Raw genomic sequence first — 114384 nt, 5'->3', positions numbered from 1 at the left:
CACCTGCTTGCAGATGTCCTGCGCCTGATCCTGACGGTTGAGGAAAAAATCCGGCATGTCACGGGTGTTGATCGGTTCGATCAGGATCGTGACGCCGGCGGCCTTGGCCTGCTTCGCAGCGAACGCCAGGTTTTCCAGATACACCGCTTGATGGCGCTGGCGCAGGTCTTCATTGGGCAACAGACCGGCCATGACGTGCACCTTGTCGTTGCCCAGCACCTGAGCGTATTCCAGCGCACGTTCTACGCCGCTGCGAAATTCCGCTTCACGGCCAGGCAGCGACGCGATGCCGCGTTCGCATGCGTCCCAGTCGCCGGGCGGCGCATTGAACAGCGCCTGCACCAGGCCGTTATCGTCCAGGCGCTGCTTGAGTTCCTGGGGGTTGTAGGCGTAGGGGAACAGGTACTCGACCGCGGCGAAGCCGTCGGCAGCGGCCGCAGCAAAGCGATCGAGAAAGTCATGCTGTGGGTACAGCATGCTGAGGTTGGCAGCGAAACGAGGCATGTTGGCTCCAGTGCATTCAAGAGGTCAGACGAAAGGCCAAAGCAGCAGGGTGATCGCAAAAGCCAGCGTACCCAGCAGCGTGACCAGCACGGTCCAGGTGCGCAAGCCGTCGGCGACGTTCAGGCCGGCCAGCTTGGTGAACATCCAGTAACCGGCGTCATTGATGTGCGACATCGCCAGACCGCCGCCGCCCATGGCCAGACACAGCAAGGCCATATGATTGGCGCTCAGGTCCAGGGTCGCGATCAGCGGGCTCAGAATGCCGGCGGTGGTCACCAGCGCAACGGTAGTCGAACCCTGGACCGCGCGCAGCAGCAGAGTCAGCAGGAAGCCCAGCGCCAGAACGGGAAGACCGGTGGTGCGCAGGGCTTCGGAGACGACGGCACCGATGCCGGTATCCACCAGCACTTTGCCGAACACGCCGCCGGCACCGGCAATCAGGATCACCATGGCGACACCCGGCAGCGCCGAGCCGATCACGTCGGACACCTGGGTGCGGCTCCAGCCACGGCGCGAGCCCAGCAGCCAGGCGCACAGCAGGGTGTCGATCAACAGCGCCACCAGTGGCGCACCGAGCACGGTGAGGACTGCGCGCAGCATCGAATCGGCGGGCAGCAAGGTGGTCGCCAGCGTACCCAGCAGGATCAGGACGATCGGCAGCAGGATCAGCGCGATGATCAGGCCGAAACCCGGCGCCGGTGCAGGCGGCAGCTTGGCGGCCAGGCTACCGGCGGTTTCTTCGACAGTGCTGCTCTGGGCGTGGCTGGCTTCCGTGGTGGTGGAATAATCGTTACGCGCCCAGGCTTGCAGGTCTTCGTTGGTGACGTGCGGGCCATAGACTTCAGCGCGGATGTCATCGGTCATCGGGTAGGTCTTGCGAGTCATGCGACCGGCGACGAAATAACCGATCACGCACAGCGCTGCCACGATCGGGATGCCGAACATCAGCACCCGACCCAGGTCGGCGCCCAACTGGCTGGCTGCCGCGACTGCGCCGGGGTGCGGCGGCAGGATGGCGTGTACGGCCAGCAGCGCTGCACACATCGGCAGGGCAAAGATCAGCAGTGGCTTGCGTGCCGCACGGGCCACGCCGTAGGCCAATGGCATGAGAATGATCACGCCGACTTCGAAGAACACTGGAATGCCGACCATGAAGCCGGCCACGGTCAGGGCCAGCGGCGTGCGCTTGTTGCCGAAGCGGTCAATGAGCGTGCGGGCCAGCGCTTCTGCGCCGCCGGACAGCTCGATGATTCGCCCGATCATCGCGCCCAGGGCAATGATGATCGCGATATGGCCAAGGGTCTTGCCCATCCCGCCTTCGATGGTGGCGACCAGATCCGCAGGTTTAACCCCGGCGACCAGCGCCACGATGATGCTGACCAGCATCAGGGCCACGAAGGGCTGGAACTTGTACTTGAGGACCAGGAACAGCAGCAGTGCGATGCCCGCACCGGCAACGATCATCAACATCAATGGCGTCATGCCCAAGCGCTCCCGCAGTGAGTGAGCGAGACAAGCGACAGGCAAAATCCGACAGCGTGAGAACGGGGATAAGTCATGCGTTGCGTTCCTGTTGTTATTGTTTTCCGGCGGCGCCGGCATTGCTGAATCGGGAATGGCCGGGAGACGGCAAGACGTCTCCTGGCCGTGGGGCGTGGGTTACCACTTGGCGCCGAATACCTGGCGCAGCTCGTCCAGTGCAGCCGGCCCGAGCGGCGTCGGCCTGGGATCGGTCATCAGCCACAGGCGAGCGGTTTCCTCCAGCTCTTCCAGTGCGTAGCAGGCTTTGGCGACCGAGCTTTCCCAGACCACCGGGCCGAGGCGTTCGAGCATCACGCCGCGCACACTGTTGGCCAGTTGCGCGACACGCTCGGCCACCACCGGCGAGCCGGGGCGCTGGTAAGGAATCAGCGGGATATGCCCGACTTTCATCACCTGATAAGGCGTCAGCGGCGGCAGGATATCGTCGTCCTGCCAGACCCCGGCCAGGGTCAGCGCGACCAGATGCGTCGAATGGGTATGTACGACGCCGCCGACTTGCGGATTGCGGTCATACACCTGACGGTGCAGCGCCAGCGTCTTGGATGGCTTGCTGCCCGAAACCCATTCGCCGGCCAGATTGACCTTGGCGATGTCCTCGGGGTTGAGGCGACCCAGGCACGCATCGGTAGGCGTGATCAGCCAGCCATCATCGAGACGGGCGCTGATGTTGCCGGCGCTGCCGACCGTGTAGCCACGGCCATACAGCAAGCGGCCGACATCGCAGATTTCCTGGCGCAAGGCCTGTTCATCGATCATCGGGCTTCTCCCGCCAGTTGCTTGAGGGCCTTGTCGAAGAAGTCTCGCGCACCGAAGTTGCCGGATTTGAGAGCCAGGGCCAATGGTTGCGAACCGCTGCTGATCGTTGCCGGAACGCCCGGATCGATCTGCGCGCCGATCTGCAGCAAGTGCACGCCGAGCGCCTGCACCACGGCGCCGGACGTCTCGCCACCGGCTACCACGAAGCGCCGCACACCCGCGTCCAGCAGACCTTTGGCGATCTGGCCCAGCGCGTCTTCGACCATGGCGCCGGAACGCTCGACACCCAGCTCTTTCTGCACGGCTTTGACTTCATCCGGTGTGCTGGTGGCATAGATCAGCACGGTTTGCCCGGCATCTCGGGCAAACGCGATGGCCTGCTCGACCACCGGCTTGCCGGCGGCCAGCTCCAGCGGGTTGATGCGCAGCGCAGGGCGATTGCTTTCCAGCCAGGCGGCCACCTGGCCGTTGGTGGCGACCGACGCGCTGCCGGCGAGCACCACCTCACCACCGGCCACGGCGATGACTTGGGCTGCATCGATATCCCGCAGTTTGCCGGCTTTGCGGAAGTTGCCCGGCAGGCCCAGCGCCAGGCCCGAACCGCCGGTCAACAGCGGCAGGTCGGCACAGGCCTCGCCCAGGGTGTACAGGTCTGCATCGCTGAGGGCATCGGCAATCGCCATGCCCACACCATCAGCGCGCAGTTCGGCGATTTTTTCGCGGACTTTGGCAGCGCCTTGGGAAACGGTGTCGTAACGCAGCAGGCCGACTTTCCTGCCGGTTTGCGCTTGCAGCACGCGCACCAGATTGGCATCGGTCATGGGCGTGAGCGGGTGATTCTGCATGCCCGATTCGCTGAGCAACTGGTCGCCGACGAACAGATGACCACGGAAAATGGTGCGACCGTTTTCAGGGAACGCCGGGCAGGCGAGGGTGAAGTCACTGCCGAGCTTTTCCAGCAGGGCTTCGCTGACCTGGCCAATGTTGCCGGCCGCAGTCGAATCGAAGGTCGAACAGTATTTGAAAAAGATCTGCTCGCAGCCGCGCTCGCGCAGCCATTCCAGCGCCGCGAGGGATTCTTCCACGGCTTCGCTGGTGGGCGTGGTGCGCGACTTGAGCGCGATGACGATGGCGTCCGCATCCAGGCCGGCCGCCATTTCAGCGCTGGGGATGCCGATGCTCTGCACGGTACGCATGCCGCCACGGACCAGCATGTTGGCCAGATCGGTAGCGCCGGTGAAATCGTCGGCGATGCAGCCCAGCAACGGGCGAGAGGAAGTCGAAGTCATGGCGGTTCCTCAGGCTTTGGCTTTGGGCAGGTCGATGCCTGGGAAAATCTTGATCACGGCGGAGTCGTCTTCACGGCCGAAGCCTGCGCTGGACGCTTGCATGAACATCTGGTGCGCGGTAGCGGACAGCGGCAGCGGGAATTTGCTGGTACGTGCGGTATCCAGTACCAGGCCCAGGTCCTTGACGAAGATATCCACGGCCGACAGCGGCGTGTAATCGGCGTTGAGGATGTGCGGCACGCGGTTCTCGAACATCCAGGAGTTGCCGGCGCTGTTGGTAATGACTTCATACAGCGCGTCGGCGTCGACACCTTCGCGCAGGCCCAGCGCCATGGCTTCGGCACTGGCGGCGATGTGCACGCCGGCCAGCAGCTGGTTGATGATCTTGACCTTGGAACCCAGGCCGTGGACGTCGCCCAGGCGATAGACCTTGCCGGCCATGCCATTGAGGATGGCTTCGGCCTTGGCGTAGGACTCGGCCGGGCCGGAGGTCATCATGGTCATCTCGCCCGAAGCGGCCTTGGCGGCGCCACCGGAAATCGGCGCGTCGAGGTACAGCAGGTTCTGCGCGGCCAGGCGCTCGCCCAGTTCGATGGCGAAGGTCGGCGCGACGGTGGCGCAACCGATCACCAGGCTGCCGGGGCGCAGCGCGCCGATGGCGCCGTTGTCGCCGAACAATACGGTTTCAGTCTGCTCGGCGTTGACGACCACGGTGATGATCACATCGCACGCAGCGGCCATGGCAGCCGGGGATTCACACGCGACGCCGCCTTCCTGAGCGAAGGCTTCGGTAACGCTGGTGCGCACGTCGCAGGCATGTACCTTGAAGCCGCTACGCAACAGGGAGCGGGCAATGCCCAGGCCCATTGCACCCAAGCCGATAACGCCAACGTTCTGAGTGTTCATGCAGTAATCCTCGAGTCAGTGCCGATGCTCGTCGTGCCAGCATACGGACGATATTGTTCTGATCTGTGAATCCGATAGTGAACTCATGAGTGAATAATGTGAAGTCTTTTTTGTTTTTAACAAATATTCACATAGTGTGTTTTTTCGGCAGGCACAAAAAAGCCCCTGCGTGAGGGGCTTGATAGGGACTGTATTGGGGGAGTGAGCTTGCTCAATCTGCGTTAGCGTTTGCCACCCACTGGCGCGAGCAGCAATTCGATGCGTTGCTTGCGAATCCCGTCGGCCGCCGCTTCGGCCAGCGCCGCGTCGGTGATGATGGTGTCGAACTGGTCCAGCCCGGCGATCTTGTACATGCCGAAGGTGCCGTATTTGGAGCTGGTGGCGATCAGGACTGTCTGCGAAGCCGATTGCATGGCGGCCTGCTTGACCTCGACCTTCAATGCCGAGGGCGTGGTGGTGCCGCGCTGCAAATCCCATGAGCTGGTGGACATGAACGCCACATCCGTCGCCAGTTGGCGCAACGTGGCCGCAGCCAGCCCGCCGACGCTCGACTGGTTCGGGTGGTCCAGCAAGCCGCCGGTGTGGATCACGTCCACGTGCGTGGCGTCAGCCAACGCGTTGACGATGCCGAAATCGTTGGTCACCACCGTCATGCCGGACAGCGCGACGATGTAGGGCACGATTTCCAGCGTGCTGGTGCCTGCATCCAGGTAAATCGTCATGTCCGGATGCAGCAAGCCCGCCGCCAGCCGCGCCATGGCCTGCTTGTGCGGCAGTTCCACCACAGCCTTGGACTGATGGCTCGGCTCGCTGTGTACCTGGCTGACGATGCGCACCCCGCCGGTCACCGAATAGGCACGCCCTTCCTGCTCCAGCAGCGCGATATCGCGACGGATGGTCATGTGCGAGCAGTCGAACATCTCCATCAACTGATGCACGCTGAGCACCTGATGTTTGCGCAGTTCGCGCAGCATCAGTTCGCGGCGCTGATCGGGGATCATCGGTGCGCCGCCGGCAATGGCGACTTCCTCGTCGGTGGACATTCCAGCTCCTGGGCATCATGGGACCGCTGCGGCAGGCAGGCGGTCCCGGCATCTTAGCCAATCGCTCCGGCAATGGAAGCGCCTTGGGCATACACGGCTAGTGGGAAGCGTCCTGCGGCGCGGCTGCGCCAGTGACCGAGCGCACCAGTTTGCCGATGCTCAGGCCCTGAAGCAGGATCGACAAAAGCACCACGATGTAGGTGATGCTCAGCAGCAGGTCGCGCTCCGGTCCGGTGGGCAGCGCCAGGGCCAGGGCCACCGAAACGCCGCCACGCAGACCGCCCCAGGTCAGGATGCGGATGGTGCCCTGCGGCACCTTGCGCCAGCGGCGCAGCAACAGAATCGCCGGAGCCACGGTCACGAAGCGCGACAGCAGAATCGCCACCGCCAGCAGGCTCGCGGCACCCAGATGCAACCACGAGAATGGCAGCAGCAACAGCTCCATGCCGATCAGCGCGAACAGCAAGGCGTTGAGCATGTCATCGAGCAATTCCCAGAAGCCGTCCATGTAGCGACGGGTCATGTCGTTCATCGCCAGATTGCGCCCCAGGTTACCGATGATCAGGCCGGCCACGACCATCGCAATCGGGCCGGACACATGCAGCTCCGACGCCATGGCCGAGCCGCCGATCACCAGGGCCAAAGTCAGCATCACTTCGATCTGGTGCTGTTCGATGCTCTTGATCATCAGATAGACCGCGTAGCCGATCAGCGCGCCGAACGCGATGCCGCCGATGGCTTCATGCACGAACAGCCACGCGGTTTCGCCCACGGTCGGCGTTTCACCCAGTTGCGCAATGCCCAGCAGAACGGTGAACACCACCACTGCGGTGCCATCGTTGAACAGCGACTCGCCGACGATGGTGGTCTTGAGCGGCTTGGACGCATTGGCGGTGCGCAACACCCCGAGCACGGCAATCGGGTCGGTCGGCGAAATCAAGGCGCCGAACAGCAGGCAGTAGAGCGGGCTGACGTGCCAGCCGAACAGGGCGAAGATCCAGTACGCCAAAGCTCCGATCACCGTGGTGGCGATCAACACGCCGAAGGTCGCCAGCAGCCCGATGGGCCAACGGTAGCTGCGCAGGTCGGAAAGATTGACGTGCAGCGCGCCGGCGAACAGCAGGAACGACAGCATCCAGTTCATCAGCAGGTCGCCGAAATCGATCTGGCCGATCAATTGCTGGACGTGTTCTTCAAGCCCAGGGAAGCCCATGACGCTCAGGCCTTGCAGAATCAGCGAAAACACCAGCGCGGTGACCATCACCCCGATCGTGGGAGGCAGGCCGATGAAGCGGAAGTTCACATAGGTCAGTAGCGAGGTAAGGCAGATAAAAGCAGCAGCGAGTTCAAGCATCCGTATTCCCGTAGTTCCAATTCAAATCCTGCCCGGCAGTGGTGGTCTGTGTATTGCCGGGCGTTACTGGGATGTGCCGGCGCGCAGGTTGGGCACATCTCGTGATGCGTTGCAGGGTGAGCGTTGACCGCGTGATCGCGCTGATGTTGCAAAAAAGGTCGTGGGTCGGCACATGGATGAGCGGCGATTCACTCGCCTGCTCACTGTTGAGCGGCTATGCTCGGCACCCCGCCGGATGGGCGGTGCAGGTCCGAGAACCTTTCGCACAGCCCTGGGTTCTTAGCATGTGCCGGTTGTGTCCGGCATGCTTGCAATGAAGTGGAAAACCATAAGGATGAATGTATGACAGTTGCTTTCTGGTGCGTGCTGGTCGCCTTTCTGCTACCCCTGGTCTGTGCGGTAACCGCCAAGGTCGGCAGCGGTAAATTCAAGCCGGGCAACAATCACGATCCGCGCAGCTTCCTCGACAAGCTCGAAGGGTTCCCCAAACGCGCGCATTCCGCACAGTTGAACAGCTACGAGATCAACCCCGCGTTCGCTGCGGCGGTGATCATCGCGCACATCACAGACAATGCATCACTGGTGACCATCGATGTGCTGGCCGTGCTGTTCATCACCAGCCGCCTGCTGTACATCATTTTTTACCTGGCCGACTTGGCTGCGCTGCGCTCCATCGTCTGGATCATCGGGCTGGGGTTGATCATCGGTCTGTTCGGCGTTGCGGCGGTGCCGGCTGCTGCGTGATGCGGGTGTTGTTCGCCAGCAAGCCGGCTCCTGCGGATCAAAGATGCGCCGCGACCCTGCAGGAGCCAGCGTGCTGGCCAATTCCTCACCGCTTCATTCCGCCGGCTGGACCTTTTCCAGCTCGGACTGGGCGTCCTGCAATTCCTTGCGCGACTCCGCAAGCTTGTCCTTGCGCTTGTTGATCCGTTCGGGGTCGCCTTTGGTCATCGCTTTGTTCAGGTCGGTCTGACGGCGGCTGACTTCCCGTTTGGCATCCAGCACTTTCTGTTCACGTTGCTTGAGCAGAGAGGTTTCGGTGCAGTTGGCGTTGACCTCGCTCAGGGCCTTTTCCAGGCCGGCCTGCTGTTGTTTATTGCCCTCGGTCTTGGCTTCCTGGATCTTGCTGCTGATTTCCTGACTCTTGACCAGGCATTCGGAAGCCTGGGGAGCCTGTTCTGCCGCCAGTAGTGGCGTGGCCAGCAATGTGCAGCTGGTGAGCAGAATCAGGGGTGAGAAAAGCTTCATGTGAACTCCTTTGAAACAATGCGTCCGGGCGTATGGAAAACTGATACCCGGCACTGAAAAATACTCAAAATCCATTGATGCCTTGAATACGAAGTTGCGTGCTCAGGGCGTGCACTTGCGGATCGAGAAAAAATGCCCGCAGCGCTGCGGCTCGTCCCGGTCCGATCCCCGGTACGGCCTGCCATTGCTCGGTGGTGCGAGCTGCCAGTTCGCTCCAGTTGCCTGTCAGTGGTGCTCCACCGGTAGGCGGCAGGCCGATGGCAGTGAGCCACGTGTTGAACGGCTGTTGCCGCGCGGTTTGCAGGCTGTCGAGCAGTTTAGCGCTGCTTCGGCTGCCCAAGCCTGGAATGTTAGCAAGCTGAGTGCGATCCAGGGTCATCCAATCGAGCAAGCCGTTGATCTGTCCCGCCTGGATCAACTTGTCCCAGGTGCCGGGACCGACGCCCGACAACTTCAGACCTTGCCTGCCGCCCAGCCAGATGAGCCTGGCGCGAAACTGGCTTTCACAGCCCGGTGTCGGCTGCCAGCAACTGAGCGCATGATAATCGGCGGCTTGCGGAACGTTCAGATGGACCCGTTCGGTCGTGCGCGAAATGACCCCGTCCAGACGCGGTATGGTGAGGCCCGCCAGGCTGACGGCTACCTGGTCGCCCGGACGAATATCCAGAGCCTGCCAGCGTTGCAGCGAACCGACGCTGACCCGGCTGACTTTACGATCATCCAGCCGGATCGGCTTGAGCTCCAGCATGGGTGTGATCTTGCCGCTGCGTCCGATAGTGAAATGGACCTTGCGGACCTCGGCGAGCACCTGCGCGTAAGGGTATTTCCAGGCTGCGATCCAGTAAGGGGCTTTGGCCTGCCAGCGCTCGGCAGGAGGCCGTTCAGCCTGGCGCATGACCACGCCATCAGTGGCGAAGGGCAGCGGGCTGCGATACCAGTGTTCACGCCAGATGCCGGCCTGGGCAAAACCTTGCAGAGGTTCGGTGAAGCGGACGCTGTCCTCGAAACCCAGGGCCTGCAAGCCTGTCAACCGGTCCGCCATGTTCGAAGGCCCATCCGGCCAGTCCCAGACGAACAGGCCGATGTTGGTGCCCTCTTCGGTGGTTATGGTCTTGCGGTTCAATAACCCGGCCACCTTGCTGCGGGCATTGAGGCTGCCGTTGCGAGCCTGAACGTGGGCGTTGAGCTTCCAGTACAACTCACCCTGCAGGACCAGATTCTTCTGCCATGGCAAGCTCTCGGGTATGGCGGCGATCCGCAGCGCATGAGCCATCCAGTCCTGGCCGCGCATCCCGTTACCCCGGCTGATCACCTGCGCCAGCTTGCCGTCCTGGTAAACGAGAGTGACGGCCACGCCGTCGACCTTGGGCTGGATGTACACATCCGATTTGCCCCGTAACCAGGCCCGCACGGCAAGTTCGTCAGGGAGTTTGGTGAGCCCGGTGTGGGGAATCGGATGCACGACCGGCCCGGCCGAGCTGGCGAGCGGGTCATCGATCGGCTCGGGTTGAGAGGCCGGGAAGCAGTTCTTCAGACTGGCAAGGCGTTGCAAGGATTGGTCATAGATCTCGTCGGCGACTTGCCCGATGCCTTGACGGTGATAGCTGTCGTTCCATGCGGTGATCCTGGCTTGCAGCGCCGCGGTCTCGGCGCCGGCTTTTTCGGGCGGCCAGTCAGGGCATGGATTGGCATTGACGCTGATGCAGTACAGCGCGAAAGCCGTGCAGGCGAGCAGGCGGAGAGTGGGCAGCATCGAAGCGTCCTTGCTTGGAAGATGGCCAGGCAAGGCTAGCGGGAGTTGGCGAAGCAGGCAGCAACGAGGTTTTTGCGGGGTTTTTCAGAGTTCTCCAGCCCCTGCACAGCTGCGCAATAAAAAGCCCCCAAGGCTCATGCCGTCGGGGGCTTTTGCTGTAGCGCGAGCGTGTTACAGGCCGGCAGCGGCGCGCAGGGCGTCGGCGCGGTCGGTTTTTTCCCAGGTGAAGGCGGTGAAGGTGTCGTCACCCACGGTCATTTCCACCGGCGTACGACCGAAGTGGCCGTAGGCCGCGGTCGCCTGGTACATCGGGTGCAGCAGGTCGAGCATGGTGGTGATCGCGTATGGACGCAGGTCGAAGGTGTCGCGGACCAGTTTGATGATCTTGTCATCGCTGATCTTGCCGGTGCCGAAGGTGTTCAGCGAGATCGATGTCGGCTGGGCGACGCCGATGGCGTAGGAAACCTGAATTTCGCAACGCTCGGCCAGGCCGGCAGCGACGATGTTCTTGGCCACGTAACGACCGGCGTAAGCAGCGGAGCGGTCGACTTTCGATGGGTCCTTGCCGGAGAACGCGCCGCCACCGTGGCGAGCCATGCCGCCGTAGGTGTCAACGATGATCTTGCGACCGGTCAGGCCGCAGTCGCCTACCGGGCCACCGATGATGAAGTTGCCGGTGGGGTTGATGTGGAACTGGGTGTCCTTGTGCAGCAGCTCGGCCGGGATCACGTGCTTGACGATCAGCTCCATGACGCCTTCGCGCAGGTCCTTGTAGGACACGTCCGGGTTGTGCTGGGTCGACAGCACGATAGCGTCGACGCCGACCACCTTGCCGTTTTCGTAGCGGCAGGTGACCTGCGACTTGGCGTCCGGACGCAGCCACGGCAGCAGGCCGGACTTGCGGGCTTCGGCCTGGCGCTGCACCAGCTGGTGGGAAAAGGTGATCGGAGCCGGCATCAGTACGTCGGTTTCGTTGCTGGCGTAGCCGAACATCAGGCCCTGGTCGCCGGCGCCCTGATCTTCAGGCTTGGTGCGGTCAACGCCCTGGGCGATGTCCACCGACTGCTTGCCGATGATGTTCATCACGCCGCAGGTCGCGCCGTCGAAGCCGACGTCGGAGCTGTTGTAGCCGATATCGAGGATGACGTTACGCACGATGTCTTCCAGATCGACCCACGCCGAAGTGGTGACTTCGCCGGCGATGATCGCGACACCGGTCTTGACCAGGGTTTCGCACGCAACACGGGCGTATTTGTCTTCAGCGATGATGGCGTCCAGAACCGCATCGGAAATCTGGTCGGCGATCTTGTCCGGATGCCCTTCGGACACGGACTCGGAGGTGAAAAGTGAGTAGTCGCTCATCTACGGGTTTCCTGAATTTTACCGATGTGAGTGTCGCCAGCCGGTCGCTGAAAATGGCGGACCTGGATCTGGAAACCATTACGTAAGCCCACGTACAGGCTTTCCCCGGGGACTAGCCCCGCAGCGATGGCCCAACGGGCCAGATCTTCCTGTTCGAACCCCAACCAGAGATCGCCACAGGCCTCCCTGGCCCAGCTCTGATCGTGGCTGCACAATTCTGTTATCAGCAGACTGCCGCCCGGTCGCACATGCCCGGCCAGTTGTTTCAAGGCTTCGGCCGGTGCGGCGAGATGGTGAAGCACCATGTTCAAGACGACGCAGTCGACATGCACTTTAGCGTCTGCCAGTGCATCGGCCAGTCGCAGCTCTACATTAGCCAGCGCCAGACGCGTGCACACCTCCCGCGCCAGTTCGAGCATGGCCGGGCTGTTGTCCATGGCCGTGACGTGCTGAAAACGGCGGGCCAGCTCCGGCAGAAAACCACCGTCGCCCGGCCCGACTTCCAGCGCCGTGGCGGCCTGGCCGAAGCTCAGCTTGTCGAGCAGTGACAACAGGCTTTCGCGGTATTGAGCCAGTCCTGCGATCAGGTCCTGCTGGGCGCGAAATTTCTCTGCGGTGCGGGCGAAAAAATCCTGGCTGGCCAGTGCTCGTTGCCGATGCACCACGTCGATCCGCTCCAGCACGTCACCCGGCAAGGTCAGCGTGTCGATTTCTTCGAGCAGGGCGGCATGCAACCTGCCGCCCGGTCGTTGGGTGTGGGGCAGGGCGCGGCGATAGAAAATCGCATTGCCTTCACGCCGGGTCGCCACCAGTTCGGCCTGGGCCAGCACCTTGAGGTGGTGGCTCATGCCCGACTGACCAATGGCGAAGATCTGCGCCAGTTCCAGCACGCCGAACGAATCGTTGGCCAGTGCGCGCAGCACATTCAGCCGCAGAGGATCGCCGCCGGCCTTGCACAGGGCAGAGAGGTCGTCGCAGTCGTCATGGCGAAGGGCGGGTGCTGGCAGGTTCATAAGCAACGCAGTCTAGAGAGCCATCCGGCGGTCCGCAAGGCCAATATCAAAAAGTTTTGATATTGATGAGCGGCGGCTTTTGGGCCTGCGCTACGCTGCCGGTTTGAGGGCGATAGGGGCATATGCGGCCGAATAACTGCCTCATCGCCGGAAAAAACATTCTATGGTTACCAGTCTGTCATTGCCCCCGGAGAGTCCCTGAGGGAAAATGGCCGTCTTTTTCCGATCCCATTCTTTCATTCCCAGGAGATCAGCGATGCCAAGCCGTCGTGAGCGTGCCAACGCCATTCGTGCCCTCAGCATGGATGCCGTGCAAAAAGCCAACAGCGGCCATCCCGGTGCCCCCATGGGCATGGCGGATATCGCCGAAGTTCTTTGGCGCGACTATCTGAAGCACAACCCGGCCAACCCGGCGTTCGCAGACCGCGACCGTTTCATCATGTCCAACGGGCATGGTTCGATGCTGATCTACTCGCTGCTGCACCTGACCGGCTACGACCTGTCCATCGACGACCTGAAGAATTTCCGCCAGCTGCACAGCCGCACGCCGGGTCACCCGGAATTCGGCTACACGCCGGGTGTTGAAACCACCACCGGCCCGCTGGGCCAGGGTTTCGCCAACGCCGTCGGTTTTGCCGCCGCCGAGAAAACCCTCGCCGCCCAGTTCAACCGTCCGGGCCACGATATCGTTGACCACAACACTTACGTGTTCATGGGCGACGGCTGCATGATGGAAGGTATCTCCCACGAAGTGGCGTCGCTGGCCGGCACCCTGCGCCTGGGCAAGCTGATCGCCTTCTACGACGACAACGGCATCTCCATCGACGGCGAAGTCGAAGGCTGGTTCACCGATGACACGCCCAAGCGCTTCGAGTCCTACGGCTGGCAGGTGATCCGCAACGTCGACGGTCACGATGCCGATGAAATCAAGACCGCCATCGACACCGCTCGCAAGAGCGAGCAGCCGACGCTGATCTGCTGCAAGACCACCATCGGCTTCGGTTCGCCGAACAAGCAGGGCAAGGAAGAATCCCACGGCGCGCCGCTGGGTGCCGACGAAATCGCCCTGACCCGCGCCGCACTGAAATGGAACCACGGTCCTTTCGAAATCCCGGCGGATATCTACGCCCAGTGGGATGCGAAAGAAAAAGGCCTGGCCGCCGAAGCAGAATGGGATCAGCGTTTCGCGGCTTACTCCGCTGCGTTCCCTGAGCTGGCCAACGAGTTCATCCGGCGCATGAGCGGCGAGCTGCCGGTCGATTTCGCCGAGAAGTCGGCCGCCTACGTCGCCGAAGTCAACGCCAAGGGCGAGACCATCGCCAGCCGCAAGGCCAGCCAGAACGCCTTGAGTGCATTCGGTCCGTTGCTGCCTGAAATCCTGGGCGGCTCCGCTGACCTGGCCGGCTCCAACCTGACCATCTGGAAGGGCTGCAAGAGCATCACCGGCGAAGACGCCAACGGCAACTACCTGCATTACGGCGTGCGCGAATTCGGTCAGGCTGCCATGATGAACGGCATCGCCCTGCACGGCGGTTTCGTCCCATACGGCGCCACCTTCCTGATCTTCATGGAATACGCTCGCAACGCAGTGCGCATGGCCGCACTGATGAAGAAACGTGTGATCCATGTATTCACCCACGACTCCATCGGTCTGGGCGAAGACGGCCCGACGCACCAGCCGATCGAACAGCTGACCAGCCTGCGTACCACGCCGAACCTGGACACCTGGCGTCCGGCCGACGCCGTGGAATCGGCAGTCGCCTGGAAATACGCCATCGAGCGTAATGATGGCCCGTCGGCATTGATCTTCTCGCGTCAGAACCTGCCGCACCAGAAGCGTGACGATGCGCAGTTGGCCGACATCGCTCGCGGTGGTTACGTGCTGCGCGACTGTGTCGGCGAGCCTGAACTGATCCTGATCGCTACCGGTTCGGAAATCGGTCTGGCCGTCGAGGCATTCGATGCCCTGACCGCGCAAGGTCGCAAGGTTCGCGTGGTTTCCATGCCGTGCACCAGCGTGTTCGAAGCCCAGGACCCAGGCTACAAGCAGTCGGTCCTGCCGCTGCAGGTCAGCGCGCGTATCGCCATCGAAGCCGCACACGCCGACTACTGGTACAAGTACGTCGGTCTGGAAGGCCGCGTGATCGGCATGACCACCTTCGGCGAGTCGGCCCCTGCGCCTGCGCTGTTCGAAGAGTTCGGCTTCACGCTGGAAAACGTGTTGAGCACGGCAGAAGAGCTGCTGGAAGACTAAAAGCAACGACCTGTACTTGTGGGAGCGGACTTGTCCGCGAATGAAGCTACGCGGCGCCTCTGGCACAGCGCGTGGTTTACTTCGCGGCCAAGTCCGCTCCCACAATAGACTCCCGAGAACCCCATGCCCCAGCCCCGCCCCTACAAAGTTGCTCTGAACGGTTACGGCCGCATCGGTCGTTGCGTCGTGCGCGCGTTATGTGAGCGTGGGGCAAAGGCGGGTTTCGAAGTCGTTGCCATCAACGACCTGGCCGACATGGCCAGCCTTGAATACCTCACGCGCTTTGACTCCACCCACGGCCGGTTTCCCGGCGAAGTGCGGGTCGAAGGCGATTATCTGCACATCAACGACCACCGGATTCGCGTGCTGCGCAGCCCGGCGCCCGAAGGCATTGATTGGGCCGCCCTGGAAGTCGACCTGGTGCTGGAGTGCTCCGGCGTCTACAACACCCGGGAAGACGGCCAGCGCTTTCTCGATGCTGGCGCGCCGCGTGTGTTGTTCTCACAGCCGATGGCCAGTGAGCGTGATGTCGACGCCACCGTCGTGTTCGGCGTCAACCAGCAGAACCTGACCGGCAACGAGTTGCTGGTGTCCGCTGCGTCCTGCACCACCAATTGCAGCGTGCCGCTGTTGCGACTGCTGGATCAGACGCTGGGTCTGGATTACGTCACCATCACCACCATCCATTCGGCAATGAACGACCAGCCGGTGATCGACGCTTATCACCATGAGGATTTGCGTCGTACGCGCTCGGCTTTCCAGTCGATCATTCCGGTGTCCACCGGGCTTGCCCGCGGAATTGAGCGGCTGCTCCCGGAACTTGCGGGCCGAATTCAGGCCAAAGCAGTTCGCGTACCGACGGTCAACGTCTCGTGTCTGGATATCACGCTGCAAACCACGCGTAATACCGATGCTGTCGAGATCAACCGCATCTTGCGCGAAGCCGCCACCCGCGGCCCGCTCAAGGGCTTGCTGGCGTATACCGAATTGCCGCATGCCAGTTGTGATTTCAACCATGACCCGCATTCGGCCATCGTCGATGCCAGTCAGACTCGCGTTTCCGGCCCAAGGCTGGTCAACGTGCTGGCCTGGTTCGACAACGAATGGGGTTTTGCCAATCGAATGCTCGACGTCGCGGACCACTTCCTGCGCGTCGCGGACCAACAACAGTAAAAACAGGAACGCCTCATGACCGTGTTGAAGATGACCGACCTCGATCTGCAAGGTAAGCGTGTACTGATCCGCGAAGACCTCAACGTCCCGATCAAGGACGGCGCTGTCAGCAGCGACGCGCGCATCCTCGCTTCGCTGCCGACCATCAAGCTGGCGCTGGAGAAAGGCGCAGCCGTCATGGTCTGCTCGCACCTGGGGCGGCCGACCGAAGGCGAGTTTTCGGCCGAGAACAGCCTCAAGCCGGTTGCCGAATACCTGAGCAAGGCGTTGGGCCGTGACGTGCCGCTGGTCGCCGAATACCTGGACGGCGTAGACGTCAAGCCGGGCGACGTCGTGCTGTTCGAGAACGTGCGCTTCAACAAGGGCGAGAAAAAGAACGCCGACGAGCTGGCCCGGAAATACGCCGCGCTGTGCGACGTGTTCGTCATGGACGCGTTCGGCACCGCGCACCGCGCCGAAGGCTCCACCCACGGCGTGGCCAAGTTCGCCAAAGTCGCAGCGGCTGGTCCGTTGCTGGCGGCTGAACTGGATGCCTTGGGCAAGGCGCTGGGCGCTCCGGCCCAACCGATGGCCGCCATCGTTGCCGGTTCCAAGGTCTCGACCAAGCTCGATGTGCTCAACAGCCTGAGCGCCATCTGCAACCAGTTGATCGTCGGTGGCGGCATTGCCAATACGTTCCTGGCTGCGGCCGGTCACAAAGTCGGCAAGTCCCTCTATGAGCCGGACCTGCTGGACACCGCCCGCGCCATCGCCGCCAAGGTCAGCGTGCCGTTGCCGGTAGACGTGGTGGTTGCCAAGGCGTTTGCCGAGGACGCAGAAGCGACCGTCAAGCTGATCGCCGACGTCGCCGATGACGACATGATTCTCGACATTGGTCCGCAGACCGCTGCACAGTTCGCCGAACTGTTGAAATCTTCCAGGACTATCCTGTGGAACGGCCCGGTCGGCGTGTTCGAATTCGATCAGTTCGGCGAAGGTACCAAGACGCTGGCCAAGGCCATTGCCGAAAGCCCGGCGTTCTCCATCGCCGGTGGCGGTGACACGCTGGCGGCAATCGACAAGTATGATGTCGCGCAGCAGATTTCCTACATCTCCACCGGTGGCGGCGCGTTCCTCGAATTCGTGGAAGGCAAGGTCCTGCCGGCGGTGGAAATGCTTGAACAACGCGCCAAGGGCTGATTTGCGGCATTGGCAAGGGAGTGGCAGATGGTAAGGGCATTACCGTTGTTTTTCATGGCCGGCGCATTGGTCGGTTGTGCAAGCGGTCCTGTGGCCGACGAAGCTGAGTCTGCTCCAGAGGCCCGGTTGCTTCAGCTCAGCTGTTACCAGGCCGGATGGCAGGCCGAGACCGTGCCGGTCATCTACAAGCGCGGTGGACGCGAGGTGTGGGATCGTTACGAATTCATGCCTCAGGTCGGCAACGTCGCCTGTCGCTGACCGGTTCTGGAAGCGTTGTCGGCAACATCTGTGCAGTGTGGCGGTCTTTAAAGGGTGGATTACTTTCCGAGAAAGGAGTTTCGCCATGAAAATCGCCGCCCTGGCTCTTGTGAGTTGCTTTGTAGTAGCAGGCTGTACCGGTTCTGGCACTCACGCCAAGACCTGTGAAGTATTCAGCCCGGCCTCCGTGGATGTACCGACGACCGACAACGCCCAGCGTGTTGAGGCGCGGGTCACCGGCGAGCCGGCCGATGATCGTAATCAGGAACAGAACTGCCCCTGACAGACTGCGGCGCTCGCCGAGCGCCGGTTTCGCCGGGCAGGCCAGGAGATGTAATGAAAGGCTTGTTGGCTCTTGTGGGCTTGGCGATGCTGGGCGGTTGTGCGAGCAGCGGTGCTCCGCAGCAGGGCGACCCCTGGAACCATTGGCGTTGCGACAGCATGGCCGAGGTTCATTGGCGGTTCATCGATTCCAGCGAGAAGCAGGTCGATGTACGCCTGAACGAAAGCGACCAGGTGGTCAGGTTGCAGGCCGAACCGGGCGCCGCCAGTGGCATGCTCTACAGCAACAACGTGTTGGCGTTCGTCAACAAGGGTAACGAAGGCGTGATTTATTGGGACGCCACCAATGATTTGATCGGTCGCGGCTGCAAAGCCAGGTAATACGCAGCCGATGCATCACCCGCACGGCAGCGCTGCTGCGGCGTATAACTTGAACAGCAGCCGCCACTACGGCAGGCTTGCACGATTAACGACCCTACCGGGAGAGAACGAGACAATGGCACTTATCAGCATGCGCCAGATGTTGGACCACGCAGCCGAATTCGGTTACGGCGTTCCAGCCTTCAACGTAAACAACCTGGAACAGATGCGCGCCATTATGGAAGCGGCCGACAAGACCGACTCCCCGGTGATCGTTCAGGCTTCGGCCGGTGCCCGCAAATACGCCGGTGCCCCGTTCCTGCGTCACCTGATCCTGGCCGCTGTCGAAGAATTCCCGCATATCCCGGTCGTCATGCACCAGGATCACGGCACCAGCCCGGACATTTGCCAGCGCTCGATCCAGTTGGGCTTCAGCTCGGTCATGATGGACGGTTCCCTGGGTGTCGACGGCAAGACGCCGACCACCTACGAATACAACGTCGACGTGACCCGTCGCGTCGTCGCTTTCGCCCACGCCTGCGGCGTGTCGGTCGAAGGTGAGCTGGGTGTGCTGGGTTCGCTGGAAACCGGCATGGCCGGTGAAGAAGACGGCGTGGGTGCCGAAGGCATTCTGGATCACAGCCAGATGCTGACCGACCCAGAAGAAGCCGCTGACTTCGTGAAGAAGACTCAGGTCGATGCCCTGGCGATCGCCATCGGCACCAGCCACGGTGCGTACAAGTTCACCAAGCCGCCTACCGGCGACATCCTGGCGATCGAACGCATCAAGGAAATCCACAAGCGCATTCCGAACACTCACCTGGTGATGCACGGTTCCTCTTCCGTTCCTCAGGAATGGCTGAAGATCATCAACGAGTACGGCGGCGACATCAAGGAAACCTACGGCGTGCCGGTTGAAGAAATCGTCGAAGGCATCAAGTACGGCGTGCGCAAGGTCAACATCGACACCGACCTGCGTCTGGCGTCCACCGGTGCCATCCGCGAGTTCATGGCCAAGAACCGCAGCGAGTTCGACCCGCGCAAGTACCTGGCCAAGACCGTGACTGCCATGCGCGATGTCTGCATCGCACGTTACGAAGCGTTCGGCACTGCCGGCAATGCGTCCAAGATCAAGCCGATCTCCCTGGATGCCATGTTCGAGCGCTACGCGCGCGGTGAGCTGGATGCCAAGATCAACTAAGTTGATCAGGTATAAAAAACCCGCAGAGATGCGGGTTTTTTTATGGGACAGATCCCGTGAAGCTGGACTCGATCCGTGGGAGGGAGCCACCTGTCTTTAACTTCTCGCCCGACAGCGGTGCCTGACACACTGCTGTCGCCAGCAAGCTGCCTCGCACAATTATTGCGGTGCGCAACAGGTACCGCGGTCGCTGCGAATCTGTGGGAGGGAGCTTGCTCGCGACTGCGATATAACTGCGCGTGCAACAGTGCCTGACACACTGCTGTCGCCAGCAAGCTGCCTCGCACAGTATTTCGTCGTTCTTGAGAACATGACGCGTCAGATGCCCTTCATCAGCCCCGCGCACGCCGTCTTGAAGGCTTCGTGCTGATATTTGTTCAAGGTGTCGGGCAGGGCGAACTGGTGTTTCTTGTTCTGGGCATTGATGGTCTGGGGCGAGATCAGCACCACGTCGCAATCGGTGATCAACTGCAACACGGTCTCGATCTTGAACGTGGTCGGGCCGCCAGCGAATTCGCCCTTCTTGCTGCGTTTCTTGATGGCGATATGGCTGATGCCGTTCTCGCGCAGGAAACTGGCGATCTGTGCCGCGAACGCCTTGACGTTGGCGGCTTCGTCGTCGTCCGCGAGCGCCAGCTTCCGGGTTGCCAGAGGCAGATGCGACATGCCGCTGCCGGTACGGGTGGCCAGGGCAAAGATGGCCTCGCTGCCTTTGATTTCTACACCGCAAATAATCATGAGAACGCCTGATACTTCTGGTTCATGGATGAAACACAGGTTATCTCATTGCGACGCTCATTCCTGCGCTATCGACTCCAGATACTCCGAGCGTTCGTCGCTCATGCGCGCAATGCAGTCATTTTCACTGATGGTAAACGCCTTGCTGCCAGCCGCTGAAGGAAACACTTCCACCGCGCAGTCGGCGTCACGCAGCTTTTCCCAGGCCTGCTGGGCAGTCTTGAGTTTGCTGGTGAAATCGTTGAATTGCGTCTTGTTGGCGACGAACTGCGACTGGACGCGGGCGAGCAGGTTCTGGAAGTTTTCCTTGAGCAGCTCTTCGGCGGTATGCCGGCTGTAGACCGAGCATTCGAGGGTCTGGCTGTCGCTGTCTACGCCGTCACACGGAGTGGTTTCCGGGTCTTGGGCAGCGTGAGCGGTGGTTGCGGCTGTCGCCATCAGCGCCAGCGTCAGGAAAATCGCTTTCATCGAGTCGCTCCGATCCATTGATGCGCTGGATTCTGTCTCAAGCGCGCGGTAAAGAACAGGTATACGACACAGGTCGAGGTCGCGCTGTCGTTGATTGTCGCGACTTGACGCTTTCGGCAAACCCCCTGTCGTTTTTGCACCCGGCTCCCCGGACCCGGCGGCATATGCTGGCCCCAATAGCGCCGACAGCCGATTCGGTGCGCATAAACCTAAAGGGGACAGCCTGATGAGCCCAGCCGAATTGCACGCCGACAGCATCGTCATCGACGGGCTGATTATCGCCAAATGGAACCGTGAGCTGTTCGAAGACATGCGCAAGGGCGGTCTGACCATGGCCAACTGCACGGTGTCGGTCTGGGAAGGCTTTCAAGCCACGATCAACAGTATCTGCAGCAGCCAGAAGCTGATGCGCGAGAACAGCGACCTGGTCATGTCGGTGCATACCACCGCCGACATCCGCAAGGCCAAGGAGCTGGGCAAGACCGGCATCCTGTTCGGCTTCCAGAACGCCCACGCCTATGAAGACCAGATCGGCTATGTCGAGATCTTCAAAAAGCTCGGCGTTGGCATCGTGCAGATGTGCTACAACACCCAGAATCTGGTGGGCACCGGCTGCTACGAGCGCGATGGCGGGCTGTCGGGGTTTGGTCGGGAAATCGTCGCGGAAATGAACCGCGTCGGCGTCATGTGCGACCTGTCCCACGTCGGCTCCAAGACTTCCGAAGAAGTCATTCTCGAATCGAAGAAGCCGGTCTGCTATTCCCACTGTCTGCCGTCAGGTCTCAAGGAACACCCTCGCAACAAGTCCGATGCGGAGCTCAAGTTCATCGCCGACCACGGCGGCTTCGTTGGCGTGACCATGTTTGCGCCGTTCCTGGCCAAGGGCATTGATTCCACCATCGACGATTACGCCGAAGCCATCGAGTACACCATGAACCTGGTGGGCGAAGACGCCATCGGTATCGGCACCGATTTCACCCAGGGCCACGGCCAGGAATTCTTCGAATACCTGACCCACGACAAGGGCTACGCCCGTCGCCTGACCAACTTCGGCAAGATCATCAACCCGCTGGGCATCCGCACCGTGGGTGAATTCCCCAATCTGACCGAAACCCTGCTCAAGCGCGGTCATTCCGAGCGCGTTGTGCGCAAGATCATGGGCGAGAACTGGGTACGCGTCTTGAAAGACGTCTGGCTCGAATAATCCGCCGAGCTACCTCATTGAACTGATAACCCCACTGCTTTGCGGCGGTGGGCATGAACCCGAATGTCTGGAGTTTGACCCATGGCCAAGATCGCCCCGCAACTGCCCATCGAAGTCGACAGCGAAACCGGCGTATGGACGTCCGATGCATTGCCGATGCTGTACGTACCGCGCCATTTCTTCGTGAATAACCACATGGGCATCGAGGAAGTGCTGGGCGCCGACGCTTACGCCGAAATCCTCTACAAGGCCGGCTACAAGTCCGCCTGGCACTGGTGCGAGAAAGAAGCCGAATGCCACGGGCTGGAAGGCGTCGCGGTGTTCGAGCATTACATGAAGCGCCTGTCGCAACGCGGCTGGGGCCTGTTCAAGATCCAGGACATCGATCTGGATAAAGGCACCGCCAGCATCAAACTCGAGCACTCCTGCTTTGTGTACGTCTACGGCAAGGTGGGACGCAAGGTCGATTACATGTTCACCGGCTGGTTTGCCGGTGCCATGGACCAGATTCTGGCCGCCCGGGGCAGCTCGATTCGTACTGTGGCCGAGCAGGTCTACAGCGGTTCGGAAGAAGGGCATGACGACGGGCTGTTTGTCGTTAAACCGGTGTAAGGCGAGGTTCGTGCTATGGCATTCGAAGCGATGTTTCAGCCTATCCAGATTGGAAAGCTGACAATTCGTAACCGCGTACTCAGTACCGCGCACGCCGAGGTGTACGCCACCGACGGCGGCATGACCACCGAGCGCTACGTCAAATACTACGAAGAGAAGGCCAAGGGCGGCATCGGTCTGGCGATCTGCGGCGGTTCGTCCAGCGTGGCCATCGACAGCCCGCAAGGCTGGTGGAAGTCCGTCAACCTGGCGACCGACCGCATCATCCCGCACTTCCAGAACCTGGCGGACGCCATGCACAAGCACGGCGCCAAGATCATGATCCAGATTACCCACATGGGTCGTCGCTCCCGCTGGGACGGTGATCACTGGCCGACGCTGATGTCACCGTCCGGCATTCGCGAGCCTGTGCACCGCGCGACCTGCAAGACCATAGAGCCGGAGGAAATCTGGCGGGTGATCGGCAACTACGCCAGCGCTGCTGCAAGGGCCAAGGCCGGTGGGCTGGATGGTGTGGAGCTGTCGGCCGTTCACCAGCACATGATCGACCAGTTCTGGAGCCCGCGCGTCAACAAACGCACCGACGAGTGGGGCGGCAGCTTCGAGAACCGGATGCGTTTCGGCCTTGAGGTTCTCAAGGCGGTGCGCAAGGAAGTCGGCCCGGATTTCTGTGTCGGCCTGCGGATCTGCGGCGATGAATTCCATCCTGACGGCCTGAGCCACGAGGACATGAAGCAGATCGCCAAGTATTACGACGATACCGGCATGATCGACTTCCTGGGCGTCGTCGGCTCCGGCTGCGATACCCACAACACCCTGGCCAACGTTATCCCCAACATGAGTTATCCACCGGAGCCGTTCCTGCATCTGGCCGCCGGTATCAAGGAAGTAGTCAAGGCGCCAGTGCTGCACGCGCAGAACATCAAGGACCCGAACCAGGCCACGCGGATTCTGGAGGGCGGCTACGTCGATATGGTCGGCATGACCCGCGCCCACATCGCCGACCCGCACCTGATCGCCAAGATCAAGATGGGCCAGATCGACCAGATCAAACAATGCGTGGGCGCCAACTATTGCATCGACCGCCAGTATCAAGGCCTGGATGTGCTGTGCATCCAGAACGCTGCGACGTCCCGTGAATACATGGGCGTGCCGCACATCATCGAGAAATCCACCGGGCCGAAACGCAAGGTGGTGATCGTGGGGGCCGGGCCGGCCGGGATGGAAGCAGCGCGGGTATCTGCCGAGCGCGGGCACGACGTCACGCTGTTCGAAAAGAAAGAGTCCATCGGCGGGCAGATCACCACGGCGTCGAAAGCGCCGCAGCGTGACCAGATTGCCGGAATCACCCGCTGGTTCCAGCTCGAACTGGCGCGCCTGAAAGTCGACCTGCGCCTGGGCACCGCCGCCGATGCGGCAACCATTCTCGACCTGCGCCCGGATATCGTGGTGCTGGCCGTGGGTGGGCACCCATTCCTGGAGCAGAACGAACACTGGGGCGCGGCGGAAGGTCTGGTGGTCAGCAGCTGGGACGTGCTGGATGGCAAGGTCGCGCCGGGCAAGAACGTGCTGGTCTACGACACCATTTGCGAGTTCACCGGCATGTCCGTCGCCGACTACCTGGCCGACAAGGGCAGCCTGGTGGAGATCGTCACCGACGACATCAAGCCCGGCGTGGCAATTGGCGGTACGTCGTTTCCCACCTATTACCGCAGCATGTACCCCAAGGAAGTGATCATGACCGGGGACATGATGCTGGAAAAGGTCTACCGCGAAGGCGAGAAGCTGATTGCGGTGCTGGAGAACGAATACACCGGCGCCAAGGAAGAACGGGTGGTCGATCAGGTGGTGGTGGAAAACGGTGTGCGGCCGGACGAGGCGATCTATTACGCGCTCAAGGACGGTTCGCGCAACAAAGGCCAGATCGATATCGACGCACTGTTCGCGATCCAGCCGCAGCCTTGTCTGAGCGAGCCGGGCGACGGTTATCTCCTGTTTCGGATCGGCGACTGCGTGGCCCAGCGCAATACCCATGCGGCGATCTATGACGGGCTGCGCCTGTGCAAGGATTTCTAACGGCTTGTGGGTAAACCTGTGGGAGCGAGCTTGCTCGCGAATGCAATCTGTCAGCCGCCATTGATGTGCCTGACCCGCCGCTTTCGCGAGCAAGCTCGCTCCTACAGAACCTCGACAACATCGTGCCCCCGTGGGAGCCATCATGCTGAACACCCTTCTTCCCATCCTGTTGTTCGCAGCCTTGGCCCTTGCGGTGCTCGGTGTGTGGCGGCGGGTCAACCTGTGGCGCAACGGCCGGGCGTCGAAGGTCGATCTGCTGGGCGGCCTGCTGGCCATGCCCAAGCGCTATCTGGTCGACCTGCACCACGTGGTGGGCCGCGACAAGTACATCGCCAACACCCACGTCGCCACGGCAGGCGGCGCAGCGGCGTCGATCCTGCTGGCGATTCTGGTCCACGGCTTCGGGCTGCATAACCGCGTGCTTGGCTATGCATTGCTGCTGACCACGCTGGTGATGTTCATAGGGGCGATATTTATCTATCGCCGACGTATCAACCCTCCAGCACGGTTGTCGAAAGGCCCGTGGATGCGTTTGCCGAAAAGTCTGCTGGCGTTCTCAGTCAGCTTCTTTCTGGTGACGCTGCCGGTTGCTGGCATTCTGCCGCAGGACTTCGGTGGCTGGCTGTTGGCGGGCATTCTGGCGCTGGGTGTGGCGTGGGGCGTCAGCGAGTTGTTCCTCGGCATGACCTGGGGCGGGCCGATGAAGCATGCCTTTGCCGGAGCCTTGCACCTGGCTTGGCACCGTCGCGCCGAACGCTTCGGCGGCGGCCGGTCTACCGGCCTCAAGCCGCTGGACCTGGCCGACAGCACCGCGCCACTGGGAGTGGAAAAACCAGAAGACTTCACCTGGAACCAGCTGCTGGGTTTCGATGCCTGCGTGCAATGCGGCAAATGCGAAGCGGCCTGCCCGGCATTCGCCGCCGGCCAGCCCCTGAACCCCAAGAAGCTGATTCAGGACATGGTGGTTGGCCTGGCCGGTGGCACCGACGCGACATATGCCGGTAGTCCATATCCGTCGCTGGACGGCAAGGGCAGGCCCATCGGCGTGCATGGCGGCCATCCGCATCAACCGATCGTCAACGGCCTGGTCGAGGCTGAAACCCTCTGGTCCTGCACCACCTGCCGCGCCTGCGTGGAAGAGTGTCCGATGATGATCGAGCACGTGGATGCCATCGTCGACATGCGCCGTCATCTGACCCTGGAAAAAGGTGCCACACCAAACAAGGGCGCGGAGGTGCTGGATAACCTGATCGCCACCGACAACCCCGGCGGGTTTGCGCCGGGCGGGCGCATGAACTGGGCGGCGGACCTGAACCTGTCGCTCATGAGCGACAAGAAAACCGCCGACGTGCTGTTCTGGGTCGGCGACGGTGCCTTCGACATGCGCAACCAGCGCACTCTGCGCGCCTTTGTCAAAGTGCTCAAGGCCGCCAAGGTGGACTTCGCGGTGCTGGGCCTTGAAGAGCGCGACAGCGGCGACGTGGCCCGCCGCCTTGGTGACGAAGCGACTTTCCAGATGCTTGCCCGGCGCAATATCCAGACCCTGTCACGCTACAGCTTCAAGCGCATCGTGACCTGCGACCCGCACAGCTTCCACGTTCTGAAAAACGAATACGGCGCGTTCGACGGCAATTATCTGGTTCAACACCACAGCACCTTCATGGCCGAACTGGTCGAAGGCGGCGCATTGAAGGTGGGCCAGCACAAAGGCACCAGCGTCACCTATCACGACCCCTGTTACCTGGGCCGCTATAACGGCGAGTACGAAGCGCCGCGCCAGGTGCTGCGTGCGCTGGGCATCGATATCAAGGAAATGCAGCGCTCGGGCTTCCGCTCCCGTTGCTGCGGCGGTGGTGGCGGTGCGCCGATCACCGACATTCCCGGCAAACAGCGGATTCCCGACATGCGCATGGAAGACATTCGCGAGACCGGCGCCGAGCTGGTGGCGGTTGGTTGTCCACAATGCACGGCGATGCTTGAAGGCGTCGTCGAACCCCGGCCACTGATCAAGGACATCGCCGAATTGGTGGCCGATGCGTTGATCGAGGAACAGCCGGCCCCAACCGTGACGGCCCAGGCCCAGCGCGAACCGGCGGAGGTTCTATGAGCGAGATCATTCGGCGCGACCCACGAGCGGAATGGATCGCCCGCAACCGCCTGCACCCACTGCACGCCGCCATGCAACCCCCGGAAACACGCTGGATGGGGCCTAACGGGGTGCTGCGCCGCAACGTTCATGGCATCGGTTACACCGGCCCCAACGGTATCAAGCGTATAGACCGCAGCGGCGCGCAGCAGGCCAGCGGCAGCAAGCGTTCGACGGCGGTTGCGGTGCAGTTGCCGCTTCACGTCGTTGCCGAACCTGCTTTCCATATTTGCGTAGTGCCAGACATGGTCGGCGGGCGTTTGAGCAGTCATGACCGTGACTTGCTCGGTCTGGCTCGTCAGATGGCCGGCGACCACGGCGCAGTGCTGGCGGTAGTGTTCGGTGAGCACAAGGAGACCGCGTTCGACACCGCAGGTGTGGATCGCCTGCTGATGCTTGAAGGCGATCAGTTCACCGGCTATTCGCCGGAGCAGCGCATTCAGGGGCTGCGGGCTGTGGATAACCAGTTCGGTCCTCGTCACTGGTTGTTGCCTGACAGCAGAACCGGCGGTGGCGAACTTGGCCGGCGGTTTGCAGCCAGCCTGGGCGAACGACCTGCGACGCGGGTCTGGCAGGTGAAGGACAAGACCTGCAGTGGGCGCGCAGGCGCAGGTCAGCAGGATGTCATCCGCCCGCTTTCCAGACTGATCCTGGCGGCCGTCGAATGCGCCGAGCCGGTCAGCGAAACTCGGCACGAAGCACGGCCGGTAGAGTTATCCACACCCGTGGCGCGCAGCCTGTCGCGTATCGAAGACCTGGGCGCCGTGGCCGTAGACCCTGCGGTTATCCCCATGGCCGAGGCCGAGTTCGTGTTTTCCGGCGGCAACGGTGTTAAGGACTGGACGCTGTTCCATCACACCGCGGCTGCCTTGGGCGCAACCGAAGGCGCTTCGCGGGTCGCTGTGGATGACGGCTTCATGAGTCGGGATCGTCAGGTGGGCGCCAGCGGCACCTGGGTAACGGCCAGGGTGTATGTGGCAGTGGGTATCTCGGGCGCTATTCAGCATTTGCAGGGCATCGGCGCCTGCGACAAGGTCGTGGCCATCAACCTGGATGCCGGTTGTGACATGGTCAAACGTGCCGACTTGTCGGTCATTGGCGAGAGTGCCGACATTCTGCGCGCATTGATCGCAGCGGTGGAAGCGTGGCGAAACGGGGAGAAGCGTGATGCGGCCTGAGCAATCGAACCTGGCTGAGGATAAATCGCCTGTGCAGATCATCAGTCTGGTTTCCGTGGGCGCTCACCCGACTTCCGGTCGCCCGCGTCGTGCCGAGCAGGACGCGCGTGCGGTCGAACTGGGCTTGCGACTGGTTGGGGATAAGTTGCAGATACTGCATGCCGGCGACGCCCACGAGCCTGCACTGCGAGCGTATCTGGGGATGGGGCTGGATCAGCTGCACGTTCTTGAACAACCCAATGGTGCGGACGCAGTACCCGCGTTGGTGGATTACATCCGTCAGCACCCGGCACAAGTGGTCCTCACCGGCAGCCAGGCGGAAACCGGTGAAGGGTCGGGCATGTTGCCGTTTCTGCTGGCGGAAAGCCTCGGCTGGCCGGTTGTAACCGGCCTGGCTGAAGTCGAGTCGCTGGATAACGGCGTCGCCTTGGTGCTGCAAGCCTTGCCGCGCGGCCAACGTCGGCGTCTCAAAGTCAGGTTGCCCTTTCTCGCGACTGTGGATAACGCCGCCCCCAAGGCCCGCCAAAGCGCCTATGGCCCAGCCCAGCGTGGGGTACTGCACGCCAGTGAGGTCGAGGTGGTCGCCGACGAGTTACTCACAGGCGACGCGTTGCATCCAGCCAAGCCGCGACCCAAGCGCTTGAAGGTGATCAAGGCCAAGAGCGGCGCCGACCGCATGAAAGCCGCGACGGCCAAAGCCAGCGGCGGCGGAGGGCAGGTGCTGAAAGGGTTGAGCCCGGAAGATGGCGCTGCGGTAATTCTGAAGCTGTTGATTGAAGAGGGCGTCGTCCGCTAGAGCATGCGCGGTTACACACAATCCCTGTGCGCCTGCCTGTGGATAAGGTGTTCGCGGGTTGCTGTGTCCCTTGTGATACGCGGCCTGTAGCGCACCGTTCATTTATTGATCAACCTAAGTGGCGGATTTTTCAGGCTTTTAGGTGTGGATATCCACGTTGTTGCCCCCCGGTTTCTCCACAACTGCCCACAATCTCTGTTGGCGTCTCTGTGGACAAGTTGTTCGTGATCCCCTACAGCCCAGTAAATTCGCGGGCTGTACAACTTTGTTCAATAAGTGATCAATTAGCTCGTTTCGCCCTTATCAAGACCAAAAAACAACGACGCATAAACTTTTCCACAGCGCGCCAAGGCCGTCATTAGAGTTGTACCCAAAGTCTGTTGGCGGTTCTGTGGATAAGGTGTTCGCCACCGCCTGAGAGCCTTGCCCAGCGTGGCTTTGAGAGGACTGATCAATAAATGTACACCTCAGGCTCAACCTGAACGTTTCGAATAAGTCACGGTTTTTTCGGTCTTTTTCAACCAGTGAGCGTCGACTTTCCCACAATTGCTGTGGGTTCCTCTGTGGATAAGTTGTTTGTGGACAGCGCACAGCGCGATGGGCAGGGCTTGCGACGATGCTGGTTGTTTTTTGAGCAGTGTGACGCTGGCTTTGTAGGATCGGACCGGACGAGGCGGAGGCATGCAATCCTGAGTCTTTCTTCATCCAGGCGAAGCCAACGTGATTTCCTGCAGCGCTCTCACGACACCAGGCTCGCTCGAAAGCTTGCTCCAATGCCCGTCAGCAATAACGGCGCCGTGTTTGATGACTATGACGCGGTCGAAACGAGGCAGGACAGCCACATCGTGCGTGGCGCAGATGAGCCCCCTTCGATTGAAAGAAGAGAAAATAACCTCCCACACTCTGGAGCCCATTTCTTTGTCCAGCGAGGCGGTAGGTTCGTCGAACAAGTTGAAGTCGCCCGGTTTGTTGATCAGCCTCAGTAAAGACAGCCTTTTTGCCTCCCCGCCGGATATATTCCTGGCGCCTTCGGCGATGGTTCGGTTCTTCACGATGTCTCCAAGCATGAGCGCATCGGTTGCGGGTTTTATCGAGGGCGAGATGTCCTGTCCGAAAAGCACAGAGCACTGGAAGCTTCCTGCTAGAAACGCAGGATGCTGAGGGCAATAGCGGACGCTGCGTAGATAGTTTTCCAGTTCGGATGAGCCTACTTTCGAGCCGTCTGCGCTGAGGTGGTAACGTCCGGAGGTCGCTGTTCCCGCCAATACCTCAAGCAGAGTCGTTTTTCCTCCACCGCTCGGTCCGATGATCGCGACGGACTGCTCGATGTAGAAAGAAAGGGGCCTGTCGGTTACTGAGGGAAGAATCGAAAGATCGACACGCGACAGAGAATCCCACGAAGACTTTCCGTCGCTCACAGTCAGCGCATCCAATGAAAGCGCTTTCTCAAGCGTCTTTTTGTCCACAAGAAACTGGTCCAGAGTCCGATAGGCTTCGGCCAGCGCACCGATGTTGTTTACAAGCATTCCCGCAATCGAAAAGACAGCTATCAATTCACCAGTGGTCAGCCGCGGAGCAGGCGATAGCTGGTCGTGGACTCCCCAGGCCAATAGCGTCGCAACGGTAAGCCCCAGGTATAGGATTTTTACTGACCCCAGAATAGCGCCAGTCCCCGCTACCTGGGTTGCAGCCCGCGCGTAACCTTTGTAGTGGGCGTAGAGCGGTTGTGGGGCACTGTCACAGGCTCGCTCCAGCTTGATGCATTTGGCTGCATGAAAGGTTTCGAAAAGCTTCGATGAAACCAGATCTTCCTGCTCATTTACAGCAAGCAAGAAAGGCCGCCGCCAGTTGACCAAATAGTGATAAAGACACAAGTACCCGGCCGAGAATAATGTCGTGATCAGAAGCGGCACGGTGCCTCCGATGTAGCTAAAAATACCTGCGATCAGAAAGACCTCTATCATCAAGGGGAAACCAGATGTGATAACGAAGGTCAGAAATTTTTCATGAGCATTGATGCCGCGCTCCAACGACTTGATCAAGCCACCCAATCGAAGTTCTGAAAACTGCTCGAAGTCTTTCCGCAGGATAGTGTCCGTCCAGTAAATGGATTTATCCTTAAGAGTGGTTTGGACCAATCTGACCAGTTGATATGTTTGCAGAGGATTAACAACTGATTGAAGTACCGTGACGGCGCAGAGCATAGACACCAGCAAGTAAACATATGAGGTGTCGACCCCTTCACGGGCGGTCATGCTATCGATTATTTTTCCAAGTAACACCGACGGCAAAATAGAAGCTATTTTTAGCAGCACTGTCATGCTCGTCGCGGAGATAAACAGAGCCCGCTTGGCGCGGAGCGTCTCAGTCAGAAATTCAATCATGGCGCATGATCTCTACACGAACGACTTATTAGCATGAAGCAAATGCTGGGGCACGACCGGCATGCCTGCTCTGATCAAGTTGAATCGTTCCATGCCGGGTACATAGGTGTGGGCAACGGCGCAACCGTTGTCGAAGTTCAGCAGTGTGCGCTCCAGGATGCTTAATCCAGTAGCTGATGCCCTGTCGGTAATAGAGTCAATCTGGTCTCCGACCGAGAGCTTGACCGGCGGTTCAAGTCGTCTGAAAACCTCTTCGATATTTCTCAGTATCTCCAAATCAATTAAGGGGCGGAGCCTCTCTGTTTTTCTTAGCAAGGCGTAAGTTTTGAGGTCGGCTGCCTTTTCCGAATCGTCAAACAATAGCGTGCATTGAAGCAGTTCGGTAGTGGCGCGTTGTATAGCGACTCGGGCGTCAATCGAGCAGCCTGAGCCAATTTGACAGATGGGATGTCTTCCATCCGGTCTCTTCGGAATAGCTATGCTGAAATAAACCCCATAAATAGTTTTGATAATCAGTATTTTCATATTGTCAGCTACGCATCGGAGCTCTGGATGCTCGGAGAACACCTCGTCTAACACGTGCGCGGCGGGCGAAGACAGCAGTAATCTTTCGTGTTGGCCACACAAAAACATTAAAATCTTTGAAAGAGTGTGTCGTTCTATAACTTCGTTTATTCCATGCAGCCTGGCTTCAGCTTCAGAACAGCCAAACGCAATGCCTGAGTTAGACGAGTAGCGGCTAAGGAAAGAAAAACTATCGTAGGAGCGTATTCTTTCAGCCAGCGGGCTGCTTGGTAGATGAAGTACAGCTGGTACTTTAACTACTATTCCACTTCGCGATTCCTTGAAACTGACGCATTCAATCAGCGACTGGGATTCAGGCAGGTTGGCGATCAGTCCATCCATGCTTAAGAAGGGTTGATTGCGAACCTTAGCTATTGCAGTATTGACAAGATCCTTGGAATAGTCGTGGTTTAATGCAAAATGTTCAAGGCTCTCTGCCAGCGCGCCAATCTCAGCATGGATGCCTTTACCAGCACCTTCTGCTACTACTGTTCCATACTCATCGGTCAGCATGCAGGTGGCTATTGTTTTGGAAGTGTTTAAGTATTCGGTTAGGGGCGACAATTGCAAAGAGCGAGCGGCCTGTAGGATTCTCTCTCTTGACGCCATTGGGGGGAATTCGCGTTCAAGCATAATTTTTCCATATTTGGAAGGTTTGAGGGTTTCCCCTCAAACCTTTTGTAACGCTATCTTGCGTCAGTTGGATGAATAGAATTGGGTCTCGCTTGGCAGCAATCCTGCCATCATGTCATTACCGTAATCTAATGGGTTCATGTGAATTTCAGAACGGCGTCTGCCCATTTTTAGTTGCTCCATTATTTGGTGATAAAACTTTTGTTGGCTCGCACGCGTGGTTGCGAGTTAGATATTAATAGCAATAGAAAATAACTACGGCTAGGCCAAGAGACTTACTCAGCGTCTGACAATTCCGTAGGAAAATTCGCATGCTTTGTGGGAAAATATTAGTAACTACATGAATCTATTGATAAATATTTGTAGGATCCCCTTCCGGCGACTATTTTTCGCCAAAGCGTGAATAGCCTTGAAGGAAAATTTAGTGACCTGAACTGCAGCTGAGGCGGGCCGGTGCGGGGGAACTAGGAAGGCTAAGGATGGTTGTCTTGGTAGGGTTCAATATGGAGGGTCGAAGAGAATGTGTCAGCTCTAGTCACCGGTAACGGCCCGAAAGGCGACCGTTACCGGTTTGAGTGCGCATGAATGAAGCAATCTCAATGGCGTGGAGGGCGAGTTGTCCTCACTCGTGATTCACCGCCACCCCCTTCAAATAAGGCGCAGGCTCGGCGCCCAGGTTTTCCAGCATGCGTGCGCTGTACCAGTCGATGAAATTCACGACGCCAAACTCGTAGGTCTTGGAGTATGGGCCTGGCTGGTAGGCAGTGGAGTTGATCCCGCGCTGGTTTTCTTCGGCCAGGCGGCGGTCTTGATCGTTGGTGGCGTCCCAGACTTCCCGCATGCGTTGCACGTCGTAGTCCACACCTTCTACCGCATCTTTGTGGACGATCCACTTGGTGGTGACCATGGTCTCTTGCGCGCTGATCGGCCACACGGTGAACACGATGATGTGGTCGCCCATGCAGTGGTTCCAGGAGTGCGGCAGGTGCAGGATGCGCATCGAGCCCAGGTCCGGGTTCTGGATACGGCCCATCAGTTTCTTGCAGCCGACCTTGCCGTCCATTGTCATGGACACGGTGCCCTTGAGCAGCGGCATGCGCACGATCCGGTTGCGCAGCCCGAAGCTGGCGTGGGCGTAGGGGATTTTCTCGGCATCCCACGCGGCGGCGGATGCGGCGACGTGATCCTTGAAGGGCTGGTCGGCACGCGGGTCGGTGACGTCGTCCCATTCCAGCAGGGTTTTCAGCAACTCGGGGTGCGAGCCGTTGCAGTGGTAGCACTCGCGGTTGTTTTCCAGCACCAGCTTCCAGTTGGCCTTTTCCATCAAGGTGGTTTGCACGGCCACCTTGGTGTTTTCCATGTCGTAGGGTTCCATGTAGTGACGCAAGGTCGCCAGGAACTCGTCGATGGCCGGCGGGTTTTCCGCCAGGCTGATGAAGATGTAGCCGCCTGCGGTCTTCACATGGATGGGCTTGAGGCCGAACTTCTGCATGTCGAAGTCGGTGCCCATCTCGGTGCCGGCATACAGCAGGCGGCCGTCCAGTTCGTAGGTCCATTGGTGATAAGGGCAGACCAGCTTGGCGACCTTGCCTTTCTCACCTGTGCACAGCCGCGAACCGCGATGACGGCAGACGTTATGGAACGCGTTGACGTTGCCGTCGGCGCCGCGCACCACCAGAACCGGATTCTTGCCGATCTGCAGCGTCAGGTAGTTGCCCTTGGCCGGCACCTCACAGGTCATCCCTGCGATCAGCCACTCCTTGTGAAAGATTTCCTGCATGTCGATTTCGAACAGGCGCTCATCACTGTAGAAAGGCTGCGGCAGCGAGTAGGTGCGCTCGCGATTCTGCAGCATTTCGGCGGTCGCCTTGCGTGCGGGCTCCAGCGGATCGCCCAGGCTCAAGGTTGCGGTGACGTCCATTTTCATGTCCTCATGACCGCGCTTCGGCGGCCTGCGAATGTGGCTGATACGGTGGTTGAATTGTGCACGCAAGGCGACCTGTGGAGCGCTCCTGCCTGTCGCTGAAACTTATGTAACGATCTGGTGCGGAGTGTGGATCTGCGTGAGGAGCGAACCTTATCCATGGGCGACATGGCCGAATCCGTTTCCGACGCGCGAGCCCCGGTAGACTGGGCCTGGTCGCCGTAAGTATGTGAATGTCGCAGATAGGTAAACGGGCGCCTGAAGCGTTACGCAGAATTCACACACATCAGGCCGATAGTCGGCCGTGGAGAGCCAGCATGTCGCAAAGTTTTCTGAGCCCGGTAACGACCCAGACGTGGGCCAATGGACGCCACCTGGTTCGGGTCGTCAAAGTCATCCAGGAAACCTGGGATGTGCGCACCTTCTGCTTCATGGCCGACCAGCCGATTCTGTTCTTCTTCAAACCCGGCCAGTTCGTGACGCTGGAGCTGGAGATCGAAGGCGTGCCGGTCATGCGCTCCTACACCATCTCCAGTTCACCGTCGGTACCGTACAGCTTTTCCATCACCATCAAGCGTGTGCCCGGCGGCAAGGTTTCCAATTACCTGCACGACACGCTGCATGAAGGCCAGGAGCTGGCGGTACACGGGCCGGTCGGGCTGTTCAACGCCATCGACTTCCCGAACCCGAAAATCCTCTACCTCAGCGGCGGCGTCGGGATCACGCCGGTCATGTCCATGGCGCGCTGGTTCTACGACACCAACGCCAACGTCGACATGGTGTTCGTCCACAGCGCGCGCTCGCCCAAGGACATCATCTATCACCGCGAGCTGGAACACATGGCTTCGCGCATCGATAACTTCAGCTTGCACCTGGTGTGTGAAAAACATGGTTTGGGCGAACCATGGGCCGGGTATCGCGGCTATCTGAACCAGAAAATGCTGGAACTGATGGCGCCCGACTTCATGGAGCGCGAAGTGTTCTGCTGCGGCCCGACGCCGTATATGAACGCCGTGAAGCGCCTGCTCCAGGAAAACGGCTTCAACATGGCGCAGTACCACGAGGAGTCCTTTGGCGCTACGCCGCCCGAAGCCCGTGCCGATGCGGTCGAACAGGCCGAGATCGCCGCCGAGGCGCCGGATGTGGATCTGGCGGATCTGCACCAGGTGGAATTCACCGATACCGGCAAGAGCATCCGCGTCGCGCCGGGCGAAACCGTCCATGCCGCAGCGGCCAAGCTGGGCCTGATGATTCCCAAGGCTTGCGGCATGGGCATCTGCGGCACCTGCAAGGTCATGAAGCTGAGCGGCGAAGTGGAAATGGAGCACAACGGCGGCATTACCGATGACGACGTGGCCGAGGGTTACATTCTGTCGTGCTGCAGCGTTCCAAAAGGGGATGTGCGGATCGAGTATTGAGAGACTGCTGGTGGACGACGCCTGTGATTCCGCATTCGCCAGCAAGCTGGCTCCTACAGCCCACCATTTTTGTAGGAGCCAGCTTGCTGGCGAAGCAGGCTACTGATGACTTTGCTTGTAGGCGGCCAGCGCCGGCAGTAGTTGCTGGTCTATCGCCTGGCGCACGGCGGGCAGGATGGTCGCGCTGCCGGTCAGTAACTGTTCGACAAGGCGCCGCAAGGCCACGGCCCGTTCCGTGGTCAGGCCGCACACGGCTTGGGCGCAGGCCTGTTCTGCCGTTGCACCGCTGGACGTTTCGAACCCCAAGGCGCGGAGTTGAGTCAGCAGGTCTTCCTGGTCGATCAAATCGGCATGCATCATGACGTCGGTTCCTGTGATCGGTTTTTTCCTGATTCTGGTGGTGTGTCATTGCGGCAGCAACCCCGATTGACGTCCTTTGGCTGAAACACCTACGGTCAGGTCGTTTTCAGTTAAGTCGTGCTCGGCGGGCTTGTTCATCGCCAAGTTTTGCTAAACTGCGCGGCCTGCCAGGAGCTGCCATGAATTACCGTCACGCCTTCCACGCCGGCAACCATGCCGACGTCTTCAAACACCTGACTCTGACTCGCTTGATCGCCCTCATGGCGCGCAAGGAGCAACCGTTCGCCTATCTCGACACCCATGCGGGATTGGGGCTTTATGACCTCAAGGGCGACCAGGCGACACGCACCGGTGAGTGGATCGAGGGCATCGGCCGTCTTTGGGGCGCGTCGGACCTGCCTGCGCTGGCCGCGGATTACCTGCAAGTGCTGCACGACATGAACCCTGATGGCGAGCTGCGCTATTACCCAGGCTCGCCGGAGCTGGCGCGACGCCTGACCCGTGAGCGCGAGCGCGTGCTGCTCAACGAGAAACATCCGGAAGACGGCCGCCTGCTCAAGGACAACATGAAGGGTGATCGCCGTGTGGCGGTGCACCTGGGGGAAGGCTGGCATGTGCCGCGTGCGTTGCTGCCGGTAGCGGAGAAAAGAGCAGTGATGCTGATCGATCCGCCGTTCGAACAGCTGGACGAGATGAAGCGTTGCGCGGTGGCGCTGAAAGAGACCATCGGCCGTATGCGCCAGACGGTGGCGGCGATCTGGTATCCGATCAAGGATCAGCGTCAGCTCAAGCGCTTCTATCAGGACCTGGCCGAGACCGGCGCGCCGAAACTGCTGCGTGTCGAACTGTACGTCCACCCGCTGGACACACCCGCCAGCCTCAACGGTTCGGGCATGGCCATCGCCAACCCGCCTTGGGGCCTGGAAGAAGAACTGCGCGAATTGATGCCGTACCTGGCCCGAAAGCTGGGCCAGACCCAGGGCGGCTGGAAGATGGACTGGTTGATTGCAGAGTAAAGCGGCTGGCTGCGAGTAGCGCAACGACGCGATATCTGTAGGAGCGGACTTTCAGGCGAAGCACACGCATCGGCTGTTCCGGCCTCTTCGCGAGCAAGCTCGCTCCTACTGCATCGACCTCATGCCTGGCTGCTGACCTCACGCACCGGCTTGCCACGCGCAGGGCGATCGCCGGCGACGAAGTAGTCGGCGGTGCTGCGCGGCAACGGCTGGCGGCCACGGATCTTGTCGGCGATTTTCTCGGCGATCATGATCGTTGGCGCGTTCAGGTTACCGGTGGTGATCAGCGGCATGATCGACGCATCCACCACGCGCAGGGCTTCGACGCCATGCACTCGACCCTGACCATCCACCACCGCCATCTCATCGGTGCCCATCTTGCACGAGCACGACGGGTGATACGCCGTTTCGGCATGTTCACGCACGAACGTGTCCAGCGCTTCGTCCGACTGCACCTCGATACCCGGGCTGATCTCGCGGCCACGATACGGGTCCAGTGCCGGTTGCTGGATGATCTCGCGGGTCAGGCGGATCGCATCCCGGAATTCCTGCCAGTCCTGCTCGGACGACATGTAATTGAACAGGATGCTCGGATACTCGCGCGGGTCTCTGGACTTGACCTGCACACGGCCACGGCTCGGTGATCGCATGGAGCCGACGTGCGCCTGGAAACCGTGCTCTTTCACGCCCTTGGTGCCGTTGTAGTTAATCGCCACCGGCAGGAAGTGATACTGAATGTTCGGCCATTCGAACTCTTCGCTCGAACGGATGAAGCCACCGGCCTCGAACTGGTTGCTGGCACCGATGCCCTTGCCCAGGAACATCCACTTCGCGCCAATCGGCGGCTGGTTCCACCACAGCAGCGACGGATAGAGCGACACCGGCTTGGTGCAGGCGTATTGCAGGTACATCTCCAGATGGTCCTGAAGGTTCTGACCCACGCCCGGCAGATCGTGAACCACCGGGATATCCAGCTTGCGCAGCAGCTCGGCCGGGCCGACGCCGGAACGTTGCAGGATCTGCGGCGAAGCGATGGCGCCGCCGCACAGCAGGACTTCCTTGCGGGCGCGGGCTTCGATGCGTGTGTCGCTGTCGCCGACCATGTACGCCACGCCAACGGCGCGTTTGCCGTCGAACAGAATGCGGTCGGTCAGGGCGTGGGTGACGATCTTGAGGGTGGCACGCTTCTTCGCTTCATCCAGATAGCCACGTGCAGTGCTGGCGCGACGGCCATTGGGCGTCACGGTGCGGTCCATCGGGCCGAAGCCTTCCTGCTGATAGCCGTTGAGGTCTTCGGTGCGCGGGTAACCGGCCTGCACGCCGGCATCGACCATGGCCTGGAACAGCGGGTTATTGCCTTGCTTGGGCGTGGTCACGCTGACCGGACCATCGCCGCCGTGGTAATCATTGGGGCCGATGTCGCGTGTCTCGGCCTTGCGGAAGTATGGCAGGCAGTCGAGGTAGCTCCAGTCTTCGAGACCTGGCTCTTTGGCCCAGCCGTCATAGTCCATGGCGTTGCCGCGGATATAGCACATCCCGTTGATCAGCGAAGAACCGCCCAGGCCTTTGCCGCGACCGCATTCCATGCGGCGATTGTTCATGTGCGGCTCAGGCTCGGTCTCGTAGGCCCAGTTGTAGCGGCGGCCCTGCAGCGGGAAGGCCAGGGCGGCGGGCATCTGGGTGCGGAAGTCCAGGCGGTAGTCCGGACCGCCGGCTTCGAGCAGCAGAACGGTGACGCCTTGGTCTTCAGTGAGACGGGCTGCCAGAGTGTTACCGGCCGAGCCGGCACCGATGATGATGTAGTCGTATTCGGATTGCGTAGTCATTGGGGCTCCTTGGTAGAGCTGCAAGCCACAAGTTTCAAGCTGCAAGCAAAAGCAGTGAGGTGGGCCTGGAAAAAAGGGGCGGCAAGCTGCTTCTACTTGAAGCTGGTAGCTTGCCGCGTGAAGCGGGTGTTCTTTAGAACACCGACCCGTAGTCGCCCAGCTCAACCTGTACCGACTTGATTCGCGTGTACTGCGCCAGCGAGCTGATGCCGTTTTCGCGACCCACGCCCGATTGCTTGTAACCGCCGACCGGCATTTCCGCCGCCGACTCGCCCCAGGTGTTGATCCAGCAGATGCCCGCTTCCAGCAGATGAATCACGCGGTGGGCGCGGTTCAGGTCGCGGGTGACGATGCCGGCAGCCAGGCCGAAGTCGGTGTCGTTGGCGCGGCGCACCACTTCGTCTTCGGTGTCGTAGCCGAGGATGCTCATCACCGGGCCGAAGATTTCCTCGCGAACGATGGTCATCTCGTCGGTGCAATCGGTGAATACGGTCGGTGCCACGAACGCGCCCTTGGCGAATTCACCTTCGGTCAGGCGTTCACCGCCGCACAGCAGCCGCGCGCCTTCTGCCTTGCCCTTGGTGATGTAGCCGAGCACGCTTTCCATATGCTCGAAGCTCACCAGCGGGCCGAAATTGGTGTTTTCGTTCTCCGGATCACCGGCGCGGATGCGTTTGACGCGCTCGACAATCTTCGCTTCGAAGTCGGCTTTGAGCGCATTCGGCACAAACACGCGGGTGCCGTTGGTGCAGACCTGACCGGAGCTGTAGAAGTTGGCCATCATCGCGATGTCGGCGGCGCGATCCAGGTCGGCGTCGTCGAAGATGATCAGCGGCGACTTGCCGCCCAGTTCCATGGTCACTTCCTTGAGCGACGAGCTGGAAGCGCTGGCCATGACTTTCTTGCCGGTGTCGGTGCCGCCGGTGAAGGACAGTTTCTCGATGCGCGGGTGCTCGGTGATCCAGCTGCCGACTTCACGGCCGCTGCCGGTCAGGACGTTGAATACGCCGTTCGGCACGCCGGCCTCGGTGTAGATCTCGGCCAGTTTCAACGTGGTCAGGGAGGTTACTTCACTTGGCTTGAAGATCATCGCGTTACCCGCTGCCAAGGCTGGCGCGGATTTCCACAGGGCGATCTGGATCGGGTAGTTCCACGCGCCGATACCGGCGACAACGCCCAGTGGCTCGCGCCGGGTGTAGACGAACGACGAAGTGCGCAACGGGATCTGCTCGCCTTCGATGGCGGGCACCAAGCCTGCGTAGTATTCCAGCACGTCGGCGCCGGTGACGATGTCCACGGCGCGGGTTTCAGAGATGGCCTTGCCGGTGTCCAGGGTTTCCAGCGCCGCCAGCTCGTCGTTGCGCTCGCGCAGGATATCGACGGCGCGACGCAGGATGCGCGAACGCTCCATGGCGGTCATCGCGGCCCAGATTTTCTGGCCCTTTTCGGCGCTGACGACAGCGCGCTCCAGGTCTTCTTTGCCGGCGCGCTGTACCTGAGCCAGGACTTCACCGTTGGCCGGGTTGATGGCGTCGAAGGTTTCACCGGTGCTGGAATCGACATAACCGCCGTCGATGTAGAGTTTTTGCAGTTCGAAACGGGCCATAAAGTCCTCGCAAATTCAGTGTGTGGGCGTGACCGTTGAAGGTCTGCGACAAGCGGGCTGCGTGCCTCAGCTCGTCGCTTTCGCCAGTTGGAAGTCCATGTATTCGTAGGCGATCCGTTGCGCTTGCTCGGTATCGAAGGCATCGCCCGACAGCGCGCCGCGCAGCCACAGGCCATCAATCAGGGCGGCCATTCCGCGGGCGGCGCTGCGTGCCTGCTCCAGCGGCAGTGCGCGGCGGAATTCGCAGCACAGGTTCGAATACAGGCGGTGATCGTTGATCCGCTGCAGCCTGTGCAATGCCGGGTGATGCATGCTGGTGGCCCAGAAGGCCAGCCAGGTTTTCATCGCCGGGCCGTTGATCTGGCTGGCGTCGAAGTTGCCTTCGATGATCACCTGCAGATGCGCCCGGGGGCTGTTGTCCTGCAACGCCTGACGGCGCTCGCTGACGTTCTGGCCCAGCGCGTTCATCAGGTGGCGCATGGTCGCCGCGATCAGGCCGTTCTTGTCCTGGAAGTAGTGGCTGATGATGCCGTTGGAAACCCCGGCCAGACGCGCAATCAACGCAATACTGGCATCGCCCATGCCGACCTGGTCGACCGCAGTGAGCGTGGCCTGGATCAGCTGGTTACGACGAATGGGTTGCATACCGACCTTGGGCATTGCGGGAAGTCTCCTGGCGTTTTGGCGCGGGTTGGGGTGCCTGATGGTCGACACAGTCTAGTTATTTTTTATTGAACGATCAATCAATAAAAACGACAGGGCGTGCCAAAGCCATGTGGGACGTGGCTTTCAGAGAGTCAAGCGATGGCGTGGGAGCGGACTCGTCCGCGAAGAGGCCTTGGCAGACGAAAAAAACGTGCGTCTGGAATGCCGTCTTCGCTGACGACTCCGCTCCCCAAAGGCCAGAACCGATCAGCCGTGATTCTTGCCCAGCAGCGCGTGGTACAGCTCGCTGTCGCCCAGAATCCCGACCACCTGGTTTCCATCCTGCAGCACCAGCTTGTTGCCGGTCTGGTAGCGGATCTGCAAGGCGTCGCGCATGCCGATGTTGGAGTGAACCAGCGTCGGGCGGCGGTCAAGGCTGCTGACGTCCTGGCCGGGCGTCCAGTTCTGCAGATCCAGCGGCGCGGCGCCTTGGCGGGCGCCCTTGATGACATTGCCTTCGGCCAGGTCCAGCCAGGAATCGCCGCCCGGGTCCAGGCACACCGAGCCGTTGATTCTGGTGCACTCGTCGACATTGCGCATCAGGCTGCGGCCGCACAGTACGTTGAGCGGGTTGGTATGGGCCACGAAAGTGCGCACGTACTCATCGGCCGGATTGAGCACGATCTGCTCCGGTACGCTGTACTGCACGATCCGGCCGTCTTTCATGATGGCGATGCGGCTGCCCAGTTTGAGCGCTTCGTCCAGGTCGTGGCTGACGAAAACGATGGTCTTGCTCAACTTGCTCTGCAAGGCCAGCAGTTCATCCTGCAAGCCCTGGCGGATCAGCGGGTCGAGCGCCGAAAAGGGTTCATCCATCAGCAAAATGTCGGCGTCCATCGCCAGAGCCCGGGCCAGGCCGACCCGCTGCTGCATGCCGCCGGACAGCTCGTCGGGCTTCTTGTTGCGCCACTGGGTCAGGCCCACCAGCTCCAGCTTTTCATCCACCAGCTTGCGCCGTTCCTTTTCGGGGCGACCCTGCATCTCCAGGCCGAAGCTGATGTTTTCACGCACCGTCAGCCAGGGCATCAACGCGAACTTCTGAAATACCATGGCGATGCGTTTGGTGCGCATCATCTTCAGTTCTGCGGCGGTGCAGCTGGCAATGTTGATCTGGCTGCCTTCGTGCTCGACGTAGAGCGAGCCACGGCTGACCGTGTTCAGGCCGTTGATGCAGCGCAGCAGGCTGGACTTGCCGGACCCGGAAAGACCCATCAGTACGCAGATCTCGCCTTTCTGGATATCCAGGCTGGCTTTCTCCACGCCGACGATCTGGCCGGTTTTCTTGAGGATCTGGTCACGCGTCAGGCCTTGGTCCAGCAACTTGAGGGCCTCACGCGGATCCTTGGCGAAGATGACGTCTACCTGATCGAACTGAATGATACTCATGCGTCGGCCCCTACCTTGGCATCGGGTTGTTTGCAGATACGGTCGAGCATGATTGCCAGCAGTACGATCGCCAGACCCGCTTCGAAGCCCAGGGCGATATCAGCGGTGTTCAATGCGTTGACCACAGGTTTGCCCAGGCCGTCGGCACCCACCAGCGCGGCGATCACCACCATCGACAACGACAGCATGATGCACTGGGTGATGCCGGCCGCGATGCTGGGCATGGCGTAAGGCAGTTCGATCCGCGTCAGCAGCTGTCGGCGCGAAGAGCCGAAGGCCTTGCCGGCGTCGAGCAGTTCATGGGGCACGTCGCGAATGCCCAGATACGTGAGGCGGATCGGCGCGGCGATGGCGAACACCACCGTCGAGATCAGGCCGGGCACCACGCCCAGGCCGAACAGGGTCAGGGTTGGAATCAGGTATACGAAGGTCGGCACGGTCTGCATCAGGTCCAGCAGCGGGCGAATGATGGTGTAGAACATCGGCTTGTGCGCCGCGATGATCCCCAGCGGTACGCCGATCAGCACGCAGACCACCGTGGCGAACAGTACCTGGGCCAGGGTCTCCATGGTTTCCTGCCAGTAATGCAGGTTGAGGATCAGCAGGAAGGCGAGGGCGACGAAGACCGTCAGGCCCCACTTGCGCTGGATGAAGTGCGCCAGGGCGGCGATCAGGCCGATCAGGACCAGCGGGTTGAACCAGGTCAGGGCGAAGGTCAATCCGTGGATCATCATTTCCAGCGTCGAGGCGATCGCATCGAAGTAGTCGGCGCCGTTGCGCGTAAGCCAGTCGACGAACGACGCGATGTACTCGCCCAGAGGGATTTTTTGATCAGTCAGCATGATTCGATTGTCCGCTTGCGAGAAAAATAAGGGGGTGCGGGCCGGTAAGCGCCCGCAACCGGTTTACTTCGTCAGCTGGGCCTTGGCTGCTTCCAATCCTGGTTTGCCGTCAACGGTGGTCACGCCCGCCAGCCAGGTGTCGAGCACTTGCGGGTTGTTCTTGAGCCAGGCCCTGGCGGCGGCCTCGGGCTTCATCTTGTCGTCCAGCACGTTACCCATCAGCGTGCTTTCCATGTTGAGGGTGAACGACAGGTTTTTCAGCAATTGACCCACGTTGCTGCATTGCTCGGTGTAGCCCTTGCGGGTGTTGGTGTAAATGGTGGCCTGTCCGAAATTGGGGCCGAAAAAGTCGTCGCCGCCGGTCAGGTATTGCAACTTGAAGCGGGTGTTCATTGGATGCGGTTCCCAGCCCAGGAACACAACGTCGGTGCCGCGCCGTGCGGCGCGATCCACCTGCGACAGCATGCCTGCTTCGCTGGATTCCACCATCTTGAAACCGGCGCTTTTCAGTCCGAAAGCGTCCTTGTCGATCATGCTCTGGATCAGGCGGTTGCCATCGTTGCCCGGTTCGATCCCGTAGATCTTGCCGTCCAGTTCCTTCTTGAATCTGGCGATATCGGCGAAGTCCTTCAGGCCTTTGTCGTAGAGCGCCTGCGGCACCGCCAGGGTGTATTTGGCGTTCTCCAGGTTGGCCCGCACCGTTTCCACGGTCCCGGCTTCGCGGTAGGCCTTGATGTCGTTTTCCATGGTCGGCATCCAGTTGCCCAGGAACACGTCCATATTCTTGCCATCGGCCAGGGACTTGTAGGTCACGGGTACGGAAATCATGGTGGTCTTGGTCTTGTAACCAAGGGATTCGAGCACGACGCTGGTCACTGCCGTGGTGACCGTAATGTCAGTCCAGCCTACATCGGAGAAGTTGACGGTACGGCATGCCTCAGGCTCTGCGGCCTGGGCCAGCAGCGGAGCGCCGAGAGCCACGGCCAGAAGCAACGATTTGGAACCTTTCATCGGATGGACTCCTTTTGATTTTTCTTTAGCCGGCGGTGGGTGATCACCGGTGCGGCGTGTTTGTTGGCAGGGCATTACGGGAAGCTCCATCACTGCGTCTGGCAACCGAGTCGACTCCGATCATCTAACAGGGGAAATCAAACGCCTACAGGGTGCGTCGTATCCAGTACAGGAGGGGTCGTATCCAGTATGCGCAGCGTCGCTTACAGATTTTTCCTGCCTTGGGAGTGGGCTTTTCCTGCGATGCACCCCACCGAAAAACGGCCTGTACCCCACTCCGGGTCGCGGCTCGATGTCAGCGGCGTTGGCGGGCAGGTGTGAATCGACGAATGATGTCACAGGCCATCGGGGGTGGCTGGCGAGGTGTGCTTTCCGGCATGTGCGACGTTAAGCATAGCCGCTGGCTGGGGCTGCTCGCGGCCGTCAACCCGGGTGATTTGAGCCGGGCGGGCCGTTGGAAGTTCAGCACTGGCGCACCGCTTCGGGCTCGCCGCGCAGACGTGCGCGATTTCAGATCACACACGCCCCGCGCCGCCACCTTTTAGCGCGTAAAAAAATCAGCGCTGGCCGAGTGCCATTGGGCTGTGCTTTGAGTAGCACTCCCATTCTGGTGTGTACGCCCGTCACCTCGCAGGTGATACCGAATTGCTCAACAGCATGGGCCGGGCGCGCAGCAAGACGTCGCATACGGGCAAGGAGGTCGTTGCCGGATAGACACATCGCGACGTCGTTTTCAGGGGTTGTTGAACGGCTCGTCAAATTTCGGCATGGGTTTTGCGATTCAACTGCAAAGCCCTGCGCCGCGCAGGGTGATAAGAAGAGCCTCTTGAGGCCTACGACCGCTAGCGTGAGGAGACAACGTGATGACTTCCTTGAATGCCGGGGCTCAGCCCCAGAACCGCGCCCCGCAATCCATCGGCTTTCTGCTTCTGGATAATTTCACGCTGATTTCCCTCGCCTCGGCGGTCGAACCTCTGCGCATGGCCAACCAGCTTTCCGGTCGTGAGCTGTATCGCTGGACAACCCTGACCGTCGATGGCGGACAGGTCTGGGCCAGTGACGGCCTGCAGATTACCCCGGACGCTTCCATGCACAACGCACCGGCGCTGGACACGGTCATCGTCTGCGGCGGCGTTGGTATCCAGCGCACCGTCACCCGTGAACATGTCAGCTGGCTGCAGAGTCAGGCACGCCAGTCGCGGCGTCTCGGCGCGGTGTGCACCGGCAGTTGGGCGCTGGCGTGCGCCGGTCTGCTCGACGGCTTCGATTGCAGCGTGCATTGGGAATGCCTGGCGGCGATGCAGGAAGCGTTTCCTCGGGTCGCAATGAGCACGCGCCTGTTCACCCTGGACCGTAACCGGTTCACCAGTTCCGGCGGCACCGCGCCGCTGGACATGATGCTGCACTTGATCAGTCGCGATCACGGCCGCGAATTGTCGGCTGCGATTTCCGAGATGTTCGTCTACGAGCGCATCCGCAACGAACAGGATCACCAGCGCGTGCCGCTCAAGCACATGCTCGGCACCAATCAGCCTAAATTGCAGGAAATCGTCGCGTTGATGGAGGCCAATCTGGAGGAGCCCATCGACCTTGACGAGCTGGCGGTCTACGTCGCCGTTTCGCGCCGGCAGCTGGAGCGGTTGTTCCAGAAATACCTGCACTGCTCACCGTCGCGCTACTACCTCAAACTGCGCCTGATCCGTGCCCGGCAGTTGCTCAAGCAGACGCCGATGTCGATCATCGAGGTGGCTTCGGTGTGTGGTTTCGTGTCGACGCCGCACTTTTCCAAGTGCTACCGCGAATACTTCGGCATTCCGCCGCGTGACGAACGCGTAGGTTCCAACACCACCCAGCAGGTGGCAATGATGCCGATCCCGCAGGCGATGGTACTGGCGCCGCTGTCCGGACCTTTGTCGGCGTTAAGCCAGGCCCGGAACGAGTCGACGTTTGCGAGTGTGAGGTTGTAGCTATAGGAGCAGGAACCAGCGGCAATTACAGGCTGAAACGCGAAACCATGGTATTCAGGTCCACGGCCAGGCGTGACAGCTCGGTGCTGGCGGCGGTGGTCTGGTTGGCGCCGTCGGTGGACTGAGCCGACAGGTCGCGGATGTTTACCAGGTTGCGGTCGACTTCACGAGCCACTTGCGCCTGTTCTTCGGCAGCGCTGGCGATGACCAGGTTGCGTTCGTTGATCTCTTCCACCGCCGAGTTGATGGTGTCCAGCGCAAGACCGGCGCCCTTGGCGATATTCAAGGTCGATTCCGCGCGTTCGGTGCTGTTGCGCATCGAATTCACAGCGTGCTCGGTACCGCTCTGGATGCTGCCGATCATGCGTTCGATTTCGCTGGTCGACTGCTGGGTGCGGTGCGCCAGGGCACGCACTTCGTCGGCAACCACGGCGAAACCACGGCCGGCTTCACCGGCGCGGGCGGCTTCGATGGCGGCGTTGAGGGCCAGCAGGTTGGTCTGGTCGGCCAGGCCGCGAATCACGTCCAGCACTTTGCCGATGTCGCGGGATTCGTTGGCCAGGTTGCCGATCAGGTCGGCGGTGCTCTGTACATCGCTGCTCATGCGTTCGATGGCGCCGACGGTTTCCATGACCAGGTCGCGGCCGTCGCCTGCCGAAGCGGTGGCGGCTTTCGAGGCTTCCGAAGTGCTGGTGGCGTTACGGGCCACTTCTTCAACGGCGCTGGTCATCTCGTTGACCGCGGTTGCGGCCTGTTCGATTTCGTCATTCTGTTGCGACAGGCCACGGGCGCTTTCGTCGGTGACCGCGTTCAGCTCTTCGGCAGCGGAGGCCAGTTGAGTGGCCGAGCCGGAGATGCGATGCAAGGTGTCACGCAGCTTGTTCTGCATGGTTTGCATGGCGGCCAGCAGGCGACCGGCTTCGTCGGTGCCGTCGACGGTGATCGGACGAGTCAGGTTGCCCTCGGCGATGTGCTCGGCAGCGTTCAGCGCAGCGGCAATCGGGCGGGTGATGCTGTTGGTCAGCAGCATGGCAAAGATGATGGTCAGCACGGTGGCGGCGATCAGCAGGCCGATCACCAGGTTGAACGCCGAATCGTATTGAGCGGAAGCGTCTTCCTTGGTCTTGATCAGCGCGTCGGTGTTGTAGTCCACCAGTTTGCCGAGCACGACGTTCATCTCGTCCGAGTTGTTGAGCATTTCCTTGTTGAGCAGGTTTTGCAGCTCGTCGACCTTGTTGGCACGGGACAATGCGATCAGGCGCGATTCGAGCTGGCGATACTGATTCAGCAGCTGCACGTACTGGTCATACAGCGCCTGCTCTTTAGGGCCGCTGATCAACTTCTCGTAAACGGCCTGGGCGTCGGTGACCTGCTTGTTACGCATGGCGAACAGGTCGATGGTCTTTTCCTGGGTTTCGGGTTCACGGTTGACCAGCAAGCGGTAGGACAGCACGCGCAGGCGGATGCTGACTTCGGTAAAACGGTCCAGGGCCTTGATGCTTGGCATGGCGTTTTCGGCCAGCACCTGAGTGGCGCCGCGGATCTTGCTCATTTGCGAGAGTGCGAACACACCGAGGATCAGCATGAGCGTGCCGATCAGGGCAAAGCCCAGGAACGCGCGCGGAGCGATATTCATATTACGCAGAGACATAATTGCTTCCAGAGTTAAGGCGCGATCCCTGCGGCTTTGGCTATATTGTGAATTCGATGACTGCCTATCGGTCATCTCGTTGAAGTCTTGAGGCCCTGAACGGCAGCTTTATCCGCAAACGGGCACCGACGATTTTCCGGCGTCTGCGCAAAAGCGTCGTAAGCCCTTGTGAATAATGGATAACGCCCGTTTAAGTGATGGCTAACCGATGGCGCTCTGCGCTGTTTTGTCGCACATACCGCCGGTCTGACGAACAGCAGGAACCGGGTAGCGAATCAGGAGTCTCAAGCCGCCTATGCGTTTGCGTTATTGACGTGTCCCATGCGTGAAAAGGCCGGAGTTGCAGGCCGACGCTGGTATGCGCAGTGACTTTTCTTTATCGTGTGCGCCCGTTGAAATTTGCTCGAGAATTCAAAATGTTGGAAGCGTCCCTAAGCCAGTTGGAACAACTTGTCGGTGATCTGGTGCAGCAGAATCAGAAACTGCAGGAAATGAATGCTCAACTCAGCGCGGAGCTGGCCCAGGCCAAGGACGAGAACGACAGCCTGCAGCTGAGTCTGATGGAGCAGGAAGAGAAGCAGGGCAGCACCGCAGCCCGCATTCAGGCACTGGTTGAGCGCGCGACCAGCGCAAGCGCTGGCGGCGCATGAACTACGACCGTAACGGGGTAACCGTTCTCTCGATCCTGGGTAACGAGTATTCGGTCAAGGCGCCGGATGGCGAAGACCAGAAGCTGGTGCGCGCGGCGGCGATGCTCAACGCCTCACTGGCCGATACCAAGCGCAAGTACCCGACCCTTATCGGCGACCGGTTGCTGGTGCTGGCTGCACTGAACCTGTGCTCGCAGCAGATCGAAATGAAAGAGCACCACCAGATCGAACTGGATCGGTATCAGGAACAGATCGACGCGACTGTCGACGCGATTTCCAGGACGATCACGCAGGCCTGAAGCGGTCTGCGGTTGGCTGGGTATTTGTAGGAGCGAGCGGGCGGCGACCCGTCTTGCTCGCGAAGGCGTAATGGCAGGCGACACACGTGTCGAGGCGGCGCCGGTCTCTTCGCCAGCAAGACGGATCGCCGCCTGCCGGCTCCTACAGGATTCGGGCCGATCAGGCGCTCATCACCAACCGGATATCCGCCGCCAGCTCGCGCACGCGGGCTTCTTCGGTGTCCCATGAACACATGAAACGCGCGCCGCCGCTGCCGATGAAGGTGTAGAACCGCCAGCCTCGGGCGGTCAGCGCGGACACGGCCGGTTCCGACAGTTGCAGGAATACGCCGTTGGCTTCCACCGGGAACATCAGCTCCACGCCGGGAATGTCCTTGACCAGTTCAGCCAGCAGCTGCGCGCAGCGGTTGGCGTGGCGGGCGTGCTTGAGCCAGGCATCGTTTTCCAGCAGGCCGACCCAGGGCGCCGACAGATAACGCATCTTCGACGCCAGTTGCCCGGCCTGTTTGCAGCGGTAATCGAAATCCTCGGCCAGGTCGCGGTTGAAGAACAGAATCGCTTCACCCACCGCCATGCCGTTCTTGGTGCCGCCGAAGCACAGCACGTCCACACCGGCTTTCCAGGTCAGTTCTGCCGGCGAGCAGTCCAGAAAGGCGCAGGCGTTGGAAAAACGCGCGCCGTCCATATGCAGGTTAAGGCCCAGCTCCTTGCAGGTCGCGCTGATCGCCCGCAGCTCGGCAGGCTGGTACACGCTGCCCACCTCAGTGGCCTGGGTCAGGGTCACCACACGTGGCTTGGGGTAGTGGATGTCCTGGCGCTTGAGCGCGACTTCGCGGATCGATTCAGGGGTCAGCTTGCCGTTGGCGCTGCGGGCGGTGAGCAGCTTGGAGCCATTGGAGAAGAACTCCGGTGCGCCGCATTCGTCGGTTTCGACGTGGGCGGTTTCCGAACAGATGACGCTGTGGTAACTCTGGCACAGCGCCGACAGCGCCAGCGAGTTGGCCGCAGTGCCGTTGAAGGCAAAGAACACTTCGCAGTCGGTTTCAAACAGTTTGCGGAAATCATCCGAGGCGCGAGCGGTCCATTGGTCGTCGCCATAGGCACGTTGATGCCCCTTGTTCGCCTGTTCCATGGCCGCCCAGGCTTCAGGGCAGATACCGGAATAGTTGTCGCTGGCGAACTGTTGGCTTTGGTCTGTCATGGCCGATTCCTTATGGGCATTTATGCTGCGCACTGTAGCGAACATTGTGGGGCGCGGTCATGTATTGCATGCGTGACTGAGCGAGACGAACGGGAGCGTTATGGATCTTTCCAACCCGCCTTTTCTGCCGGGACGCGACAAGGCGCTGGACCTGCTCAAGTGGCTGGCGATGCTGTGCATGGTGCTGGATCACCTGCGCTACGTCGGCTGGTCGATAAACGAGTTCTACGTGCCGGGTCGCCTGGCCTTTCCCTGGTTCTGCCTGGCGATTGCCGCGAACCTGTCGCGGCGCAGTGCCGCCGTCATGGCTCCAGGCGTGCAGTGGCGTTATCTGACCTGGTTGCTGGGCTTTGCCGCGCTGTCCGAGATTCCCTACCGGCTGTTCATGCTCGATACCCCGACGCTCAACGTCATGCCGACGCTGGTGCTGGGGCTGTTGGTGGCGCAGGGTTGGCAGCATCGCAACCCGACGACGCGGGTCATGGCGCTGGTGGCGCTGTTGATCGGGGTGCTGTTTCAGAAAACCCTGATGTTCGGCTTTCCCGGCGTGTTGTTGCCGCTGGTGTTGTTGCTGGTGCTGCGCCGATCCCTCTGGTACGCGGTTTTTCCGGGCGCTGTGTGTGTCGCGGGCAATGCCTGGCCCGAGATGTTCGCCGCGGCCGGTTGGGGCGATCCGATCTCCATCGCGGCGATCATCGCCTGTCTGCTCGCGCCGCTGCTGGGCATGGTATTGCTGCGCAGGCGGTTGACGTTCAACGTCTGGCCGATGCGCCGCTGGGCGTATGCGATATACCCCGCTCATTTTCTGGTGTTGCTGGGGTTGCGGACGGTCCTGCGGATTTTGTAACCGCTGGACAACACCTGGCTTGCCCCTTATCTTGCGCAGCAGGCCACCTCATGTGGCCAACGTCGCTCGGACGGTTCCGGGCGCTTACGTATGCGAGATTCTCATGGCTGACCAAGGTTCGCCGCGCCGCTTTGCGCGCATCGATCGACTCCCCCCTTATGTGTTCAACATCACCGCCGAGCTGAAAATGGCTGCGCGCCGTCGTGGTGAAGACATCATCGACCTGAGCATGGGCAACCCCGACGGGGCCACGCCGCCGCACATCGTCGAAAAACTGGTGACCGTTGCCCAGCGTGAAGACACTCACGGCTACTCGACTTCGCGTGGCATTCCGCGTCTGCGTCGGGCAATTTCCAACTGGTACAAGAAGCGCTACGAGGTCGATATCGACCCCGAGAGCGAAGCCATTGTCACCATCGGCTCCAAGGAAGGGCTGGCGCACCTGATGCTCGCCACCCTCGACCAGGGCGATACGGTGCTGGTGCCCAACCCCAGCTATCCGATTCACATCTACGGTGCCGTGATCGCCGGCGCCCAGGTGCGCTCGGTGCCGCTGGTGCCGGGTGTGGACTTCTTCGCCGAGCTGGAAAAGGCCATTCGCGGCTCGATTCCCAAACCCAAGATGATGATCCTGGGTTTCCCTTCCAACCCGACTGCGCAGTGCGTGGAACTCGATTTCTTCGAGCGGGTGGTGGCGCTGGCCAAGCAGTATGACGTGCTGGTGGTTCACGACCTAGCCTACGCCGATATCGTGTACGACGGCTGGAAAGCGCCTTCGATCATGCAGGTGCCGGGCGCCAAGGACATTGCGGTGGAGTTTTTCACCCTGTCGAAAAGCTACAACATGGCCGGCTGGCGAATCGGCTTCATGGTCGGCAATCCGGAATTGGTCGGCGCCCTGGCGCGGATCAAGAGCTATCACGATTACGGCACCTTCACGCCGCTGCAGGTCGCGGCCATCGCCGCGCTGGAAGGCGACCAACAGTGCGTGCTCGACATCGCCGAACACTATCGCCAACGCCGCAACGTGTTGGTCAAAGGCCTGCATGAGTTGGGCTGGATGGTCGAGAATCCCAAGGCTTCGATGTATGTCTGGGCCAAGATTCCCGAAGCCTACGCGCACCTGGGTTCGCTGGAATTCGCCAAGAAGCTGTTGGCCGAGGCCAAGGTCTGCGTGTCGCCGGGTGTCGGTTTCGGTGAATACGGCGACGATCACGTGCGCTTTGCCCTGATCGAAAATCAGGACCGCATCCGCCAGGCCGTGCGCGGCATTCGCGGGATGTTCCGGGCCGATGGGCAACTGCCGGGCAAGGCTGTCTGACAGCGACAGGGCGTGACAAAAATCCCCCGCTGATACCGGGGGATTTTTTTTGGCTGCTGATTTTGCGGGCGCGGCCTGTGGGAGCGCCGCCCGGTCCGCTCCCACAGGCGAAATGCACAATGCCCCAGGACATGTCGTAAACGCGCCTTTGTGTGGCGTCCATAGGCAATTGACCGGTTTGTCCCAGCCCTACCATCGCTTGCAAATGGGCAGCTTATGGCCCGACCGACAAGACAGGCGCAGCGCCGCCGCTGGGGAGAACCGCGATGTTCAGCAAGCAAGACCAGATCCAGGGTTACGACGACGCATTGTTGGCGGCGATGAACGCCGAAGAGCAGCGTCAGGAAGATCATATCGAGCTGATCGCTTCGGAAAACTACACCAGCAAGCGCGTCATGCAGGCGCAGGGCAGCGGCCTGACCAACAAGTACGCCGAAGGCTATCCGGGCAAGCGCTACTACGGTGGTTGCGAGTACGTCGACAAGGTTGAGCAACTGGCCATCGACCGCGCTAAACAGCTGTTTGGCGCCGATTACGCCAACGTCCAGCCGCACTCCGGCAGCCAGGCCAACGCCGCTGTCTATCTGGCGTTGCTGCAGGCCGGCGACACGGTGCTGGGCATGAGCCTGGCCCACGGCGGCCACCTGACTCACGGCGCCAAAGTGAGTTTCTCCGGCCGGCTGTACAACGCGGTGCAATACGGTATCGACACCAGCACCGGGCTGATCGACTACGACGAAGTCGAGCGTATCGCCCTTGAATGCAAACCCAAGATGATCATTGCCGGCTTCTCGGCCTACTCGAAAACCCTGGATTTCCCGCGTTTCCGCGAGATCGCTGACAAAGTGGGCGCCTACCTGTTCGTTGACATGGCCCACGTGGCCGGTCTGGTGGCAGCAGGCTTGTACCCCAACCCGCTGCCCTACGCCGATGTGGTCACCACCACCACTCACAAAACCCTGCGCGGCCCGCGTGGCGGGCTGATTCTGGCCAAAGCAAACGAAGAACTGGAGAAAAAATTCAACTCCGCCGTTTTCCCCGGTGGCCAGGGTGGCCCGCTGATGCACGTCATCGCCGCCAAGGCCGTGTGCTTCAAGGAAGCGATGGAGCCCGGTTTCAAGGCTTATCAACAGCAGGTGATCGATAACGCCCAGGCCATGGCGCAGGTGTTCATCGACCGAGGCTATGACGTGGTGTCCGGCGGCACCGACAACCATCTGTTCCTGGTCAGCCTGATCCGCCAGGGCCTGACCGGCAAGGACGCCGACGCGGCACTGGGACGCGCGCACATCACCGTCAACAAGAACTCGGTGCCCAACGATCCGCAGTCGCCATTCGTAACGTCCGGCCTGCGCATCGGCACCCCGGCCGTCACCAGTCGCGGTTTCAAGGTGACCCAGTGCGTCGAACTGGCCGGCTGGATCTGCGACATCCTCGACAACCTCGGCGACGCCGATGTCGAGGCCAATGTCGCCCTCCAAGTTGCTGCACTGTGTACCGATTTCCCGGTTTATCGCTGAGTCAGGAGTAGCCCTACATGCAACATTACTCAGGCTTCGGCCTTCTCAAGCACTCCCTCAGCCACCACGAGAACTGGCAGCGCATGTGGCGCACGCCGACGCCCAAGAAGGTCTACGACGTCGTCATTGTCGGCGGTGGCGGGCACGGCCTGGCGACTGCCTATTACCTGGCCAAGGAACATGGCATCACCAACGTGGCGGTGGTGGAAAAAGGCTGGCTGGGCGGCGGCAACACGGCGCGCAATACCACCATCGTGCGTTCCAACTACCTGTGGGACGAGTCGGCGCACCTCTACGAACACGCCATGAAGTTGTGGGAAGGGCTGTCCCAGGACTTGAACTACAACGTCATGTTCTCCCAGCGCGGCGTCTACAACCTGTGCCACACCTTGCAGGACATGCGCGATTCCGAGCGTCGGGTCAGCGCCAACCGCCTCAACGGCGTGGACGGCGAATTGCTCAATGGCAAGCAGGTGGCCGAAGAAATTCCGTACCTGGATTGCTCGAAAAACACGCGTTACCCGATCATTGGCGCCACCGTGCAACGTCGCGGCGGCGTGGCCCGCCACGATGCCGTGGCCTGGGGTTTTGCCCGTGCCGCTGACGCGCTGGGCGTAGACCTGATCCAGCAAACCGAAGTGATCGGTTTCCGCAAGGAAAACGGCGTCTGCATCGGGGTGGAGACCAACAAAGGCTTCATCGGTGCCAAGCGCGTCGGCGTGGTGACTGCCGGTAACTCCGGGCACATGGCGAAACTTGCAGGCTTCCGTCTGCCGGTCGAATCCCATCCGTTGCAGGCGCTGGTGTCGGAACCGATCAAACCGATTATCGACAGCGTGATCATGTCCAACGCCGTGCATGGCTACATCAGCCAGTCCGACAAGGGCGACCTGGTGATCGGCGCTGGTATCGACAGCTGGGTCGGCTACGGCCAGCGCGGTTCGTACCCGGTGATCGAACATACCATCCAGGCCATCGTGGAAATGTTCCCGGTGCTGTCGCGGGTGCGTATGAATCGCCAGTGGGGCGGCATCGTCGACACCACGCCGGACGCCTGCCCGATCATTTCCAAGACGCCTGTGCCGAACATGTTCTTCAACTGCGGTTGGGGCACCGGCGGCTTCAAGGCCACGCCCGGCTCGGGCAACGTGTTTGCCGCGAGCCTGGCCAAAGGTGAAATGCACCCGTTGGCCAAGCCTTTCTCCATCGAGCGCTTTCACAACGGCGCGCTCATCGACGAACACGGCGCCGCCGCTGTCGCTCACTAACCGGGGAATTCGATCATGTTGCATATCTTCTGTCCTCACTGTGGCGAACTGCGCTCCGAAGAGGAATTCCACCCGGCAGGCCAGGCGCACATCCCGCGTCCGCTGGACCCAAGCGCGTGCACCGACGAGCAGTGGGGCGACTACATGTTCTTCCGCGACAACCCGCGCGGCCTGCATCACGAACTGTGGAACCACGTCGCCGGCTGCCGTCAGTACTTCAACATGACGCGCAATACGGTGACCTACGAGATTCTCGAAACCTATCCGATCGGCGCAAAGCCCGGTTTCACTGAAAAGGCGGCTGACGGCGTGGGAGACAAGGTATGAGCCAGAACAACCGACTGCCCAACGGTGGGCGTATCGACCGCAGCAAAGTGCTGAATTTCAGCTTCAACGGCCAGACCTATCAGGGTTTCGAGGGCGATTCGCTGGCGTCCGCCCTGCTGGCCAACGGCGTCGACATCATTGGCCGCAGCTTCAAGTACTCCCGTCCTCGGGGCATTTTCGCCGCCGGTTCCGAAGAGCCCAATGCGGTGCTGCAAATCGGCGCGACCGAAGCGACCCAGATTCCCAACGTGCGTGCCACGCAACAGGCCCTGTATTCGGGGCTGGTTGCCACCAGCACCAATGGCTGGCCGAGCGTCAACAACGACGTGATGGGCATTCTCGGTCGCGTCGGCGGCAAGCTGATGCCGCCGGGCTTCTACTACAAGACGTTCATGTACCCGCAGTCGTTCTGGATGACTTACGAGAAGTACATCCGCAAGGCTGCCGGTCTTGGGCGCTCGCCGACTGAAAACGATCCGGACAGCTATGACGCGATGAATCAGCACTGCGACGTGCTGATCGTCGGCGCAGGCCCGGCGGGTCTGGCGGCGGCGCTGGCGGCTGCGCGCGGTGGTGCGCGGGTGATTATTGCCGATGAACAGGAAGAATTCGGCGGCAGCCTGCTCGACAGCCGTGAAAGCCTGGACGGCAAACCGGCTGCCGAATGGGTCGCTACGGTCGTGCAGGAACTCAAGAGCCTGCGCAATGTGGTCATGCTGCCCCGCGCCACGGTCAACGGCTACCACGACCACAATTTCCTGACCATCCACGAACGCCTCACCGATCATCTGGGTGACCGTGCGCCGATCGGCATGGTGCGGCAGCGTATGCATCGGGTTCGCGCCAAACGTGTGGTGTTGGCGACCGGCACCCACGAGCGCCCGCTGGTCTACGGCAACAACGACGTGCCGGGCAATATGCTGGCCGGCGCGGTCTCCACGTACGTGCGGCGTTACGGCGTAGCGCCCGGCAAAAAGCTGGTGCTGTCGACCACCAACGATTACGCCTACCGCGTAGCGCTCGACTGGCTCGACGCCAGCCTGCAAGTTGTGGCGATTGCCGATGCACGGCATAACCCGCGCGGGCCACTGGTGGAAGAAGCGCGTGCCAAGGGCATTCGCATTCTGACTTCGAGTGCCGTGATCGAGGCCCGTGGCAGCAAGCGTGTTACCGCTGCGCGGGTCGCGGCCATCGACCTCAATGCCCATAGCGTCACCAGCCCTGGTGAATGGCTGGATTGTGACCTGATCGCCAGTTCCGGCGGCTACAGCCCCATCGTTCACCTGGCTTCTCACTTGGGCGGCAAGCCTGTCTGGCGTGAAGACATCCTCGGTTTCGTACCGGGCGAAGCGCCGCAGAAACGCGTGTGTGTCGGCGGTGTGAACGGCGTCTACAGCCTGGCCGATGCCTTGGCTGACGGTTTCGAAGGTGGCGTTCGCGCGGCCAGCGAAGCGGGTTTCAGGGCTGTGGAAGGCGTGATGCCCAAGGCCTTGAGTCGTGCCGAAGAACCAGCGGTGGCGCTGTTCCAGGTTCCCCACGACAAAGGCACGGCGCGGGCACCCAAGCAGTTCGTGGACTTGCAGAATGACGTCACCGCTGCCGCCATCGAGCTGGCGACCCGCGAAGGCTTCGAGTCGGTGGAACACGTCAAGCGCTACACGGCGCTGGGCTTCGGCACCGATCAGGGCAAGCTGGGCAACGTCAACGGCCTGGCCATTGCCGCCCGTTCGCTGAACGTGACGATTCCGGAAATGGGCACCACCATGTTCCGCCCCAACTACACGCCGGTCACTTTCGGCGCGATTGCCGGGCGGCACTGCAAGCATATCTTCGAGCCGGTGCGTTTCACCGCGCTGCATGCCTGGCATGTGAAGAACGGTGCCGAGTTCGAAGACGTCGGCCAGTGGAAGCGCCCTTGGTACTTCCCGAAACGGGGCGAAGACCTGCACGCTGCAGTCGCCCGTGAGTGCAAGGCGGTGCGCGACAGCGTCGGCCTGCTGGACGCCTCGACCTTGGGCAAGATCGACATTCAGGGCCCGGACGCCCGCGAGTTTCTCAACCGCATCTACACCAACGCCTGGACCAAACTGGACGTGGGCAAGGCCCGTTACGGCCTGATGTGCAAGGAAGATGGCATGGTCTTCGACGACGGCGTGACCGCTTGTGTCGGCGACAACCACTTCATCATGACCACCACGACCGGCGGCGCTGCGCGGGTTCTGCAATGGCTGGAAATCTACCAGCAGACCGAGTGGCCCGACCTGAAGGTGTACTTCACGTCGGTCACCGACCACTGGGCAACGCTGACCTTGTCCGGGCCGAACAGCCGCAAGCTGCTCAGCGAAGTGACCGACATCGATCTGGGCCGTGAGGCGTTCCCGTTCATGACCTGGAAAGAAGGGCAGGTGGCCGGCGTTCCAGCGCGAGTATTCCGGATCTCGTTCACCGGCGAACTCTCCTACGAGGTCAACATCCAGGCCGACTACGCCATGGGTGTGCTGGAGCAGATCGTCGAGGCGGGCAAGAAGTACAACCTGACGCCGTACGGCACTGAAACCATGCACGTACTGCGCGCTGAGAAGGGCTTCATCATCGTCGGTCAAGACACCGATGGCTCGATGACCCCGGATGACCTGAACATGGGTTGGTGCGTCGGACGAACCAAGCCGTTCTCATGGATCGGCTGGCGTGGCATGAACCGCGAAGACTGCGTGCGCGAGCAGCGTAAGCAACTGGTCGGCCTCAAGCCCGTCGACCCGACCAAGTGGCTGCCTGAAGGCGCGCAACTGGTGTTCGACGCCAACCAGACGATTCCCATGAAGATGGTCGGTCACGTGACCTCCAGCTACGCGCATAACTCGCTGGGCTATTCGTTTGCGATGGGCGTAGTGAAAGGTGGCCTGAACCGCATGGGCGAGCGCGTCTTCTCACCGCAGGCCGACGGCAGCGTGATCGAAGCCGAGATCGTGTCTTCGGTGTTCTTCGATCCGAAGGGTGAGCGGCAGAATATTTAAGGCTGGTGATACCTCTGTAGGAGTGAGCTTGCTCGCGATCGGCTGCAAAGCAGTCGTGAAAATAGTGAATGCGCTAATGCCTGAAAGTCGTTCCGACTTTATCGCAAGCAAGCTAGCTCCTACAGGATCGGGTTCTCCGCAACAATAGAATTCACAACAGGTGATTCATGACCACAGTCAATGTTTACCAGCAACGCCCAACCAGCGGCGCCAAGGCCGAGTCGCCGTTGTTTCACGCCAGTCTCGAAACCCTGGTGGGCAAGGGCCGTTCCAATCCCGGCGTGCTGTTGCGCGAGAAAAAGCTGCTGGGCCATCTGACCCTGCGTGGCGATGCCCATGATCCGGCGTTCGCAGCCGGCGTCCATAAAGCGCTGGGCATGGAACTGCCTGCCGCGCTGATGCTGGTGATCAGCGGCGAAAGCTCGCTGCAATGGATGGGGCCGGACGAGTGGCTGCTGATCGTCCCGAGCGGCGAGGAACTGGCCGCTGAACAGAAGCTGCGCGAAGCCCTGGCTGGTCTGCACATTTCCATCGTCAACGTCAGCGGCGGTCAGTCGATTCTTGAACTGACCGGCCCCAAAGTGCGTCAGGTGCTGATGAAATCCACCAGCTACGACGTGCACCCGGACAACTTCCCGGTCGGCAAGGCGGTGGGCACGGTGTTCGCCAAATCGCAGCTGGTGATTCGCCGCACCGGCGAGGAAACCTGGGAACTGCTGATTCGCCGCAGCTTTGCTGATTACTGGTGGTTGTGGTTGCAGGATGCAGCCGCCGAGTACGGATTGGGAATTCAGGCATGAGCCGCGCACCCGATACGTGGATTCTCACCGCCGACTGCGCCAGCGTGCTCGGCACAGTGGATGCAGTGACTCGCTACCTGTTCGAGCAGGGCTGTTATGTCACCGAGCACCACTCGTTCGATGATCGGCTTTCCAGCCGCTTCTTCATTCGCGTCGAATTTCGCCAGCCTGACGGATTCGACGAGCAGGGCTTTCGCGCGGGCCTGGCGGAACGCGGCAAGGAATTCGGCATGGTCTTCGAACTGACCGCCCCGGATTACCGGCCTAAAGTGGTGATCATGGTTTCCAAGGCGGACCATTGCCTGAACGATCTGTTGTATCGCCAGCGCATCGGCCAGTTGGCGATGGACGTGGTGGCGGTGGTCTCCAACCATCCGGATCTCGAACCGCTGGCGCGCTGGCACGAAATTCCCTACTACCATTTCCCGCTGGACCCCAACGACAAGCCTGCGCAGGAAGCGCGGGTCTGGCAGGTGATCGAAGAATCGGGCGCCGAGCTGGTGATTCTCGCCCGCTACATGCAGGTGCTGTCACCGGACCTGTGCCGCAAGCTCGATGGCAAGGCGATCAATATCCATCACTCGCTGCTGCCCGGTTTCAAGGGCGCCAAGCCCTACCATCAGGCCTATAACAAGGGCGTCAAACTGGTCGGCGCGACGGCGCATTACATCAACAACGATCTAGATGAAGGTCCGATCATTGCCCAGGGCGTGGAAGTGGTCGATCACAGCCATTACCCGGAAGATCTGATCGCCAAGGGCCGTGACATCGAAGGTCTGACCCTGGCCAGGGCGGTGGGTTATCACATTGAACGGCGGGTGTTTCTCAACGCCAATAGAACGGTGGTTCTGTAGGCGCGGACTTTTCCGCTCCCACAGAAACCATGGACGCAAGTCAAACAAGCAACCCATGCGTTGCCGCAACATCTGAAGAAAGCAGCGCATTTCCCGCGACAACACAATAAAAGCGAGGTGAAAGCATGTCTGACAATCGTGGTGTGGTGTATCTCGGCGCCGGCAAGGTCGAAGTACAGTCGATTCCCTTCCCAAAAATGCAGGACCCACGCGGCAAGCGCATCGAACATGGCGTGATCCTGCGGGTGGTCTCCACCAATATCTGCGGCTCGGACCAGCACATGGTGCGCGGCCGCACCACCGCCCAGACCGGTCTGGTGCTCGGGCATGAAATCACCGGCGAGGTGCTGGAAGCCGGGCGCGATGTCGAGCATCTGAAGGTCGGCGATCTGGTGTCCGTGCCGTTCAACGTGGCATGCGGGCGTTGCCGTAGCTGCAAGGAACAACACACCGGTGTGTGCCTGACGGTCAACCCGGCGCGTGCCGGCGGTGCTTATGGCTACGTGGACATGGGCGACTGGGTCGGCGGTCAAGCCGAGTACGTGCTGGTGCCGTACGCCGACTTCAACCTGCTCAAGCTGCCGGACCGCGATGCGGCGATGGAGAAGATCCGCGACCTGACCTGTCTCTCTGACATCCTGCCCACCGGCTATCACGGCGCGGTGACCGCAGGCGTCGGCCCCGGCAGCACCGTATACGTCGCAGGCGCCGGACCGGTCGGGCTGGCGGCTGCGGCATCGGCGCGCTTGCTGGGCGCGGCGGTGGTCATCGTCGGCGATGTGAACCCGGCGCGTCTGGTTCACGCCAAGGCGCAAGGTTTCGAAATTGCCGACTTGTCCCAGGACACGCCGCTGCATGAGCAGATCGCTGCGCTGTTGGGCGAGCCGGAAGTGGATTGTGCCATCGATGCGGTGGGTTTCGAGGCGCGCGGGCACGGCCATGCCGGTGCGCAATCCGAAGCGCCGGCCACCGTGCTCAACTCGCTGATGGGCGTGGTGCGGGTAGCGGGCAAGATCGGTATTCCAGGCCTTTATGTCACCGAAGACCCGGGCGCCGTGGACGCCGCAGCGAAGATGGGCAGCCTGAGCATCCGCTTCGGCCTGGGCTGGGCGAAATCCCACAGCTTCCACACCGGCCAGACCCCGGTGATGAAGTACAACCGCCAGTTGATGCAGGCCATCATGTGGGACCGCATCAAGATCGCCGATGTGGTCGGTGTCGAAGTCATCAGCCTCGACGACGCACCACGGGGTTACGGCGAGTTCGATGCAGGCGTGCCGAAGAAATTCGTGATCGATCCGCACAAACTCTTCAGCGCGGCGTAAGCCATAGCCGCCCCATCGGCGGCAATGAGCTGGTGCTTGGCAGGAGCCACCGGGGCGGCGTTCCGTCTTGCTCGCGACGGCGGGGTCCGGACACAAGATCTGCTGTGTGTGTACCGGCCTCGTCGCCAGCAAGCTGCCTCCCACAATGGACCGTGTCGTTCTGGCTTGCACGGACATCACGGCTCATTGGGAAATAACCCGCCATCCGGTTACCCGCTCCGGGAACAAGCCCGGTCCCCTTCAGTCCAACCGAGTGTTTTACCGCCCACTCAAGGGCGGTTCCGGTTTGAGTGAGGTCGATTACATGAACACTGCACGCGGTATGGCTCTGGCAACCCTGATGGCTATGGCGGCTACGCCCGCGCTGGCCTTCAACCTGAATGACGCAGCGAATGCGGTCTCCAACGCCACAAGCGGCAATCAAAAAGCGACGGCAGCGCCTGAAGCGGCCGGTCTGCTCAACACCCTCGGCACTCAGCTCAACGTCACGCCCGAGCAAGCGGTGGGCGGCACTGGCGCCTTGCTGGGTCTGGCCAAGAATAAACTGACCGGAACAGACTACTCGCAACTGACCAAGTCGGTTCCGGGGCTGGACCAATTGTCCGGCCTGTCGGCGCTAGACAGCCTGGGCGGCGGCGGGCTGGGCGGTCTGCTCGGCGGCGGCAAGGATTCGGGCGGCAGTTCGATGCTCAATCAGGCATTGGGCAACGTGCAGGACATGGGCGACGTGAACACCGCGTTCAAGGCGCTGGGCATGGACAGCAGCATGGTCAGCCAGTTTGTCCCGGTGATCCTGCAATACCTCGGCCAGCAAGGCGCCAGCGGCTCCGCGCTGCAGAGCCTGAGCGGGCTATGGGGCGCTGGTAGCTGATTCCAGCCGCAACGCTGCAATCCGGGCGCTCTTTTCGATCCAGAGCTGGTTGACCCAGCCCTGGATCTTCTCGCGAAACACCGGGTCGTTTTCGTAATCGCCTTGCCACAATGACGGGTCCATTTCGCGGGTGCGGATGTCGACGATGACTTTCGGCACCCGGCCGCACAGCATGTCCCAGAAACCGGGAATCCGAGTGCCGGGATACACCACCGTCACATCCAGAATCGCGTCGAGCTGTTCGCCCATTGCGGCCAGCACGAAGGCAACGCCGCCGGCCTTGGGTTTGAGCAGGTCGGAGTAGGGCGAGGCCTGGGCTGCGTGCTTGGCCGGAGTAAACCGCGTGCCTTCCAGATAATTGACGATGGTCACCGGCTGGCGCTTGAACAGTTCGCAAGCCGCCTTGGTGATTTCCAGATCCTTGCCCTTGAGCTCAGGGTTCCTGGCCAGAAACGCTTTGGTGTAGCGCTTCATGAACGGGTAGTCCAGCGCCCACCACGCCAGGCCCAGCAGCGGCACCCAGATCAGTTCCTTTTTCAGGAAGAACTTGAAGAACGGCGTGCGGCGATTGAGTGCCTGGATCAGCGCCGGGATATCCACCCATGACTGATGGTTGCTGATGACCAGATAGGACGTGTCAGCGCGCAGTCCTTCATCGCCCCGAATATCCCATTGGGTCGGAATGCACGACGCGAAGATCAGTTTGTCGACTTCGGCCCAGGTCTCGGCGATCCACATCACGGCCACCGAGCAGCGGTCGCGCATCCGGCCTTTGAACAGCAGTTTGAGCAAGGCAAACACCAGCAACGGGCCGATCAACGCCAGGGTATTGATCAGTAGAAGCAGGGTAACGAAACAGCCGGTAAGGACGCGGCGCATAAAAGACTCTGAAGAATTCCGGGGGGCGCAATGATAAAGACCATCCACTACGACGCCAAATCCATAGCTGCTTACAAAATGTTTCATGCGCTGACAAATTCGTAGCGCACGTGGGTCTCCTTACCGAACCAAAGCAAGCAACGCTGTCTAAATTCGGCGTCATCCAGGCGCTGCTCTTGTGAGGAACCCTCTACGTGAAACCGATCCTGGCGCTTCTGTCCCTGTTGGCTCTGCCTGTCATGGCCGCCGAACCCACGCTGTATGGTCGCTATGAGAACATCAGCGTTCCCGAAATAGGCAAGACCTTCAAGGCCAAGATGGACACCGGCGCGCTGACCGCTTCGCTGTCGGCCAAAGACGTCGAGCTGTTCAAGCGCGATGGCGACGACTGGGTGCGCTTCCGCCTGGCTACCGAAGGCGCCGGCAGCAAGGTCTATGAGCACAAGGTTGCGCGAATCAGCAAGATCAAGGGCCGCGCCGACGGTGAAGAAGAGGACGAAGATATCGATCCGGTCAAGCGTCCGGTGATCGATCTGGAGCTGTGCCTGGGCGACAAAAAGCGCACGGTCGAGGTCAATCTGGTGGACCGCAGCCACTTCAACTATCCGCTGTTGATTGGCGCCAAGGCATTGCGCGAGTTTGACGCGGCGGTCAACCCGGCCCGGCGCTACACCGCAGATAAACCCGATTGCTGATTGACGGCGGGGGCTGAAATCACGCACCGTTTCGGCCTCTCCCCAAGCGCTCGGATGCCATGCCGCACATTCTGATTGTCGAAGATGAAGCCGCGATTGCCGATACGTTGATCTATGCCCTGCAAAGCGAAGGTTTCACCACCACCTGGATTGGCCTGGGCCAGCAGGCCGTCGACCATCAGCGCGCAACGCCCGCCGACCTGATCATTCTGGATATCGGCCTGCCCGATATCACCGGTTTCGAAGCCTGCAAGCAATTGCGACGCTTCACCGAAGTGCCGGTCATGTTTCTCAGCGCCCGTGATGGCGAGATCGACCGGGTCGTGGGGCTGGAAATCGGCGCCGATGATTATGTGGTCAAGCCGTTCAGCCCGCGGGAAGTCACGGCGAGGGTCCGGGCGATCCTCAAGCGCATGCAGCCGCGAACGGCAACGGCGCCCGTCGCAGAGCTGTTCCAGATTGATCGCGAGCGCGTGCAGATCAGCTATCGCGGCCAGGCCCTGAGCCTGACGCGCCACGAATTTCGCCTGTTGCAATGCCTGCTGGAGCAACCCGAGCGGGTGTTCAGCCGAGAGCAGTTGCTCGACGCGATGGGTGTTGCAGTGGACGCCGGCTACGACCGCAGCATCGACAGCCACGTCAAAAGCCTGCGCGCCAAACTGCGCCAGATAGCGGCCGAAGCCGAGCCGATCCAGACCCATCGCGGCCTTGGCTACAGTTACAGCCCCGGACACAGCTGATGCCGCTGAGTATCCGGATCTTCCTGGTGTATGCGGTGTTCATCGCGCTGACCGGCTATTTCGTGCTCAGTACCGTGATGAAGGAAGTGCGCCCCGGCGTGCGCCAATCTACCGAAGAAACCCTGGTGGACACGGCCAACCTGCTGGCGGAAATTCTCCACGAAGATGTTCGTAATGGCACCCTCGACCAGACCCGTCTGCCCGATGCGCTCAAGGCCTACGGCCAGCGTCAGCCGGGAGCGACCATCTGGGGGCTGGCGAAAAATCAGGTCAACAACCGCATTTACGTCACCGACGCCAACGGCATTGTGCTGCTCGACTCCAGCGGCGTGGCGCAGGGCCAGGATTATTCCCGCTGGAACGACGTTTATCTGACTTTGCGCGGCGAGTATGGCGCGCGCTCGACCCGCAGCGACCCGAATGATCCCAATTCCTCGGTGATGCATGTGGGCGCGCCGATTCGCGATAACGGGCGGATCATCGGCACGGTGACCGTGGCCAAACCCAACAGCTCGTTGCAGCCTTATGTGGATCGGGCCGAGCGCCGTTTGTTGTGGTACGGCGCTGGCCTGATGCTGCTCGGGCTTGTGCTGGGCGCGCTGTTTTCCTGGTGGCTCGGTTCAGCGTTACGCCGCCTGACCGGTTATGCCCAGGCGGTGAGCGAAGGGCGCCGCGCTCAATTGCCGCATTATCGCGGCGGTGAACTGGAGCAACTGTCTGCCGCCGTCGAACATATGCGTACTCAACTGGAAGGCAAAGCTTACGTCGAGCGCTATGTGCACACCTTGACCCATGAGCTGAAAAGCCCGCTGGCGGCGATTCGCGGCGCCGCCGAGCTGTTGCAGGATGAAATGCCCGCTGCGCAGCGGCAGCGGTTCGTCGCCAATATCGAAGGCGAAAGCGCGCGCATGCAACAACTCATCGAACGCTTGCTCAATCTGGCGATGGTGGAACAGCGCAAGACGCTTGAAGAGCGGGTATCCGTACCTCTGATTGCGTTGATAGAAGAACTGCTTGAAGCCCGTGGCGCCTGCATCAAAAGCCGAGGCTTGAATGTCGAGCGACACGTGGACCCAGGCTTGAGCCTGCTGGGCGAGCGCTTTCTGCTGCGCCAGGCCCTCGGCAATCTGCTGGACAACGCGCTGGATTTCACCCCCGTCGGCGGCACGCTGCGTTTCGAGGCCGAGCGCAATGGCCCGCGCATCAGTCTCAAGCTCTATAACGATGCCGCAGCGATTCCCGACTACGCGTTGCCACGGCTCAGTGAACGCTTCTACTCCCTGCCACGTCCGCACAGCGGCCGCAAAAGCACCGGTCTGGGCCTGAATTTCGTCGAAGAAGTGGTGCAGTTGCATGGCGGTGAAATGCAGATCGGCAACGTGCCCGATGGGGTGTTGGTGACACTGACCCTGCCTTCAACAGGTCCACTGCGCACACAATCTCCATAAAGCCCCCACATTTCCTCCACACAGGCTTCGCAGACTCTCTCCATCACAAACAGGGAGAGCTGTATGAACCGCAATCTGGCTATGAAACTGGGGATGATCGCGCTGCTGATCGTTCTGTTGCTGATTCCGCTGCTGATGATCGGCGGCCTGATCAGTGATCGTCAGCAGCAGCGCGACGCAGTGCTGGACGATATTGCCCGCAGTTCCAGCTTCAGCCAGCAATTGAGCGGGCCGATACTGGTCGTTCCGTACCGCAAGACGGTGCGGATCTGGAAGACCAACGCGCAGACCAATGAGCGTTACCTGGAAACCGCACAGGAGCGCGGGGCGCTGCACTTTCTGCCCGAGCGCTTCGAACTCGACGGCAAGGTGCAGACTGAATCGCGTTCGCGAGGGATCTACGAAGCGCGCCTGTTTCACGCCGACAACCGCATCAGCGGGCATTTCCTGCTGCCCGAGCAGCTTGGCATTGCCGTCGATTTTGACGATTACGCCTTTGATCGCCCTTTCCTGGCCGTCGGGATCAGCGACATTCGCGGCATTGAAAACGCCCTGCACTTGCAGTTGGGCGCCGACACCCAGGATTTTGTGCCGGGTACACGACTGGCCTGGTTGGGCGAGGGTGTCAGCGCTGACCTGCCGATGCTCCATGGTCACGGGCAGACTCGCCTGGATTTCGGTTTCGACCTGCGTTTGCAGGGCACCGGCCAACTGGAAGTGATCCCGGTGGGCAAATCCAGCAGCGTGCAACTGGCAGCCGACTGGCCGCATCCCAGCTTCATCGGCAACTACCTGCCGGCGCGTCGGGAAATTTCCGCGCAGGGTTTCAGTGCCCACTGGCAAACCACTTTCTTCTCCACCAATCTTCAGGGAGCGCTCACCGCCTGCCTGGTCAGTGACAACTGCCAGGATTTCAAGAGTCGCAGCTTTGGCGTCAGCTTCATCGATCCGGTGGATCAGTACCTCAAGAGCGACCGAGCGATCAAATACGCGCTGCTGTTCATTGCGCTGACATTCGCCGGGTTCTTTCTGTTCGAAGTGCTCAAGAGCATGGCTGTGCATCCGATCCAGTACGCGCTGGTGGGCGCCGCGCTGGCGCTGTTCTACCTGATGCTGCTGTCGCTGTCCGAGCATCTGGGTTTCACAGCGGCGTATCTGCTGTCGGCCGGCGGTTGCGTTGCGCTGATCGGCTTCTACGTCTGCCACGTTCTGCACAGCGTGCGTCACGGGCTGGCTTTCGCCGCCAGCCTTTCTGCGCTGTACGGTCTGCTTTACGGGCTGCTCAGCGCCGAGGATTACGCGCTGTTGATGGGCTCGTTGCTGTTGTTCGGCCTGTTGGGTGTGTTCATGGTGCTCACCCGCAAACTCGACTGGTATGGCATCGCCTCGCTCAAGCCGAACCCGTCAGTGGCCGGGGAAGCGGAGGTCGCACATGAGTAGGTGGCTCGGGCTGCGTGAAGAGCAGCAGCTGGCGAATACTCTTCTGGCAAGGATCGCCAGCCTGTTTCCCGAGGCTCCAGCCAGAGTGGAGCGCCTCAGGAACAGACGCTCAGTCGCTCAGACGCGGGGCTGGCTCGCCAGCATCGATGGCCGCTGACTGATTTCCAGATACCAGCTTGCCAGCCTCGGATACGTGCTGCGCCAGCGCAGGTCGGGCTGGCGGAAGTCCAGATAACCCAGGGCGGCGGCGACGCTGATGGAGGCGATGTCGAACGCAGAACTGAGTTCGGTGATGGCTTCCTGCTCGAAGTAACCGAGGGTGCGCTCGATCTTTTCCTGCTGGGCGTCCAGCCACTGGTCCCAATGCTTTTCCTCAGGGCGCAGCGCAAGCTCGTAGCGGATCAACAATGCAGCATCCAGCAGCGCATCGGCCAGCGACGCCAGGGTCAGACGGCGCCAGCGTGCCGAACCTTCACGAGGGATCAGGGGGTTGCCGACATGCTGGTGGTCCAGGTAGTCAAGGATGACCCGACTGTCATGGATCACATTGCCGTCCCCCAGCCGCAGGGCCGGTAGCTTGCCGGCCGGGTTGTCGTTGTTGAGTTCGGCGGATGGGCTGACCGGTGTCAGGACAGTGGTCTGCAACGCGACGCGGTCGAGCTGGCCGGTCTCGTGGAGCATGACCACCACTTTGCGGGCGAAGGGTGAAGCGGGGTTGAAGTACAGCGTCATGGTGGGGGCGGACATGGGTGTTCCTCGGATCGGACAGCCCTCTAGACTAGTCAGCGTGGGACTGGGGCGCAATCGGCAGTAAACGTATTCGAAAGCGCGGAACACATTACGCCTACTTCCTGACCAGCAACCCCCTTGCACTCAACACCGCCGCCACGCCCATACCCAGCCACGCCAGCGCATCCCACCAGCCGTCGCCCAGAAGGGCTGCGAACAGACCGCCCGCCGTGAGCAGGCCGATCAGCAGTGGAATGGCGAAAATCCTGCGCAGCGTCGACGCTTTGCTCATCGCGCAACCTGCGGTCGGGAAACGTCAGCCGGCTGTGCAGCGCGGCGCCTGACCCACCACAGGTAAACACCGCTGCCGAGCACGATGATGGTCAGCACATCCAGCGCAGCCCAGAGAATTTTCATCGGCATGCCGCCGTAGTCGCCAAAGTGCAGGGGCTGCGACATACCCAGCGCGTCCATGTACCAGGGTCGGCCGACCACGGCGGTCACTTCCAGGGTTCGGGCGTCGATCAGCACCGGTGTCGTCAGGTACGCGGTCAGGTGGGTATTGCCTTTGAGAAACACCGCGTAATGGTGTTCGCTGGAGAATCGCGTGCCGGGGAATGCGATGAAGTCGGCCTCCATGCCCGGTGCCACGCCTGCGGCGATTTGCAGCAGGCGGTCGGCCGGAGCACGCTGGGTCAAAGGCGGTGCATCGCGATACGGCGCAACCATCGCCGCCAGCGTGTCGTTGCGCCACGAGGCAATGAGCAGGTCCGCGCAGGCGCTGACCACGCCGGTCACGCCCACCACCAGCGCCCAGGTCAGCGTCACCACGCCGATCAGGTTATGCAGGTCCAGCCAGCGAGTGCGGGTGGACTTGCCGGCGCGCACCGTGCCGAACTCCAGCTTGCGCATGAACGGCGCGTACAGCACCGTTCCGGAGACCATCGCCACGACAAACAGCACGCCCATGAAGGCCAGCAATAGCTTGCCGGGCAGTTCGGCGTACATGTCCACATGCAGGCGCAGCATGAACATCATGAAGCCGCCATTGGCCGACGGCATTTCCAGCGCCTGGCCGGTACGCGCATCCAGCGCAAAGGTGTGCGAAGCGTTGGGCTCGGTGCCGGCGGTAGCGGCAGTAATGGCCATCACGCCGTTGGGATCGTCTTCGTCCCAGCCGAAATACTGCAGCACTTCGCCGGGCCGATGCGCTTCGGCAGCCTTGACCAGTTGTTCCAGACTCAGCCGCGCAGTATCGGCCGGCATGTCTTGGTAGTGCGGCGCATCGCCCAGCAGGTGGTCGATCTCGTGATGAAAGATCAGCGGCAGGCCGGTGAGCGCCAGCATCAGCAGAAACAGCGTGCAGATCAGGCTGCTCCAGGTATGAACCACCGACCAGCGGCGCACGGTTTGGCTTTTCATCATCGAATCCACGGGCGAAAGGGCGCTACTGTAATTCAATGGGACCTGAGCTGCGCAGCTGTTTATTCTGTGCCCGGGTTGGCTTCTTCGCCAGCAAGCTGGCTCCTGCGGGCGCGGTGTGCGCTGCCTAAGTGCAGGAGCCAGCTTGCTGGCGAAGTCGTATTGAAGTGCGCCCGATAAATCGGGCCTAAAAGGAATGCGACTGCCTGCGCCTGCGCCACTGCCCCAGGCGTTGTTCCAGGGCCACTGGGCTGTCGAGTTGTTGTTTGCGCGCATGGCTGAACAGGATCAACGCCAGTTCAGCCGTCACCAGAGCATCTGCACTGGCGTTGTGCCGCTCGTCGACGTGCAGGCCGAAGAATTGCGTCCAGTCGTCGAGCCCGGCCTGACGCAAATTGGCCTGCTCGAACAGCATTGGGGCGATCTCCGCGACGTCCAGAAACGGGTGTTGCAGGCAGTAACCCAAACTGTCCTTCAGCGCCCGCCCCAGCATGTGTTGATCGAATGGCGCGTGAAAACCGAGTATCGGGCCAGACCCCACGAACGCCATGAAATCCAGCAGCGCCTCGACCGGCTCGCTGCCGGCTGCAATGGTGCTGGGCGCCAGACCGTGCAGCAAGACCGCCGGGCTGACCTTGTGATCGACACGTAAAAGAGTGCGTTCGAACTGCTGGCCCAGATCGATGGCGCCATCCTCGATAACCACTGCGCCGATGGACAGCACTTGATCGCGGTTCATGTTCAAGCCGCTGGTTTCCAGGTCCAGCACGACCCAGCGCTGTTGGCGCAGCGACTGGTCATTGAGCGGCGCGGCAGGCGGCAAGGCGGCCAGACGTTGACGTTGCGAGTCGTCCAGTTCGGTTTTGCGAGGGCGTGGGCGTAGCCAGTCGAACAGATTCATAGCTGATAGCGCAGGGTCAGGCTGGATTGCAGGCGCTGTGCCTGGCGAAACGATTCGCGCAGGATGCGCCGGTCAAGGTGGTTCAAGGTGTCCGGGTCGATCCGGTTGGAGTAGGGCAGGTTCTGCCGACTCTGCAACTGATGCTGCTGCATGCGGGTTTGCTGGATGAAGTGATAAGCCTCTTCATAGGCGGCGCCGTCCAGCGGGTCGACGACTTCCCGCTCGACCAGCTGGCGCAGACGATCCAGGGTGCTGGTCGCGCCGATGCCATTGGCCAGCGCCAGCAACCGGGCGCCATCGACGAATGGGGTCAACCCTTCGGTCTTGAGGTCCAGCGTGTCTTTTTCAGCGCCTTTGCGCGCCAGTACGAAATCCTTGAAACGCCCCACCGGCGGGCGATGGCGCAGCGCGTTGTCGGCCATCATGCGTTGGAACAGGCGGTTGTCACCGATCTGGTTGATGATCGAGCGCCGCAGCTGTTCGACGCCGCTTTCCTCGCCCCACACCACGCGCAGATCGAAATAAATGCTCGACGCCAGCAGGTTCTCGGGCGTTGCTTCCCGAACGAACGCTGCAAAACGCCGCGACCATTCGGCCCGCGACAGGCACAGCTCGGGGTTGCCGGCCATGATGTTGCCTTTGCACAGGCTGAATCCGCATTGGGCCAGCACCTGGTTGATCCGTTCGGCGATCGGCAGCAGCAGGCCGCGTATTTCTGCCGCGTGGGCGGCGTCGCGGGCTTCGAACACGATGCCGTTGTCCTGATCGGTGTGCAGCGTCTGCTCGCGTCGCCCTTCGCTGCCAAAGCACAGCCAGCTGAAGGGAACGCCCGGATCGCCTTTTTCTTCCAGGGTCAGTTCGATGACCCGGCAAACCGTATGGTCGTTGAGCAGTGTGATGATCTGGGTGATCTGGGTCGACGACGCGCCGTGGGCCAGCATCCGGTCGACCAGTTGCACGATGTCGCCGCGCAGGTTGACCAGCGCTTCGATGCGTGGCGCGTTGCGAATGGTGCGGGCCAGATGCACCAGGTCGACCCGTTGCAGGGAAAACAGATCCCGCTCGGAGACCACACCGCACAGCCGCCCGTTTCTCACCAGGCACACGTGGGCAATGTGGCGGCCGGTCATCGCGATGGCTGCATCGAAGGCGCTGGCATCCGGGCTGAGGTGAAACGGCGCATGGCTCATATGCCGGTCAATGGGCTGGCTGAAATCGGCATCCACATCGGCCACCGCCTCGCGCAGGTCACGCAAGGTGAAGATGCCCAACGGCGCCTGATGTTCATCGACGATGACGATGCTGCCCACCTGCTGTTCATGCATCAGCCTGACCGCTTCACGCATCGGCGTTTGCGGGCTGCACATCACCGGATGGCGCATGGCCAGTTCGCCCAGCCGCGTGTTGAGGGAATACTGGGTACCCAGGGTTTCGGCGGCGCGCTGCTGAACCTGCTGATTGACCTGATCCAGCAGGCTGCTGACGCCGCGCAGCGCGAAGTCGCGGAACACCGTGGACAACGCGAACAGCTTGATGAACGCCTGTTTGTTCAGTTGCAGGCAAAACGTGTCTTCGGCGGCCAGGTGTTCGGTTCGCGTCGCGCGCTCGCCCAGCAGCGCCGCGAGCGGAAAGCATTCGCCGGTGCTGATCTCGAAGGTGGTCTCGGTGCCGCCCTTGGCCGAATGCGGGCGCTCGCCCACCACTTGCCCTTGTTTGACGACGTAAAAGTGTTCTACTGGCCCGTCGGCCGGCTTGATGATGCTGTCTCCGGCGGCATAGAAGCGCAGCTGGCATTGCTCGACCAGGTACGCCAGGTGCGCGCTTTCCATCTGGTTGAACGGCGGATATTTCTGCAGGAACTGCATGGTCCCGTGAATGTTCTGCAGCACTGCCGTCTTGCCTGCCTGAGTGAACGCATCTGCCTTGCTCATGAGCCATACCGCGTTTTTGTTATTGGCGTTCATGGTCGGTCGCTTGGGCGACAGTGCCCATTGGACGTAAGTCTTACGCTTGCGAAGGCTTTCCGGCCTGCCCCGGATGTGTATAAGCTGTCCGACGATCGCACAGGACTGCGTTCGAAGAAGGGCCGGGAAGCCGACGAAATGCGCCGCAGGTTCAGCCGTACCTGCGGTCAGAATGAAGTCCAGGGAATGATGAGACCGCAATGATCGACCATGACATCTTGAGCGAGGAAGAGCGTGACGCCCTGTCCGAGGTCATGCTGCAAGCCAATTGCGAATCCCCGCAGCGCGTCCTGATCGTGGACGACGACAGCGACGCACGCGAACTGCTGGCCGAAATCCTCGGCCTCAATGACATCAGCTGCCTGACCGCATCAGGCGGCGACAGCGCCATGCATCTACTGCGCACACGCCAGTCCATCGGGCTGTTGATCACCGACCTGCGCATGGCGCCTTGCGACGGACTCGACCTGATCCGCCGGGTACGGGAATCGGACCGCGCCGAACTGCCGATCATCATCGTCTCCGGCGATGCCAACGTGCGCGATGCCATCGATGCCATGCACCTGAGTGTAGTGGACTTCCTGCTCAAGCCGCTCAATACCAAGCATCTGGTGAAGCTGGTCAAGCGGGAATTGGGGATGAGCTGAGCGAGTCTGGTATCGACTATGATTCCAGACCCACGAAGGCAGGAGCGGACAAGTCCACTCCTGCGATTGCTTACAGCCCGTTCGCCGCCTTGAACTCCCTCCGCCGACGATGCAGCACCGGCTCGGTATAACCGTTGGGTTGCCGGGCGCCTTCGATCACCAGCTCGACCGCCGCCTGGAAGGCGATGTTGCTGTCGAAATCCGGTGCCAGTGGGCGATAGGCGGGGTCGTTGGCGTTCTGCCGGTCAACCACCGGCGCCATGCGCTTGAGGCTTTCCAGGACCTGGGTTTCGCTCACCACGCCATGACGCAGCCAGTTGGCCATGTGCTGGCTGGAAATGCGCAGGGTGGCGCGGTCTTCCATCAGGCCGATGTCGTTGATATCCGGCACTTTCGAACACCCTACGCCCTGATCGATCCAGCGCACCACATAGCCCAGAATGCCTTGGGCGTTGTTGTCCAGCTCGTTCTGGATTTCCTCGGCGGTCCAGTTGGTATCCGGCGCCAGCGGGATGGTCAGGATGTCGTCTACCGACGCGGGCGTGCGTTTGGCCAGTTCGGCCTGGCGGGCGAATACGTCGACCTTGTGGTAGTGCAGCGCGTGGAGTGCAGCGGCGGTCGGCGAGGGGACCCAGGCGGTGTTGGCACCGGCCAGCGGGTGGGCGATTTTCTGTTCGAGCATCGCGGCCATCAGGTCCGGCATTGCCCACATGCCTTTACCGATCTGCGCCCGACCTTGCAGGCCGCACTTCAAACCGATATCGACGTTGGAGTTTTCGTAGGCGGCGATCCACTTCTCGGCCTTCATCTGTGCTTTGCGCACCACCGGCCCGGCTTCCATGGATGTGTGGATTTCGTCGCCGGTACGGTCCAGGAAACCGGTATTGATGAACACCACACGCTCGCTCGCCGCCTGAATGCAGGCCTTGAGATTGACCGAGGTGCGGCGTTCTTCATCCATGATTCCGACTTTGAGCGTGTTGCGTGGCAGGTTGAGCACCTGCTCGATGCGTTCGAACAGCTCGTTGGTGAACGCCACTTCCTCAGGACCGTGCATTTTCGGTTTGACGATGTACACCGAACCGGCGCGGCTGTTGTTGCGCGAGGTGCTGCCGTTGAGGTTATGGATGGCAGCCAGGCTGGTCAGCAGCCCGTCGAGGATGCCTTCCGGGACTTCATTGCCGTGCTTGTCGAGAATCGCGTCGATGGTCATCAGATGGCCGACGTTGCGAATGAACAGCAGCGAGCGGCCGTGCAGCGTGATTTCGCCGCCCTCGGGCGTGGTGTAGACCCGGTCCGGGTTCATGGTGCGGGTGAAGGTTTCACCGCCCTTGCTCACCGATTCCGCCAGGTCGCCTTTCATCAGGCCCAGCCAGTTGCGGTAGACCACGACCTTGTCCTGGGCATCGACGGCCGCGATGGAGTCTTCGCAGTCCATGATGGTGGTCAGCGCCGCTTCCATGAGAATGTCTTTGACGCCCGCCGGATCGGTCTGGCCTACCGGGCTTGCCGCATCTATCTGGATTTCGAAGTGCAGGCCGTTGTGCTTGAGCAGCACGGCAAACGGAGCTGAAGCGTCGCCCTGGAAGCCGACCAGCTGCGCGTCATCCTTCAGGCCGGTGTTGCTGCCACCCTTGAGGCTGACCACCAGCCTGCCATCGATCAGCTTGTAGGCCGTGGAATCGACATGGGAGCCGGCAGCCAGTGGCGCGGCTTCATCCAGAAAGGCACGGGCGAAGGCGATGACTTTGTCACCGCGCACCTTGTTGTAGCCCTTGCCGCGTTCGGCACCGCCTTGTTCGCTGATGGCGTCGGTGCCGTAAAGCGCGTCATACAGCGAGCCCCAGCGAGCATTGGAGGCATTGAGCGCAAAGCGCGCGTTCATGACCGGCACCACCAGCTGCGGGCCTGCCATGGCGGTGATTTCTTCATCGACGTTCTGGGTGGTGATGTGGAAGTCCGCGGCTTGCGGCAGCAGGTAACCGATCTCCTGCAAGAACGCCTTGTACGCCGCTGCGTCGTGAGCCTGCCCGCTGCGGGCCTGATGCCAGGCGTCGATCCTGACTTGCAGGTCGTCACGTTTGCTGAGCAGGGCTTTGTTCTTTGGCGCCAGGTCATGGATCAGTCGATCCGCTCCGGCCCAGAAAGTGGCGGCATCGACGCCGGTGCCGGGGGTGGCTTCGTTCTGCACGAAGTCGAAGAGGACTTTGGCGACTTGCAGGTCGCCGACTTGAACGTACTCGGTCATTGCTATTGCCTCACTCTGCTCAGCAGGGGCTCAGGGAGCGCTCTGTTATTGATTCTGGTTATATGTAGTGCGCGCGGCCGGATACTACATGAAGCGTGTCAGCGTGAAAATGCTCCCGGATATGTCACTGAAACGACCTGAAGACTTTAGCCGGTCACGGCGCTAATCACCAAGGCCCCAATGCTCGTTGATCGCATGGCCGATTGTGGCGTGCTGCTCAGGCAGGTTGCCGGCCGTGCCGCCATCGTTGCCTATACTGCTGCAACAACCGCCGGGTGTGAGTCCGGCCAGTCCATGATCAGCAGAAGGAATCGAGCGTGGAACATCTCGTCGTCACCGTGGTTGCTCCCGATAAACCGGGCCAGGTCGAGCGTATCGCCGACTGCATCGCCGAGCAGGGCGGCAACTGGCTGGAAAGTCGCCTCTCGCGCCTGGCCGGACAGTTCGCCGGCATTCTTCGAGTGAGCGTGCCCGCCGATAACAGGGGCGCGCTGGTGGAAGCCCTCAATGCGCTGGCGGCTCACAATATTCGGGTGCTGTTGGCTGAAAGCACAACTGACGCTGACGCCGACAGCCGCTGGAAGCCGATCAGCATGGAGCTGGTGGGCAATGATCGACCGGGCATCGTGCGCGACATCACCCGATTGCTGACTGAACAGGGCGTCAACGTGGAGCGGCTAGTGACCGACGTCACGCCAGCGCCGATGAGCAACGAGCCGCTGTTCCACGCCGAAGCGACCCTTGGCGTGCCGTTGAGCCTGTCCCTTGATGATTTGCAAGCGAAGCTGGAAACCCTGGCCGATGACTTGATGGTGGAGTTGGTGTTGCGGACGGAGTTGTAAGCGGGGCAGTTATCCAGGGTATTGCTGCACCTGCCAGTGGATAACCCTTGGAGAAGCCTATGCACGCCTTGATTCACAAGGCGTGCAGAGGTTTGTTCGTTTTATGATCAGCCGCGGCGGCGCAAGTTGAGCCAGGCGTCCACGCTGTAGATCGCCAATCCAGCCCAGATGAAGGCGAAGGTGATCAGCGTGCTCGGGCTCAGGTGCTCGTCGTACAGCGCCACGGCGAGGATCAGCACCAGCGTTGGCGCCAGGTATTGCAGGAATCCCAGCGTGGTATACGGCAAGTGCCTCGCTGCCGCGTTGAAGCACACCAGCGGGACCAGCGTCACCGGGCCGGCGGCCGCCAGCCACAGCGCCTGGCTGGTGGTCCAGAACTCAGGTTGTGCGCTCATTGCCATCGGGTTGAACAGCAGCCAGGCCAGGGCCAGCGGCACCAGCATCCAGGTTTCCACCACCAGACCGGGCAACGCCGAGACAGGTGCTTTCTTGCGGATCAGGCCATAGAAGCCGAAGGTCAGCGCGAGCATCAGCGATACCCACGGCAGGCTGCCGACTTGCCAGACCTGTTGCGCCACGCCGGTGGCCGCCAGACCGACCGCCAGCCATTGCATACGGCGCAAGCGTTCGCCGAGCAGCAGCATGCCGAGCAGCACGTTGATCAGCGGGTTGATGTAGTAGCCCAGGCTGGCTTCGAGCATGCGCCCGTTGTTGACCGCCCACACATACACCATCCAGTTGGCGGCGATCAGCGTGCCGCTCAAGGCCAGCACCGCCAGGCGTTGCGGGTTGTCGCGCAGTTCGCGCCACCAGCCGGGATGCTTCCAGAACAGCAGCAGGAGCGAGCCGCACAGTGCCGACCAGAGCACCCGGTGAATGATGATTTCCAGGGCCGGTACGCTGGCGATGGCTTTGAAGTAGATGGGGAACAGGCCCCAGATGATGTAGGCGCTCAAGCCAAGAATGTAGCCACGACGCAGGTTGGCGGTTTGCATGATTCGTCCTTGCAGCAGGTGTTTTCTAGTTGTCTGTGGAGCGGTAACGCGGTTTACGCGGCAGCACTGCACGGTCTGGGCAGGTGCAGTGCAGTGCTGTCGGGTCGGGCAGGTTCAGAACAGTTTCAGCGGCTCTTCGTTGAGGGCCGAGAGTTGTTCGCGCAACGCCAGGATATGGTCGCCCCAATAGCGTTCGGTGCCGAACCAGGAAAAGCTGTGGGGGAACGCCGGATCGTCCCAGCGACGGGCCAGCCAGGCGCTGTAGTGCATCAGGCGCAAAGCGCGCAACGGTTCGATCAGCGCCAGCTCGCGCGGGTTGAAGTCGTGGAATTCGTTGTAGCCGTCCATGAGCTCCGACAATTGCCCCAGGCATTCCTGACGGTCGCCAGCCATCATCATCCAGATGTCCTGAACGGCAGGCCCCATACGGCAGTCGTCCAGGTCGACGATGTGAAACATCTCATCGCGGCACATCATGTTGCCGGGGTGGCAGTCGCCGTGCATGCGAATGTTCTGATGAGGGGTTGCGGCGTAGGCATCTTCCACACGCTTGAGCAGATCGCGGGCCACCGATTCGTAGGCCGGCAGCAGGCTACGCGGGATGCAGTCGTTTTCCAGCAGGTAAGCCACCGAGTCGTGGCCGAAGTTCTTCACGCCCAGGGCATCGCGGTGCTTGAACGCCTTGGTGGCGCCCACCGCATGGGTGCGGCCCAACAGCTGACCCAGACGATACAGCTGATCGAGATTGCCCGGCTCGGGCGCCCGTCCGCCGCGTCGCGGGAACAGGGTAAAGCGAAACCCGGCATGCTCGAACAGCGTCGCGCCGTTATGCACCAGCGGCGCAACCACCGGCACTTCGACCTCGACCAGTTCGGCGGTGAAGCTGTGTTCTTCCAGGATCGCCTCGGTGCTCCAGCGCTGGGGCCGGTAGAACTTGGCGATCAAGGGCTGACCGTCTTCGATGCCGACCTGGTAAACGCGGTTTTCATAACTGTTGAGCGCCATGACGCGGGCATCGGTCAGAAAGCCAATGCTTTCCACGGCGTCGAGGACAAGGTCGGGGGTCAGTGTTGCGAACGGGTGAGCCATGCGTACTCCTGCGCGCGGCAGGTTGCCGCGTCGGACCGGTGATGGTAACGCAGACAAGGCGGGGTTCGCCAAATAGCTGATGGTTAATTGTGTTGGCGTTCGGGGCGTCGATTGTCATTAAACGGTCATCGAGCGTTCGCGGGATCGCCATGATGATTGGCTAATGTCGCCGCCAATGAGATCGATCTCACGCGAGTGACCCATGCCCGATTTGAAAGAAGTGGCCCAACTGGCCGGCGTATCCCGCGCCACGGCCGCTCGAGCCTTTGCTACACCCGATGTGGTGCGCCCCGCGACCCGCGACCAGGTGTTCGCGGCGGCCCGCCATTTGGGTTTTCGCCCGAACCGGCTGGGGCGGCAGCTGCGTTTGCAGACCACCAATCTGATCGGCGTGGTGGTGCCTAATCTGCTCAACCCCGTGTTCGCCGAACAGTTCCAGGCCATGGAGCGCGCAGCCCGCGCCCGCGGTTACAACCTGCTGCTGGCCACTACCGACTACGCCAGTGAGCGGGAAAGCGATGTGGTGGAAGAGCTGCTGCGCCAGCGGGTCGACGGGCTGGTGCTGACGGTGACCGATGCCGAGCGCAATCACGTCCTGCAAAGCCTGACCCTTGAAGACACACCCTTCGTGCTTGCCTACCACCAGACCGGCAATCCCGACTACAGCGCTGTATCGGTGGATAACCGCGCCGGCATGGCGCTCGCCACCCGCTACCTGCTCGACGCCGGGCATCGGCGCATCGCCATGGTTGCCGGTCCGGCCATGCAGTCCGACCGCGCCCGGCTGCGTTATGCCGGTTATGGCGATGCCATGCGCGAACGCGGGCTGGCGGCGTACCCCGTTCTCGAAATGCCCGACCACACCTGTGCCGATTTCGCCGCGCTGGAACCCTTGCTCAAAGGTCCGGACGCGCCGACCGCGCTGGTCTGCTCCAACGATCTGCTGGCCATCAGCCTGATCGCCGAACTGCGCCGGCACGGTTGCGGTGTGCCGGAACGCCTGTCGGTGATCGGCTTCGACGGTATTGCCCTGGGCACCCAGATGCATCCGACGCTGTGCAGCGTGGTGCAGCCGATCGCCGAGCTGGCGCAGACCGTTATCGACCAATTGTTGGCGCAGATTTCCGGCGCGGCACCCGTTTCCCATTGTTTGCCGTGCCATATCCGGCCCGGCGAAAGCACCCGGCCCCTCGCTTCCCCCAACCCTCAGGAGACGCTTCATGCTCAGCTTCAGTAAAACCCTGGCAGCCCTGCTGCTGTGCGGTGCGGCCAGCCTTGCCCAGGCGGCTGAAACGGCGATCTGCTACAACTGCCCGCCGGAGTGGGCCGACTGGGGCACGCAACTGAAGGCCATTGCCGACAAGACCGGCGTCCAGGTGCCGCTGGATAACAAGAACTCCGGCCAGTCACTGGCGCAGATCGTTGCCGAACAGGCCGCACCCGTGGCGGACGTCGTCTACTACGGCGTGACCTTCGGTCTCCAGGCGCAGAAGGCCGGCGTTGTCGACACCTACAAGCCCAGGCACTGGGACGAGATCCCCGCCGGCCTGAAAGACCCGGCCGGGCACTGGTTCGCGATTCATTCCGGCACCTTGGGCATCATGGTCAATGTCGATGCGCTGGGCGGCCTGCCGGTGCCGCAAAGCTGGGCGGATCTGCTCAAGCCTGAATACAAAGGCATGGTCGGCTATCTGGACCCTTCGAGCGCTTTCGTCGGTTACGTGTCGGCAGTCGCGATCAACCAGGCCATGGGCGGCTCGCTGGACGATTTCGCGCCGGCCATCGACTACTTCCAGAAACTGGCGAAGAACTCACCCATCGTGCCCAAACAGACCGCCTATGCGCGAGTGTTGTCGGGTGAGCTGCCGATCCTGGTGGACTACGACTTCAACGCCTACCGCGCGCGCTACAAGGACAAGGCCAACGTGGCGTTCGTGATCCCCAGGGAAGGCACCATCGGCGTGCCTTATGTGATGAGCATGGTCGGCAAGGCACCGCATCGCGCCAATGCCGAGAAAGTGCTGGATTTCGTGCTCTCCGACGAAGGCCAGGCGCTGTGGGCCAAGGCTTATCTGCGCCCGGTTCGCTCGACGATGCCCGCCGACGTGGCCGCACAGTTCTTGCCCGATAGCGATTACGCCCGCGCCGGTGTCGTGGACTATCAGCAGATGGCCGGTGCCCAGGAAGCGTTCGCTGCCCGTTACCTGCGTGAGGTGAAATAAATGGCCGCCTCGCTGGAGCAAGCGTCGGCCGTGCAGCCAGGCGGATTGTCCAGGCCGCGATTGCGCCTGCGCCCGAGCGCTGCCATGGCGCTGGCTCCGGCAATGGCGGTGCTGGTCGCCTTCTGGTTGTTGCCATTGGCGCACCTGTTCATCTTGGGCGGGCAGAGCACCGACAATGGCGAAAGCGGTTACTGGCAGGTGTTGAGCAGCGCTCAATACCTGGGCAGCCTGGCGCAGACGTGCGTGCTGGCCATCGTCGTAACGCTTGCGGCGCTGGTGGTGGGCGGGATAAGCGGCTTTTTCCTGGCTCGACAGCAGTTTTTCGGTCGCTCGGCGTTGGTGGCGCTGCTGACCTTTCCGCTGGCCTTTCCCGGCGTGGTCGTGGGTTTTCTGGTGATCCTGCTGGCCGGCCGCCAGGGCATTTTCGCCGCGTTGGGGCTGCAACTCGCGGGCGAGCGCTGGATCTTTGCCTATTCGCTGATCGGGCTGTTCATCGGCTATCTGTATTTCTCGATCCCGCGGGTGATTCTTACGGTGATGGCGGCCTGTGAAAGCCTGGATCGCAGCCTGGAAGAAGCGGCGCGTTCCCTGGGCGCCGGGCACTGGCGAGTCGTCTGTGATGTGATCGTGCCGGGCCTGGCGCCCGCGCTGGTGTCCTGCGGCGCGATTTGCTTTGCGACGTCGATGGGCGCCTTTGGTACAGCGTTCACGCTCGGCACGCGCCTGAACGTGACGCCGGTCGCGATCTACAACGTGTTCACCAACTACGCCAATTTCACCGTGGCCGCCGCGCTGTCGGTGATCCTCGGCCTGGTGACCTGGGCGGTGCTGCTGGTGGCGCGGCGCATGGTCAAGTCTTCGGGAGTTGCGCTGTGAAACGGCCTTCGACGTTCTTCCTGCAATTGGCGTTCACGCTGCTGGTGTGCGCCTTCATGCTGGTCCCGGTGGTGCTGTCGCTGCTCGCCGGTTTGACTCGCAACTATTTCCAGGGCCTGTCGAGTGGCCTGACTTTCGACTGGCTGATTCAGGTGTGGCAGGCCTATTCACCGACGGTCTGGCTGTCGCTGCAACTGGCGGTGGCCTGCGCGGTGTGCGTTTGCATCGTGGGTGTCCCGGCGGCTTACGCGCTGGTGAAGATGAACAATCGGTTCAGCCGCGCCTTTGAAGAACTGATGGTGCTGCCGGTGGCGATGCCTGGGCTGGCGAGCGCGCTGGCCTTGCTGCTGACCTATGGCCAGTTCGGTGGGTTTCGCGGCAGCTGGTTGTTCATTCTGGTCGGGCACGTGCTGTTCACCTTGCCGTTTCTGGTGCGCCCGGTCATGGCCGTGATGCAGCGCCAGCAATTGCCGGTGCTCGAAGAGGCTGCGGCCAGTCTGGGCGCCGGGCCGATCCGGCGCTTCTTCACCGTTGTGGTTCCCAACTGCCGGGCCGGGATTCTGGCTGGCGTATTGATGGTGGTCACGCTGTCGCTGGGCGAGTTCAACCTGACCTGGATGCTGCACACGCCGATGACCAAAACCCTGCCGGTCGGTCTGGCCGACAGCTATGCCTCGGCGCGGCTGGAAGTCGCCAGCGCCTACACCCTTCTTTTCCTGTTGTTGATCGTGCCGCTGCTCATTGCATTGCAGGCCATCAGCGCGCGTCTTTCCCGTGGAGAAAGCCGATGAGCGGAACCACCCTTCGCCTGCGCGGCTGCCGCAAGGCATTCGCCGACGGCACCGTCGCCGTCCATGATCTGGACCTGACCATCGAGCCTGGTGAAACCCTGGCGATTCTCGGCCCTTCGGGCTGCGGCAAGACCACGACCCTGCGCCTGATCGCGGGCCTTGAACGGCCGGATGTCGGCCAGGTGCTGTTCGACGATCAGGACGTCACTCACCTGCCGATCGAGAAACGCGACGTGGGCATGGTGTTTCAGAACTACGCGCTGTTTCCCAATCTGGATGTGGCCGGAAACATTATCTATGGCCTGAAGATTCGCGGCGTGTCGCCCGCCTTGCGCAACAAGCGTTGCGAGGAACTGCTGGAACTGGTCGGCCTGCAGGAGCACGGCAAGCGTGGCATTCATGAACTGTCCGGCGGGCAGCGGCAGCGCGTGGCGCTGGCTCGAGCGCTGGCACCGCGACCGCGGGTGTTGCTGCTCGACGAGCCGCTGGCTGCGCTCGATGCACAACTGCGCGAGCGGCTGCGCAGCGAGCTGGATCAGCTGTTGCGTGGGCTCGGTATTACGGCCGTGTTCGTCACCCACGATCAGGGCGAAGCGATGGCGCTGGGTGACCGCATTCTGGTGATGGAGAAGGGCCGCGTCGCGCAACTGGCCAGCCCTCGGGAGATTTACCAGCAGCCGGCCAATGCCTTCGTCGCAGGTTTCGTCGGCAACCTGAACGCGTTCAACGTGATCGAGCGCACGGCGTTCGGCCTGAAGGTCAGCGGCGGGGTGTTGCCATGGCATGACGCGCAGCTGCCCGGCACGGTGTACTGCCGTCCCGAGCATCTGCGGGTGACCTCGGCGCAAGGCCACCTCAAGGGACGTCTGGTCGGGCAGTTTTTCCAGGGCGCGCAAAGCCGGTTGCTGGTCGATGTCGGTGGCGGGCAACCGTTGCTGGTGGACAGCAGCGACAACCTGATCCACGCCGCAGGCGCTGTTATTGCCCTGAACATCGATCCACAGGTTCTGTTCACCCTGCATTCGTAAAACCGTTTTGGTAGAGAGATCACTTTGAATCAGCCGTTTCTCATCGCACAAATCAGCGACCTGCACCTCAAGGCCGGTGGTCGTCTGACCTATGGCGTGGTCGACACCCTGGCCGCCTTGCGCCGCGCCGTTGACCATATCAATGCCAGCAAACAACGACCCGATGTGGTGGTCATCAGCGGCGATCTGGTGGATTTCGGTCGCACGGACGAATACGCCGTATTGCGTCCTCAGCTGGAGCGGTTGCAGATGCCGTTTTATCTGGTGCCGGGCAACCACGATGATCGCGAGAACCTGCTGGCGGCCTTTGCCGACCATATCTATCTGCCATTGTCGGCGGACGGTCCGCTGGACTGGGTGGTCGAGGAACACGCGGTGCGCCTGATCGGGCTGGATACGACCATTCCCGGTGAACACGGCGGCCAGCTGGATTATCGACAGCTCGACTGGCTGCATACCCAACTGTCCCGCCGTCCGGACGTGCCGACGGTGGTGATCCTGCACCATCCGCCATTCATCACCGGCATCGGCCATATGGACCTCGCGCCGTTCGCCAATGCCGCCGCGCTGGAGCGAGTGATCTCCCAGCATCCACAGGTGGAACGCCTGCTGTGCGGGCATTTGCATCGGCCGATGCAGCGGCGCTTTGGCGGCAGCCTGGCATGCGTGTGTCCCGGCACCTCACACCAGATCGTGCTGGATCTGGACGAAGCGGCGCCTGCGCATTTCAACCTGGAGCCGGCCGGCTATGTGTTGCACCGCTGGCATCCGCAGGAGGGATTCGTCAGCCATAACGCCATGCTGGGCCAATATGAAGGGCCGTATCCGTTCTACGATGCGGGCGGGTTGATTGATTGATCGGCGGGGACAGCTCTGCGGTGTTCTGTGGGAGAGAGCTTGCTCGCGACGAAGGTGCCGGAAATACACCTGTTGCGGATGTACTGGCGTTGTCGCGAGCAAGCTCCCTCCCACGGGTTTGCGGCGTACCTTGGAGCTGGACGAAGACATGTTTTCCGGCTGCCTGACCGGCCTTTTCGCCGACAAGCGGAGCGCCGCCCGGTCCGCTCCTACGGATTGAATAACTTCAGGTGCCGATAACCCCGCCGTCTTCCCGGGTGATGACCATTACCGATGAACGGGGTTTGCCGTTGGGCAGGTGGTCGGGGAAGGTCGAGCCGCCGTTTTCGCCAGGGTGCTGGATGCCGACGAACAGCGTTTTGTAGTCCGGCGCGAAGCTGATGCCGGTGACTTCGCAACCAATCGGGCCGACCAGGAAGCGGCGGATCTCGCCGCTCGCCGGGTCGGCGCACAGCATCTGATTGTTGCCCATGCCGGCGAAATCACCCTTGTTGCTCGAATCGCCGTCGGTTTGTATCCACAGCCGACCGGCCGCGTCGAAGCTCAGGCCATCCGGGCTGTTGAATATGTTCTGTGGGTTGATATTGCTGGAGCCGCCCTGCGGCGTACCGGCGTGAACGGTCGGGTTACCGGCGACCACGAACAGGTCCCACTCGAACTCCATCGCCGAGGCGTTATCGTCCGCTTCACGCCAGCGCAGGATCTGCCCGTACTGATTTTTCGCGCGCGGGTTCGGGCCGCCCACTGGCTGACCGTCTTCACCACGCTTGGCGTTGTTGGTCAGCGTGCAGTAAACCTGACCGTCCTTGGGGCTGACCACGATCCATTCCGGGCGGTCCATGCGGGTGGCGTTCACCACGCTGGCGGCCATGCGTGCATGAATCAACACTTCGGCCTGGCTGTTGAAACCCGCTTGCGCGTCCAGGCCATTCTTGCCGTGGGTCAGCTCGATCCACTGGCCGGTGCCTTTGGGGTGATCCGGGTTGCCGTCGCCCGCATCGAACTGCGCAACATATAACGTGCCCTGATCCAGCAGGTTGCGATTGGCTTTGGGGTCGTCGTGGTTGATCTTGCCGCGACTGATGAACTTGTAGATGAATTCGCCACGCTCGTCGTCGCCCATGTACACCACCGCGCGACCACCCTTGGTCTGCGCCAGAGCGGCGTTTTCATGCTTGAAGCGACCCAGCGCGGTGCGCTTGACCGGCGTGGACTTAGGGTCGAACGGGTCGATCTCCACCACCCAGCCGAAGCGATTGACCTCGTTGGGGTTCCTGGCCACGTCGAAACGCGGATCGTGAATGTGCCAGCCGATTTCCTTGCTGGCCGCGACCACGCCGTAGCGCTTGAGGCCCGCGTCGAATTTTTGCTGCGGGTCAGTGCTGCCGAAGCAGTCAGTGAAATTCTCTTCGCAGGTCAGATAGGTGCCCCAGGGCGTCTTGCCGTTGGCGCAGTTCTGGAACGTGCCCAGCACGCGAGTGCCGGTCTGGTCGGCGTCGGTCTTGAGCCAGTCGTGGCCGGCCGCCGGGCCGCTCAAGGTGATAGGCGTATTGCCATGCACCCGGCGGTTGTAGCTGGAACCCTGAACGAACTGCCATTGGCCGTTCCTGCGCTGGATTTCGATCACCGACACACCTTCGGCGGCCAGTGCCTTGCGCACTTCTTCAGCCGACTGCGGCTCCTTGCCGTGATCGAAGAGGTAACGGTAATTGGTGTACTCGTTGTTGATTGCCAGCAGCGCCCGGTCATCGTGGCCGGGTATCGGAAACAGGCTCATGCCGTCGTTGTTGTCACCGAACTGCAACTCCTGCGCCTGCGCCGTTCCCTTGCCGCTTGGGTCGAAGGCCGGACTGTCGGCATGCAGCGGCTGACCCCAGCTGATCAGCACGGTGGATCGATAGCCTGCCGGCAAGGTGATCTGGTCGGTGGTGGCGCTGGCAATGCCGGGGAAACCGATCAGGCTGCCCGTTGCTGCGCCGACGCTGTCGGCCAGAACGCTGCGGCTCAGCAGGTTACCGCCTAAAAACATGGCCGCGCCGCACAATGCGCCCGCGCCGATGAAACCCCGGCGAGTCAGGCCCACCATGCTTTCGAGGTCGGTCGATTGATTCTCTTCTAATAGTTTCATCATCACGGCTCCATCGGTTATGCCAGCCACATTAGTGCGCGCATATGACGAAAATGTGTACAGATGATGACTGCGTGTCGGGGCAGGAGATGCACAAAGCAAGCAGGCACCGGCCTGCAGGCGCCAGTGGGCGGCGATCCGTCTTGCTGGCGATGGCATTTTTCAGGCAACGCAGCTGCTGCGTCTTCATTGGCCTCTTCGCCAGCAAGCTGGCTCCCAAATCAATCGCAGACTGACTACAAAAGCGTCCCCAACAGCACCAGCGCGGGCGCGAATTGCACTTGCACTCGGCAGCCGCTCGCCAGGTGCAGATCGTCGAGATGGTCGGATGCCGCAAGGGCACACAGCGTCTGGCCGCCAGGCAGTCTGATGCGGACTTCGCTGGGGCCGTCCTCGGCGTCGATTACTTCGTCGACCAGGCCGAACAGCGCATTCTCGTTTTCGGCGGCCGGGTGATCCTGGGCCAGGACCTGCAACGAGCCGGCCTTGATCAATGCCACCACGTCGCTGCCAATTTCCAGCGCCAGGCGTAGCGTGCTTTCGTGGGTGATGCGGGCATCGAGAGACTGCTCGCCGGCCAGTTGCAGGCGGATGAGGTCATTATGCCCGTGCCTGCTCATGTCGACGATGCGCCCCAGCAACTGGTTGCGGGCGCTGGTGCGCAGAGTCAGGCGATTGAGCAGGTCGAGATCGCCACTGTCTTCGGCCGCCTCCAGCACCTGGGCCTGCAATGCCTGCAATTTCAGGTACAGCCGCAAGACACGCTGGCCTTCCTCGGACAGGATCGCGCCGCCGCCGCCACGACCGCCCACGGCCCGAACGACCAGCGGTTTCTGCGCCAGATTGTTCAGTTCATCGATGGCGTCCCAGGCGGCCTTGTAGCTCACGCCCGCACTTTTGGCGGCGCGGGTGATCGAGCCCTGCTCGGCGATGTGCTGCAACAGTTCAATGCGCTGCGGCCGACGCGACAGGTGTTGGGTCAACAGCGGAGGAAGGGACATGGCGGAATATTCTATGGCCGTTCAGAGCCGCCAGTGTAAGGCAAATCCTCGGGCCGAGGCGTTCGGGCCAGGCAGTAGACATCCACCCGTTGCGCCCCGGCCGCAAGCAACAAGCGGGCAATGCCTTCGGCGGTGGCGCCGGTGGTCAGTACATCGTCGACCAGCGCCAGGTGCTTGCCTTCCAGCCGGGCCGGATCACGCAAGGCGAAGGCGCCGTTCAGATTGCGCTTCCGGGCGCGGGCGTCCAGCCCCTGTTGCGCGGGGGTTTCCTTGATACGCAAGAGTTGCTGCTCATCCACAGGTAAACCGAGCGATTTGCCGACCCAGCCGGCCAGCATCGCCGCCTGGTTGTAGCCACGCTCGCGCAGACGTTTCTTGGCCAGCGGCACCGGCAACAGCGCGTCCGGGCGCAGCAGACCTTCATCGAAACGGTGGCGCAGATGCAGGGCGAACAGCTCGCCCAGCAAGCGCCCCATGGCCCATCTGGCCTGATGCTTGAAGCGGGTAATCAGGCTGTCGAGAGGAAAGTCGTAGCGCCACGGCGCGATGACCTGAGTGAATGGCGGCGGCCGCCGAATACAGCCCGCACAGTTGGTTTCGTCGGCTGCCAACGGCAGCGCGCAGGTCTCGCATTGCTGACCCAGCCACGGCAGTTCGGACTCGCATGGCACACAGATGGGGTAGGGCAGGTCGCTGGCCTCATCGCATAACAAGCACGTTTGTTTGTTTTTTAACCAGATGTAAACCTGCATGTTGTGATCTGGTTGACAGCTCATGGCGCTTCCTTAAATATGCCGGTCATCCGTGTCGCGTCAGGGGTGGTTCATGCCCCGCGCAATTGCTTGAACACATTGCCCCAAAAGAGGAGCCGCCCGATGAGCGCCAGCACCACCGCCACCTTGCGTCATGACTGGACTCTAGCCGAGGTCCGTGCGCTGTTCGTACAGCCATTCAATGACTTGCTGTTTCAGGCGCAGACGGTGCACCGCGCTCATTTCGACGCCAACCGCGTACAGGTTTCGACGCTGCTGTCGATCAAGACGGGCGCCTGCCCTGAAGACTGCAAATACTGTCCGCAGTCCGGCCACTACAACACCGGCCTGGACAAGGAAAAACTGCTGGAAGTGCAGAAGGTGCTCGACGAAGCCGCACGCGCCAAGGCCATCGGCTCGACACGGTTCTGCATGGGCGCCGCCTGGAAGCATCCGTCCGCCAAGGACATGCCTTACGTGCTGGAGATGGTCAAAGGCGTGAAAGCCATGGGCATGGAAACCTGCATGACCCTGGGGCGCCTCGATCAGGACCAGACCGAAGCGCTGGCCCAGGCCGGCCTGGATTACTACAACCACAATCTGGACACCTCGCCGGAGTTCTACGGCAATATCATCACCACCCGCACCTACGCCGAGCGCCTGCAAACCCTGGCTTACGTGCGCGATGCGGGCATGAAGATCTGTTCGGGCGGCATTCTGGGCATGGGCGAGTCGCTGGATGACCGCGCCGGGCTGCTGATCCAGCTGGCCAACCTGCCGGAGCATCCGGAATCGGTGCCGATCAACATGCTGGTCAAAGTGGCCGGCACGCCGCTGGAAAACGCCGATGACGTCGATCCGTTCGATTTCATCCGCATGCTGGCGGTGGCGCGGATTCTCATGCCTCAATCCCACGTGCGCCTGTCGGCCGGTCGCGAAGCCATGAACGAGCAGATGCAGGCGCTGGCGTTCTTCGCCGGTGCCAACTCGATTTTCTACGGCGACAAATTGCTGACCACCGCCAACCCGCAGGCCGACAAGGACATGCTGCTGTTCTCGCGCCTGGGCATCAAACCCGAAGCGGGCCAGGAACACGCTGATGAAGTCCACCAGGCTGCCATCGAGCAGGCGCTGGTCGAGCAACAGAGCAGCAGCCTGTTCTACGACGCCGCTTCGGCTTGATCCGCTTTCCGTAATCGGGGCCTGAATGTCTTTCGATCTCCGCGCCCGGCTCGATGCCCGGCGCGACGCGCAGCTCTATCGTCAACGCCCACTGCTGCAAAGCCCGCAAGGCCCGCATGTGGTGGTTGACGGCAAGCCCTTGCTGGCGTTCTGCAACAACGACTATCTCGGGCTGGCCAGCCATCCCGACGTGATCGGCGCCTGGCAGGCCGGTGCCGAGCGCTGGGGCGTGGGCGGTGGTGCTTCGCACCTGGTGATCGGCCACAGCACGGCGCATCACGAACTGGAAGAAGCCCTGGCCGAGTTTACCGGCCGCCCACGCGCCCTGCTGTTTTCCAATGGCTACATGGCCAACCTCGGCGCCGTGACTGCGCTGGTGGCGCAAGGCGATACGGTGCTGGAAGACCGCTTGAACCATGCGTCGCTGCTGGATGCCGGCCTGCTCAGCGGGGCGCGTTTTTCCCGTTACCTGCACAACGACGTCGCCAGCCTCGGCTCGCGTCTGGACAAGGCCGTGGGCGATACGCTGGTGGTGACCGACGGCGTATTCAGCATGGATGGCGACCTTGCCGATTTGCCTGCATTAGCCAAAGCCGCCAAGGCCAAAGGCGCCTGGTTGATGGTGGACGACGCCCACGGCTTCGGCCCGCTGGGCGCCAATGGTGGCGGAATCGTCGAGCACTTCGGCCTGGGTCTGGAGGATGTACCGGTGCTGATCGGTACGTTGGGCAAATCCTTCGGCACCTCCGGAGCCTTTGTGGCGGGCAGTGAAGAACTGATCGAAACGCTGATCCAGTTCGCCCGGCCGTACATCTACACCACCAGCCAGCCACCGGCGCTGGCCTGCGCCACCCTGAAAAGCCTGGAGCTGCTGCGTTCCGAACACTGGCGTCGCGAGCATCTGGCGCAGTTGATCCGCCAGTTCCGCCAAGGGGCCGAACAGCTCGGCCTGACGCTGATGGACAGTTTCACCCCGATTCAGCCGATCCTGATCGGCGATGCCGGACGCGCCTTGCGCCTGTCGCAGATGCTGCGCGAGAAAGGCGTGCTGGTCACCGCCATTCGGCCGCCGACTGTGCCGGCTGGTGGCGCTCGCTTGCGGGTTACGCTGTCCGCCGCCCACAGCCCGGCTCAAGTGCAGCTATTGTTGGATGCACTGGCGCATTGTTACCCGCTGCTGGGCACGAGTGAATCAATGGAGGCCGATCATGCGTGATCGTTTGGTCCTGCTACCTGGCTGGGGTTTGGGCGTATCGCCGTTGGAACCGCTGGCCGCCGCGTTGCGCGGACTGGACGAGCACCTGCGGGTGGAAATCGAGCCGCTGCCGGAACTCGACAGCCGTGACGTTGAGGAATGGCTCGACGAGCTGAATGCCAATATTCCCGATGACGCCTGGCTGGGCGGCTGGTCGCTGGGCGGCATGCTGGCGGCCGAGCTGGCGGCGCGGCGCGGCGAGCGATGCTGTGGGCTGCTGACCCTGGCCAGCAACGCGTGTTTCGTACCTCGCGGTGCGTGGCCCAATGCAATGCCCGAGGGCGATTTCGGCGCCTTTCTGGCCGGATGCGAGGCGGACCCGGACGGGACGCTCAAACGCTTCAGTCTGCTGTGCGCCCAAGGTGCGCAAGACCCGCGCGGCCTGGCGCGTCTGCTCAAGTCCGCTGCACCCCATGGCGCGACAAGAACCCTGGTCAACGGCTTGAAGGTGCTCGAACAGCTCGATACCCGCAGCGCGTTACAGACGTTTCGCGGGCCGCAACTGCACCTGTTCGCGGGCCTTGATGCCTTCGTTCCGGCTGAAGCGGCCGGCGATTTACTCGCATTGCTGCCGGATGTCGAAGTCGGCGTGATCGAGCAGGCCGGCCACGCCTTCCTGCTGGAAAACCCTCACGGCGTAGCGGCGGCAATCCAGGCGTTTCTACATGAGTCGGACAATGACTGATCTTTCAAATCCTCAACTGCCCGGCGCATTGCCGGACAAGCGTCAGGTCGCGGCGTCATTTTCCAGAGCGGCCGGCAGTTACGACAGTGTCGCCGAGCTGCAACGGGCAGTGGGCGGCGAATTGCTGCATCGTTTGCCTGATGGCTCGCAGCCGCAGCGCTGGCTCGACCTGGGCTGCGGCACCGGATATTTCAGCCGCGTGCTCACAAAGATGTTCCCGGAGAGTGAAGGCATCGCCCTTGATATCGCCGAAGGCATGCTGCGCCACGCCCGGCCGTTGGGCGGTGCACGTTACTTTGTGGCGGGCGATGCCGAGCGCCTGCCGTTGCGGGACCAGAGTTGTGAGCTGATCTTTTCCAGCCTGGCCGTGCAATGGTGCTCGGATTTTTCGGCGGTGCTGAGTGAAGCCCGGCGAGTGTTGCAACCCGGTGGCGTATTCGCTTTCGCCAGCCTGTGCGTCGGCACGCTGCATGAGTTGCGGGAAAGCTGGCGGGCAGTGGATGGTCTGGTGCACGTGAACCGCTTTCGAGAGCAGGACGATTACCGACGCCTGTGCGCCGCCAGCCGGTTGCACCTCCGGACCCTGGAAGTTCGCCCACACGTATTGCATTACCCGGATGTACGCAGCCTGACCCACGAACTCAAGGCTCTCGGTGCGCACAATCTCAACCCCGGACGCCCGAGCGGCTTGACGGGCCGGCAGCGGATTCTAGGCTTGGTCCAGGCTTACGAGCGCTTTCGCGTCGAGGCCGGGCTGCCTGCTACCTACCAGGTGGTGTACGGCGTGCTGGAAAAACCTGTCGAGTCCACTTCATAAGGAAAGCCGCAAGATGAGTGTTGCGTATTTCATTACCGGGACCGACACGGATGCGGGCAAGACCACGGTCGCCGCCGGCCTGTTGCATGCCGCGCGTCTTGCCGGCCTGAGCACCGCGGCGGGCAAACCGGTGGCGTCCGGCAGTATGGTCACGCCGCAAGGGCTGCGAAACGCCGATGCCTTGGCGTTGCTTGCTGAATGTTCGTTGGCGCTGGGCTACGACGAGGTCAATCCGTTCACGTTCGAGCCGGCCATCGCTCCGCATCTGGCGGCCCGGGAAGCGGGCGTTGCCCTGAGCGTGCGTTCGTTGCTGTTGCCGATGCAGGCGTTGCTCGACAAGAAAGCCGATTTCACGCTGATCGAAGGCGCCGGTGGCTGGCGCGTACCGCTGGCCGAGCAGAGCAATTTGTCGGACCTGGCCATCGCGTTGGGCCTTCCGGTGATTCTGGTGGTCGGCGTGCGTCTGGGCTGCATCAACCACGCATTGCTGAGCGCGGAAGCCATCGCTCGGGACGGGCTGCATCTGGTGGGTTGGGTGGCCAATATCATCGACGCCAAGACCTCGCGGCTCGAAGAAAACCTGGCAACCCTGGCCGAGAGACTGCCGGCGCCGTGTCTGGGCCGTGTCCCGCGAATGAAAAAGCCCAGCGCCGAAAATGTGGCGGCGTATCTGCATCTGGAGCTGCTCGACTGATCAGGCGCCCGCATGTGCCTGATGGGCAAGAAGATTCTGTATCGGTCCGGGTCCAGCCTATTGGACGGCCTTGTGCCATTAGTCTTTTTGTCGGGTATTTCCCTGCATTTACTGGTTCAATAGCGCTTGTTCGCATTTTTGAACTGAGGATGGCGTATGCAAATCACCATGAACAACACCTTGTACCCAGGCCTGAGCGCAATGCAGGTCGGGCAGCAGCGTGTGGATCAGGCGGCCACTCAGATCGCCAGTTCCAACATCGAAGTCTCCGGCCGTAGCCAGTCTTCGGATTTCCAGCTGGAAAACCTGCGTTCGGTCGATCGCAGCCAGCGTTCGGACCTGTCGGCCAATCTGGTTGAGCTTGCCGCCGGCAAGGAACAGTTCCAGGCCGGGATCGCTGCCCAGAAAGCCAGCGACGAAGCCTTGGGTACGCTGATCGATACCTACGTTTAATACCTGCATCACAAACGCCGTGCCGTTCGCGCACGGCGTCATTTCTGAATCGCCGTGTATCACCGCGCTGCATCTTCCCCGCCCTTTTCCAGACCTCTACTAGACTCACAACGTTGCTCGCGCAACGCTGCAGGCCTTCTCCTGCGCGTTGTGCACGAGGTCGGAGACGAATGGCTTGCGATGCGCTATTGACAAGATTTCGGCTTAAACGTAAGTTTCAAACACCTGTTTGACCGTAAAGCACAAGAGAGAGCCACGTGTCCGGCGCATGCGCCTGATGAACGTTTCGGTCATTCGTTCCAGGATTCATCAGCAGAGGTTTATCGCTATGCCTGATTACAAGGCCCCCTTGCGTGATATTCGTTTCGTTCGTGATGAGCTGCTCGGTTACGAGGCCCACTATCAAAGTCTTCCCGCCTGCCAGGACGCAACGCCTGACATGGTCGACGCCATTCTTGAAGAAGGCGCCAAGTTCTGCGAGCAGGTGCTGGCGCCGCTGAACCGGGTCGGTGATATCGAGGGCTGTACCTGGAGCGAAGCGGGCGTGACCACGCCGGCCGGTTTCAAGCAGGCATACAAACAGTTCGTCGAAGGCGGCTGGCCGAGCCTGGCCCACGACGTCGAGCACGGCGGTCAGGGTTTGCCTGAATCCTTGGGCCTTGCGGTCAGCGAGATGGTCGGCGAAGCCAACTGGTCGTGGGGCATGTACCCAGGCTTGTCCCATGGCGCGATGAACACGATTTCCGAACACGGTACGCCCGAGCAGCAAGAGGCTTACCTGACCAAGCTGGTGTCCGGCGAGTGGACCGGCACCATGTGCCTGACCGAATCCCACTGCGGCACCGACCTGGGCATGCTGCGCACCAAGGCCGAGCCTCAGCCCGACGGCAGCTACAAAGTCACCGGTACCAAGATTTTCATCTCTGCCGGCGAACACGACATGGCGGACAACATTGTCCACATCGTGCTGGCGCGTCTGCCGGATGCACCGGCCGGCACCAAAGGTATTTCGCTGTTCATCGTGCCCAAGTTCCTCCCGGCGGCCGATGGCAGCATCGGTGAGCGCAACGCCGTCAGCTGCGGCTCGCTCGAACACAAGATGGGCATTCACGGCAACGCCACCTGCGTGATGAACTTCGATTCGGCCACCGGTTTCCTGATCGGCCCGCCGAACAAAGGTCTGAACTGCATGTTCACCTTCATGAACACCGCTCGCCTGGGCACCGCGCTGCAAGGCCTGGCCCATGCCGAGATTGCCTTTCAGGGTGGCCTGAAATATGCGCGTGATCGTCTGCAGATGCGCTCCCTGACCGGCCCGAAAGCGCCTGACAAGGCCGCCGATCCGATCATCGTCCACCCGGACGTGCGTCGCATGCTGCTGACCATGAAAGCGTTCGCCGAAGGCACTCGCGCCATGGTGTACTTCACCGCCAAGCAGGTCGATATCGTCAAATACAGCCAGGACGAAGAGCAACGCAAAGCCGCAGACGCGCTGCTGGCCTTCATGACGCCGATTGCCAAGGCATTCATGACCGAAGTGGGCTTTGAAGCGGCCAACCATGGTGTGCAGATCTACGGCGGCCACGGTTTCATCGCCGAGTGGGGCATGGAGCAGAACGTGCGTGACAGCCGCATTTCCATGCTGTACGAAGGCACTACCGGTATTCAGGCGCTGGACCTGCTGGGCCGCAAGGTTCTGATGACTCAAGGCGAAGCGCTCAAGGGCTTCACCAAGATCGTTCATAAGTTCTGCCAGGCCAACGAAGGCAGCGAGGGCGTTCAAGAGTTCGTCGCGCCGCTGGCTGCGCTGAACAAGGAATGGGGCGAGCTGACCATGAAGGTGGGCATGGCCGCCATGAAGGATCGCGAGGAAGTGGGCGCCGCTTCGGTGGATTACCTGATGTTCTCCGGTTACGCCTGCCTGGCCTACTTCTGGGCCGACATGGCGCGTCTGGCAACCGAGAAGCTGGCCGCCGGTACTGGCGACGAAGCGTTCTACCGCGCCAAGGTGCAGACCGCACGTTTCTACTTCCAGCGCATTCTGCCGCGTACCCGTACCCATGTTGCCGCGATCCTTTCGGGCGCTGCCAACTTGATGGATATGAAGGAAGAAGACTTCGGCCTCGCTTACTGAGTTCGTCGTTTTACATCAAACCGCCTGATCTTCGGACCAGGCGGTTTTTTATTGCCTGTTAAATAACCTTCATATTCAACGAATAAACCTTTCGTCCTTCCTGCCGTTACAGAAAAGTGATCATTTGATCGATCCGGTCGAATGCATTGTTCTGTGGATGAGGGCACAATGCCATCAATCCAGGCCTTTACTCCGATGCCGAGTAGGAGACGTTTCCCTTGCTTCGTTTGTCCGCTGCACGAATCAGCCACTTTCTGCCCTCTTTGGCATTGCTGTTTGCCGGGCTTGCGGCTGCCTATGTCAGGGACTTGAGTGTCTTCTTCACCTCGCTGTTCAACGTTCTGCCGACGCTGGTCCTGCTGTTGGGCGGCGCTTATTGCGGTGTGTATCGGCGTCAGCGCGAGCTGTTTCTGATGCTCACGGTCTACGTGGCGTATTTCCTGCTGGATACCCAAACCGATTTCTACCGTGACAACGGGACAGTCAGGGAAGATGCCGCAGTGGTCTTCCACTTGGTCTGTCTGCTGCTGCCGGTCATGTTCGGACTTTACGCAGCCTGGGAGGAACGCACGCATCTGTTCCAGGACCTGATCGCTCGCCTTGCGGTACTTGCGGCGGTGGGCGGCGTGGCACTGGGGCTGGAGCAAAGCTATCCGGTGCAGGTCCAAGGCTGGCTTGCCGATATCCGCTGGCCCGCGTTGCACGGGTCGTGGATGACGCTGGTTCAGCTGTCGTATGCCATGTTCTTCCTGTCCTTCGTGGTGCTGATCTGGCAATACCTGGAAAAACCACGGCCGTTGCATGCGGCACAGCTGGTGGGCTTGATCGGACTGTTCTGGGCATTGCCCAAGACTTTCATCCTGCCCTTTACGCTGAACATCATCTGCAGCCAGGTGATGCTGATGATTGCCGCAGCCGTCGCGCACGAGGCGTATCAGATGGCGTTCCGCGACGAGCTGACCGGCCTTCCAGGACGGCGGGCGCTCAACGAACGGATGCAGCGCCTAGGGCGCAATTATGTGCTGGCCATGAGTGACGTAGACCATTTCAAGAAATTCAACGACACCCACGGGCATGACGTCGGTGACCAGGTGTTGCGGTTGGTCGCCAGCAAGCTGGCACGCATTACCAGCGGCGGCGGCAAGGCGTATCGCTATGGCGGTGAAGAGTTCGCCATCGTGTTTGCCGGCAAGACGATCGAGGAGTGTCTGCCGCATCTCGAAGCGATTCGCGAGATGATCGCCAATTACGAGATTCTGCTGCGCAACAAGGACGCTCGCCCGCAGGATGACCAGCAAGGTCGTCAGCGTCGCGGCGCTGCCCACGCCAGCAGCGTCTCGGTCACCGTGAGCATCGGCGTCGCTGAGCGTCAGCCGGAACACCGCACACCCGAAGAAGTGCTCAAGGCGGCCGACCAGGCGTTGTATGCCGCCAAGGGCGCCGGGCGTAACTGTGTGATTGCCCACGGCCAGCTAAACAAGCGCGGCGCCGTGCGCACCGCCGAAGCGCTGAGTTGAATGACGGCTCCGTTCTGAAGCCGTTTTCTATCGTCTGTCACTCCCCGTTTCCTGTCGCGTTAAGCGCGAATCCAGGCCATTCGTCTGCATGACCCGCCTTGACTGTATGGTCATGACACGACCCTATGTCTCTGAAATGGTGTTCGGTTAGACTCGGGTGCATCGATTCCTGATTGACGCCATTCGGTGCGCCGAATCAGCTTTCCCCCAGTCTGCTGCTCCCGTTCGTGAGGTTTGCCATGGCCGATTATCAAGCGCCGCTGCGTGATATGCGCTTCGTTCTCAATGAAGTCTTCGAGGTCTCGAAACTCTGGGCACAGCTGCCGGAGCTGGCCGATACCGTCGATGCGGAGACGGTCGAAGCCATTCTTGAGGAAGCCGGTAAAGTGACCGGCAAAGGCATCGCCCCGCTGAGTCGCAATGGCGACGAAGAAGGCTGCCACTGGAACGACACGGTCGTGACCACACCGGCAGGTTTTCCCGAGGCTTATCGCACCTACGCCGAAGGCGGCTGGGTCGGTGTGGGTGGCAATCCCGAGTTCGGCGGCATGGGCATGCCCAAGGTGGTGTCGGCGCAGGTCGAAGAAATGCTCAACTCGGCCAGTCTTGCGTTTGGCCTGTACCCGATGCTGACGTCCGGCGCCTGCGTATCGATCAATACCCACGCCACCGAAGCGCTCAAGGCCAAGTACCTGCCGAACATGTATGCGGGCACCTGGTGCGGCTCGATGTGCCTGACCGAGGCCCATGCCGGCACCGATCTGGGGATCATCCGGACCAGGGCCGAGCCTCAGGCGGACGGCGCCTACGCAATCACCGGCAGCAAGATCTTCATCACTGGCGGCGAGCATGACCTGACCGAAAACATCATTCATCTGGTGTTGGCGAAACTGCCGGATGCGCCCGCCGGGCCCAAAGGCATTTCGCTGTTCCTGGTGCCCAAGTTCATGGTGGCCGATGACGGCAGCCTGGGTGAGCGCAACGCGGTCAGTTGCGGCTCGATCGAGCACAAGATGGGTATTCAGGCGTCCGCCACCTGCGTGATGAACTTCGATGCCGCCATCGGCTATTTGATCGGCGAGCCCAATAAAGGCCTGGCGGCGATGTTCACCATGATGAACTACGAACGCCTGGGTGTCGGCATCCAGGGGCTGGCGTCCGGTGTGCGGTCCTATCAGAACGCCGTCGACTATGCCCGTGACCGCCTGCAAAGCCGTGCGCCGACCGGCGCGCAGCACGCCGACAAGGTTGCCGATCCGATCATCGTTCACCCCGACGTGCGGCGCATGTTGCTGACCATGAAGGCATTCAACGAGGGCGGGCGAGCGTTCTCCAGCTACGTGGCGTTGCAACTGGATATTGCCAAGTTCAGCGATGACGATGTCGCACGCAAGCGCGCCGATGATCTGGTGGCGTTACTGACGCCGGTCGCCAAAGCCTTTCTGACCGATATCGGCCTGGAAACCACCCTTCATGGGCAGCAGATCTTCGGTGGCCACGGCTATATTCGCGAATGGGGCCAGGAACAACTGGTACGCGATGTGCGCATTACCCAGATCTACGAAGGCACCAACGGTATTCAGGCTCTGGACCTGGTGGGGCGCAAGATTGTCGGTTCCGGCGGCGCGTTCTACCGGTTGTTTTCCGATGAGGTCCGGCAGTTCATCGCGTCGGCGGATGCCACGCTGGGGGAATTTACCAGGCCGCTGGGTGCAGCGCTGAACACCTTGGACGACCTGACCCACTGGATACTGGATCGTGCCAAGGCCAATCCCAATGAGATCGGCGCCGCCTCGGTGGAATATCTGCACCTGTTCGGCTATACGGCCTACGCCTACATGTGGGCGATGATGGCCAAGGCAGCCGTTGGCAAGGAAGCGCAGGAAACGTTCTATGCCAGCAAGCTGAGCACGGCCCGCTTCTATTTCGCCAGATTGTTGCCGCGGATACATTCGCTGGACGCTTCGGTGCGTGCCGGCAGTGACTCGTTGTACCTGATGGATGCCGAGCAGTTCTAATCAAAACCATTTGTAAGCATTTGCTTACATGAGAAGCCGGAAATCGGCCTCTATCGCAAAAGTGGATCCAAAGTTAATCTACTCACATGGACGTAGCGCAGGAAGCGCACATACATAACAGGGACACGTAGGGATACCTGCCAGGATGGCGGGACGAAAGGGAAATCAGGGAAACAGTCTGGAAAACCCCGCTTAGGCGGGGTTTTCTTTGTGCGCGTCTGTTGGCTGAGCACGCCCACACCACACCCGGCCAATGCGGCTGCGGCACGCCTTGCCCCGCGCTTTATCCCCTCCGGTAATGGCTGTATGCCAGAAGCAGTGGAACCCTCACCAGCGTGCAGGGTCGATTAGCTGTCTGGCCTTTTCAGAGCCATTAATCAGGAGCTTACTCATGGACATCATTCGCATCATCTTCGCCATCCTGCTGCCTCCGCTGGGTGTGTTCCTGCAAGTCGGCCTGGGCGGCGCATTCTGGCTGAACATCCTGCTGACCCTGTTGGGCTACATTCCGGGCATCATTCACGCGGTGTACATCATCGTGTCACGAAAATGACAGCCGCAGCGTTGTAGAGGCGGCGCTGTCAGCATGCTGGCTCCTACAAGGCAGGGATACAGCGCCGGCCTGCAGGAGCCAGCGGGTGGCGATCCGGCTTGCTGGCAATAACATTGCGCCTTTGCGGCTCGTTCACTTGAGAACGTCGCAATAGAACTGCCACTCGGTCTCAAGCGCGTGGGCCTGATTGCTGGCCTTGCGGAACCCATGGCGTTCGCCTGGATAGAAATGCGCCTGCGCCGGGATGCCGCGTTCGACTAGAGCGTCCAGCATGGCGCGGGTCTGTTCCGGCACCACGACGGCATCCAGCTCGCCCTGAAAGAACACCACCGGCACCTTGATTCGGTCGGCGTGCAATAAAGGCGTCCTGGCGTTGTAGCGTTCAACATCCCGCTCGGGATCGCCAATCAGCCAGTCCAGGTAATCCCCTTCGAACTTGTGAGTCGCCTTGGCCAGCGCGATTGGGTCGCTGACGCCGTACAGGCTGGCACCGGCGCGGAAGACGTCTTGAAACGCCAGTGCGCACAGTGTGGTGTAACCGCCGGCGCTGCCGCCGCGAATGAAGGCCTTGTCCTCGTCGATCAAGCCACGCTCGCTCAGATGAGTGACCACCGCGCAGGCGTCTTCCACGTCCGCCACACCCCAGTTCAGGTGCAGACTCTGCCGGTATTGGCGACCGTAACCGGTGCTGCCTCGATAATTCAGGTCGGCCACCGCGAATCCGCGCTGGGTCCAGAACTGAATGCGCGGGTCCAGCACCGGGTAACAGGCCGAAGTCGGACCTCCGTGGATGAACACCACCAACGGCGGTTTTTCATCGCCGGTCATCGCCGGGTAGAAGTAGCCGTGGGCATGCGCATCGCCGCTGGGATAGCGCAGCGGCTGCGGACGGCTGATGCGTTCTGGCGGCAGCGGCGCACCGCCACCTGCCAACACCTGCACGCTGTGATCGGCGCGAGAAATGGCAAGCACTGCCGAAGTGCTGACAGCAGATGCCGCGATGCAATAGATGAACGCTTCGTCCAGCGCCAGACTGCGGAAGCGGCTGTAATCGCCAGTGTAGTCTTCGACCGTGCCGTCCGGATGGCGCAAGCCCAGGACGCCCACACCGTTTTCCGACCAACTGGCAAGATAGCCGCCGCTGACCGGTAGCCAGGTGCAACTGCCCAATTGCCATGGGGCGGATGAGTGGTCAGCCGCGACCGTCGGCAGCGCAGAGAAGCCGGAATCGGTTTCGCCCCACGGTTGCCAGAATCCGTCACGGTCGGTCAGGCAATACAGCAGCCCTTGAGCGTCGAAGCGTGGCTGCTGCAAGGATTCTTCCGCGCCGTCTCCCGCGACACAGCGCGGCGCCGACCACTGGCCATTGTCCTGGCGTTGCGCGCACATCAAGCGAGTGCTGGTCCAGGGCTGGTGCGGGCGTTGCCATTCGATCCAGGCCAGGCGGCCGCCATCTGCGCTGACGATGGGTGACGAATAGAAGTCCGCGCCTTCGGCCAACAGCGTGCGCCGGCCATCGGCCAGGTCGATGGCGACCAGCCGATGAGTCGTGTGGTCTTCCTCGACAGCCAGAACCCGCCCGTTGGTAAAGAACACACCGCCGTAGTGGTAATCGCCCTGGGTCAGTTGCACCGGCGCGCCGTTATCCAGCGCTTGCCGATACAACTGCTGATCGCTTTCGTTGACGAATACCACCGCATCGTCGGCCAGGCAGAACGAGCCGCCGCCGTATTCGTAGACCCGGCTGCGCACGCTGAAACCATCCGGCGTCAGGCAGTGCGTCTGGCCGGCGTACCAGTGCCAGATCCGGCATGCACCGTCTTCGGGGCGATATTCGTTCCAGAACAGGCCGGCGGAGTTGACGTCCAGCTCGGCGAAGTCGACCCCGGCTGCGACCGCTTGGGCCGCGGTGAGTGGTTCAGGAGGATTTTGCGATGAGGCGTGAATTTCGGTCATTGCGGAAGGCCAACTGCTCAATGGTTTGGGTGGCTGTTTCTGCTTCGTCGCGCGCTTGGGTGATGATCTGGTGATGCGGGGATTTGCTGCACACCGGGTCCGCGTTGGCGGCATCGCCGGTCAACATGAACGCCTGGCACCGGCAGCCGCCGAAGTCCTTTTCCTTCTCGTCACATGAGCGGCACGGCTCAGGCATCCAGTCGTAGCCACGAAAGCGATTGAAGCCGAACGAGTCGTACCAGATGTGCTGCATGCTGTGTTCACGCACGTTGGGAAACTGGATCGGCAGCTGTCGGGCGCCATGACAGGGCAGGGCGGTGCCGTCCGGCGTGACGGTCAGGAAGATGCTGCCCCAGCCGTTCATGCAACCTTTGGGGCGCTCTTCGTAATAATCGGGCGTAACGAAGATCAGCTTGCACGGGTGTTCTTCGGCTGCGAGTTTGTCGCGGTACTGATTAGTGACCGCTTCGGCCCGCACCAGTTGGTCCTTGGTGGGCAGCAGGCCAACCCGATTCAGGTGCGCCCAGCCGTAGAACTGACACGTCGCCAGCTCCACAAAATCGGCTTCCAGCGCCAGGCACAGCTCGATGATGCGGTCGATGCGGTCGATGTTGTGCCGGTGGGTCACGAAGTTGAGCACCATCGGGTAGCCGTGCTTCTTGACTGCCCGGGCCATTTCCAGTTTTTGCGCGAAGGCTTTCTTCGACCCGGCAAGCATGTTGTTCACCTGCTCGTCGCTGGCCTGAAAACTGATCTGGATGTGGTCCAGCCCGGCCTTCTTGAAGTCGATGATCTTCTGCTCGGTCAGGCCGATGCCGGAGGTGATCAGATTGGTGTAGAAGCCCAGGCGCCGGGCTTCGGCGATCAGCTCGGCCAGATCCTGGCGCACCAGCGGTTCGCCGCCGGAAAAACCGATCTGTGCCGCGCCCATTTGCCGGGCTTCGCGCATGACCTTGAACCACTGCTCGGTGGTCAGCTCCTGCCCTTGTTTGGCAAAGTCCAACGGATTGGAGCAATACGGGCATTGCAGCGGGCAGCGGTAAGTCAGCTCGGCCAGCAGCCACAACGGCAGGCCGGTTGCCGGCCTGGGTGGCATCAGCGGGTTGGGTGTCGTCAATACATGGTCAGTCAAGGTTGATCCAGTGCTTTTCGTGGGCCACTTTCATGAAATCGTCGACGTCGGTTCCCAGTTCGGGAATGTTGGGAATCATCTGTTCCAGCGTGTCGATGACCTGTGCGATCGAACGTTGCCCATCGATCAGGTTTCCGATCCAGCCGGCGCTCTGGTTGAGCTGGATCATGCCTTCCGGATAGAGCAGCACATAACGGTCCTGGGCATCTTCATACTGAAAACGATAGCCCTGGCGCCAGGTAGGAACGAGGTGACGATCGAACTTCTTCATAGAACAATCCCCTTATGCCAGACCCGTTGGTCTGTAACGCTGTGATACGGCGGGCGGTTCAGCTCGTAGGCCATGCTCATGGCGTCCAGCATGCTCCACAAAATGTCGAGCTTGAACTGCAGGATTTCCAGCATCCGCTGCTGGCTCTCGTATGTAGTGTAGTGCTCCAGCGTGATCGCAAGGCCATGTTCGACATCGCGGCGGGCTTGCGCCAGGCGCGTGCGGAAATATTCATAGCCGGTCGGGTCGATCCAGGGGTAGTGCCGGGGCCAGCTGTCCAGGCGCGACTGGTGGATCTGCGGTGCGAACAGCTCGGTCAATGAGCTGCTCGCCGCTTCCTGCCAATTGGCGCGGCGGGCGAAATTCACATAGGCGTCAACGGCGAAGCGCACGCCGGGCAGAACCAGCTCTTGCGAGCGCATCTGGTCAGGGTCCAGCCCTACGGCCTGTCCAAGGCGCAGCCAGGCTTCGATGCCGCCGTCTTCACCGGGCGCTCCGTCGTGATCCAGCAGGCGCTGAATCCACTCGCGACGGACTTCGCGGTCCGGGCAGTTGGCCAGGATCGCAGCGTCCTTGAGCGGGATGTTCACCTGATAGTAAAAGCGGTTGGCGACCCAGCCCTGGATCTGCTCGCGTGTCGCCCGACCGTCATACATCGCCACGTGATAAGGGTGATGAATGTGGTAATAGGCACCTTTGGCGCGCAGAGCCTTCTCGAATTCGGCGGGGGACAGCGCAGTGACTTCGCTCATATCGATTCCTTGTCTGATGTTGATCTCTACAGCTCAATGCTCATGCCGTCAAACGCCACTTCGACGTTGCGACGGGCCAGTTCGGCGCGTTCTGGAGAGTCTTCGTCGAGAATCGGGTTGGTGTTGTTGATGTGGATCAGCACCTTGCGCTGCTCGGGGAAGGCCTGCAGCACTTCCAGCATGCCGCCAGGCCCATTCTGAGCCATATGGCCCATCTCCCGACCGGTGCGGGTGCCGACGCCGCGCCGCTGCATTTCGTCGTCGTCCCACATCGTGCCGTCCACCAGCAGGCAGTCGGCCGCGTGCATTTTCTCCAGCAGCGCGTCATCGACCTTGCCCAGGCCCGGTGCATAGAACAGTTTGCCGCCGGTGCGCGTGTCTTCGACGATCAGGCCGATGTTGTCGCCCGGATGCGGATCGAAGCGGTGCGGCGAATAGGGCGGCGCGGCGCTGCGCAGCGGGAACGGCGTGAAACGCAGGTTGGGGCAGGCCGGGATCGTGAAGCTGCCTTGCAGCTCGATCCGGTTCCATTTCAGGCCGCCGTTCCAGTGCTTGAGCATTTCGAAGAGCGGGAAGCCGGTGCTCAGGTCTTCGTGGACCATGTCGGTACACCAGACTTCATGCGGGCAGCCCTCGCGCAGGCTGAGCAGGCCGGTGGTGTGGTCGATCTGGCTGTCCATCAGCACGATGGCGCTGATGCCGGTGTCTCGCAGTGCGCGGCCCGGTTGCATCGGGGCGAAGCCTTGCAGCTGGGCACGGATGTCCGGCGACGCGTTGCACAGCACCCAGTTCACGCCATCGTCGGAGATCGCGATGGACGATTGCGTGCGCGCCGTGGCCCGCAGGCTGCCGTCACGAAAACCTGCGCAGTTGACGCAGTTGCAGTTCCACTGCGGGAAACCGCCGCCGGCGGCGGAACCTAGAATCTGGATGTACATGTCAGCTTCCTAACGACTTGAAGTTCTATCTGCGACCAGAACGCCGGCGCGCTCCTGAAGGCTCTCTGTTTGCCACTAATAAAAAAGCCCCGGCGAACCGAGGCTTTCCAGCGCGTTGTAATCAACGGCTAGCGAAGTACATGGTGACTTCGAAGCCGATACGCAGATCAGTGTAAGCAGGTTTAGTCCACGACATAGGAGACTCCTTCATGTGATTGCAACGGTGAGTGACATCATCTTAGTGCATCCGCGCGGGAATACGTTCAGATGGTTAGGGAGCTATGTTACTCAATTTAACAATTCAGTAGTGTCAGAATCTTCATGAAAGACCGTTACCGTTCAGGTAACGATCCGGGTGCCGGGCGATTGGCCAGGATCAGCCAACCGGCCCGCGCATCGGCCAGGTTACGAGCGGCTTCAAGCAATGTCGTGTAATCCAGCGCTGCCAGCGCGCTCTCCAGATGCGAGAGATAGTCGCCGTCATGGCCCGCCAGATGCGCGTGCCAAAGCAGCGCGGCCAATTGCTCGTTCGGCAGGCCCAGCGGATCGAACTGCGCGATCAAGGCGCGCTTTTGCGTCGCCAGATCGCTGGCCGCTACCTGCTGCGCAGTCTCGTCAATAAATGTCTCGATATGCCGCAGCAACTGCTCGGTGCCGCAGGCAGGAGACTGAACCCCGAACAGCAAGCCGGTCCGCCCACTGATCTGGCGCAAGCCGCTGAACACCGCGTAACCCAATTGCAGTTCGACGCGTAACCGTTGATAAAACGGGCCTTGCAGCAAGTGACCGAGCATGCGCCATGCGGCTTCGTCTGCGATGGATGCACGTGGCGTGGGGCAGAACACCAGCACGGCGTCCTCGGATGAATCTGTGGCTTCGTGGAACCAGCCTCGGCCTGATTGCAGATTCACAGACCGCGAAGACTCGGCCTGCACAGTGCCAGGCGTCAGGCTCAAAACAGCATTGATCGAGGGTTCGTCGGCCTGCGGTAGACCAACGGCAAACGCCAGCCACCGAGCATCGGTCCAGATCCCTGGCGAGTCCTCCACTTGAGAAAGGGTCGGGGACGCCAGGAAACGATCGGGCAGTACCTTGAGTAACTGGCGGATCGGTATTGGAGGCGGCTCGTTGTCGGCGGTCTGGGATCGGGCCTGGGACGATGCGTCGGCCTGTGCCATGTGGCGTAAGGCATGCTCGAGGATGGCGGCCATCGGCTGGCGAATGCCGGTCAGCTTGATTTCCCAGTAAGGGCCGTAAGCGCTGAAGGACAGGCTAGTTCCGGCTTGCCGGGCATCTTCGGCTATCGCCAGCAAGCCCTCATTGATCAGCCGCCACACGTGCGGTTGGGGTTCTCGCAATTGCCAGCGTAGATAAATCGCCGCTTCATCGCCGGGTGTCGGCAGGGCGCGATGGAAAACCACTGAATCAGCCGGGCTCGGGAATAACGTGGCGCAGGGTGCCGATTGCAGGAACGGGTTGGGTGGCGGGAGCTGCCAATTCACAGGCGTACCTGCATAGCCTTGGAGTGCGTGGCGGGTGAGCAAGGAGGCGGGCGTCAACTGGGCGATCAACGCTTCAAGCGCCACGCCGCCCTCGTGGCTCAATACGCCAGGCAGGTCGCGCGAATAATGATGCGCCAGCTCCAGCGCGCCGCTGGTCTGCAACCGACGCTGCTGCACGGCATCGAACTCGGCGACCAACGCCGGCCATTGCTCCTTGAAGAACGCCAGCCAGCTGAAGAACAACTGAGCGACGGCGCTTTGCTCGCCTGGGGCGGTGCCTTGAAGATCGATATCCAACAGCAACTGGCCGTCGAACTGGTACACCGACGCGGCCTTCAGTGAGCGGATCAGGCCTCTGTCGACCAGTTCGGCAATCAACCCTCCGGGTTTCGGGGTATTGAGCCAGTGACATATAAACGCCACGGCTTCTTCGGCTTTTGACGGCAGGCTTTCGCAGGCGAACAGCAGATGAAAGCGACGCTGACTTGCGCAGGGGCCAGTTTGCTGGCGAGAAGGCTCATCCAGACACGCGGAAAGCAACGGCGCAGGCGCGTGTCTGGCAATTGGTCTCCCGGCAAAGAACAACGCACCCTGCTGTTGAGCCAGTTCCCGTAACTCAGCCAGGGGCTGTGGCCCGCTCAGGCACAAGGTCATCTGTCCGGCCTGATAGAAACGGCGATAAAAGTCGTTCAGTGCCTGCTGAAATGCCGGATTGGGCACCGCCAGGCTATAGCGGTTACCCGCATGAAAACCTCGAAGCGGATGCTGCGCGTTGACCGGCGCCAGCAAGGCTGCGTGATCACGCGCTTCAGCGTCGCGGCTCCAGGCGATGAACTCGGCATGCAGCACTTCGCGCTCACGCAACTGCTCGGCCGGGTCCATGCGCGGGTGAGCGAGCATGTCGCACAGGCGCTCGACGCCATCGGCAAACACCGCTGTCGGCAGTTCAAAGAAGAAATCGGTGGTGCGTTCGCGGGTGCTGGCATTGATTTGCCCGCCGTGGCGCTGCACGAATGCCATCAGGTTCTGCTCACCGGCAAAGCGCAAGGTGCCAAGGAAAAACAGATGTTCCAGGAAGTGTGCCAGGCCTGGCCATCGGGCCGGGACGTCATGGCTACCCGCCGCTACCCGTATCGATGCCGCCGCTCGCCTGAGCCTGGGTGCGTGACACAGCACCACGTTCAAGCCGTTGCCCAGCGTGAGTCGCTCGGTGTCAGGGGAATTCAGCACAGGCATGACCGCTTCCGAAAGGCGTTGGTGACAGGACGCCATGCTAGCGGATAACTCGCGTTGACCGTGAGCGGTCAGGGTTTGCGCAACGCCTCGTACAGCGCCGGTCGTCGATCATTGAAATAGGTATTGAGCGCTCGGGACTCGGCCAGCAGCCCGTGATCCAGTGTGCCGACCGTCAGCGTTTCGTCCCGTTGCGCCAAGGCCGCGCGGCTGCCGTCCGGCGCGCAAATGCTGCTCAGCCCGCAGTAGTGAATGTCGCCTTCGCTGCCGCAGTAGTTGGCGTAGACCAGATAACACTGGTTCTCGAAAGCTCGCGCGCGGACCGTGACTTCGCAGACAAAATCATAAGGCGCCATGTTGGCGGTTGGGACCAGAATCAACTCGGCACCGGCCAGTGCCAGACGCCGCGCGTTTTCGGGAAACTCCACGTCGTAGCAGATCAGCAGGCCCAGCCGCCAACCGTTCAGCTCGACCACCGGAAAGTCGTCTTTACCCGCCACGAACATGGCTTTATCCAGCTCGCCGAACAGGTGCGTCTTGCGGTAATTGCACAGGCTATGACCACGGGCATCGATCAGTTGCACGGCGTTGTACACCTGGTCGTCGGCACCCCGTTCGGGATAGCCATACACAATGGCGATCCCGGCACTTTGGGCGATGGCTGCCACTTGAGCTGCCGCCAGGCCGTCACGCGGCTGGGCGAGTTTCACCACCGCTTCGCTGCCGATGTTGTAGCCGGTCAGGAACATCTCGGGGCAGACCAGCAATTGCGCGCCTTGCAGCACCGCCGCTTGCGCCTGGTGTTGCAGGCGGATCAGGTTGCCGGCGATGTCCAGCGGCAGTGGCGGGCATTGATAGAGCGCGACGCGCATGGTGGTTTCCTTTTTTCAGTCGGCCAGTGCAATGGGGCCGATATCGTTGAATACATCGCCGGGACCGGGGTTCTCGGCGTGGGTCTTGCCGCCGAAGTGGGTCATGATGCCCCAGACTGCGTTCAACGACGTCTGTACCGCGCCTTCGACCCACGCCGGCGTCCAGGACACATCATCGCCGGCGATGAACATGCCGCGCTGTTCGGCAGGCATGTCCTGCTGCATGAAGTGCGCGTACATCCGCTGGTTATAACGGTAATGGCCGGGCAATGCGCCTTTGAACGCGCCGAGGAAATGCGGGTCGGCTTCCCACGACACCGTGATCGGATCACCAATGATTCGCGCCGCGATGTCGACTTTAGGGTAGATCTTTTTGAGCGCATCCAACGCCAGCCTGACCCGTTTGTCGATGGGCTGCGGCAGCATCTTGAGCGCGTCGCTCATCCACGAATAGGACAGGCAGATCACGCCCGGCTTGTCGTCGCCATTGTCGAACAGGTAGGTGCTGCGGGTCAGGCGATCAGTCAGGGTCATGCTCATCAGGTCGCGGCCGGTTTCCGGGTCTTTGTCCTTCCAGAACGGCCGGTCGACCATCACGAAGGTCTTGGATGACTGCATGTAGCGGGTGCGGTCCAGGGCCATCCACATCTTCTGCGAAAACAGCGACTCTTCGCATTCGATCTGCGTGGTCAGCAGCCAGCTTTGACAGGTGGTGAGCACGGCGCCGTAATGCCGGGTGTCGCCCCAATTGTCGGTCACCGCCAGCGTGCCGTCCGCCGCGCGCGCGATACGTTTCACGCCGGGCCGCGGCGCGCCACGGTGCAGCGTCGACAGGCTGGTGCCCTCGGGCCAGTGAACACAGCGTTCCGGCACATGACTCCACAAACCCACCGGCACCTGCTGTACGCCACCGACGATCAAGTGTTGGTGCTCGTCGCAGTTGGTCATCACCACGCGAAAGATTTCCAGCATCGAGTTGGGGAAATCAGAATCCCAGCCGCCCGTACCAAACCCGACCTGGCCGAATACTTCACGGTGGGTAAACGACAGTTTGGCGAACGCCTTGGAAGTGGCGACGAAGTCGTAAAATGTGCGGTCATCCCACAGCGGCACCAGCGTGTTCCATAGCGCTTTGAGGCGAGGGACGTCGCGGTCGCGGATGGCTTGCTGAATATCGGAAAACTGCGCGCCGGCCTCCAGCGCGTCGGCCCAGGCATCGGCGACTTCTTGAAACAGTTCCGGCAGGTCCGAGAGCATTTGCGCGTAGTGGGTCGAGCCTTCCAGATCGATCACGGTGCTGCCGGACGCCGCCGTCAGCGGATTGGGGAAGGGCCTGGACTCCAGGCCCAGCTTGTCGACGTAATGAAAGAACGCGGTGGAAGACACCGGAAAGCGCATTCCGCCCAGCTCCGCGATGATGCCCTTGGCGCCTTCGAATTCCTGGGAGCGCAAGCGGCCACCCATTTTCGAGGCTTCATACACTACGGGTTTGAGGCCCAGCTTCATCAGCTCGTAGGCGGCCACCAGCCCGGCGATACCGGCGCCGATAATCGCCACTTCACTGCCAAGATTTTCTTTCGGGATGCTGCCAAGTCCGGCCGGATGTTCGATCCAGTCGTCGAAGGGAAAAGGGAAATCAGGGCCGAAGATCGTGACCGGCTTCTTGCCGTTTGCGGGATGGCGATTGGTTTTCATGACCGACCTTGCTGGCGACTGCGAAAAACAACAGTCTAGTGAAGCGCAGGTTGGTTAATAAGACGCAAAGTGCCGTCATTGTGATCGGATGTGCTGCAAAGTGACGATCAAGAAACGCATTTTGTCGCTTATCGATTGCATTACACCGGCTGCCCACGATCTATCTTGCTGCTGAGAATGATCGAGGTCGTGGTTTTCTCCACACCCTCCACGCTGCCGATCAGGTCCAGCAGTTCATCCAGCTGCTCCGGCGAGTCGGTGCGCAGCCAGGCCACGTAGTCGAACTCGCCGCTCACCGCGCACAGTTGCTGAACCTGCGACAGAGCGCCAAGCCTGCGCAGCACTTCCTTGCCGGAGCGTGGTTGCACGGTGATGCCGACGTAAGCCTGCAACCCACCGTCGACCACTCGTTGACCAAGACGCACGCCGTAGCCGGTGATGATCTTGCTCGCTTCAAGCCGCGCCAGACGCGACGTCACGGTGGTGCGGGCGATGCCTAGCTGGCGCGCCAGGGTCGCCACGCTTTCCCGAGCATTGATCTGCAGCGCTGCGATAAGTTGGCGGTCGATGTCATCGAGTGCCGGCGGGCGAAGTTCGGACACGGCGATTTCCTTAGAATTTCCAGCGCTTGGCGGTCTTGGCCAGGCGAGCTTGCAGGCCGTCCAGATTCTGCGCCAGTTGCACGTTCATCAAGTGATAACCAAGCAGTTCGGCAGGCACCGGGGCGTGCGGTTCAGGTGTGCTTTCCGCAGGTCGCGCCAGGCGCTCGATGGCGCCGGTTTGCAACGCGCGGGCCATGCCGATCAGTTGCCGCCGAATCTGCCGGTAATCGGCATCCAGCGATGCTTTCAACGAGGTGCCTGCCGTTTCGCCAAGGTTGGTCGGGCGAATGTTGGCGAGGATTTCCAGGGTGCTCAGGCACATCCGGAAGTGTCCCTGGATCGCATCCAGCTCGACCATGGAAATCCGAACTTCCTTGGACACCGACGGTAGCAGTGAACGCAGTTGCAGCATCGTGCTGTTGAGTCTGGCGGTCAGCTTCAGGTGTTCATCCGCAGTCACCGGCTGCCCTTGGTTGATGCGCCCGTAAACCTTGGCGCAGTCGCGCAGGCCGCTGGCCAGGTTATAGCGCCAGGAAAACACCGCATACAACGGCAGCGCGAACGAGAACGCCAACGCCAGGGCGATCCCGATCAGGATGTCCACCGTTCGCCACAGCCCGTCGCTGATCGGGTTGTAGCCGTGACCGGCGACGATGAACAGGGTGATCGCCGACAACAGCGCCGTGTAACCACCCTTGCCGATTGCGTGATAGGCAAAGAAGCCGCACATCACGGCCATCATCGAATAGGTCAGCAGCGGTATCTCCAGATAACCCTGCTGTACCACTACCAGCAACCCTAACCCCGCGCCGATCAGCGTGCCGTACGCCCGCTCGACCGACTTCTTGCCGATATTGCCGTGGTGCTGCAAGCCGCCGATCACGATCAACATCGTCACCGACGCCCACTCGCCGTGCGGCAGGTTCAGGCCGGTGGTCAATAGAATCGTCACCAGCAACCCCACCGCAATCCGCGCCGCATGAATCAACCGCGCATGCCGATAGCGGCGATACGGGTCCAGGATCGGACGCAGAACAGGGCGTAGCCAGGAAGGAATGAAAGCAGAGCGCGAATTGGTCATGCGTTAAGAGACCGCGAGGGAAGAGAAGAAGTCCGTGATTGGATGGTGGTGGGGGGTAGTAAGCCACAAAGGCGCAACAAAATGGGAGCGACAACCGCAATGCGTTTTGTAGGGAAAATGGATGCAGGCAAATGGAGACGGCCGCTGTGGAGGTGTGGATCATTCCCGGAAAGGGACCGCTCGGCGGTGAGCGCGCTCACTACAAAGTGCCTGGAAATGCCTGGCTATAACGACACTTAGGGTACGTCGAGCATCCCCAGAACTGATTTCCTGCGTTTACCCCAGATTTTACGGTGCGAACCAGCAATGAACCGCCGCATTTGGGGCAAAAGCGCTCTGCCATGGGATCGCTTCGCCGTTTGAGGCTCTGCACGTGTTCGCGGTGGGTTGCGCGGGTCGGGGCGCGACGCCCGGTGTGCAGGGCTTCGGTAAATGCTTCGACCTGCGCTTCGCTGAACACAGGCTGTTGAAATGAGCGGATGTAGCGCGCAAAGCCGATGCCCCTGGTCACGTTTGCGGGCATCTCGGTCTTGAACGTACTGCCGCCGACGAACGTAATCACTGAGTGCAGGTGCGCCGGATCGATCCCCAGCGTTGCTTCAAGCGCCTTGAGGTGCTTGTAGTTCTGGCGTAGCGGATTCTGGAACCTGAACGTACGCTTGTAGATCTTCTGCGTCCATTGGGGCTGCTTCTCGCTGCCGAAGATCCAGCCGGTCATGTTCTTGGTCTCCAGCACGAACACCCCATAGGGCGAGAGAAAAACGTGATCGATCTGGGTCGTGCCGTCGAGGGTGTTCAGCGTGACGTTGTGCAAGCGGCGATAGACGTTCTTGTCCAGCTTCCAGCGGGCGAAGAGGCGGACCAGCAGCTCGCCGATATGACCCTTTGCCCAGCGTGTCTTCAATAGGGATATGAGGAAGAGGGCCGGTAACAGCCAACGCAGCGCTTCGAGAGTGGGCGCGAGGATAGCGGCGGCGTCTAACGGATTCCGTTCCATATGTTGTCAATCCTGATTGGGTACAGGAGGGTGTCGGACGTATCTCGGCGATCTTAAGTCGGGGAGGGAAGATTGATTTGATACCGCGTGCTGCGCCCACCACCCGGCAAGCGTTCCAGGCAATGCTTGGCGAGTAAATCACTGAGGTGGCGGGTGGCTGTCGCCTTGGAAACCTTCGCGACGGCTTGATACTGGGCCGCGTTGATACCGTCTACAAAGCCCCGTTCACCGCCATCGAGCATCCGGTTGAGCACTTTGACCTGTTCGGTCAACAGACCGTCCCCGCGATGTATCTCCCAGAAACGAGCCTTGGCGAGCACGCGTTCGATACGCGACAGTGCCCGCTCCACGCTATGCAGCAGGGTCATCAGGAACCACTCAAGCCAGGCGGTGATATCCAGCGTGCCTTTCTGGCTGGTTTCCAGAATCCGGTAGTACCCGGCGCGGTCGTCCAGAATGCTCGTGGACATGGCATAGAACCGGATCGCCTGTTGATCGCTCTGGGCCAACGCGAGATCGGTCAGGGCGCGAGTCATGCGACCGTTTCCGTCTTCGAACGGATGCAACGTCACGAACCAGAAGTGTGCAATGCCGGCCCGGATCAACGGGTCAAGATTCGAATCGTTCCGGCTGGCGGCAAACCAGAGCAGAAAATCGTTCATCTGCGGGTCGAGATCTACGCGCGGCGGTGCTTCGAAATGCACGGTAGGCCGGTCGATCCGCCCGGAAATCACTTGCATGGGCTCTTCGCCGCGCAGTTCTCCGACCCGAATCGGATGGGTGAACAGACTGTCATCGGTTGGGAATAGCCACCTGTGCCAGGTGAACAACCGCTCAAGTGTAAGCGGCTGACTGTGCTCGCGAGTGGCATCCATCATTAGCTCAGCCAAGCCCTCACTGCGTGAATTGGGCTTGCCTTCGTCAGCGAGGCCTAACCGGCGTGCCAGCGACGAGCGTACCGAACCAGCGTTCAGTTGCTCCCCCTCGATCGCGGAAGAGGTGATGATGTTCTGGAGCAACGCATCCAGACTTTCCTGCAGCTGCGCATTGCCACCCGCCGCACCGCTTATGCCCAGCAAGCGGCCCTGCGCCTTAACGCACTCACGCAGCAATGGCGTGAGGTGTTCGCTGTCCCACTCGAAGCCGGGCCAGTCCTGGTGCTGCCAGATCCAGAGATGTTCAGACATGGTGAATCCCCTTTGAGCCAAATACGGAACTTAATCGGCTCATATGATGAGCCGATTAAAGCCTGCATTCGGCTCAACGTCCAGAGTGGGGTCGTGCCCGTTTCACTGTTGCCTTGTATTCTGCAAGATCAACGCAGGACGGCCGGATGGTGTGCGACCAGGACAATGTGCTGTATCTGGCACTGGCAATGACGAGTTCGATACATTCCTGGCAGGTGAGCCGTAGAACCAGAGGCCGTAAAGACCGTTTGGACACGGCACGATGGTGGGCTCCCTGTGACAGAACTGCTTTTTTACAGACAGCAAAAAGCCGCGTAATACGCGGCTTTCAAGATGGTGGGCCCACACGGACTCGAACCGTGGACCAAAGGATTATGAGTCCTCTGCTCTAACCAACTGAGCTATAGGCCCTCAGTAGGCCGCGGATTATAACGACGGTTTCACGGCTGTGCTATCCGAAAAATCCGAAAGCTTCGACAGAAGAAAGTTAGCGCAGAACTGGTCCGGGTGCAGGGGCAGGCTGACGATGTACCCCTGTATCTGTTCGCAGCCTTCCGCGGCGAGAAATTTCTGTTGTTCGCTGTTTTCCACACCCTCTGCGATGACGGTCAGTTGCATGCTGCGGCCCAGGGCGATGATGGCGCGGACGATGGCAGCGTCGTGGGTGTCTTCCGGCAGGCCGCGAACGAAGGATTGGTCGATCTTGAGGATGTCCAGCGGCAGGCGCTTGAGGTAGCTGAGGGACGAGTAGCCGGTGCCGAAGTCGTCGATGGCCAGTTGCACGCCCAGCTTCTTCAGTTTGTGCAGCACGGCCAGGGCTTCGCCGGTCTGGCTCATGATGAAGTTTTCGGTGATTTCCAGTTGCAGACAGCCCGGCT

General features: G+C 61.3%; 101 protein-coding genes, 1 tRNA gene and 2 pseudogenes (2 of these 104 running past the window's edge). 51 read left to right on the top strand and 53 right to left on the bottom strand.

Translation table 11 applies throughout. The annotated features are described in order from the left end of the window. The 7 genes from otnI to EGJ27_RS20535 form a co-directional block, all read right to left on the bottom strand. On the bottom strand, positions 1-504 hold the 5' portion of the coding sequence (gene otnI / locus EGJ27_RS20565) for a 2-oxo-tetronate isomerase (protein ID WP_125832584.1). 279 nt of this gene lie to the left of the window's left edge; 504 of the gene's 783 nt are visible here — the first part of the coding sequence; its start codon is at positions 502-504; its stop codon lies off the left edge, out of view. Positions 505-528: 24 nt separating this feature from the next. Beyond that, on the bottom strand, positions 529-1986 hold the full coding sequence (locus tag EGJ27_RS20560; RefSeq protein WP_125832583.1) for an SLC13 family permease: 1458 nt from the start codon (positions 1984-1986) through the stop codon (positions 529-531). A 177-nt stretch (positions 1987-2163) separates the two neighbouring features. Beyond that, positions 2164-2802 carry an aldolase gene (locus EGJ27_RS20555; protein WP_125832582.1) on the bottom strand — a complete coding sequence of 213 codons (639 nt, stop codon included), beginning with the start codon at positions 2800-2802 and terminating at the stop codon, positions 2164-2166. Then, positions 2799-4091: a 3-oxo-tetronate kinase gene (otnK, locus tag EGJ27_RS20550; RefSeq protein WP_125832581.1), complete on the bottom strand. Its 1293-nt coding sequence runs from the start codon at positions 4089-4091 to the stop codon at positions 2799-2801. The genes EGJ27_RS20555 and otnK overlap by 4 nt, the downstream gene beginning before the upstream one ends. A 9-nt stretch (positions 4092-4100) precedes the next feature. After that, positions 4101-4997, bottom strand: coding sequence for an L-threonate dehydrogenase (gene ltnD / locus EGJ27_RS20545; protein ID WP_125832580.1), 897 nt, complete (start codon positions 4995-4997; stop codon positions 4101-4103). A gap of 221 nt (positions 4998-5218) precedes the next feature. Next, a complete protein-coding gene (locus EGJ27_RS20540) occupies positions 5219-6040 on the bottom strand; it encodes a DeoR/GlpR family DNA-binding transcription regulator (RefSeq protein ID WP_125832579.1) in 822 nt (273 codons plus the stop codon). 97 nt (positions 6041-6137) lie between these two features. Next, positions 6138-7394: a sodium:proton antiporter gene (locus EGJ27_RS20535; protein WP_125832578.1), complete on the bottom strand. Its 1257-nt coding sequence runs from the start codon at positions 7392-7394 to the stop codon at positions 6138-6140. 342 nt (positions 7395-7736) lie between these two features. On the opposite strand from EGJ27_RS20535, the gene EGJ27_RS20530 reads away from it, so the two are divergent. Next, positions 7737-8138, top strand: coding sequence for an MAPEG family protein (locus EGJ27_RS20530; protein ID WP_125832577.1), 402 nt, complete (start codon positions 7737-7739; stop codon positions 8136-8138). Between the two features lie 93 nt (positions 8139-8231). Here the strand turns inward: EGJ27_RS20530 and EGJ27_RS20525 are convergent, their stop codons facing one another. From EGJ27_RS20525 to EGJ27_RS20510, 4 genes are all read right to left on the bottom strand, one after another. After that, positions 8232-8642, bottom strand: coding sequence for a DUF1090 domain-containing protein (locus EGJ27_RS20525; RefSeq protein ID WP_125832576.1), 411 nt, complete (start codon positions 8640-8642; stop codon positions 8232-8234). 64 nt (positions 8643-8706) lie between these two features. Then, on the bottom strand, positions 8707-10395 hold the full coding sequence (gene ligB, locus EGJ27_RS20520; protein WP_125832575.1) for an NAD-dependent DNA ligase LigB: 1689 nt from the start codon (positions 10393-10395) through the stop codon (positions 8707-8709). A 171-nt stretch (positions 10396-10566) separates the two neighbouring features. Further along, the gene (metK, locus tag EGJ27_RS20515) at positions 10567-11757 is read right to left on the bottom strand and encodes a methionine adenosyltransferase (RefSeq protein ID WP_125832574.1); all 1191 of its coding nucleotides are present in this window, start codon (positions 11755-11757) and stop codon (positions 10567-10569) included. After that, a complete protein-coding gene (locus tag EGJ27_RS20510; RefSeq protein ID WP_125832573.1) occupies positions 11754-12770 on the bottom strand; it encodes a metalloregulator ArsR/SmtB family transcription factor in 1017 nt (338 codons plus the stop codon). The genes metK and EGJ27_RS20510 overlap by 4 nt, the downstream gene beginning before the upstream one ends. A gap of 256 nt (positions 12771-13026) precedes the next feature. Here EGJ27_RS20510 and tkt point away from each other — a divergent pair, with 256 nt between their 5' ends. The 7 genes from tkt to fba all read left to right on the top strand — a co-directional run bounded on the left by tkt (position 13027) and on the right by fba (position 19477). After that, complete coding sequence (gene tkt / locus EGJ27_RS20505) at positions 13027-15024, top strand: transketolase (protein WP_125832572.1); 1998 nt, start codon at positions 13027-13029, stop codon at positions 15022-15024. Between the two features lie 123 nt (positions 15025-15147). Further along, entirely contained in the window at positions 15148-16197 is a 1050-nt protein-coding gene (gene epd, locus EGJ27_RS20500; RefSeq protein WP_125832571.1) for an erythrose-4-phosphate dehydrogenase, read from the top strand. Positions 16198-16212: 15 nt separating this feature from the next. Then, on the top strand, positions 16213-17376 hold the full coding sequence (locus EGJ27_RS20495) for a phosphoglycerate kinase (protein ID WP_125832570.1): 1164 nt from the start codon (positions 16213-16215) through the stop codon (positions 17374-17376). A 27-nt stretch (positions 17377-17403) separates the two neighbouring features. Continuing rightward, on the top strand, positions 17404-17634 hold the full coding sequence (locus EGJ27_RS20490; RefSeq protein WP_125832569.1) for a hypothetical protein: 231 nt from the start codon (positions 17404-17406) through the stop codon (positions 17632-17634). Between the two features lie 85 nt (positions 17635-17719). Continuing rightward, a complete protein-coding gene (locus tag EGJ27_RS20485) occupies positions 17720-17917 on the top strand; it encodes a hypothetical protein (protein ID WP_125832568.1) in 198 nt (65 codons plus the stop codon). Between the two features lie 53 nt (positions 17918-17970). Next, a complete protein-coding gene (locus EGJ27_RS20480; RefSeq protein ID WP_125832567.1) occupies positions 17971-18297 on the top strand; it encodes an MliC family protein in 327 nt (108 codons plus the stop codon). Positions 18298-18412: 115 nt separating this feature from the next. After that, complete coding sequence (gene fba, locus EGJ27_RS20475) at positions 18413-19477, top strand: class II fructose-bisphosphate aldolase (protein WP_125832566.1); 1065 nt, start codon at positions 18413-18415, stop codon at positions 19475-19477. A 318-nt stretch (positions 19478-19795) separates the two neighbouring features. Here the strand turns inward: fba and EGJ27_RS20470 are convergent, their stop codons facing one another. Then, entirely contained in the window at positions 19796-20215 is a 420-nt protein-coding gene (locus EGJ27_RS20470; protein ID WP_125832565.1) for a DUF3010 family protein, read from the bottom strand. A gap of 57 nt (positions 20216-20272) precedes the next feature. Further along, positions 20273-20683 carry a lysozyme inhibitor LprI family protein gene (locus EGJ27_RS20465; protein WP_125832564.1) on the bottom strand — a complete coding sequence of 137 codons (411 nt, stop codon included), beginning with the start codon at positions 20681-20683 and terminating at the stop codon, positions 20273-20275. Between the two features lie 226 nt (positions 20684-20909). Between EGJ27_RS20465 and EGJ27_RS20460 the strand changes: the two genes are divergently transcribed. From EGJ27_RS20460 to EGJ27_RS20435, 6 genes are all read left to right on the top strand, one after another. Next, complete coding sequence (locus EGJ27_RS20460) at positions 20910-21887, top strand: dipeptidase (RefSeq protein WP_125832563.1); 978 nt, start codon at positions 20910-20912, stop codon at positions 21885-21887. A gap of 81 nt (positions 21888-21968) precedes the next feature. Beyond that, entirely contained in the window at positions 21969-22499 is a 531-nt protein-coding gene (locus EGJ27_RS20455; protein WP_125832562.1) for a DUF5943 domain-containing protein, read from the top strand. A gap of 15 nt (positions 22500-22514) precedes the next feature. After that, positions 22515-24575, top strand: a complete 2061-nt coding sequence (gene dgcA / locus EGJ27_RS20450; protein WP_125832561.1) for a dimethylglycine demethylation protein DgcA — start codon at positions 22515-22517, stop codon at positions 24573-24575. A 142-nt stretch (positions 24576-24717) separates the two neighbouring features. Further along, the gene (gene dgcB, locus EGJ27_RS20445; RefSeq protein ID WP_125832560.1) at positions 24718-26682 is read left to right on the top strand and encodes a dimethylglycine demethylation protein DgcB; all 1965 of its coding nucleotides are present in this window, start codon (positions 24718-24720) and stop codon (positions 26680-26682) included. Further along, positions 26679-27899 carry an electron transfer flavoprotein subunit alpha/FixB family protein gene (locus tag EGJ27_RS20440; RefSeq protein WP_125832559.1) on the top strand — a complete coding sequence of 407 codons (1221 nt, stop codon included), beginning with the start codon at positions 26679-26681 and terminating at the stop codon, positions 27897-27899. Before dgcB ends, EGJ27_RS20440 begins: the two co-directional genes overlap by 4 nt. Continuing rightward, positions 27889-28695, top strand: a complete 807-nt coding sequence (locus tag EGJ27_RS20435; RefSeq protein WP_125832558.1) for an electron transfer flavoprotein subunit beta — start codon at positions 27889-27891, stop codon at positions 28693-28695. Before EGJ27_RS20440 ends, EGJ27_RS20435 begins: the two co-directional genes overlap by 11 nt. A gap of 701 nt (positions 28696-29396) precedes the next feature. On the opposite strand, the gene EGJ27_RS20430 is transcribed toward EGJ27_RS20435, so the two are convergent. The 3 genes from EGJ27_RS20430 to gbcA form a co-directional block, all read right to left on the bottom strand. Beyond that, the gene (locus EGJ27_RS20430) at positions 29397-31079 is read right to left on the bottom strand and encodes an ABC transporter ATP-binding protein (RefSeq protein ID WP_125832557.1); all 1683 of its coding nucleotides are present in this window, start codon (positions 31077-31079) and stop codon (positions 29397-29399) included. Between the two features lie 12 nt (positions 31080-31091). Beyond that, entirely contained in the window at positions 31092-32276 is a 1185-nt protein-coding gene (locus EGJ27_RS20425) for a YcaO-like family protein (protein WP_125832556.1), read from the bottom strand. 622 nt (positions 32277-32898) lie between these two features. After that, a complete protein-coding gene (gene gbcA / locus EGJ27_RS20420) occupies positions 32899-34197 on the bottom strand; it encodes a glycine-betaine demethylase subunit GbcA (protein ID WP_125832555.1) in 1299 nt (432 codons plus the stop codon). 320 nt (positions 34198-34517) lie between these two features. Here gbcA and gbcB point away from each other — a divergent pair, with 320 nt between their 5' ends. Next, positions 34518-35618 carry a glycine-betaine demethylase subunit GbcB gene (gbcB, locus tag EGJ27_RS20410; RefSeq protein ID WP_125832554.1) on the top strand — a complete coding sequence of 367 codons (1101 nt, stop codon included), beginning with the start codon at positions 34518-34520 and terminating at the stop codon, positions 35616-35618. 99 nt (positions 35619-35717) lie between these two features. Here gbcB and EGJ27_RS20405 read toward each other — a convergent pair whose 3' ends face one another. Next, complete coding sequence (locus EGJ27_RS20405) at positions 35718-35978, bottom strand: hypothetical protein (protein WP_125832553.1); 261 nt, start codon at positions 35976-35978, stop codon at positions 35718-35720. A gap of 179 nt (positions 35979-36157) precedes the next feature. On the opposite strand from EGJ27_RS20405, the gene EGJ27_RS20400 reads away from it, so the two are divergent. Further along, positions 36158-36994, top strand: a complete 837-nt coding sequence (locus EGJ27_RS20400) for a 23S rRNA (adenine(2030)-N(6))-methyltransferase RlmJ (protein WP_125832552.1) — start codon at positions 36158-36160, stop codon at positions 36992-36994. 119 nt (positions 36995-37113) lie between these two features. Here the strand turns inward: EGJ27_RS20400 and betA are convergent, their stop codons facing one another. The 6 genes from betA to EGJ27_RS20370 form a co-directional block, all read right to left on the bottom strand. After that, positions 37114-38820, bottom strand: coding sequence for a choline dehydrogenase (betA, locus tag EGJ27_RS20395; RefSeq protein ID WP_125832551.1), 1707 nt, complete (start codon positions 38818-38820; stop codon positions 37114-37116). A 133-nt stretch (positions 38821-38953) separates the two neighbouring features. Further along, complete coding sequence (gene betB, locus EGJ27_RS20390) at positions 38954-40426, bottom strand: betaine-aldehyde dehydrogenase (RefSeq protein WP_125832550.1); 1473 nt, start codon at positions 40424-40426, stop codon at positions 38954-38956. A 66-nt stretch (positions 40427-40492) separates the two neighbouring features. After that, positions 40493-41086, bottom strand: coding sequence for a transcriptional regulator BetI (betI, locus tag EGJ27_RS20385; RefSeq protein WP_125832549.1), 594 nt, complete (start codon positions 41084-41086; stop codon positions 40493-40495). A 252-nt stretch (positions 41087-41338) separates the two neighbouring features. Beyond that, the gene (choV, locus tag EGJ27_RS20380; protein WP_125832548.1) at positions 41339-42517 is read right to left on the bottom strand and encodes a choline ABC transporter ATP-binding protein; all 1179 of its coding nucleotides are present in this window, start codon (positions 42515-42517) and stop codon (positions 41339-41341) included. After that, positions 42514-43362 carry a choline ABC transporter permease subunit gene (gene choW / locus EGJ27_RS20375; RefSeq protein ID WP_177523072.1) on the bottom strand — a complete coding sequence of 283 codons (849 nt, stop codon included), beginning with the start codon at positions 43360-43362 and terminating at the stop codon, positions 42514-42516. Before choW ends, choV begins: the two co-directional genes overlap by 4 nt. 60 nt (positions 43363-43422) lie before the next feature. After that, on the bottom strand, positions 43423-44370 hold the full coding sequence (locus EGJ27_RS20370; protein WP_125832546.1) for a choline ABC transporter substrate-binding protein: 948 nt from the start codon (positions 44368-44370) through the stop codon (positions 43423-43425). 863 nt (positions 44371-45233) lie between these two features. Here EGJ27_RS20370 and EGJ27_RS20365 point away from each other — a divergent pair. Beyond that, entirely contained in the window at positions 45234-46337 is a 1104-nt protein-coding gene (locus tag EGJ27_RS20365) for a GlxA family transcriptional regulator (protein WP_125832545.1), read from the top strand. Positions 46338-46362: 25 nt separating this feature from the next. Here EGJ27_RS20365 and EGJ27_RS20360 read toward each other — a convergent pair. Then, positions 46363-47448 (bottom strand): annotated as a pseudogene (locus tag EGJ27_RS20360) (methyl-accepting chemotaxis protein); the annotation flags it as partial. 45 nt (positions 47449-47493) lie between these two features. Then, positions 47494-47922: pseudogene (locus tag EGJ27_RS25360) on the bottom strand (MCP four helix bundle domain-containing protein); the annotation flags it as partial. Between the two features lie 482 nt (positions 47923-48404). On the opposite strand from EGJ27_RS25360, the gene EGJ27_RS20355 reads away from it, so the two are divergent. Further along, positions 48405-48638, top strand: coding sequence for a hypothetical protein (locus EGJ27_RS20355; RefSeq protein WP_125832543.1), 234 nt, complete (start codon positions 48405-48407; stop codon positions 48636-48638). Continuing rightward, positions 48635-48937 (top strand): cell division protein ZapA, encoded by a 303-nt coding sequence (locus tag EGJ27_RS20350; protein ID WP_125832542.1) that lies wholly within the window; start codon positions 48635-48637, stop codon positions 48935-48937. Before EGJ27_RS20355 ends, EGJ27_RS20350 begins: the two co-directional genes overlap by 4 nt. Before the next feature lie 160 nt (positions 48938-49097). Here the strand turns inward: EGJ27_RS20350 and EGJ27_RS20345 are convergent, their stop codons facing one another. Next, complete coding sequence (locus tag EGJ27_RS20345; RefSeq protein ID WP_125832541.1) at positions 49098-50138, bottom strand: low specificity L-threonine aldolase; 1041 nt, start codon at positions 50136-50138, stop codon at positions 49098-49100. A gap of 100 nt (positions 50139-50238) precedes the next feature. Between EGJ27_RS20345 and EGJ27_RS20340 the strand changes: the two genes are divergently transcribed. The 10 genes from EGJ27_RS20340 to EGJ27_RS20295 all read left to right on the top strand — a co-directional run bounded on the left by EGJ27_RS20340 (position 50239) and on the right by EGJ27_RS20295 (position 62285). Further along, complete coding sequence (locus EGJ27_RS20340; protein WP_125832540.1) at positions 50239-50985, top strand: TraX family protein; 747 nt, start codon at positions 50239-50241, stop codon at positions 50983-50985. A gap of 103 nt (positions 50986-51088) precedes the next feature. After that, positions 51089-52306 carry an alanine transaminase gene (gene alaC, locus EGJ27_RS20335; RefSeq protein ID WP_125832539.1) on the top strand — a complete coding sequence of 406 codons (1218 nt, stop codon included), beginning with the start codon at positions 51089-51091 and terminating at the stop codon, positions 52304-52306. A 266-nt stretch (positions 52307-52572) separates the two neighbouring features. Then, positions 52573-53826 carry a serine hydroxymethyltransferase gene (gene glyA, locus EGJ27_RS20330; RefSeq protein ID WP_125832538.1) on the top strand — a complete coding sequence of 418 codons (1254 nt, stop codon included), beginning with the start codon at positions 52573-52575 and terminating at the stop codon, positions 53824-53826. A gap of 17 nt (positions 53827-53843) precedes the next feature. After that, positions 53844-55094, top strand: a complete 1251-nt coding sequence (locus EGJ27_RS20325; RefSeq protein ID WP_125832537.1) for a sarcosine oxidase subunit beta family protein — start codon at positions 53844-53846, stop codon at positions 55092-55094. Between the two features lie 15 nt (positions 55095-55109). Beyond that, complete coding sequence (locus EGJ27_RS20320) at positions 55110-55421, top strand: sarcosine oxidase subunit delta (RefSeq protein ID WP_125832536.1); 312 nt, start codon at positions 55110-55112, stop codon at positions 55419-55421. Continuing rightward, a complete protein-coding gene (locus EGJ27_RS20315; RefSeq protein ID WP_125832535.1) occupies positions 55418-58435 on the top strand; it encodes a sarcosine oxidase subunit alpha in 3018 nt (1005 codons plus the stop codon). Before EGJ27_RS20320 ends, EGJ27_RS20315 begins: the two co-directional genes overlap by 4 nt. A 167-nt stretch (positions 58436-58602) precedes the next feature. After that, a complete protein-coding gene (locus tag EGJ27_RS20310; RefSeq protein ID WP_125832534.1) occupies positions 58603-59235 on the top strand; it encodes a sarcosine oxidase subunit gamma in 633 nt (210 codons plus the stop codon). Then, positions 59232-60089 carry a formyltetrahydrofolate deformylase gene (purU, locus tag EGJ27_RS20305; protein ID WP_125832533.1) on the top strand — a complete coding sequence of 286 codons (858 nt, stop codon included), beginning with the start codon at positions 59232-59234 and terminating at the stop codon, positions 60087-60089. Before EGJ27_RS20310 ends, purU begins: the two co-directional genes overlap by 4 nt. A 125-nt stretch (positions 60090-60214) precedes the next feature. Further along, positions 60215-61414, top strand: coding sequence for a formaldehyde dehydrogenase, glutathione-independent (gene fdhA / locus EGJ27_RS20300; protein ID WP_125832532.1), 1200 nt, complete (start codon positions 60215-60217; stop codon positions 61412-61414). 304 nt (positions 61415-61718) lie between these two features. Further along, entirely contained in the window at positions 61719-62285 is a 567-nt protein-coding gene (locus EGJ27_RS20295) for a DUF2780 domain-containing protein (RefSeq protein ID WP_125832531.1), read from the top strand. Here EGJ27_RS20295 and EGJ27_RS20290 read toward each other — a convergent pair. Continuing rightward, positions 62265-63164, bottom strand: coding sequence for an acyltransferase (locus EGJ27_RS20290; protein WP_125832530.1), 900 nt, complete (start codon positions 63162-63164; stop codon positions 62265-62267). The two genes, EGJ27_RS20295 and EGJ27_RS20290, sit on opposite strands and share 21 nt — an antisense overlap. Positions 63165-63358: 194 nt before the next feature. On the opposite strand from EGJ27_RS20290, the gene EGJ27_RS20285 reads away from it, so the two are divergent. From EGJ27_RS20285 to creD, 4 genes are all read left to right on the top strand, one after another. Next, positions 63359-63859 carry an ATP-dependent zinc protease gene (locus EGJ27_RS20285; protein WP_125832529.1) on the top strand — a complete coding sequence of 167 codons (501 nt, stop codon included), beginning with the start codon at positions 63359-63361 and terminating at the stop codon, positions 63857-63859. A gap of 59 nt (positions 63860-63918) precedes the next feature. Next, a complete protein-coding gene (gene creB, locus EGJ27_RS20280; protein ID WP_125832528.1) occupies positions 63919-64599 on the top strand; it encodes a two-component system response regulator CreB in 681 nt (226 codons plus the stop codon). Next, entirely contained in the window at positions 64599-66047 is a 1449-nt protein-coding gene (creC, locus tag EGJ27_RS20275; RefSeq protein WP_125832527.1) for a two-component system sensor histidine kinase CreC, read from the top strand. The genes creB and creC overlap by 1 nt, the downstream gene beginning before the upstream one ends. Before the next feature lie 63 nt (positions 66048-66110). After that, a complete protein-coding gene (creD, locus tag EGJ27_RS20270; protein ID WP_125832526.1) occupies positions 66111-67487 on the top strand; it encodes a cell envelope integrity protein CreD in 1377 nt (458 codons plus the stop codon). Between the two features lie 117 nt (positions 67488-67604). On the opposite strand, the gene EGJ27_RS20265 is transcribed toward creD, so the two are convergent. The 5 genes from EGJ27_RS20265 to EGJ27_RS20250 all read right to left on the bottom strand — a co-directional run bounded on the left by EGJ27_RS20265 (position 67605) and on the right by EGJ27_RS20250 (position 72470). Beyond that, positions 67605-68234: a glutathione S-transferase family protein gene (locus EGJ27_RS20265; protein WP_125832525.1), complete on the bottom strand. Its 630-nt coding sequence runs from the start codon at positions 68232-68234 to the stop codon at positions 67605-67607. Positions 68235-68331: 97 nt separating this feature from the next. Then, positions 68332-68508, bottom strand: a complete 177-nt coding sequence (locus EGJ27_RS24920) for a hypothetical protein (protein WP_177523069.1) — start codon at positions 68506-68508, stop codon at positions 68332-68334. After that, positions 68505-69638 (bottom strand): PepSY domain-containing protein, encoded by a 1134-nt coding sequence (locus EGJ27_RS20260; protein ID WP_125832524.1) that lies wholly within the window; start codon positions 69636-69638, stop codon positions 68505-68507. The genes EGJ27_RS24920 and EGJ27_RS20260 overlap by 4 nt, the downstream gene beginning before the upstream one ends. 187 nt (positions 69639-69825) lie before the next feature. Then, positions 69826-70539, bottom strand: a complete 714-nt coding sequence (locus EGJ27_RS20255; protein WP_125832523.1) for a PolC-type DNA polymerase III — start codon at positions 70537-70539, stop codon at positions 69826-69828. Beyond that, positions 70536-72470 (bottom strand): putative nucleotidyltransferase substrate binding domain-containing protein, encoded by a 1935-nt coding sequence (locus tag EGJ27_RS20250; protein ID WP_125832522.1) that lies wholly within the window; start codon positions 72468-72470, stop codon positions 70536-70538. Before EGJ27_RS20250 ends, EGJ27_RS20255 begins: the two co-directional genes overlap by 4 nt. 233 nt (positions 72471-72703) lie before the next feature. On the opposite strand from EGJ27_RS20250, the gene EGJ27_RS20245 reads away from it, so the two are divergent. After that, on the top strand, positions 72704-73150 hold the full coding sequence (locus EGJ27_RS20245) for a response regulator (protein WP_177523068.1): 447 nt from the start codon (positions 72704-72706) through the stop codon (positions 73148-73150). A gap of 70 nt (positions 73151-73220) precedes the next feature. Here EGJ27_RS20245 and EGJ27_RS20240 read toward each other — a convergent pair whose 3' ends face one another. Continuing rightward, positions 73221-75398, bottom strand: coding sequence for a malate synthase G (locus tag EGJ27_RS20240; RefSeq protein WP_125832521.1), 2178 nt, complete (start codon positions 75396-75398; stop codon positions 73221-73223). A gap of 317 nt (positions 75399-75715) precedes the next feature. On the opposite strand from EGJ27_RS20240, the gene EGJ27_RS20235 reads away from it, so the two are divergent. After that, positions 75716-76240, top strand: a complete 525-nt coding sequence (locus EGJ27_RS20235; protein ID WP_125832520.1) for a glycine cleavage system protein R — start codon at positions 75716-75718, stop codon at positions 76238-76240. Between the two features lie 107 nt (positions 76241-76347). Here EGJ27_RS20235 and rarD read toward each other — a convergent pair whose 3' ends face one another. Then, complete coding sequence (rarD, locus tag EGJ27_RS20230; protein ID WP_125832519.1) at positions 76348-77235, bottom strand: EamA family transporter RarD; 888 nt, start codon at positions 77233-77235, stop codon at positions 76348-76350. Between the two features lie 114 nt (positions 77236-77349). Continuing rightward, on the bottom strand, positions 77350-78324 hold the full coding sequence (locus tag EGJ27_RS20225) for a serine/threonine protein kinase (RefSeq protein WP_125832518.1): 975 nt from the start codon (positions 78322-78324) through the stop codon (positions 77350-77352). A 202-nt stretch (positions 78325-78526) separates the two neighbouring features. Here EGJ27_RS20225 and EGJ27_RS20220 point away from each other — a divergent pair, with 202 nt between their 5' ends. From EGJ27_RS20220 to EGJ27_RS20195, 6 genes are read left to right on the top strand one after another with little or no spacing between them, the layout of a single operon-like run. After that, positions 78527-79561 carry a substrate-binding domain-containing protein gene (locus tag EGJ27_RS20220; RefSeq protein WP_125832517.1) on the top strand — a complete coding sequence of 345 codons (1035 nt, stop codon included), beginning with the start codon at positions 78527-78529 and terminating at the stop codon, positions 79559-79561. After that, positions 79545-80546 carry an ABC transporter substrate-binding protein gene (locus EGJ27_RS20215; RefSeq protein WP_125832516.1) on the top strand — a complete coding sequence of 334 codons (1002 nt, stop codon included), beginning with the start codon at positions 79545-79547 and terminating at the stop codon, positions 80544-80546. Before EGJ27_RS20220 ends, EGJ27_RS20215 begins: the two co-directional genes overlap by 17 nt. After that, positions 80547-81422, top strand: a complete 876-nt coding sequence (locus EGJ27_RS20210; RefSeq protein ID WP_125832515.1) for an iron ABC transporter permease — start codon at positions 80547-80549, stop codon at positions 81420-81422. 56 nt (positions 81423-81478) lie between these two features. After that, a complete protein-coding gene (locus EGJ27_RS20205; protein ID WP_125832707.1) occupies positions 81479-82213 on the top strand; it encodes an ABC transporter permease in 735 nt (244 codons plus the stop codon). Further along, on the top strand, positions 82210-83241 hold the full coding sequence (locus EGJ27_RS20200; RefSeq protein ID WP_125832514.1) for an ABC transporter ATP-binding protein: 1032 nt from the start codon (positions 82210-82212) through the stop codon (positions 83239-83241). Before EGJ27_RS20205 ends, EGJ27_RS20200 begins: the two co-directional genes overlap by 4 nt. Before the next feature lie 24 nt (positions 83242-83265). Then, entirely contained in the window at positions 83266-84099 is an 834-nt protein-coding gene (locus EGJ27_RS20195; protein WP_125832513.1) for a phosphodiesterase, read from the top strand. 226 nt (positions 84100-84325) lie between these two features. On the opposite strand, the gene EGJ27_RS20190 is transcribed toward EGJ27_RS20195, so the two are convergent. The 3 genes from EGJ27_RS20190 to EGJ27_RS20180 form a co-directional block, all read right to left on the bottom strand. After that, positions 84326-86227 carry a PhoX family phosphatase gene (locus tag EGJ27_RS20190; protein ID WP_125832706.1) on the bottom strand — a complete coding sequence of 634 codons (1902 nt, stop codon included), beginning with the start codon at positions 86225-86227 and terminating at the stop codon, positions 84326-84328. Positions 86228-86463: 236 nt separating this feature from the next. Continuing rightward, positions 86464-87228: a TOBE domain-containing protein gene (locus EGJ27_RS20185; RefSeq protein WP_125832512.1), complete on the bottom strand. Its 765-nt coding sequence runs from the start codon at positions 87226-87228 to the stop codon at positions 86464-86466. A gap of 11 nt (positions 87229-87239) precedes the next feature. Then, on the bottom strand, positions 87240-88004 hold the full coding sequence (locus EGJ27_RS20180) for a ComF family protein (protein WP_125832511.1): 765 nt from the start codon (positions 88002-88004) through the stop codon (positions 87240-87242). Between the two features lie 99 nt (positions 88005-88103). On the opposite strand from EGJ27_RS20180, the gene bioB reads away from it, so the two are divergent. From bioB to EGJ27_RS20130, 10 genes are all read left to right on the top strand, one after another. Then, positions 88104-89162, top strand: a complete 1059-nt coding sequence (gene bioB / locus EGJ27_RS20175) for a biotin synthase BioB (protein WP_125832510.1) — start codon at positions 88104-88106, stop codon at positions 89160-89162. Positions 89163-89187: 25 nt separating this feature from the next. Further along, positions 89188-90378, top strand: coding sequence for an 8-amino-7-oxononanoate synthase (bioF, locus tag EGJ27_RS20170; protein WP_125832509.1), 1191 nt, complete (start codon positions 89188-89190; stop codon positions 90376-90378). Next, entirely contained in the window at positions 90371-91102 is a 732-nt protein-coding gene (locus EGJ27_RS20165; protein WP_125832508.1) for an alpha/beta fold hydrolase, read from the top strand. Before bioF ends, EGJ27_RS20165 begins: the two co-directional genes overlap by 8 nt. Then, on the top strand, positions 91095-91919 hold the full coding sequence (gene bioC, locus EGJ27_RS20160; RefSeq protein WP_125832507.1) for a malonyl-ACP O-methyltransferase BioC: 825 nt from the start codon (positions 91095-91097) through the stop codon (positions 91917-91919). The genes EGJ27_RS20165 and bioC overlap by 8 nt, the downstream gene beginning before the upstream one ends. Before the next feature lie 13 nt (positions 91920-91932). Continuing rightward, on the top strand, positions 91933-92613 hold the full coding sequence (gene bioD, locus EGJ27_RS20155) for a dethiobiotin synthase (RefSeq protein WP_125832506.1): 681 nt from the start codon (positions 91933-91935) through the stop codon (positions 92611-92613). 156 nt (positions 92614-92769) lie between these two features. Further along, a complete protein-coding gene (locus tag EGJ27_RS20150) occupies positions 92770-93066 on the top strand; it encodes a pyrroloquinoline quinone biosynthesis protein PqqE (protein ID WP_125832505.1) in 297 nt (98 codons plus the stop codon). A 328-nt stretch (positions 93067-93394) separates the two neighbouring features. Continuing rightward, positions 93395-95200 (top strand): phenylacyl-CoA dehydrogenase, encoded by a 1806-nt coding sequence (locus EGJ27_RS20145; protein WP_125832504.1) that lies wholly within the window; start codon positions 93395-93397, stop codon positions 95198-95200. A gap of 218 nt (positions 95201-95418) precedes the next feature. Continuing rightward, positions 95419-96717, top strand: a complete 1299-nt coding sequence (locus tag EGJ27_RS20140) for a diguanylate cyclase (RefSeq protein WP_125832503.1) — start codon at positions 95419-95421, stop codon at positions 96715-96717. Between the two features lie 239 nt (positions 96718-96956). Further along, positions 96957-98735, top strand: a complete 1779-nt coding sequence (locus EGJ27_RS20135) for an acyl-CoA dehydrogenase C-terminal domain-containing protein (protein WP_125832502.1) — start codon at positions 96957-96959, stop codon at positions 98733-98735. A gap of 391 nt (positions 98736-99126) precedes the next feature. Continuing rightward, the gene (locus EGJ27_RS20130) at positions 99127-99288 is read left to right on the top strand and encodes a YqaE/Pmp3 family membrane protein (protein ID WP_125832501.1); all 162 of its coding nucleotides are present in this window, start codon (positions 99127-99129) and stop codon (positions 99286-99288) included. Between the two features lie 132 nt (positions 99289-99420). Here EGJ27_RS20130 and EGJ27_RS20125 read toward each other — a convergent pair whose 3' ends face one another. The 15 genes from EGJ27_RS20125 to EGJ27_RS20055 all read right to left on the bottom strand — a co-directional run. Further along, complete coding sequence (locus EGJ27_RS20125; protein ID WP_125832500.1) at positions 99421-101244, bottom strand: S9 family peptidase; 1824 nt, start codon at positions 101242-101244, stop codon at positions 99421-99423. Then, positions 101207-102340, bottom strand: a complete 1134-nt coding sequence (gene pqqE, locus EGJ27_RS20120; protein WP_125832705.1) for a pyrroloquinoline quinone biosynthesis protein PqqE — start codon at positions 102338-102340, stop codon at positions 101207-101209. The genes EGJ27_RS20125 and pqqE overlap by 38 nt, the downstream gene beginning before the upstream one ends. Positions 102341-102368: 28 nt before the next feature. Then, entirely contained in the window at positions 102369-102647 is a 279-nt protein-coding gene (gene pqqD, locus EGJ27_RS20115; RefSeq protein ID WP_125832499.1) for a pyrroloquinoline quinone biosynthesis peptide chaperone PqqD, read from the bottom strand. After that, positions 102644-103399: a pyrroloquinoline-quinone synthase PqqC gene (gene pqqC / locus EGJ27_RS20110; protein WP_125832498.1), complete on the bottom strand. Its 756-nt coding sequence runs from the start codon at positions 103397-103399 to the stop codon at positions 102644-102646. Before pqqC ends, pqqD begins: the two co-directional genes overlap by 4 nt. A gap of 26 nt (positions 103400-103425) precedes the next feature. Next, on the bottom strand, positions 103426-104337 hold the full coding sequence (pqqB, locus tag EGJ27_RS20105) for a pyrroloquinoline quinone biosynthesis protein PqqB (protein ID WP_125832497.1): 912 nt from the start codon (positions 104335-104337) through the stop codon (positions 103426-103428). A 121-nt stretch (positions 104338-104458) separates the two neighbouring features. Beyond that, on the bottom strand, positions 104459-104533 hold the full coding sequence (gene pqqA / locus EGJ27_RS20100) for a pyrroloquinoline quinone precursor peptide PqqA (RefSeq protein WP_003422658.1): 75 nt from the start codon (positions 104531-104533) through the stop codon (positions 104459-104461). A 136-nt stretch (positions 104534-104669) separates the two neighbouring features. Next, the gene (gene pqqF / locus EGJ27_RS20095) at positions 104670-107075 is read right to left on the bottom strand and encodes a pyrroloquinoline quinone biosynthesis protein PqqF (protein ID WP_125832496.1); all 2406 of its coding nucleotides are present in this window, start codon (positions 107073-107075) and stop codon (positions 104670-104672) included. 68 nt (positions 107076-107143) lie between these two features. Continuing rightward, positions 107144-107944, bottom strand: coding sequence for a carbon-nitrogen hydrolase family protein (locus EGJ27_RS20090; RefSeq protein ID WP_125832495.1), 801 nt, complete (start codon positions 107942-107944; stop codon positions 107144-107146). 15 nt (positions 107945-107959) lie between these two features. Continuing rightward, positions 107960-109639 carry an NAD(P)/FAD-dependent oxidoreductase gene (locus EGJ27_RS20085; protein ID WP_125832494.1) on the bottom strand — a complete coding sequence of 560 codons (1680 nt, stop codon included), beginning with the start codon at positions 109637-109639 and terminating at the stop codon, positions 107960-107962. Between the two features lie 140 nt (positions 109640-109779). Further along, positions 109780-110241 carry an Lrp/AsnC family transcriptional regulator gene (locus EGJ27_RS20080; protein WP_125832493.1) on the bottom strand — a complete coding sequence of 154 codons (462 nt, stop codon included), beginning with the start codon at positions 110239-110241 and terminating at the stop codon, positions 109780-109782. A 10-nt stretch (positions 110242-110251) separates the two neighbouring features. Continuing rightward, a complete protein-coding gene (locus tag EGJ27_RS20075) occupies positions 110252-111322 on the bottom strand; it encodes an FUSC family protein (RefSeq protein ID WP_125832492.1) in 1071 nt (356 codons plus the stop codon). A gap of 199 nt (positions 111323-111521) precedes the next feature. Then, a complete protein-coding gene (locus EGJ27_RS20070; protein ID WP_125832491.1) occupies positions 111522-112319 on the bottom strand; it encodes a nuclease-related domain-containing protein in 798 nt (265 codons plus the stop codon). Positions 112320-112372: 53 nt separating this feature from the next. Then, positions 112373-113506 (bottom strand): Fic family protein, encoded by a 1134-nt coding sequence (locus tag EGJ27_RS20065; RefSeq protein ID WP_125832490.1) that lies wholly within the window; start codon positions 113504-113506, stop codon positions 112373-112375. 334 nt (positions 113507-113840) lie between these two features. Next, positions 113841-113917: transfer RNA gene (locus EGJ27_RS20060), tRNA-Ile, on the bottom strand. Between the two features lie 15 nt (positions 113918-113932). Next, positions 113933-114384 carry the 3' end of a bifunctional diguanylate cyclase/phosphodiesterase gene (locus EGJ27_RS20055; RefSeq protein ID WP_177523071.1) on the bottom strand. 2038 nt of this gene lie beyond the right edge of the window, so the window shows 452 of its 2490 coding nt (coding positions 2039-2490); its start codon lies beyond the right edge, outside the window — the gene reads right to left on this strand; it ends in the stop codon at positions 113933-113935.

The organism is Pseudomonas sp. v388, from assembly GCF_003935425.1.
In the GTDB taxonomy this organism is placed as follows: domain Bacteria; phylum Pseudomonadota; class Gammaproteobacteria; order Pseudomonadales; family Pseudomonadaceae; genus Aquipseudomonas.
Note: the sequence above shows the minus strand (reverse complement) of the source record. Positions and strands in the feature narration are given on the sequence as shown.

What these genes read in the sequence shown, in the direction of transcription:
- EGJ27_RS20490 (WP_125832569.1), top strand. Translation starts at nt 17,404, where the DNA reads ATGGTAAGGGCATTACCGTTGTTTTTCATGGCCGGCGCATTGGTCGGT.
- EGJ27_RS20535 (WP_125832578.1), bottom strand. Translation starts at nt 7,394, where the DNA reads ATGCTTGAACTCGCTGCTGCTTTTATCTGCCTTACCTCGCTACTGACC.
- tkt (WP_125832572.1), top strand. Translation starts at nt 13,027, where the DNA reads ATGCCAAGCCGTCGTGAGCGTGCCAACGCCATTCGTGCCCTCAGCATG.
- choV (WP_125832548.1), bottom strand. Translation starts at nt 42,517, where the DNA reads ATGAGTATCATTCAGTTCGATCAGGTAGACGTCATCTTCGCCAAGGAT.
- betB (WP_125832550.1), bottom strand. Translation starts at nt 40,426, where the DNA reads ATGGCCCGTTTCGAACTGCAAAAACTCTACATCGACGGCGGTTATGTC.
- bioD (WP_125832506.1), top strand. Translation starts at nt 91,933, where the DNA reads ATGAGTGTTGCGTATTTCATTACCGGGACCGACACGGATGCGGGCAAG.
- bioC (WP_125832507.1), top strand. Translation starts at nt 91,095, where the DNA reads ATGACTGATCTTTCAAATCCTCAACTGCCCGGCGCATTGCCGGACAAG.
- EGJ27_RS20355 (WP_125832543.1), top strand. Translation starts at nt 48,405, where the DNA reads ATGTTGGAAGCGTCCCTAAGCCAGTTGGAACAACTTGTCGGTGATCTG.
- ligB (WP_125832575.1), bottom strand. Translation starts at nt 10,395, where the DNA reads ATGCTGCCCACTCTCCGCCTGCTCGCCTGCACGGCTTTCGCGCTGTAC.
- purU (WP_125832533.1), top strand. Translation starts at nt 59,232, where the DNA reads ATGAGCCGCGCACCCGATACGTGGATTCTCACCGCCGACTGCGCCAGC.
- pqqB (WP_125832497.1), bottom strand. Translation starts at nt 104,337, where the DNA reads ATGTACATCCAGATTCTAGGTTCCGCCGCCGGCGGCGGTTTCCCGCAG.
- EGJ27_RS20315 (WP_125832535.1), top strand. Translation starts at nt 55,418, where the DNA reads ATGAGCCAGAACAACCGACTGCCCAACGGTGGGCGTATCGACCGCAGC.
- EGJ27_RS20265 (WP_125832525.1), bottom strand. Translation starts at nt 68,234, where the DNA reads ATGTCCGCCCCCACCATGACGCTGTACTTCAACCCCGCTTCACCCTTC.
- EGJ27_RS20435 (WP_125832558.1), top strand. Translation starts at nt 27,889, where the DNA reads ATGCGGCCTGAGCAATCGAACCTGGCTGAGGATAAATCGCCTGTGCAG.
- EGJ27_RS20215 (WP_125832516.1), top strand. Translation starts at nt 79,545, where the DNA reads ATGCTCAGCTTCAGTAAAACCCTGGCAGCCCTGCTGCTGTGCGGTGCG.
- EGJ27_RS20530 (WP_125832577.1), top strand. Translation starts at nt 7,737, where the DNA reads ATGACAGTTGCTTTCTGGTGCGTGCTGGTCGCCTTTCTGCTACCCCTG.
- EGJ27_RS20460 (WP_125832563.1), top strand. Translation starts at nt 20,910, where the DNA reads ATGAGCCCAGCCGAATTGCACGCCGACAGCATCGTCATCGACGGGCTG.
- metK (WP_125832574.1), bottom strand. Translation starts at nt 11,757, where the DNA reads ATGAGCGACTACTCACTTTTCACCTCCGAGTCCGTGTCCGAAGGGCAT.
- EGJ27_RS20250 (WP_125832522.1), bottom strand. Translation starts at nt 72,470, where the DNA reads ATGAGCAAGGCAGATGCGTTCACTCAGGCAGGCAAGACGGCAGTGCTG.
- EGJ27_RS20430 (WP_125832557.1), bottom strand. Translation starts at nt 31,079, where the DNA reads ATGATTGAATTTCTGACTGAGACGCTCCGCGCCAAGCGGGCTCTGTTT.
- EGJ27_RS20465 (WP_125832564.1), bottom strand. Translation starts at nt 20,683, where the DNA reads ATGAAAGCGATTTTCCTGACGCTGGCGCTGATGGCGACAGCCGCAACC.
- EGJ27_RS20190 (WP_125832706.1), bottom strand. Translation starts at nt 86,227, where the DNA reads ATGAAACTATTAGAAGAGAATCAATCGACCGACCTCGAAAGCATGGTG.
- dgcB (WP_125832560.1), top strand. Translation starts at nt 24,718, where the DNA reads ATGCTGAACACCCTTCTTCCCATCCTGTTGTTCGCAGCCTTGGCCCTT.
- pqqF (WP_125832496.1), bottom strand. Translation starts at nt 107,075, where the DNA reads ATGCCTGTGCTGAATTCCCCTGACACCGAGCGACTCACGCTGGGCAAC.
- EGJ27_RS20225 (WP_125832518.1), bottom strand. Translation starts at nt 78,324, where the DNA reads ATGGCTCACCCGTTCGCAACACTGACCCCCGACCTTGTCCTCGACGCC.
- epd (WP_125832571.1), top strand. Translation starts at nt 15,148, where the DNA reads ATGCCCCAGCCCCGCCCCTACAAAGTTGCTCTGAACGGTTACGGCCGC.
- alaC (WP_125832539.1), top strand. Translation starts at nt 51,089, where the DNA reads ATGGCTGACCAAGGTTCGCCGCGCCGCTTTGCGCGCATCGATCGACTC.
- bioB (WP_125832510.1), top strand. Translation starts at nt 88,104, where the DNA reads ATGAGCGCCAGCACCACCGCCACCTTGCGTCATGACTGGACTCTAGCC.
- EGJ27_RS20145 (WP_125832504.1), top strand. Translation starts at nt 93,395, where the DNA reads ATGCCTGATTACAAGGCCCCCTTGCGTGATATTCGTTTCGTTCGTGAT.
- EGJ27_RS20485 (WP_125832568.1), top strand. Translation starts at nt 17,720, where the DNA reads ATGAAAATCGCCGCCCTGGCTCTTGTGAGTTGCTTTGTAGTAGCAGGC.
- EGJ27_RS20455 (WP_125832562.1), top strand. Translation starts at nt 21,969, where the DNA reads ATGGCCAAGATCGCCCCGCAACTGCCCATCGAAGTCGACAGCGAAACC.
- glyA (WP_125832538.1), top strand. Translation starts at nt 52,573, where the DNA reads ATGTTCAGCAAGCAAGACCAGATCCAGGGTTACGACGACGCATTGTTG.
- EGJ27_RS20165 (WP_125832508.1), top strand. Translation starts at nt 90,371, where the DNA reads ATGCGTGATCGTTTGGTCCTGCTACCTGGCTGGGGTTTGGGCGTATCG.
- fba (WP_125832566.1), top strand. Translation starts at nt 18,413, where the DNA reads ATGGCACTTATCAGCATGCGCCAGATGTTGGACCACGCAGCCGAATTC.
- EGJ27_RS20400 (WP_125832552.1), top strand. Translation starts at nt 36,158, where the DNA reads ATGAATTACCGTCACGCCTTCCACGCCGGCAACCATGCCGACGTCTTC.
- gbcA (WP_125832555.1), bottom strand. Translation starts at nt 34,197, where the DNA reads ATGGACGTCACCGCAACCTTGAGCCTGGGCGATCCGCTGGAGCCCGCA.
- EGJ27_RS20150 (WP_125832505.1), top strand. Translation starts at nt 92,770, where the DNA reads ATGCAAATCACCATGAACAACACCTTGTACCCAGGCCTGAGCGCAATG.
- EGJ27_RS20340 (WP_125832540.1), top strand. Translation starts at nt 50,239, where the DNA reads ATGGATCTTTCCAACCCGCCTTTTCTGCCGGGACGCGACAAGGCGCTG.
- gbcB (WP_125832554.1), top strand. Translation starts at nt 34,518, where the DNA reads ATGTCGCAAAGTTTTCTGAGCCCGGTAACGACCCAGACGTGGGCCAAT.
- EGJ27_RS20365 (WP_125832545.1), top strand. Translation starts at nt 45,234, where the DNA reads ATGACTTCCTTGAATGCCGGGGCTCAGCCCCAGAACCGCGCCCCGCAA.
- EGJ27_RS20295 (WP_125832531.1), top strand. Translation starts at nt 61,719, where the DNA reads ATGAACACTGCACGCGGTATGGCTCTGGCAACCCTGATGGCTATGGCG.
- EGJ27_RS20345 (WP_125832541.1), bottom strand. Translation starts at nt 50,138, where the DNA reads ATGACAGACCAAAGCCAACAGTTCGCCAGCGACAACTATTCCGGTATC.
- creB (WP_125832528.1), top strand. Translation starts at nt 63,919, where the DNA reads ATGCCGCACATTCTGATTGTCGAAGATGAAGCCGCGATTGCCGATACG.
- EGJ27_RS20510 (WP_125832573.1), bottom strand. Translation starts at nt 12,770, where the DNA reads ATGAACCTGCCAGCACCCGCCCTTCGCCATGACGACTGCGACGACCTC.
- EGJ27_RS20495 (WP_125832570.1), top strand. Translation starts at nt 16,213, where the DNA reads ATGACCGTGTTGAAGATGACCGACCTCGATCTGCAAGGTAAGCGTGTA.
- EGJ27_RS20560 (WP_125832583.1), bottom strand. Translation starts at nt 1,986, where the DNA reads ATGACGCCATTGATGTTGATGATCGTTGCCGGTGCGGGCATCGCACTG.
- EGJ27_RS20135 (WP_125832502.1), top strand. Translation starts at nt 96,957, where the DNA reads ATGGCCGATTATCAAGCGCCGCTGCGTGATATGCGCTTCGTTCTCAAT.
- EGJ27_RS20090 (WP_125832495.1), bottom strand. Translation starts at nt 107,944, where the DNA reads ATGCGCGTCGCGCTCTATCAATGCCCGCCACTGCCGCTGGACATCGCC.
- EGJ27_RS20180 (WP_125832511.1), bottom strand. Translation starts at nt 88,004, where the DNA reads ATGAGCTGTCAACCAGATCACAACATGCAGGTTTACATCTGGTTAAAA.
- EGJ27_RS20350 (WP_125832542.1), top strand. Translation starts at nt 48,635, where the DNA reads ATGAACTACGACCGTAACGGGGTAACCGTTCTCTCGATCCTGGGTAAC.
- EGJ27_RS20125 (WP_125832500.1), bottom strand. Translation starts at nt 101,244, where the DNA reads ATGACCGAAATTCACGCCTCATCGCAAAATCCTCCTGAACCACTCACC.
- EGJ27_RS20310 (WP_125832534.1), top strand. Translation starts at nt 58,603, where the DNA reads ATGACCACAGTCAATGTTTACCAGCAACGCCCAACCAGCGGCGCCAAG.
- otnK (WP_125832581.1), bottom strand. Translation starts at nt 4,091, where the DNA reads ATGACTTCGACTTCCTCTCGCCCGTTGCTGGGCTGCATCGCCGACGAT.
- EGJ27_RS20245 (WP_177523068.1), top strand. Translation starts at nt 72,704, where the DNA reads ATGATCGACCATGACATCTTGAGCGAGGAAGAGCGTGACGCCCTGTCC.
- betA (WP_125832551.1), bottom strand. Translation starts at nt 38,820, where the DNA reads ATGACTACGCAATCCGAATACGACTACATCATCATCGGTGCCGGCTCG.
- EGJ27_RS20370 (WP_125832546.1), bottom strand. Translation starts at nt 44,370, where the DNA reads ATGAAAGGTTCCAAATCGTTGCTTCTGGCCGTGGCTCTCGGCGCTCCG.
- pqqD (WP_125832499.1), bottom strand. Translation starts at nt 102,647, where the DNA reads ATGAAGAAGTTCGATCGTCACCTCGTTCCTACCTGGCGCCAGGGCTAT.
- bioF (WP_125832509.1), top strand. Translation starts at nt 89,188, where the DNA reads ATGTCTTTCGATCTCCGCGCCCGGCTCGATGCCCGGCGCGACGCGCAG.
- EGJ27_RS20320 (WP_125832536.1), top strand. Translation starts at nt 55,110, where the DNA reads ATGTTGCATATCTTCTGTCCTCACTGTGGCGAACTGCGCTCCGAAGAG.
- EGJ27_RS20085 (WP_125832494.1), bottom strand. Translation starts at nt 109,639, where the DNA reads ATGAAAACCAATCGCCATCCCGCAAACGGCAAGAAGCCGGTCACGATC.
- creC (WP_125832527.1), top strand. Translation starts at nt 64,599, where the DNA reads ATGCCGCTGAGTATCCGGATCTTCCTGGTGTATGCGGTGTTCATCGCG.
- pqqC (WP_125832498.1), bottom strand. Translation starts at nt 103,399, where the DNA reads ATGAGCGAAGTCACTGCGCTGTCCCCCGCCGAATTCGAGAAGGCTCTG.
- EGJ27_RS20440 (WP_125832559.1), top strand. Translation starts at nt 26,679, where the DNA reads ATGAGCGAGATCATTCGGCGCGACCCACGAGCGGAATGGATCGCCCGC.
- EGJ27_RS20070 (WP_125832491.1), bottom strand. Translation starts at nt 112,319, where the DNA reads ATGGAACGGAATCCGTTAGACGCCGCCGCTATCCTCGCGCCCACTCTC.
- fdhA (WP_125832532.1), top strand. Translation starts at nt 60,215, where the DNA reads ATGTCTGACAATCGTGGTGTGGTGTATCTCGGCGCCGGCAAGGTCGAA.
- EGJ27_RS20255 (WP_125832523.1), bottom strand. Translation starts at nt 70,539, where the DNA reads ATGAATCTGTTCGACTGGCTACGCCCACGCCCTCGCAAAACCGAACTG.
- creD (WP_125832526.1), top strand. Translation starts at nt 66,111, where the DNA reads ATGAACCGCAATCTGGCTATGAAACTGGGGATGATCGCGCTGCTGATC.
- EGJ27_RS20480 (WP_125832567.1), top strand. Translation starts at nt 17,971, where the DNA reads ATGAAAGGCTTGTTGGCTCTTGTGGGCTTGGCGATGCTGGGCGGTTGT.
- EGJ27_RS20555 (WP_125832582.1), bottom strand. Translation starts at nt 2,802, where the DNA reads ATGATCGATGAACAGGCCTTGCGCCAGGAAATCTGCGATGTCGGCCGC.
- betI (WP_125832549.1), bottom strand. Translation starts at nt 41,086, where the DNA reads ATGCCCAAGGTCGGTATGCAACCCATTCGTCGTAACCAGCTGATCCAG.
- EGJ27_RS20220 (WP_125832517.1), top strand. Translation starts at nt 78,527, where the DNA reads ATGCCCGATTTGAAAGAAGTGGCCCAACTGGCCGGCGTATCCCGCGCC.
- EGJ27_RS20290 (WP_125832530.1), bottom strand. Translation starts at nt 63,164, where the DNA reads ATGCGCCGCGTCCTTACCGGCTGTTTCGTTACCCTGCTTCTACTGATC.
- EGJ27_RS20425 (WP_125832556.1), bottom strand. Translation starts at nt 32,276, where the DNA reads ATGCTTGAACGCGAATTCCCCCCAATGGCGTCAAGAGAGAGAATCCTA.
- EGJ27_RS20470 (WP_125832565.1), bottom strand. Translation starts at nt 20,215, where the DNA reads ATGATTATTTGCGGTGTAGAAATCAAAGGCAGCGAGGCCATCTTTGCC.
- EGJ27_RS20130 (WP_125832501.1), top strand. Translation starts at nt 99,127, where the DNA reads ATGGACATCATTCGCATCATCTTCGCCATCCTGCTGCCTCCGCTGGGT.
- EGJ27_RS20205 (WP_125832707.1), top strand. Translation starts at nt 81,479, where the DNA reads ATGCTGGTCCCGGTGGTGCTGTCGCTGCTCGCCGGTTTGACTCGCAAC.
- EGJ27_RS20210 (WP_125832515.1), top strand. Translation starts at nt 80,547, where the DNA reads ATGGCCGCCTCGCTGGAGCAAGCGTCGGCCGTGCAGCCAGGCGGATTG.
- EGJ27_RS20185 (WP_125832512.1), bottom strand. Translation starts at nt 87,228, where the DNA reads ATGTCCCTTCCTCCGCTGTTGACCCAACACCTGTCGCGTCGGCCGCAG.
- EGJ27_RS20525 (WP_125832576.1), bottom strand. Translation starts at nt 8,642, where the DNA reads ATGAAGCTTTTCTCACCCCTGATTCTGCTCACCAGCTGCACATTGCTG.
- dgcA (WP_125832561.1), top strand. Translation starts at nt 22,515, where the DNA reads ATGGCATTCGAAGCGATGTTTCAGCCTATCCAGATTGGAAAGCTGACA.
- EGJ27_RS20075 (WP_125832492.1), bottom strand. Translation starts at nt 111,322, where the DNA reads ATGACCAATTCGCGCTCTGCTTTCATTCCTTCCTGGCTACGCCCTGTT.
- ltnD (WP_125832580.1), bottom strand. Translation starts at nt 4,997, where the DNA reads ATGAACACTCAGAACGTTGGCGTTATCGGCTTGGGTGCAATGGGCCTG.
- pqqE (WP_125832705.1), bottom strand. Translation starts at nt 102,340, where the DNA reads ATGCCACCCAGGCCGGCAACCGGCCTGCCGTTGTGGCTGCTGGCCGAG.
- EGJ27_RS20325 (WP_125832537.1), top strand. Translation starts at nt 53,844, where the DNA reads ATGCAACATTACTCAGGCTTCGGCCTTCTCAAGCACTCCCTCAGCCAC.
- EGJ27_RS20260 (WP_125832524.1), bottom strand. Translation starts at nt 69,638, where the DNA reads ATGAAAAGCCAAACCGTGCGCCGCTGGTCGGTGGTTCATACCTGGAGC.
- EGJ27_RS24920 (WP_177523069.1), bottom strand. Translation starts at nt 68,508, where the DNA reads ATGAGCAAAGCGTCGACGCTGCGCAGGATTTTCGCCATTCCACTGCTG.
- EGJ27_RS20240 (WP_125832521.1), bottom strand. Translation starts at nt 75,398, where the DNA reads ATGACCGAGTACGTTCAAGTCGGCGACCTGCAAGTCGCCAAAGTCCTC.
- EGJ27_RS20405 (WP_125832553.1), bottom strand. Translation starts at nt 35,978, where the DNA reads ATGATGCATGCCGATTTGATCGACCAGGAAGACCTGCTGACTCAACTC.
- EGJ27_RS20065 (WP_125832490.1), bottom strand. Translation starts at nt 113,506, where the DNA reads ATGTCTGAACATCTCTGGATCTGGCAGCACCAGGACTGGCCCGGCTTC.
- EGJ27_RS20540 (WP_125832579.1), bottom strand. Translation starts at nt 6,040, where the DNA reads ATGTCCACCGACGAGGAAGTCGCCATTGCCGGCGGCGCACCGATGATC.
- rarD (WP_125832519.1), bottom strand. Translation starts at nt 77,235, where the DNA reads ATGCAAACCGCCAACCTGCGTCGTGGCTACATTCTTGGCTTGAGCGCC.
- EGJ27_RS20200 (WP_125832514.1), top strand. Translation starts at nt 82,210, where the DNA reads ATGAGCGGAACCACCCTTCGCCTGCGCGGCTGCCGCAAGGCATTCGCC.